Raw genomic sequence first — 115,343 nt, 5'->3', positions numbered from 1 at the left:
TTTTGATTTAAGTTTGCTTACATCCAGCTTCATCACATTCTGAACGTAGCGATTTTTTGCCAGCTGGTTGGCAAAGGTATTAATACTTATTTGAAAGGTCTCGTCTTGTACCAAAAGGAAATAATCCATGGATTTCAATTCTGGAATCAAATACGAGACTTGATTTGTTGAATTTAAGGCCTTATTTCTTAAAAGTTGAACAAATCCGTGAGGTAAAGAAAGGAAATATTGTGCGATTTTTAGGCTTGGAAGGGTCATAAATTCCAGCAAAAGATCATCAGATTTGACTAGGTTCAGCTCTAGGTCTCGGTTGATAAGCCAAGCCATTTTATAGTCCTTAACGGGCGATACAAGCCCCAAAAGCTCGAAATCATAGGTATGTTCAATTAGTAGTTTGGCCTTCTTCATGCAGTCAAAAAATGAATCAAAACAAAGTTAGAAAATATAATCCAACTTCAACGAACAGATATTTGTATTAAAATTTACTTGGTTCATTTCTTTGTCAATTAGGCATTAAATATATTTCTTTGCGAAGTGTTATTAACTAAACTGATTACAAAATGTCAAATATTGCAGAAAAAGTAACAGCCATCATTGTTGACAAACTTGGCGTAGAAGAGTCTGAAGTAACTTTGGAGGCGAGCTTCACCAATGATCTTGGTGCTGATTCTCTTGATACGGTGGAATTGATTATGGAATTCGAAAAGGAATTCAACATCTCTATTCCTGATGATCAGGCTGAACAAATCGGAACTGTTGGTCAAGCAGTTACCTACTTGGAAGCTAACGTAAAATAATAATTCCTAAATTCATTCTATGAATTTAAAAAGAGTTGTTGTAACAGGTATTGGTGCCCTCACACCAATAGGCAATACCGCAGAAGAATTCTGGAACGGTCTGTCTAATGGTGTGAGCGGTGCTGCGCCGATCACCAAATTCGATGCTTCCCTTTTCAAAACTCAATTTGCTTGCGAGGTCAAAAACCTGGACGTAGAGCAGTACATTGATAGAAAAGAAGCTCGAAAAATGGATCCTTTCACTCAGTATGCCATGATTTCTGTAGAGGAAGCCATGACAGATTCTGGGCTGGATCTTGAAAAAATCGATAAATCACGAGCTGGAGTAATCTGGGGATCGGGAATTGGGGGTTTGAAAACCTTCCAAGATGAAGTGACTGCTTTCTCTTCTGGAGATGGTACGCCACGATTCAATCCTTTCTTTATCCCTAAGATGATCGCTGATATCAGCGCCGGCTTTCTATCTATTAAATATGGTTTTCGCGGTCCAAACTTTGTAACAGTTTCTGCCTGCGCCTCAGGCACCAACGCCCTTATTGATGCATTTACGTACATCAGAATGGGCAAAGCTGATATTTTTATCAGTGGTGGTTCTGAAGCGGCGGTTACCGAAGCGGGTGTTGGTGGATTCAATGCCATGAAAGCTCTTTCTCAACGAAACGAATCTCCTGAAACTGCCTCTCGTCCTTTTGACAAGGATCGTGATGGCTTTGTATTGGGAGAAGGCGCTGGAGCTTTAATCCTAGAAGAGTACGAGCACGCAAAAGCACGAGGCGCCAAAATCTATGCAGAATTAGTAGGTGGTGGAATGACTGCTGATGCACATCATATCACAGCTCCTCATCCGGAAGGTTTGGGGGCTAGCAGTGTGATGAAAATTGCATTGGAAGACGCGAATCTTAAGCCAGAAGACATTGATTATATCAACGTCCACGGCACATCTACGCCACTCGGTGATGTAGGTGAGACCAAAGCAATTCAACAAGTCTTTGGAGAGCATGCATACAAGCTTAACATTAGTAGTACTAAGTCTATGACTGGGCACTTACTAGGGGCAGCTGGGGCTATTGAAGCCATTGCCTGTATCTTTGCCATGAACAAAGGCATCGTGCCTCCTACGATCAATCACTTCACAGATGATGAGGTATTTGATCCAAGACTAAATTTAACTTTCAACAAAGCGCAGAAGAGAGAAATAAATTATGCGTTGAGTAATACGTTTGGATTTGGTGGACACAATTGTTCAGTAATTTTCAAAAAACATAATTAATCTGAATTTTGAAATTGATTCAAAGGCTCGGATTTAACAATCTCTTCTTTAGTGAAAAAGACAAAAGGCTTGCTGCCTCCATCAAATTGATGACGGGGAGCAGGCCTTTTAATTTATCACTCTACAAACTCGCACTCACTCCTTCCAGCCTTGGAGAAGAAACTTCCCAAGGCTTTCGTCTTTCAAACGAACGACTGGAATTCCTTGGAGATGCAATTTTAGGAGCTGTCATTGCTGAATTCCTGTTCCAAAAATATCCTTTCCGTGACGAAGGTTTTCTCACTGAAACTAGATCTAAACTGGTAAACCGAGAAACCCTCAACGATACTGGTATTAAGATCGGACTGCGAAAAGCTTTAGAAATGGAGATCGGAGAGCGTAGTTTCACAGGAAATAAGTCTCTCTATGGAGATATGCTGGAAGCTTTTCTTGGTGCTGTTTACCTTGACAAAGGCTACCATTACACCAAGAAATTTATTACCCAGCGCATCCTACTACATTTCGACGTAGAGAACATGATCGCCACCACGACCAATTACAAAAGTAAAATCATCGAGTGGTCTCAAAAGGAAAATAAACAAGTCGAATACATCGTCCTAAGCGTAAGCGGAAATCAAAGATTCAAGGAATTCAAGGTCGCTTTGCAAGTAGAAGGAGATGAAGTAGCGCAGGGAAAAGGGAGTACCAAAAAGAAAGCTGAGCAAGAAGCTTCCAAAAATGCTTGCGAAACACTACAAATTGCCACTTAGCTGAGTAATTTTAGGATCAATCTTATCCATCCATGTCTTCAATCAAAATCGCGGGAGCAACCGTCAATCAAACACCGCTAGACTGGTCAGGCAATCTGAACAGAATCATTCTGGCTATTGAAGAAGCAAAAAGACAAGAGGTAGAAATACTCTGCCTTCCAGAATTGGCGATCACTGGATACGGTTCAGAAGATCTATTTTTAAGCTATTGGTATCCCAAGAAAGCCCTTGCCCAACTAGAGCTACTCCTACCCCATTGCCATGAAATCACAGTGGCAGTTGGCTTACCTATCCGAATTCAAGACAAAGTTTACAATTGTGTCGCTGTCATTGAAAACAGCGAAGTCACAGGATTTGTAGCTAAACAATTTATGGCTATAGATGGAGTTCATTATGAATTCCGCTGGTTTACGCCTTGGATTGCTAATGAAATCGTTGATATAGAATTTCAGGGAAAGCAAGTGCCTCTTGGCGACTTAACTTTTCAGCATAAAGAAATTCATTTCGGATTTGAGATCTGTGAAGATGCCTGGAGAGGCAAACTCAGACCTGGATACAGATTATGTGATCGTCAGGTTGATTTGATTTTCAACCCTAGCGCTAGTCACTTTGCAATGGGCAAGACAGCCCTTCGTAAAGAATTGGTGAAGGAAAGTTCAGCCAGCTTTGACTGCTTTTACTGTTATGCCAATTTGCTAGGAAACGAAACAGGTAGAATGATTTTCGATGGGGAAATCTTATTAGCGAAATCAGGACAATTGCTTTCTAGAAACAGGCTGCTTTCCTATGAAGACTTCCAGGTAAAGAGTTTTTACTTAGAACCTAAAACTCAAGATATCGCCCCAATCAACTCAAAAAATGAGGAATTCGTCCAAGCATCAGCCTTGGCACTTTTCGATTACATGAGAAAAAGTCGAAGCACAGGTTTTGTGCTTTCACTTTCCGGTGGGGCCGATTCATCTTCGATAGCAATCTTGGTAGCGGAGATGGTGAAGCGGGGAATTAGTGAATTAGGTTTAGATGGATTCTGCAAAAAAACTGGGATCAAAACCATTCCTACTTCTGAAAATCCAGAACAGGAACTGATGAAGCAAATCCTGACTACTGCTTATCAAGGAACCAAAAACTCTTCTGAAGACACCTTTGCCTCTGCCGAATCTCTAGCTAATAGTATTGGCGCTACATTTTATCACTGGGAAATCGATGAGGAAGTAAAGTCTTACACTACCAAGATAGAAAAAGCAATCGGTAGGAAATTAACTTGGGAGCAAGACGATATCACCTTGCAAAATATCCAAGCCCGAAGCCGCTCGCCTATCATCTGGATGCTGGCAAATATCAACAATGCTTTGCTCCTTTCTACTTCCAATCGAAGTGAAGGAGATGTCGGCTATGCTACTATGGATGGAGACACATCGGGCAGTATTTCACCGATAGCCGCGGTAGACAAATTCTTTATCCTGAATTGGCTTAGGTGGGCGGAGAAAAACCTAGATCGTCCTGGTCTCGCAAAGGTAAACTCGCTGCAGCCTACTGCCGAACTTCGGCCTCTGGAAAGAACCCAGACCGACGAAAAAGATTTGATGCCTTACGCGATAATTGTAGAAATAGAAAAACTTGCTATTCGTGACCGTCGTTCACCTATGGATATTTATCTTCTACTTTCTGAAGAAATCGATTTGAACTCGACTGTTTTAAAAGGCTATATCAAAAAATTCTTCCAACTTTGGTCCCGCAATCAATGGAAAAGAGAACGACTTGCTCCTTCTTTTCACTTGGATGAATTCAATGTGGACCCGAAAACTTGGTACAGATTCCCGATTCTTTCAGGTGGTTATGCCGAAGAACTCGCACAATTAGATCAACTATAATATTGAAACTATGCTTGAATTAATAATGAACTATATCGTTTGGGATCCAAACCCCTCTGTAATTCACGGTTGGGAAAGACCACCTTGGTATAGCATTCTTTTTGCAGCTGGTTTCGTGATTTCTCAGCAATTCATGGTTCACTTCTTCAAGAAGGAAGGTCAAAACCCCGAATTGGTTGACAAGCTTACCATCTATATGGTCGTTGCGACGATCGTAGGCGCAAGACTTGGTCATGTGCTTTTCTATGAGCCCGCCAAATACCTAAGCAATCCAATTGAGATCTTGAAAGTATGGGAAGGTGGATTGGCTAGTCACGGAGCTGCTATCGCGATTTTATTTGCCCTATGGCTTTATGCTAAAAGGACTCGAGGACAGAGTTACCTCTGGGTAGTAGATCGTATCGTGATCGTAACGGCTTTGACTGGTGCGCTGATCCGTTTTGGAAATCTAATGAACTCAGAAATAGGAGGAAAAGACACTGGTTCTGACTATGGAATAGTGTACGCTTGGGACAGTGAGAAATTGCTTTCTACACTCAATGTGCCCATAGAATCCATTGATCCATATAAGCCTGATGATCGCCAAAGTGAATTAGTTGGAAATGGTATTGTTCCGGTAAATATTGACTTAGCCATCAATAAAGGCTCCTATTCTCTGGATGATTTGGAAAATACACTCAGACGAGATATCAAGTATGCCTTGACTCAGTTCAGTTCTAGTCAAGATTACTTGGCCGAACCCGTAGAAAGTCCTCTGGATATGCAAATAACTGACAAAGGAGATCATTACTTAGTAACCGTAAAGACCTTTGGCAGAACTAAGCACCCAACTCAGATTTATGAGTCAATCTCCTATTTTGTGATTTTCTTAATTCTTTTCACCTTGTGGAATAAATACAAAGAAAGATTACCGGAGGGCATTCTCCTTGGAATATTCCTAATTTCAGTGTTTGGAATGCGCTTCGTTTGGGAGTTCTTCAAAGAAAGCCAGGTTGACTTCGAAGATGGAATGGCCTTCAATATGGGGCAATTACTCAGTGTCCCGCTGGTAATCGCTGGAGTTGTATTAGTAATTCGTGCTTTGAAAAATGGCGTGAAGCCAATTAAAAATTAAGGAACTGGATCATGCCCACTGCCTCCCCAAGGGTGGCATTGGGCAATTCGTTTAAGCCCCATCCATCCCCCTTTGAAAATCCCGTGTTTCAAGATAGCCTCTTTCATATACTGACTACAGGTCGGTGTGAACCTACAGCTTGATGGAAACAAGGGAGAAATAGTATACTGATATACCAAGACTGGAAATATAGCTATCTTTCGAAGTATGGATTTTACCATGATTAGTCCTAAAATTGTGGTGACTCCGTAAGTAACCAATAATAAACTTTCAGAATTCCCTCTTGCTGATCAAGAAACCAAATATTCTTTATTTCTCTCTATTATTCTTTGCTCTTTATCTAGAGTCGGGAAATTCTATTTCCTATGCCCAAAATGATAATTCTTTAGCACCAGCTATCAGCAATGCCCCTGATAGTGTGGTAATCAACAACATTTTTATTGTTGGAAATGTGAAGACTAAAAAGAGCGTAATATTAAGAGAGCTGGATTTCATCACTAACTACAATTACGATTGGAACACATTTTTAGAGATACTTATCGCAGATCAAAAAAAGATCTATAACCTAAGGCTATTCACTTCTGTAGAAATCACTCCGCTGATCACTGGCGATAATGAAGCGGAAATACTCATCACGGTAAAAGAACGCTGGTATATTGTGCCGCAGATTATTTTTCAGCTAGCAGATAGAAATTTCGCAGAGTGGTGGACAAATCAAAATCGTGATTTTTCAAGAGTAAATTATGGTTTGCGATTGAGTCATAGCAATGTGGGGGGACGTAATGAAAAAATGAAATTTGCTGGACAGTTGGGTTTTACAAAGGCATTAGATCTGCAGTATAGTAAACCTTACATTGACAAAAACCAGAAACACGGATTAGCGGCACAGATTACCTATAAGGAAAACAAGACAATCCCAATAAAATCTGAGTACAACAAGCAGGTCTTCTACACAAATGAATATGAAGAGATCATTAAAAAAAGTTTCAGCGCTGCTCTTAAATACACTTTCAGAAGAAGTTATTACAATTATCACTTCCTCACGGTAGGGTACAGTGGCACTTGGGTCAGTGATGATGTATTAATCGAAAACCCAGATTATTTGGAGACTGACAGCAACAAACTGAGGTACCTCTATACTACGTACACCTTTAGACATGATCGCCGAGACAATGTATCCTATCCGACTGGCGGAGAATTACTTCAGGTGTCCATTACGAAATATGGGATCGTTTATACCAAGGATCTTAATGAAGTTGAAGTAAACCTTACAGCAAATAAATATTTCCATATCTCCGATAAATTCCACTTCAATACTGGCCTCACGGCTAATTGGTTTTTAAGTACCAATCAACCTTACACCTTAGTAAGAGGCATCGGATATAGTCCAAATTTTGTTCGAGGGTATGAGTTGTATGTAGTGGAAGGTCAACAGCTGTATGTGCATAAAAATAGCTTTAGGTGGAAATTCGTCGATTGGAAAATAGATATTTCTAATCTGATCAAACTGGAGCAATTCAATACCGTACCAATCCGACTTTATTTGAGTGCTAACTTCGATCATGGCTACGTCAAGGATAGAAACAACATTCCTGAAAATGCCCGCTTGAGCAATAAATACCTTATGGGTTATGGTTTGGGTGTAGATCTGGTTGGCTTTTATGATTCTGTATTTCGTTTCGAGTATTCGTTGAATAATAGCAGTGAAGGCAAGTTTTTCTTCAACTTTTCGGCACCTTTCTAAAGTCGCCATTTAGAATTATCATTAGTTTATTGGGCTGATTATCAAGTTTTAATTAAATTAGTTAAGACTTTTTATCAATCCATCATGAAGCAATTGACTTTTTTGTGCTTCGTGCTTTGCTTGTATTTTTCTGCCAAAGCACAAACAGACCCACTCACTCAAGTGCATGGTGCTAGGAGTCAGGGAATGGGAAATCTGCGAGTGCATGGCATGGATACCTGGAGCTATTTCAATAATCCAGGTGGGCTCGCAAAGCTAGAATCTTCAGCCATTTCCGTAGGATACGACTCTCGCTTTGGTCTAAAGGATCTAAGTACATTAGATTTAGCAGGAGCATGGAAACTGAAAGCCGGAACCCTGGGATTTGGGGTTTCACGCTATGGAGGTAAATTATTTAATCAACAATCGCTCGGAGTAGCCTTTGCAAACCAGCTAGGGATAGTCAGTATCGGAGGAAAACTGGAATGGTTTCAAACTCAGATTGAAGGCTTCGGAACCGGAAACAGCATAATTTTTAGTCTGGGCGGCATAGCCGAACTCAGTCCTCAATTCTCTATCGGAGCGAGTATATCCAATCTCAATCGTGCCAAAATATCCATGGATTCAGAAACCAGACTCCCCACTGGAGTAAGTCTCGGAATCTTCTATATGCCTATTTCTCAACTTCAATTTCATGTAGAAGTAGAAAAAGATATTCAGATCAAGCCTATAGTGAAAGCGGGTCTTGAATATGGAATCAAAGACTGGGTGTTCCTTCGTGCTGGAATCAACAGCAATCCGAGTAGGTTGTTTTTTGGGATAGGCATAAAATCAGGCCGATTTAGCCTGGATTACGCTTATGGACAAAATCAAGCTATAGGAAGTACAAATCATGTGAGTTTAGGCTTTTCATTCTTGGACTAATGAAGTTTCTGATCCTCATATCGTTGATTTTACTTTATCTGAATAGTTACGTCCAGGCACAACAAGCACCTCAGAAAGAAATAGATTTAGAGGCATTTATGGAGCGGCTTTTCCCAGTTCAGGATGAAGATTTGGATTACGAATCTATCTACGAAGTTCTGCTTCAGCTCTATCTGAACCCTATGGATGTCAACAAGGCTAATGCCGAAATACTTGCAGCGAGCTATCTACTCGATCCAAGTCAAATTAGCAGTTTGATTGCGTATAGAAATAAGTTTGGTCCCTTGATTTCACTCTATGAATTACAAGCTGTACCCGAGTTTGATCTGAAAACTATCGAGCAAATCCTTCCCTTTCTAACCTTAGGATCAGGTTCTGCAAAACAAACCCAATCCTTTTGGAAACGAGTAGTGGCTGAAGAGCAAGCCTATTTTTTGCTTAGACATCGTCGCACATGGGAAACACGAAAAGGGTTTACACCAGCAGACACCAGTTCAACCGGAAAGATTTCAAGTAGATATTTAGGAGACCCGAATGAATTTTACCTCAGATTTAGGATTCAGCATGCTCGGGATTTTAGTCTGGGATTTACGCTAGACAAAGATCCTGGTGAGCAATTCACTTGGGATGGAAAAACGGCCAGGTATGGGTTCAACTTTTTCTCTTTTCACTTCACCAAATATTATGTTGGAAAATGGAAAACCATTGCTTTGGGAGATTTTCAGGCTCAATTTGGACAGGGTTTGGTTTTCGGTGCGGGTTATTCATTGGGCAAAGGAGCTGAAACAGTGCCAACGGTTCGTAGATCTAGTGTGGGAATCCTGCCCTATACGGCTGCTTTAGAATTTGGCTTTTTCCGGGGAGCTGGCCTTTCCTATCAGAGCGGAAACTGGCAAAGTAGCCTGATCGCATCTTATGCCCCGAGAGATGGTCGAGCTTCTATCAGTTTAGACACGCTGAGCACAGAGGACTTAACGATCAACTCATTCAATCAAAGTGGGCTTCATCGTACCGAAAGTGAACTCAGTACCAAAAATCAATTTCGAGAATTAAGCCTCGGTGGCAATCTTCAATTTTCTTCAGCTTCTGGCAAACTTCAGGCTGGCACTAACTATTTGTTCACCAGATTTAACCATCCTTGGATCAAACAAGCAACTCTTTACAATCAATTTGATTTCACAGGAAAGAGCAATGCTGTAGGTAGCATCTATATGAGTTACAATTGGAAAAACTTCTTTCTTTTTGGAGAGTCTGCTATTTCACAATCAGGAGGAAAAGGTAATATTCTGGGTTTTGTATCGAGTCTAAGCAAACAGGTAGATTTCTCAGTTTTATGGAGAAAATACGATGTCAATTTCCACAGCTTCTATGCAAATGCCTTCTCAGAAAGTACTAAGCCTGCAAATGAACAGGGCATTTACCTTGGCATTCAAATCAAGCCTATTCCCAAATGGAAAATCAATGCATATTATGATTTCTTCAAATTCCCTTGGTTCCGCTACAGGGTTTATGCTCCGTCCAAAGGCTATGAATGGCTAACAAGAATCAGCTTTCAGCCCAATCGAAACCTTACGGCATTCTTTCAAATCAGAGAAGAACAAAAAGACCGAAACCTATCCGACTCTGGCCAACCTGCTCTACCCTATCAAATCAAACCCTTGAATAAAGTAAATGGACTGCTCAGTCTAGAGTATCAGGTTAACAAGGATTTTTTCTTTCGATCTCGAATTCTGTTTAGCAGAGTCAACTACAATGATCAGAAATCATCAGGATTTATGATTCTGCAGGATGTTAGATATAGTTTCAACGAGTTCAGGTTAACTGGTAGAATTGCGCTTTTTGATACAGACGACTACGACACGCGTATCTATGCTTTCGAAAACAATGTACTCTGGACCTTCTCAATCCCAGCTTTTTCTGGACAAGGCATGCGCTACTACCTCCTCGCTCAATACCAAATCAACTCTCAAATCACATGCTATTTTCGGCTTTCTAGAACATCATATACCGATCGAGAAAGCATCAGTTCTGGTTTACAGGAGATTGATGGTGCTAGACAAACCGAAACAACCTTGTTACTTCGATACATGCTCCATCGTTAAATTTCCATCAATGGTATAAGCCAGAGCCTGTTTTTTTGATAATTTGTACTCAAACCACAAAACCTTATGAAAAGAACACTACAATTAACTATTTTCTTTCTGCTTTCTCTAAATCTCGGCTTTGCTCAAAACCTAGATTTGAGTAAAATGACTAAGCAAGAAGGATTTGTTCCTTTTTATCTCGATGAGGAAAAAGGCAAAATATACCTCGAAGTAGATAAGCTGGAATGGGAATTCCTCTATGTCAGCTCCCTTACTGCTGGGATTGGTTCCAATGACATTGGCTTGGATCGAGGCCAATTGGGTGGCACGAGAATAGTAGAATTCAGAAAATCAGGAAACAAGCTTTTCTTGGTACAGAAAAACTATGATTTCAGAGCCTATTCAGATAATCCTGCTGAAGTGCAATCTATCAAGGATGCCTTTGCGGAATCAATACTGTGGGGATTTGAAATCGCTCAAAAAGACGGAAATAAACTAGTCGTCGATGCTACCAATTTCTATCTTCAGGATGTTCATGGAGTAGCACAGACATTGACCAGGAGCCGTCAAGGGACTTTCCGTACAGACGCCAGCCGGTCTGGACTCTATTATCCTATGACTAAGAATTTCCCGCAAAACACCGAAGTGGAAGCCACGATCACTTTAACAGGTCAGGCGACAGGCGGAAATTTGCGCTCTGTCACTCCTAGCTCTGAGGCAGTGACTGTACGTCAGCGACACTCGTTTATTGAGCTTCCAGACGATAAGTATGAACCACGTGAATTTGATCCTAGAGCAGGTTTTGGAAGTATTTCTTATATGGACTTCACCACTCCAATCTCCGAACCTATCCTAAAAAGATTCATAGCTCGTCACCGATTGGTCAAGAAAGATCCAAGTGCGGCAATGTCAGAAGCAGTGGAGCCTATCGTATACTACCTTGATCGTGGTACGCCAGAACCTGTAGCTTCAGCTTTGATCGAAGGGGGGAATTGGTGGAATCAAGCTTTCGAAGCAGCAGGATTTATTGATGCTTTCCGAGTAGAACTCGCTCCAGAAGGCATGGACTTGATGGATGTGCGTTACAATGTGATCCAATGGGTGCACCGATCTACGCGAGGCTGGTCTTATGGGGCTAGTGTACGGGATCCACGAACTGGCGAGATTTTGAAAGGTCATGTGTCTTTAGGTTCATTACGAGTGAGACAAGATTATTTGATTGCGCAAGGTCTATTGCAGCCATTCGAAGAGGGGGCTCCAGCCAATCCAAAAATGCTAGAAATGGCTGTGGCGAGACTCAAGCAACTTTCTGCCCATGAGATCGGACATACCATTGGGCTAGCACATAGCTATGCTACTTCCGCAAACAATCGCTCATCTGTGATGGATTATCCATATCCGCTAATTACAGAGACTTCAAGTGGAGAGCTTGACCTTAGTAATGCCTATGATGACAAAATTGGAGATTGGGACAAGTGGGCTATCAAATACGGCTACGCTGTCACGCCAAAAGGAGAAAGTGAAGCAGCTTTTCTTGAAAAGACCTTAGAGGAAACCTTTGAGGCTGGACATGAATTTATTACTGATTCTGATTCAAGAAGTCCAAGTGGCGCTCATCCTAGAGCTCACCTTTGGGACAATGGTGCTTCATCCTCTGCGGAACTGATGAGAATGCTTGAGCTTAGAGGGAATCGTATGAAAACTTTTGGATTAAATGCTATTCCTACTGGACAGCCGGAAGCTTTATTGGAAGAAGTATTTGTACCGCTTTACTTGATGCATAGATATCAAATAGAAGCAACTACAAAGGTTTTGGGAGGTTTAGATTATAATTACAAAATCAAAGGTGACAACCAGCCAAATCACAAGTGGGTAAGTGCAAAGGATCAGAACGATGCCTTGAATTCTTTGCTTTATGCTATTTCACCGGAACAACTAGCAGTACCTAGCCATATACTAAGCTTGATTCCTCCACGCCCTTTTGGTTATGGCAAAAACAGAGAGACATTCGTATCGCGTACAGGACTGATGTTTGACCCTTTTGCTCCAGCAGAAAGTATTGTGGATCTAACATTTAATTTCATTTTCAATGAAGATCGTGCAGATCGAATTTACATTCAAAACTTACAGGACAATTCATTACCAAGCCTAGACGCTATGCTAACTACGATCGAAAAGCAGGTCTTTTCTTCCAATGTCCCTGATGGATTAAATTCAGAAATCAAATTGATGACTGAAGCCAAAATGGTCGATCATATGATAGCCTTGGCCAAAAGTACTGGAACATCTAACTCAGTAAGAGCGATAGTGCGGGGTCATTTGGATGGCTTGAAAAGTTCAGGCCTAAGTAACAGAAGTTCAAAAGCTGAGGTGAAAATGCATTCGAAATACTTATCAGACAAAATCGAAGCATTCTTAGACTTGCCAGTAGAATTAACAGTTCAAGAAGAGATCAAATCGCCAGATGGTTCGCCAATAGGAATGTCTGAAATGAGTTGCGATTTCGATTTCTAAGAAAAACTTAAATTCCTTAATTGCACTTCAGGCTCGGAGCTTGAAGTGCATTTTTTTTTGTAAAAAATATCCATTTAGATCCGGTAATTTCAGAGATGATAATGATCTCCTTCAGCCTAAATAAAGATAATCATTATCCAAGCGGCTAAGCATTCCAAAGCAAATAGGTAAATTAGCAACTGGAAAGAAGGAAGCCTTTCTTTTGATGAAACCTTCCTTAAATCCCCAGTTTAATTAGCCAAAAGATTTTAGATTTATGAATAACCCATTATTGGCAGATTTCGCCACTCCTTTTGAAACAGCCCCTTTTGATCAAATCTCCCCAAGCCACTATCTCCCAGCTATAACAACGGCCATTACCGAAGCCAAAGCCGATATTGAAGCGATAAAAGCCGAAGCGCTACCTACTTTTGAGAATACGATTGAAGCGCTGGATGGAGCCGGTAAGAGATTAGGAATTATAGCTGGGATATTTTTCAATCTAAATTCCGCAGAAACAAACGAAGAAATCCAATCTCTGGCTAGAGAGATCTCTCCTCTTCTCACTGAACATGGCAACGATATACTTCTTGACCAAGCCCTATTCCAAAGAGTATCTCAGGTTTTTGATCAAAAAGACCAGTTAGACTTGTCTCCCGAGCAAACAACTTTGCTCGAGAAAACTTACAAATCATTCGTAAGAAACGGAGCAAAACTCGAAGGCGAAAAAGCAGATCAGCTCAGAAAAATTGATCAGGAACTAGCGCAAGTCTCCTTGAAATTTGGTGAGAACGTACTGGCCGAGACCAATAAATTTGTGCATTTCGTAGAGCAGGAATCTGATCTGGAAGGTCTTCCTGAAGGAATCAAAGAAGCTGCTGCACAGATCGCTGAAGAAAAAGGCGAGACTGGGAAATGGGCTTTCACCCTAGATTACCCTAGTTATATTCCCGCGATGACTTATGCCAAAAACAGAGCATTGCGCGAGACACTCTTCATGGCTAGCGGCACCAAATGTGCAAAGGGCGATGAGCTCGACAATCAGGATATCATCAAAGAAATCTTGCGATTGCGTCATGATCGTGCCGTCCTGCTTGGCTACAAGAGTCACGCAGATTTTGTACTCGAAGAGCGTATGGCCAAAAGCCCGGCACAGGTTATGTCCTTTTTGGATACTTTGCTCGAAAAAGCAAAGCCTAAAGGAGTGGCTGAGATAAAAGAATTAGAGGGATTTGCCAAGCAAGTCGATGGCCTTGAAAGTTTGAAAAAATGGGATTTTGCCTATTATTCTGAACTTCTGAAAAAGGAAAAATATGCGCTTGACGATGAATTGTTAAGACCTTATTTCCAGTTGGAAAAAGTAATTGATGGCGTATTCCAAACTGCACAAAAGCTTTTTGGAATCACATTTTCGCCTAGGACAGACATCCCAGTTTATCATAAGGATGTAACTGCCTACGAAGTCAAAGACAAGAACGGAAAGTACCTCTCTGTATTCTATGCCGACTTTTTCCCACGTCCTGGCAAAAGAAACGGTGCATGGATGACAAGCTATAAAGGTCAAAGCCTTAAAAATGGTAAGGATATCCGACCTCATGTTTCCATAGTCTGCAACTTCACCAAACCGACCAAGTCCAAACCAAGTTTGTTGACCTTCAATGAGGTCACGACACTTTTCCATGAATTCGGACATGCATTGCATGGGTTGATGGCCCAAGGAACCTATGAGTCACTTTCTGGCACGAGTGTATTTTGGGATTTTGTAGAACTACCTTCTCAGATTTTTGAGAACTGGTGCTACGAAAAAGAATGCCTGGATCTCTTTGCGAAGCATTATGAAACAGGGGAGAAAATTCCTGAAGAGCTAATTGAGAAAATCAAAAAGGCTTCAAATTTCCAGCAGGGTTATCAGACGGTGAGACAAATCAGCTTTGGCCTCTTGGACATGGCCTATCATAGCAAAGACCCATCAGAGATTTCAAATATTTTCGATTTTGAGGAAGCGGTAATGAAGCCTACTGATCTACTCCCTAAAGTTCCTGGAACCTTGATGAGCACGTCATTTTCGCACATTTTCCAAGGAGGTTATTCTTCCGGGTATTACAGTTACAAGTGGGCAGAAGTGCTGGATGCAGATGCCTTCGAATTATTCCAAGAAAAAGGGGTATTCGATAAAGCTACTGCCGATTCTTTTGTCAAAAACATACTATCAGCTGGTGGAACTGAACATCCTGAAATTCTATACAAGCGATTCCGAGGAAGAGATCCTAAACAAGATGCATTATTAAAGCGAGCTGGATTGATTTCAGAATAATTTGCTTTCTTTACTCAATTGTATCTTGTAAACACCCCTATAAATCAAGACCTAAAGTCAAATGGAAACTAAAACTTTTAACCTTCCTTCTTACTTACGAGCTCTATCGGTAATGATATTCATTATTGTACTCGTGTTTTTTCTGATTGTAGGGAAAAGCTTACTAGTCCCCTTATTTATGGGTGGTTTCTTTGCGATTTTATTTACGCCACTTTCCCTCTGGTTGGAGTCAAAAAAAGTACCTAGAATACTTTCCTGTATCATTTCTTTGCTTGCGATGACATCGTTAGTAGGAGGTCTTTTGACTTTTATCATTGGCAATGTGGCGAATTTCACAAAAGATTTCGATGACATTTCTGGCAAGATCACAGATTATGCTGAGCAGGTAGATCATTGGACAGTAGAGACCTTTTCTTATGATGCGGCATTGAGTGATAAAACAAATACTGATTACTTAAAAAATATGCTGAATGAAAATAGCTCAAGCATAGGTGATTTCGCCATGAGAACTGTTGGTTCTTTGACTGGTTTAATTCTTATTCCAGTCTTTATGTTTTTCTTTCTTTTGTATAGAAATCACCTCACTAATGTGATTATCCATATTTATAAAGACAAGGATCCCGAACTGGTAAAAATGCGTATCGTTAGTCTCCGCAAGGTAATTCTAAGTTACATAGTAGGGGTTGTGAAAGTGATGGGTATCCTAGCAATCTTGAATATTACTGCATTTTCTTTACTAGGGATTAAGCACGCAGTCTTCTTCGGTACACTTGGAGCGATTCTGAATATCATCCCTTACGTAGGTCCCTTTTTCGGTGCTATGCTTCCGATGATCTATTCCTTCCTAACCAAAGACAGTTTGTTTTATCCTGCAGGTGTCCTCGTGAGTTATCAAGTTATTCAAATGATTGAAGGAAATTTTCTTACTCCAAAAATTGTGGGTGGAAACGTCAATCTCAATGCATTCATTACATTTTTAGGCTTAATAGTCGGTGGTACTATTTGGGGAGTAGCCGGGATGATATTAATCATTCCAGCAATGGCAATTCTCAGGGAAATATTTGATCTAAGTGATGCCACTCAGCCATTTGCACTTTTGATGGGTGAGGAAAAAGAACCAGTTAAAGAAACAGAAACGACAGAAGTAGCCGAAGAGGTAAACGATGAAAAGTAGGATTAAAACACTGATAGCAGTACTTATCGTAGGAGCATCATTTTCATGCGATTCTGATGAAAGTAAGAAGGGACGATTCCTACTCAAAGGGAATGAAAAAATGGAGGAGAATGACCCCAAAAGTGCAATGGCATTCTACGGAGAAGCCATCGAATTGGATTCTACCTACGCGGATGCTTATTACAATAAAGCACTCGCCCATCTACAGCTAAACCAACTCACCGAAAGTATCCAAGATCTTAGCCTAGCGATCAAATACAATCCGGGCTATTACGATGCTACTTTCCAGAGAGGCTTAAATTACCTCGACAATGGGGAATTTTACAATGCCCGCTCAGATGCTGAAAAGTTGGTACAACTCGATGATCAGAACTGGAAAAGCTACTTTCTTTCGGGATTAGTAGAGGAAAAATTAAAAAATTTCCCCGAAGCAATTGCTGCATTCAAAAAAGCCTCAGAACTCAATCCTGAGAATTCAGATCTATTGGTGAACCAAGCTACCATTCTCTTTTATCAGAAAGATTATGAGGCTGCTAAGAATATTTTAACCGAGGCGATGCGCGTCAATCCTTTGGAGCCACATCTTCATAACCTCCGCTCCATGATATACTTTGATGAGCAGAATTATGAGGAAGCATTAAATTCAGTTGAAAAAGCAATTTCCTTAAATAAGAGTCAGGCTTACTTTTACAATAATAAAGGTCTATATCTACTGTTTTTAGACCAAAAGGAAGAAGGTCTTGAGTTGATCAATCAAAGTATCAAAATGGATGCAAACAATCCTTTTACACTTCGAAACAAGGGCATTTACTATGTGATGCAAGGGGATAAGGTTTCAGCTCTACAGTATTTAGTGGAACTCGATCAGAACCATCCTGACATGGATTTGGTGAAAGAGTACTTGGCCAAGGCTCAGGCTCTCTGATAACTTTTCGCAATCAGATCTAAAAAAAATCTTGGATATAAAAAAAGCCGTAACATTTAACGTTACGGCTTTCATTTGAAATAGTACTTTTTTATGCTTTCGCCTTGATCAAGTTCAATGCTGATCCAGCTTTGAACCATTCGATCTGACCTTCATTGTAAGTATGGTTCACTTGAATAGTATCTGAAGTACCATCTGCGTGATTCAATACCACTTGCAATTGCTTGCCTGGTGCGAATGTAGTCAAGCCAACGATATCAATTGAATCGTCTTCCTGAACCAAATCGTAATCAGTTGGATTGGCAAAGGTCAGACCTAGCATCCCTTGCTTCTTCAAGTTTGTTTCGTGGATTCTAGCGAAAGACTTCACTAAAATAGCACGAACACCTAAGAAGCGAGGCTCCATAGCAGCATGCTCTCTAGAAGATCCTTCTCCGTAGTTCTCATCACCAACAACGATAGAACCAATTCCATTGGCTTTATAATCTCGCTGTGTAGCTGGAACTTCACCGTAGGTACCTGTCAGTTGATTCCTCACAGAGTTGGTTGCATCTGTGTAAGCATTGACAGCACCAATAAGCATGTTGTTTGAGATATTATCCAAATGTCCTCTGAATCTCAACCATGGACCAGCCATAGAGATATGATCTGTAGTACACTTTCCTTTTGCTTTGATCAAAAGCTTAAGACCTTTGAGGTCTGTTCCTTCCCAAGGCTTAAATGAATCCAATAATTGAAGACGATCAGATGTAGGGCTTACCGCAATAGTAACTCCAGATCCATCTTCCGCTGGTTGCTGATATCCAGCATCCTCTACTGCAAATCCTTTAGAAGGAAGCTCAAGTCCATTCGGCTCATCCAATTTCACAGACACACCATCTTCGTTGATTAGGCTATCCGTCATTGGATTGAATGTCAAATCACCTGCAATTGCCAAGGCAGTTACGATTTCTGGTGAAGCTACGAAAGAGTGCGTGTTTGGATTACCATCGGCACGCTTCGCAAAGTTTCTGTTGAAAGAAGTGATGATTGAGTTTTTCTCTTGCTTTTCAGCTCCATGACGAGCCCACTGACCGATACAAGGTCCGCAAGCATTTGCAAGAACTACACCGCCCATTTGACCGAAGGTATCCAAGAAACCGTCTCTATCGACAGTAAATCTCACCTGCTCCGATCCTGGAGTGATCGTATATTCAGATTTTGCAACCAGTTTTTTATCAACTGCCTGCTGAGCTAGTGAAGCAGCTCTAGAGATATCTTCGTATGAAGAGTTAGTACAAGATCCGATCAAACCAACTTCCAATTTTGCTGGCCAGCCGTTTTCTTTCACAGCAGCAGCAAACTTAGAGATAGGCCAAGCCAAATCCGGAGTGAATGGTCCATTTACATGAGGTTCCAATTCAGAAAGGTTGATCTCGATTACCTCATCGAAGTAAGTAGCAGGATTAGCATAAACCTCATCATCACCAGTAAGGTGCTCAGCGATTCCGTTTGCCAACTCAGCCACATCAGCTCTTTCAGTTGAGGCTAGGTAAGCTGCAGATTTCTGATCATAACCGAAGATCGAAGTAGTAGCTCCGATTTCAGCTCCCATGTTACAAATAGTACCTTTTCCTGTAGCAGATAGTGATCTCGCTCCTTCGCCGAAATACTCAACAATAGCACCTGTTCCACCTTTTACAGTAAGAATACCAGCTACTTTCAGGATTACATCTTTGGCAGAAGTCCAGCCAGAAAGTTTTCCAGTTAGTTTGATACCAATCAGTTTAGGAAATTTCAATTCCCATGGAAGGCCAGCCATTACATCGCAGGCATCAGCTCCACCTACACCGATCGCTACCATTCCTAGTCCACCGGCATTTGGTGTATGAGAATCAGTACCGATCATCATTCCGCCAGGGAAAGCATAGTTTTCCAATACTACCTGGTGAATGATACCAGCTCCTGGTTTCCAGAAACCAAGACCATATTTATTAGAAACAGAAGCTAAGAAATCATAAACTTCTTTGTTTTTATCTTTTGCTTTTATCAAATCCTTATCCGCTCCTACTTCAGCTTGGATCAAGTGATCACAGTGTACAGTAGAAGGTACCGCCACCTGATTCTTGCCTGCTTGCATAAACTGAAGCAGAGCCATTTGAGCTGTTGCATCTTGCATCGCAACCCGATCTGGTTGAAAATCAACGTAAGAAACACCTCGGCTATATGCCTGTGATGCAGCGCCTTCGCTCAAGTGTGCGTAAAGAATCTTTTCAGTCAAAGTAAGTGGACGTCCCACAGCCTTGCGAGCTGCTTCGATACGCTCAGGGTATCTGGCATACACTTTCTTGATCATTTCAATATCAAAAGCCATTGTATTGGGATTTTTGTGTGGTAAAAGTTTCGATTTTTATGGACTGCAAATATAGGAAGTTAGCTCAATAATAAGTAACCATTCATCTAGTGTAAAGCAGGCTTTTCCTTATTTAAAACCATTTTAGCTTCATTTGCTGAGTTGGCTCCTGAAATACGGGATTGCAGACAGTAATCGACCAAAAAATCAATCTGTATACATTGGATAAAATCCTGAGGGCCATTTTTGAAAAGGATGGAGCTATAGACTAAAAAAATAACCCAAATACATTGAAATTGATGTGACTTCAAATCACATACTATCCCTCATCAAAATACCAGTAGCTGCAAGGCCAAGCTATTCTTAAGATAGCTCTAATAGAAAAGTCATCGTGTCCAGACCATCAGCATATTCCCATGGTTCAGGGTTTTGAGCCGTACCGAAAGGAACCCTTCCTGGTGCATTTCCTACTACACATTGGATCTTGGGCTCTAGCTCCTCTAGCTTTTCATTCAATTGCTCCTCATTTTCATATACTTCATAGAAAAGTACAGAAATCGGAGAGACTAAATCCTCGCTTTCTTTCAAAAGTAAAAAGCCATTATCCAAATGCTCCTCCAAGTTTACCAGATAGATAGACTTGTTGTAGTCGTAGTTATTATGGTATTTGTGATGCGATGCAATGTTTGAATAGACTTCTAGGGCGCCGAGCAAATCTTGCAATTGAGCCTTCGATTTCACATAAATTTTAGACACATTTCTACATCCTAACCCATAATACTGGAAGATATCTTTTCCCAAATTGACATAGTCCTCAGTAGATTCATCTCCAGTCAATACTGCCACAGAAGTCCTATTCTGACGAATGACATGTGGGTATTTGCCAAAATAGTAATTGAAATAGCGAGATGAATTATCGCTGCCGGTGGCTATGTAGGCGTCCATGCCTTTCAGCATTTCTTCTACACGAATCTGAGATGCTATTCGCGGATCTATTTCAATAAGCATTTTGATGATCCATTTCATCAAAACCTCATCGGAAGAACTCAACTTGATCACCGCCTGATGACCAGATATAAGGACACACATCAGATCATGAAATCCGACCATAGGAATATTCCCTGCCAGCATCAGACCAATTGACTTGGGATTGGAAACTTCTTGCAGCTCATAAATAGCTAGCCATGCATCCATTCTCTCTTCAGTGAGCATAAATGCAATTCCTTCCAGAGCAGACTCGATGGATGATTGGGTAAACCAATTATTATTGTTCTCGGCTCTCCACAACAATTCATCTTTATCGTCTGGATTTAGATTTTGGATAGCTTTTCCTAGCTTGACAAATGCGGAGATACGTTCTGCTGGCTTCATGGTATAGAATTAATGAGGCAAATTTAGCTTTTTTGAAAAGAAGCATCCTTAGAATCGAATTAAATTAGTTAGTATGACAACTTTTTTATTGCCTTACAGTTTTATGGTTGTTACTTTTGATCTATAAATAATTGAAGTTATGGCTATAATGATTACTGACGAATGCATCAACTGTGGTGCATGCGAACCAGAATGCCCAAACACCGCCATCTATGAAGGTGGAGTAGAGTGGACTTGGGGTGGCGGTACTAGTTTGAAGGAAGTTACGTTAGCAGACGGTACTGTGGTGGACGGAAATGAAAAGCAAGATCCTGTATCGGATGAATTCTACTATATCGTGACAGATAAGTGTACAGAATGCAATGGTTTCCATGAGGAGCCTCAGTGCGCGGCTGTTTGTCCTGTAGATTGCTGTGTGGACGATCCTGATCACCGCGAAACAGAGGAAGCGCTATTGGCTAAGAAAGCCATGATGCACGGAGAATAAGCTTTTCTGACCAGATAGCAGCTTGATTTTCACAGCTACTTTCTATTTTACGGTTATAATTATGACGAAAGTCTTTAAATAATTAGCGATTGGATTTGAATTCTAGGAGCGAATTGTTTTATCTTGGGTCGTATTTTAACCAACCTTATACTCATAACATTTAGAATTGTGGACGATCAAAGAGGCTATGACAGAGAGGAGATTTTCTCTAAAAAAGTAAAAGCAGGAAAGAGAACGTATTTTTTCGATGTGAAATCAACTCGTTCTAATGATTACTACCTGACGATAACTGAAAGTAAGAGAAAAATAAACGGAGACAACTTCACTTACGAAAAGCACAAAATCTTCCTTTACAAAGAAGATTTCTTCAAATTTGTGGAAGCACTTAATGAATCGGTTGATCATGTGAAAAATGAATTGCTGCCGGATGTTGATTTTGAGCAATACGAAAATGAAGAATCCGATAACGAATTGAAGTGGGAATAATAAACTTAGATATATCAAAATTCTAGTTTCAACATAGAGAAACAGTATATTAGAGGAGACAGTGATGTCTCCTTTTGTTATTTCAGAATATGCAGCGTTTTTTCATTTACCTCTTTCTATCCATCACAATTTTCCTGCTGTTCGGCTGGTATTTTTCCAATATCACTCTTTACCTAATTATTTCTTTAATTCTAGCGGCTGTTTTACGGCCACTGACCAACCATCTAAATGACTTCCATTTACTGGGTCATCATATCCCAAGATGGTCAGCCATACTCCTATCCTACTCAGCAATTATCCTATTATTGGTATTGCTTAGCTTTTTATTTTTTCCGCTGATCAACAATCAAATCATTATCCTAAGTGAATTGGATCTTAATGGTATTTATGAACAGATCCAAATTCCAGTAAATAGAGTTGAGGGCTTTCTATTCCGCCATGAGTTATTAGAAACCCAACCAGGGTATTTATTTGGCAGCTTGAAATCCAGTATGATCGAAACGATCAAAGAATTTGATTTCACTTCCTTTATAGGAGGAGTAATTAATACCACGAGTAGCCTTTTTATAGGATTAATTGCTATTGCCTTTATTAGCTTTTTCCTGCTGTTGGAAAATGGCCTCTTGCGTAGAAACCTGCTTAATCTGATCCCAAACCCATATTTTGAGCTTTCGGTAGCTACTTTCACCAAAGTAGAAAAGCTATTATCAAATTACCTTTCGGGACTTTTGCTACAGATGCTGGCGATCTTCTCTTTGGCTAGCTTTGGACTCACCGTTTTAGGGGTCGATTATGCGTTAACTATTGCATTGTTTGCTGCGGTAGCAAATTTAATCCCTTATGCAGGTCCACTTCTCGGTGCAACTTTCGGAATCATTGTTGGCGTTTCATCAGGAACTTTTGAAACAAATACTGAATTGAATTACCTTATTATTAAAATCCTTTCAGTCTTTGGTCTGGTTCAGATTACAGATAATATATTTCTACAGCCTATGATTTTTTCTAAATCTGTGAAAGCGCATCCCCTTGAAATATTTGTTGTTATCTTTGCCGGGGCAAAAATCGCTGGCGTAGTCGGGATGATATTTGCCATACCGGTTTATACCATCTTTAGAGTTTTCATTTTGGAGTTCTACAAGGGGTATAAATCTTACAGAATATTTAAAATAATAAAATAACGAATTAATGGCATTACAATGTGGCATTGTAGGACTTCCAAACGTAGGGAAATCCACTCTGTTTAACGCCCTATCTAGTGCGAAAGCAGAAGCAGCTAACTTCCCCTTTTGCACCATTGAGCCTAATGTGGGTGTAGTTACCGTTCCAGACAAACGTCTTCAGATTCTTGAAAATCTTGTCAATCCGCATCGAGTTCTTCCAACAGTGATTGAATTCGTAGATATTGCCGGACTTGTCAAAGGTGCTAGTAAAGGTGAAGGACTTGGAAATAAATTTCTCGCCAATATCCGTGAAGTGGATGCTGTGATCCATGTGATCAGATGCTTTGACGATGAAAACATCGTACACGTAGCTGGAGGTGTAGATCCAATTTTCGACAAGGAAGTCATCGATACCGAACTCCAATTGAAAGATTTGGACTCGGTAGAGAAAAAAATCCAGAAGTCGGAGAAGATTGCTAAATCTGGAGATGCCAAGGCAAGAAAAGAACTGGAAGTACTTTTGCAATTCAGAGACGCTTTGAAAGCAGGGAGAAATGCTCGATCTGTGGAAGTGGACAAGGAGGAACTGGAAGCTGTACGCGACCTGCATCTATTGACCATCAAGCCTGTCATATATGTAGCCAATGTGGATGAAAGCAGTCTACAAGCTGGTAATCAATACGTAGATAAGCTAAAAGAAGAAGTCAAAGATGAGAATGCTGAGGTAATCATCCTTTGTGCAGCGATAGAAGAGCAAATCGCAGAATTCGAAGATCCAGAAGAGAAGGAAATGTTTCTTGGAGAATACGGTCTCGAAGAAAGTGGCTTGAACAAATTAATCAGTGGTGCGTATTCATTATTAGACTTGATTACCTATTTCACCGCTGGTGTTCAGGAAGTAAGAGCTTGGACTATCAAAAAAGGATGGAAGGCACCTGCAGCAGCTGGAGTGATTCACACAGATTTTGAAAGAGGATTTATCAAAGCTGAAGTAATAAAACTAGCTGAATATCAGAAATTCAAAACTGAAGCAGCGTGTCGAGAAAATGGAAAAATTGCCATTGAAGGAAAAGAATATATCGTTCAAGATGGTGACATTATGCATTTTAGGTTTAATGTGTAACAATTTCTCAAAAAAAATGATAATTTTGTAATTGATTATTCACCCTAAACGTTACAATTTTATCTTATTTATTGTCTCATTTTATTTTTAATTTACCGTGAGAGTTAGACTAATATTTTCCCTTAAAAACAAGGGCTCCTATTTACCTTTCCACCATCAGTATATACTGGCGCAATTCCTGAAAGGGTTAATTGTCAAAGGTGGCAGAGAAGAGTTTTACAACTATAACTATTTCAACTTTTCTGGCCTCAAAGGTCAGACAAAGGTGAGTAGAAGTGGATTGCATTACTATTCTAGTTTGGTTACCCTAGTGTTATCTTCCCAAAGCGAAGACTTCATGGACTATCTGCTAGAGCAGGTTTTTGCCACCCCAAAAATCGAGCTAGGCAACCTAATCATGGTTCCTGAATACACTGAAATCGAAGTAGAACCTGTTTTGGAAACTTCAAACAAATTCGTTTGTATTTCCCCATTGGTATTGATCACTCCTGCATTCAATGAAGAAGCGGGCAAGAGATTCATTAGCCCGGATAGCGATGAGTTTTCCGATTTGCTTTATGAATCTACGCTCACTCGAATGGAACGCTCAGGCTGGTACACACCAGAGCAAATGGAGACATTCTACAAGTTCCAGGTAGTTCCAGACATGGTTTATGTCAATAAACTTAAGGAAGCTCAGAAGAAATTTGCTAGAATCTATGCCGTGTATGACATGGATGTGAAATACGAAGTGAGAGGCTATACACTTCCAATCACCTTGTATGCTGCTCCTGAAGTTCAGGACTTCGTATTCAAATGTGGTTTGGGTGCATTTACTCACAAGGGTTTTGGCATGCTAGATTTGGCTAATCACCCAACTGGGCCAAGAACGACAACTTACAAATTCAAAAGAGAAGGTTTTGTTCCTTATAAGCCAAGTGAGCGTATTCGAGAGAATGTAGCTCCACCGGCAACTGAGGAGAAAAAAGAAGACTCAGACTCTTCCCCTTCTACCGAAGAATCATAAAAAAATCCCTTCCGTTATTCGGAAGGGATTTTTGCTTTTTAGCCCCAAGCCTTTCAGTAACTTGACCACTTTTTACTTTTCATCTTTAGAACTCAATCAACAACCATCTTCCTCTACATTCTCCGGCGATTTGGCTGTAAGTATATATATCCCACTAGCTGATCATAACGCGAGCCTAGATTCCTGAAATAAACCAGGACCTGATATTCATTCTCAGTTTCAAAATAACTTCCTTCAAAATACTGAGGTTCGAATACACCATTTTCGGAAAATGCAAATTGGTAATCATACCAGCCTTGTTTCAACAAAAGTGAGGTGGTGTAAACACCCATCTTGGGATCCCACTCCATCTTTGTCTCAGGTGCTTTACCCCAATTTGTCAATGAACCAAGCAAGTAGATAGGATCTGAGGTTTGTTCCACCGCTAATCTAAAAGTCATCAGCATATATTCGCTTTCTATCTCTGGATCTCCTCCTGGTCGATCTTTGGTTTCTATCAAATATTGTCCATTCAGATCTAAATACTGCGAATACGCTGTCTCTGGCCTAGGTTCGTTTATTTTTCCATCTGCAAATATCACATCTGGCTCCACACGCATATCCGCTACATTTATTCCATTTGCGCGCATAAACCTCAGGTCAACAAATCGAAATTCGTTCCCTGCATCGAAGGCATTACTGCCATCAAAAGACTCATATCGAAGGATCTTCGAACTCTCGTTCATAAAGGTTGGCTTAGCCAAAAACTTCGCATTGTCCCAACGTTGGTTTTGACGGATAAGCACTTTGATCTGCCCGTCGGGATTGGTCACCTCTCCTGCAGAATAATTCACCACCACATTTATTTGCTGAGACTGCTTCCTATTTGCTGTTTGAGTCGGAGGCACCACTGCAGCTCCTACCTTAAATGTCTCCTCATACACCATAAATCGCTTGGTCAAAATCACGTCAGACTCATCCCTCTGACTATATACTTTTAATATATAATTGCCTGATTTGGTGACTGATGGGACTTCAAATTTATAATGAATATAAGGAATTCGAGTATTGACAGAATACTCGTAATCCTGTATATTAAACTCATTGAAAGTGGGGAGAAAATCATTATTCTTCAGCTGTGACTGTTGCCAATCTGCATCACAATGAATCAATTTGGCGGTGTATAATTGGGGGTCAAAAGCCAAATCATCGAAGATAAGTAGCAACTTTTTACTAGATAAAAGTGGAACTACTGGGGCATCCAGCGAGGCGTCAAAAGTCACTCCCACTGGAAATAAACGCACAGATTGGATGTGATCTTTATATACTCTATCCTCCAGTTGCTGCGCAAAAAGAGAAAAAACAGCTGAGCTAGTCAGCAAAAAACTTAAAAAAAGGAATTTGGTCTTCATTCTGAAAAATAGGCAAAATGAAGACCAAATCTATTAAATACTAAGAAAGGACTTCCTGTAAACTGGAAATTTTATCCACCAAAGCCTCCCATTGCTCATTGGATCTCGCAAGCTTAGCCTGAAGACCTTGATAGTTTTCTTGAATTTCCTGAGCTTCTTCCTCGCGAGAATACAATTCTGGATCAGCCATTTTTCGCTCCAAACCCAACTTCTTCTCTTCAAGTTTTTCCACTTCCTTCTCCACTCTTTCCAATTCCTCCTCAAGTTTACGAAGATCTCTCTTGGCTTGCTGTGCCTCTGGATTATTCACAGGAGCCTTAGCTTTAGGCTGCTCCTTTTTCACGGCCTTTTGAGTCGTTTGCACTGGAGCTACTTCCACTTGCCTTTCTCTCCAAGCCTCATACTCTGCATAAGTACCCAAGTACTCTTTGATCTCATGATTCTCTATGTACCAGATCTTATTTGCCACACCTCTGATGAAGTGCCTATCGTGAGATACTGTCACAAATGTCCCTTCATATTGCTGAAGCGCTTGAATCAAAATATTGACTGACTGAAAGTCCAAGTGGTTGGTAGGCTCATCGAGTAGCAAAAAGTTGGATTCAGAGATCAGAGTTTTTGCTAGTGCAACTCTGGATTTTTCACCTCCAGAAAGCACCTTGATCTTTTTGAAAACTTCTTCATTGGTAAACAGAAAGCATCCTAATACACCTCGAAGCTCCATTTCAGATTTGGCACTGCCAGCCTGAGCCATTTCTTGAAGGATCTCATTATCTAGCGTCAGTGCTTCCAACTGATGTTGGGCAAAGAAAGATTTTACAACATTATAGCCTTCAGTTCTTCCTTTTATATCCTTTTCAGAGCCATCGATGATTCTGAGTAGTGTTGATTTACCTTTTCCATTTGCTCCGATCAAGGCAATTTTATCACCTCGCTCAATACGGGCAGTGGTGTTTTTCAGAATCACATTATCCCCGTAAGCCTTCGAAATATTGTCAAGCGTGATCACATCACGGCCTGATTGCTTGGAGAATTTGAATTTGAAATTGACCGAAACCTCGTCACTCACTACCTCATGTACACGATCCAATCTATCCAAGGCTTTGATTCTTGACTGAACCTGATTGGACTTGGTTGCCTTAGCACGGAAACGCTCGATGAATTTCTCCGTTTGCTTGATCATCTGCTGCTGATTCTCATAGGCATTTTGCTGGATTTCCATCCGCTCTACCTTCTCTTCCTTATAAAAAGAGTAATTTCCAGCATATAGGGTCAGAGAATTACTCGCGACCTCTACTGTGCTGCTGATACAATTATCCAAAAATGTCTGATCGTGGGAAACTACGATAACTGCACCCTCATAGTTCTTCATATAATTCTCCACCCATTCGATGGAAGGAAGATCCAAGTGGTTGGTAGGCTCATCGAGCATCAGCAGGGATGGCTTTTCGAGCAAAAGCTTGGCTAGCATCACACGCATTCTCCATCCACCGGAAAAAGTCCGAAGTGGCTTATCCAAATCTGCAGATTTGAAACCTATACCTTCTAATACTTCTGCCGCCTTTGCTTTGATTGTATAGCCCTCATTAGCTTCAAATCTCTCTTGAAGAAACGCAAGTCTATTAATAATCTCATCAGAGTAATCAGTTTCCATCTTTTTCAAGATTTCATCTATCTCATCTTGAAGCTCTAAAGTCTCTTTGAAAGCCGCCAAAGCCACATTCAAAATACTATCGTCAGACTGAAAAGAAAGCAAATCCTGATTCAAAAATCCAATGGTACAATCCTTCGCCTTTTGGACTTCTCCAGAACTAGGCTGAAAATCTCCATTGATAATTTTCAATAAGGTGGACTTACCCGTACCGTTTTGACCTACAAGGCCAATCTTGTCTTTAGGCTTGATATGTAAATTGGCATTTTCGTAGAGTGGACGCCCTCCGATGAAGTAAGAAAGGTTGGAAATCGATAACATGGCGCAAAATTAATCATTAACCCGCTCATAACCTTTTCAATCCCAAACATTCTGAATGTTTCTTATCTTTCTATAGTAAAGAACCTACTACTTATGAAAAATCTATCCAAAATTTCAGTCGTACTCGGAATAGGAATCTGCCTTTTCGCTTTCGGTTGTGAACAAAATCAAAAAGCTGAGGCTCAAAATCTTAAAACTCCAAACTCTGCAAATAAGCGGAATATCAGCACTGCAAAAGCGGATGTGAAATTGGACAAAATCAAACTACCTGCTAATTTCAAAATAGACGTATGGGCAGCGGATATTCCGAATGCCCGTGAGATGACAGTCTCCGAAGATGGAATTGTTTTCGTAGGAAGCAGACAGAAAGGTGATGTCTACGCAGTCATTGATGAAGATGGTGATGGTAAGGCTGACACGAAATTCACTTTGGCCGAGGATCTGCAAATGCCCAATGGAGTTGCTTACAAAGATGGTGATCTCTATGTCGCCGAGGTAAGTAGAATCATTCGATTCAAAGACATCAAGAACAACCTGAATAATCCAAGCTATGAAGTCCTGTACGACGGCTATCCTACAGAAACTCATCATGGATGGAAATTCATTGCTTTTGGCCCAGATGGAAAATTGTATGTGCCAGTTGGCGCTCCTTGTAATATTTGTGAATCTGAGGATGAAATATTCGCATCCATCACCCGATTGGATGTGAGTTCTCCAAATCCAACACCAGAAATCGTAGCACATGGCGTGAGAAACTCAGTGGGTTTCGACTGGGATCCAAAAACCGGAGACATGTGGTTTACTGACAATGGTCGTGATATGATGGGAGATGACATTCCAAATTGTGAGTTGAACCATATCTCTGAAGCTGGGCAGCATTTCGGTTATCCTTACTGGCACGAGGGAACCGTGAAAGACCCTGAGTTTGGCGACAAAGGCGGACCAGCGAGTGACTATGTAGCTCCAGCAGCAAAAATGGGCGCTCACGTAGCTCCTTTAGGAATGAGGTTCTATGAAGGCGACATGTTCCCTACGGAATATAAAAGTAAAATAATTATCGCCAAACACGGCTCATGGAATAGAAGTAAGAAATCTGGCTATGTTTTGACTTCAATCAATGTGGATGGCTCAACTGCATCTGGTGAAGAAGATTTCGCAACTGGATGGCTGGATGAGGAAGCTCAGGAGGCCTGGGGTCGCCCGGTGGATGTTCAGGAACTGAAAGACGGTAGCTTATTGATCTCAGATGATATGGCTGGAGTGATCTATCGGGTCACTTACTCAGGAAAGTAAATCAATAAAAAAGGGAAGCGTTTTGCTTCCCTTTTTTGCTTTAATCTAGCAGTAATGCTACTGGAATATGATAAGCTTGATTCAGCTTTTTGATTTGCTTTAGACTTAGTCTCCTTTTTCGATTCATTATTTCAGAAACTCTGCTTGCTGGCCCTAATACAGGTACAAGGTCCTTTTGCTGCATACCATTTTCTGAAAGGTAATAGCTTAAAACTTCAATAGAATCAGCAGTGGAGTTATCTACTTTATATCCTTTTTCCTCTTCATATTTCTCTATTAATATGGAAAGAACTTCCAGATAATTCTCCTCATCTGAGTTTGCCTCCACTCCACTATTTATTAAACCTTTTATCAATTCAAGAGAAGTTTGGTACTCCAAATCATTCTCAATGACTTTTAGTAAAGGTTTTTCAATCGTTTCCATAATAGTTAAATTTTATTTGCATCAATTTTATCATAGGCAGAATGAGTACCTATCCAAATCGTGTAAACAATATCTTGCTTACCTTGGCTGGCAACATGAATGCCTGTAATTAACCGAAATTTATTTCCTCCAATATTGAAAATCACTCTATTGCTAGCGAGCACATCTGCAGAACCGAAGAATAATTTAATTTCGTTAAGATTATTCAACTTCAATGATTTGACAATTTTCACCCAACGCTGAAGCGGAGCTTTGGCATCTGGGTGCTTAGAAATAAATTCTACTAATGTTCTCTCAGATATGATTCTCAATTTGAAACAGAAATAACAATACAAAAGTTACACTTTTTGGAAACTGGAACAAAATATATTGAAATTATTCCAACCAATCCGGCTTAGTCGTCACCACCTCAGCCTGAAGCTGATTCAGTAGATTATACAATCCAAAATAGGTTCTGTTTACATACAAACCATGTCTGGAACCACGAGCCTGATTAGATTTCTTGAATAGCTTATCATTGGAAACTCGATCTCCTAATTCAAAGATTTTTTCAAAGAAGCTATCATCCGAAAAGTCGAACTTCTCTACATGAAAAGGCTTACCTAGCAGAGAGATCATCTCTTTAAAGACGGATTTGAAGTACTCCTGCTCGTCTGGTGAATCTTTGTCTGAGATAAATTCCAGATCAAAAAACACCTGATCCAGTTCATTGCTATTGATCAACAAGTCTTTTTTAATCAGCGCAAAATAACCCTGATAGAAGTCCTCAGGAATTATTTTCACACAGCCGAAATCAATGATTCCCAGTTGGTCATTGTCCTGAATAATGAAATTACCGGGGTGTGGATCAGCATGAACCTGCTTGAGATTATGAACCTGATGATGGTAAAAATCCCAAAGTGCCTGCCCAATCTGATTTCTTGATTTCTGACTCGGATTGGTTTCCAGCCATTCCTTCATGTGAGCTCCTTCTATCCAATCCATCGTAATGATCCGCTCAGCACTGAGTTCATCGTAATAAGTCGGGAATTTCAAATTTGGAATATGACTACATTCACCAGATATCTCCCTTGATCGCTTCACCTCAAGGACATAATCGGTTTCCTCCAAGAGCTTCTCCTCCACTTCCTCCATGTAATGATCCAACTCTTTCTCATTCATATTCAAAATCCGTAAAGCAAAAGGTCTTACTAATTTCAAATCTGAGCTCACAGAATCAGCAATTCCAGGATATTGGATTTTCACCGCTAAAGTCTTTTCACCCAAAGTAGCTTGGTGAACTTGACCAATAGAAGCGGCATTCACCGCTGATCTAGTGAATGTATCGAAAACCTGATCTGGTGTTTTGCCAAAATATTTTTGGAAAGTCTTTACCACCAAAGGATAGGATAATGGCGGCGCAGAGTATTGCGCCATGGTGAATTTATCCTGATAAGCTCTTGGCAAGAGATTTTTGTCCATCGACATCATCTGAGCCACTTTTAGGGCAGAACCTTTCAGCTGGCTCAGGGAAGAGTAGATATCCGTAGCATTATTCTGGTGGAGCTCCTCCCTATCCATGCCCGGATTCACCATTTTTTTGGCGTAATGCTTCACATAATTACCTCCTACTTTTGCTCCTGTAGATATGAATTTGGCAGCTCGCTGCACTTTTGAGACAGGGATCGCCTGTTGCTCATCTAAGTTGTCTGTCATTGTTTATTTAGACTGATACATGAATTTGGCGAAGTCAAGAAATGAGTCAAGTGCACTTTTTCCCATCAGGTCAAATCCCAGATTCACTGACTTCTCTATAGCCGCATCTGTTTTTTCAAATCTAGGTGATCTATCATCTAGCCAATACCTAAATACAAATCCGACTTGTATCCAAAGCGCCTCATCGTACCGATCTGAAATCACCGGACGCGTTGCGATTTCTTCTGTCTCTTTCCCTTCCAAAATTATCTCGTTGGCAAAGGCTTTAAACTTCTCCTTGAATTCCGCAGATTCCTTTGGTAGCGTAACAATAGATTTTGCTTTGCTTTCGTATAAACTCAGTAGATAGGATCTATTCTTTTTCAATACTTCTATCCAGGTGAACAAAAAGCTAAGGAATTTTTCTCTAGCTGAATATTCCTCAAATACCCCCTGCTTACCAATATCAGCAAGAGTCTCATCAAAAATATCTACTAATATGGTGGACTTGATCGCTTCGAAAGAGCTGAAGTAGGTATAAAACTCCTCCTCTTTCATTTTCAAATCCTTGGCAAACTTGAATACCGACTTTGGCAATTCTCCATGCTCAAGCACATGATTTTTGAAGCCTTCCAAAATCAGCTTTCTGTAATCCTTCTTGGTAGTTTTCTTAGCTCTGGTAGTTTCCATAGTATCTCTTTTATACAATTGCTTAACAGTCAAGTGGCACAACAGGTTTAGAAAAAGATGAAAAACATTTGTGAGGGCACCACCTATATGGTGGTCTGTGCGACACATACTAGGGTAAAAAACTTAATAGCTATTCCGCTCTTTCAGAGCTCAATCACTCATAACAATTTCATTGACCCCAGCCCTACAGGCTGGGCTATTGTATATAGGGCATTCAGCCCAGTCTAAAATTAAATAATACTAAAAGCTGTGCCCTTTTGTGTAGTCCTCCGTGCACTCTGTGGCTAAAAAAATAAAATAAAACCGAAGTGATTAGCCTCGGTTTGATATTCAACTTTTTTAATGTCTTTAGCCAGACACCTTTTCAATCACCAAATTGTGGTTGGTATAGATACAGATATCAGCTGCTATATTCAGGCTTTCTCTTACCATTTCTTCTGCGGTCATGTGCGGAGCAAATTGCTTCATCGCACGTGCTGCAGATTGAGCATACATACTTCCCGAACCAATAGATGCAATATGTAAATCTGGTTCGATCACATCGCCATTGCCAGAGATAATCAAAATATCATCCATATCAGCTACGATCATCATCGCTTCCAACTTAGAAAGCATACGATCCGTTCTCCATTCTTTAGCCAACTCCACAGCAGAACGTTTCATATTATTGCCAAAAGCTCCAAGCTTCTCTTCGAATTTCTCCAAAAGTGTAAAAGCATCTGCGGTAGAGCCTGCAAAACCAGTAACGATCTTACCGCCTTGCAAAACTCTCAATTTCTTTACGCTACTTTTTGCTACTGTATTTCCTAAAGTTGCCTGACCATCTGCTCCTATTACTACTTCTCCATTATGTCTGATCGCAACTACGGTTGTTGATTTTATCTTAGTCATGTGCTTGGTTATTGTGTGTTGGATACTTACCAATAAACGTACAAAAAGCAAAAAGTCCTGAAATCAGGACTTTTTGGCAGTTAATTATATTCTTAAACCAGTATTCTGACTGGATCTTCGAGTAAGCTTTTCAAGGTAATCAAGAAGGCCGCTCCAATAGAACCGTCTACCACTCTGTGATCACAAGACAAAGTCACCTTCATCAGATTGCCGATTTTCATCTGGCCATCTTTTACGACTACAGTTTCCTTGATACCGCCTACTGCTAGGATACAGGCATCAGGTGGATTGATGATCGCAGTGAATTCATCTACTCCGAACATTCCCAAATTGGAGATCGTGAAGGTATTTCCTTCCCAATCCTTTGGCTGAAGTTCTTTATTTTTAGCTCTTCCACCTAAGCTTTTGGCCTGAGTAGAAATTTGAGAAAGTGACAAGCTATCAGCGAATCTAATCACTGGAACCAAAAGCCCCTCATCCACTGCTACTGCCATTCCAATATGGATATGGTCGTTGTATCTAATCTTGTCGCCTAACCAGCTAGAGTTCACTTTAGGATGCTGACGCAAAGCAGCTGCTGTAGCTTTGATCACCATATCGTTAAAGGAAATCTTTACCGGAGCGATTTCATTCATGCTTTTTCTAGCTTCGATCGCTTTATCCATGTTGATTTCCATGGTCACGTAGAAGTGCGGTGCACCAAACTTGCTTTCTGCAAGTCTCTTAGCAATCACTTTTCTCATCTGAGAAACCTTCTCTTCTTTGAAGCTTTCCACTCCAAGACCTGGAGCAGCAGTACCTACAGCTTCGCCTCCTTGTGGAGCAGCAGCAGGAACAAAGTTTTCTACGTCTCTTTTCACGACTCTTCCGCCTTCTCCAGAACCGCTTACGGTACGGATATCTATCCCCTTATCTTCAGCCATTTTCTTAGCCAAAGGAGATGCTTTCAATCTATCGCCATCAGCTGTAGTCGCAGGAGCGCTACTTGCAGCTGGAGTAGAGGAAGCTTTAGGAGCCTCTTCTTTTTTAGCTTCAGCAGCTGGTTCGGCTTTAGCCTCAGCAGGTGCTTCAGAAGATTCTGATTTTTGAGCTTTCAAAAGTGTCTCGAAATCAGCTCCTTTTTCACCGATAACAGCGATCACACCGTCTACTGGCACAGAATCTCCAGCTTCCACTCCTATATATAGCAAGGTCCCATCGTCATAAGACTCCAGTTCCATGGTTGCTTTGTCAGTTTCTACCTCAGCGATGATTTCACCGGATTTCACATCATCACCTACTTTCTTCAACCAAGATGCAATCGTTCCCTCTTGCATAGTATCAGACATCTTAGGCATCGTGATTACTGTGGCATTGATGTTTGACACATCAATTTTCTCAGCTGGAGCTTCGGATTTGGCAGGTTCATCCTTTTTCTCTTCGGCTTTTGGAGCTTCTTCTTTCTTTGCTGCTGAAGAATCGCTGCCATCAAGTAGGTGCTGGTACTCCTCACCTTTCTCTCCGATCACCGCTATCACACCATTTACTGGCACAGCATCTTTTTCTTTCACTCCAATATATAACAGCACACCCTCATCGTAGGATTCAAGCTCCATCGTTGCTTTGTCAGTTTCTACTTCCGCCAGGATATCACCTGGTTTTACAGAGTCTCCAACTTTTTTCAACCATGCAGCAATCACACCTTCTTCCATGGTGTCGCTCATTTTAGGCATTCTTATTATTTCGGCCATAGGTTATTCCGCGCTAATTCGTTTTTAAAGTGTCCAAAAATAGTTTTTATAATGGCTTTATTCAAATTTAAAACTAGTAATTTCCCCAAGCATTTCAGCCTTCAAACCATATCTCCCTGATATGCCTTTATTAGACAACAGTAACTACGCTAGACCCAAGTGGTTGTTTAGCGGACATTTAGAAACAATTTATCCCTCACTTTTTAGAAAAGTTGTTGCTCCTATTCCCGTTAAAGAGAGAATTTCTACAACAGACGGAGATTTTCTTGATCTGGATTGGTATCATCAAGGCAAGTCCAAATTGGTCATAATCAGTCATGGCTTAGAAGGTAATAGTACTCGCGCTTATATGCTGGGCATGGTAAATTCTTTTCTGAAAAAAGGTTACGATGTCCTCACCTGGAACTTTCGCAGTTGTAGTAATGAGATGAACAAGCAGGTTATTTTCTATCATTCTGGCGCTACATACGACTTAGATCTGGTGGTGAAGCATTCCTATGATGCTTATGAAGAAATAAATCTGGTTGGCTTTAGCTTAGGAGGAAATCTGACTTTAAAGTATTTGGGAGAAAAAGGAAATACACTTTCAAAAATTCATCGAGGAATCGGCATTTCAGTCCCATTACACTTGGGAAGTTCCTCCAAAAAAATATCTGAAACTGAAAACACCTTGTATTCCAAACGCTTTTTGCGAAGCCTAAAAAAGAAAGTAATAGAGAAATCCGAAGCACATCCGGGACAAATTCCAGTAGATATGCTAAGAAACATTAAAACTTTGGCTGATTTCGATGATTTTTTCACGGGACCTCTTCATGGCTTTGCAGATGCTGAAGAATACTACGAAGTCAATTCTTCCTTGTACTTTCTGGATCAGATAAAAGCACCTACACTGGTCTTAAATGCAGAGAATGACCCGTTTTTAAGTGAAAAATGCTTCCCAAAGACCCTTGCAAAATCCTTGGATCAGGTCTATTTCGAATTCCCAAAACATGGAGGTCATGTAGGGTTCAGCCCTACAAATTCCGAAAAACCCTATTATTCGGAGCAAAGAGCAGTTGAATTTATAAGCGCTGTTATCTAACTTCCTGCCAATTACAGCGATATAAAATTATGTGTGGACGATATTCCTTAAGTAAAAGTAAAGAAGAACTCGAAGAGAGGTTTCAGGCAGAAATGCTAACTGATTTGAAGCCACGATACAATATTGCTCCTACACAGCTGGTTCCTGTGATTACTTCTCAAAGTCCTAAGGGATTTTCTTACTTCTACTGGGGGATTACACCAGAATTTGGCAAAAACAGACCTGTTGCTCAAAAACTCATCAATGCGAAAGCAGAGACTGTTCATGAGAAAATATCGTTCAAAACTGCCTTTAGACAAAGGAGATGCATCATTCCTGCCGATGGTTTTTATGAATGGAAACGACTAGGCAAAAAGACCTCCGTTCCCTACAGGTTTACTTTAAGAGAAGACGAGCTATTCTCCATCGCTGGAATTTGGGAAGAATATGAAGCTGCCAATGGAGAAACTCAACACACTTTTTTGATACTTACCACCACGCCCAACTCAGTGGTTTCTGCTATTCATGACAGAATGCCGGTAATTCTAGATCGCAATGCAGAAAAAAAATGGCTGGATACCTACACTGAAGAAGAAGACCTTTTGGCCTTGCTGAAGCCTTGTGCTGCAGATTCAATGTTGGGCTATACCGTCTCACCTCTAGTGAATTCCGTACAAAATGACAGTCCTGCGATTATCCGCAAAACCTCTCCCATGGATCAGCATGGAAACTACACCCTCTTCGGATAAATTCACCGCTATTCACGCTCTCTTTTGCTAGAGTAAATTGATCTAGCGATATTGAGAATCAATTATAAGACAACCCAAATTGACATGAAGAAATCTAGGATTCTAGGCGTTGGTCACTATGTGCCCGTTCGAACTGTGACTAACCATGAGCTTTCTGAAATGATGAACACCAATAATGAGTGGATCGTCGAAAGAACTGGAATAGAGTCAAGACACTGGTTTACTCCAGGAGTTGATACGGTGACAAGTATGTCCAAAGGTGCCTCTGAAATGGCAATGGACAGAGCTGGCGTGAAGGCCTCCGAAATAGATTTTATCGTGTTTGCGACCATCACTCCTGATTATTTTATTCCAGGAAATGGCGTTTTACTTCAGCGCGAACTAGGTATGGGAACCATAGGTGCCCTTGACATTCGAAATGCCTGTTCAGGATTTATCTATGCACTTTCTATTGCTGATCAGTTTATCAAAACTGGTATGTACAAAAAAATACTCGTGGTCGGAGCTGAGATTCAATCCTCTGCTTTGGACAAAAGTGACGAAGGACGCTCTAGTTCTGTGATTTTTGCAGATGGTGCTGGAGCTGCGGTTCTTGGAGCAGTAGAATCCGATCAACCAGGCATTCTTTCTACCCATCTTCATTCTCAAGGCGAGCATGCAGAAGAATTGTATTGTAAAGACCCGGGTAGTAGCCGAGAAGTACGGATTTCTCCAGAACTTATTGAGTCTGGAAACTTCTTTTTGAAAATGAATGGAAATGCTGTCTTCAAGCATGCGGTTGTGAGATTTATGGAAGTAATCAAGGAAGCACTTGACGCTAATCAACTCGATCAATCTGCCATAGATTTGCTTGTTCCGCATCAAGCCAACCTGCGTATCAGCCAATATATTCAGAAGCAACTCGGGCTTCCGGATGAAAAAGTATTCAACAATATCATGGACAAAGGAAATACTACTGCTGCTACGATTCCAATTGCCCTTAGTGAAGCTTGGGAGCAAGGACTAATAGAGGAAGGTGATTTGATTTGCCTTGCTGCATTTGGCTCTGGTTTCACATGGGCTTCCGCTTTACTTCAGTGGTAAATGGCTGAAGAACCCAATTATTTGGATCTCGAACTTTGGCTTGACCAGCAGATCATTCCACGGCAAAATAGACTTAAAGCTAAATTCTGGGAAATACTGAATGAAGTAGCGAATTCAATCGATTCTACGTCATTATTAAAAGTACACCCTGAAAGTCGAGGAGTAAAACTTACGAAAGGGAATGACCTATTAGGATACCCCTACCAAGTATTGGATATCATCAGGGATTTTGATTTCAATAATGGCCTGAACATTCGTTTATTAAATTGGTTTGGTCATGGACTATTCCTATTTGTCCAACTTGGAACAAGTCATCCAAAAGCACCTTTGGCCCCGTTACTTGATGACAATTGGTTGTATGACACATCATCGAGCCCTTGGGATTATCCAGAAATACTTCTAAACGGTTCGTGCAGCAGTTCTCCAACAGCGAGTGATTATGAACATTCCAACTTCCATCAGTGGCATAAATCCATCCAGGTTTCTGGAGATAAGCTAAGTATTGAAGACAAGATTTCAGATGAACTAAAAAAACTAATACACTTACTTTCTTAAAAAAATGGGATAAAGCTGGATTTACCTTATTTTTAAACAGGAATCACATTCATTCGTACACTATTCAGATCATCCTTTTGAAAGATTCAGAAAAACCCTCTGAATCAGGTCAAAATTAAAGTTATATGAAATCAAGCATGACTTATACATCTAAAACCAAGATGCTAGTCAGTTATGATTGATTTTTCTAAATCCCGATAGCTATAGGGATTGCCGCCAAGAAATAATTATCATATGAAATACATCCTTATTGCCTTAATTCTTTTTAGCACCCCTCTGTTTGCACAAGAAAGCACTATGGTTAGCCAATTCAATTCAGATTCAACACTGATGGCTACCGGAATCCTTACAAACGCAGTAAGAGAAGGGTTATGGAAATATTACAACCCTAAAACAAATACACTCCTGACAGAAGGGTCATTTAAAAACGGACTTAGAGATGGTGAATGGAGCAGTTTCTATCAAGATGGTAGGAGAAAAGCTGTAGCAACATATAGAGACGGGATACTTTTTGGCCCTTTTAAACTCTATGATGCAGATGGTGCATTGAAAAAAGAAATGGTTTTTAAGGATTCAGTTCTTGTAGGGAAGTACATAGAATATTTTGGAAGGACAGGTGTGCCAGAATACATTGATGCTACTCAGATTTCCGTTGAGGGTCAGTATTTTAATGGCAAAAAGACCGATCAATGGGTTCAATACTATGACTTTGGAGAACCAGCGATAAGAGAGTATTATACCAATGGTCGAAGGGAAGGTCCATTTTTTGAATACGATCAAGATGGTTCACAAATCACAGAAGGGCAATACAAAAATGGAGAACTGGATGGACCCTTTGTAAGAACAGCTTATCCAAATCAGCTGGTGGAAACAGGAAATTATAAAGCAGGTAAAAAAATAGGTGAATGGATACGGTATTTCCCAGGCACCAAAGTAAAAGAATCAGAAGAGTATTTCGATGAAAATGGTAAACGAATCGGCAAATGGAGGTATTACTACGAAAATCAGAGACTTGCGAGAATAGAAAACTATGAGAATGGAATCGCAGTAGGGACCTGGGAGGAGTACTATCCCAACAAGTCTGTAGCCAAGCGAAAAACGTACGAGCTAGGAGTTCCTGAAGGAGACTATGTAGAATATCACAGTACAGGGGAAATCTCTGTATCAGGGAAATACCAAACTGGAATGAAAACAGGGATTTGGAAAAGTTTTTTCCCTGATGGAGAAATCTACTCAGTCGGAGAATATAGAAATGATCTGAAAACCGGTCTTTGGAAGTATTTCAACAAAATCGGGATTCTTGTTGCAGAAGGGGAATACTCTCTGGGACTTGAAAATGGCCAATGGGTTTACTATTATGATGGAGGCCAATTGAAATCAGTCGGCGCCTATAATCTCGGCTTTGAGAATGGAATATGGGGGCTTTTCTATGACAACAAACAGCTGACCCAAGAAGAGTTTTGGGACAATGGACGTCTAATGAACCTAAGTGAATACAAAACCTACGACGGAACCAAAACCCTTGATAAAGGCACCTTGAAAGATGGTGATGGAACTAGAATCACTTACTATGTAGATGGAAAGAAAGAATCCGAGGGAAATTATGTTTCAGGCAAAGCCGATGGCACCTGGATTTTTTATCATGAAAATGGCAGAAAAGCCTCTGAAGGTCAAATGAAAGATGGTAGAAAAGAAGGCCCTTGGAGATACTATAATCCTGCTGGACGCTTGGAAGATTTGATCAATTATAAAAACGATGAGATTCAGGAAGAATCACTTAACAACTTGCTCAATTTCAATTAATCGGAAACAATACTTCAAGTTCACAGTTTGATTAGTAAAACCTGATATGTTCGGATTATTCAGTAAAAAATCAGAGAAGCAAAAGTTACAGGAAGCCTATTCAAAGAAACTGGCTGAAGTTCATAAAGCATCTCAAGTAAACAGAAAAGAAGCAGATCGATTAGCTGCGGAGGCAGAGGAGATAGCTAAAGAGATTGAAAAACTTTGATTTTTGTTTCACACTACGTAAAACACTTTTCAAACGCATTATTTTGAATTTCAAATAATTACATCTATATTTAATCACTCTTTCAGCTAGTCCTGTAGGATTTTTTTAACTAAATAGTTTATTAAGGGTGATTGAGCTACGGACGACAAATTTTAATCTTTTTAGCTCGGGAGTCAAATCCCGAGCTTTTTTTCATTTCCTAGCATAATCGTCTTCCACTCTTACAATGTCTTCTTCATTGGAAGGGTTGTCAGGGTCTACATGCATCCATATTTCCGCTACAATACCCCAAGTATCTAAGCCGACCAATCTGTGCCTTTCACCTTGCTTCAAGGATATCGTTTCATTAAGAATCATTTCCTCCAATGTCCTAAGTTGATCTGTTTCGCTGCGAACAATTCCAGATTCTCCGTTGATAAGCTTCCAAAGCTCAGCTCTGCGGAAATGATATTGCCAAGACAGTCGAGCGCCAGGTGCAACCAATAAAAACTTAGGACTTAATTTTTGCTCCAATTGCTCTTCAGAAAGGTCGACATCTTCGAAAAACATTGCTCTGAATTCACGGATCTGACTTTCATCCAACACAAAAAAACCACCCCATGGCCTCGTCCGATCCACTTTCGAGATTCTAAATCCTTTTTCAGTCAAAAAGTCTTCAACTTTCTGAAACACTTCTTCCTTGCTATGACTAGCTGTAATGTCTATCAAATTCATGCTAAGTAGTTAAAAATTAATTACTCAAAAATAGGTAATTCATTCGAAAAATGAATTTTACTATGGTATTCTCACATTTAGAATCTTTTATGAAAAATCATCCCCCTCTGTTTAAGAATTCTGAGTTAAGCCAATAAATAAACTCATGTTACCTTATTTTTTTAATGAAGTACTTTTATCAAAGTTATTTTTTGCCGTTATTCAAGCATAACTTTGACCTATGAACCTAATAAACCCTCAGGAGTTAATCGACAAAATGGATGGAGTGGTAGAAATCAAAAGCTACCTCAACAAAATTAAGATTATAAAGAACTTATATACAAAGGGAGCAAACACAGCAAGTGAAATTTGTGCTGAAGTTGGCATCTCCTTACCCACAGTCAACTCACTACTTGGCGACTTGATTACAAGCGGAGAAGTGATCAAACAAGGGCGTGCGGAGTCTCAAGGCGGAAGAAAGCCTGACTTGTACAGATTGGCACCGGATGCCTTCTATGTGCTGTCTGTAGATCTCTCCAAGTTCAATATGAACCTTGCTCTCTATTCATGTGATCATACCGTGGTCACAGAAAAGGAAACTCATAAAATCAGCTTAGACAACGAAAAAGAAACATTTGACCATATCTGTCAACTGATAGAGTCATACTTAGTTAAAACTGGAATACCTGCCTATAAAGTAATCGCGATAGGATTTTCTATGCCCGGCTTGACAGATTCTATCGGCGGCGTGAATTACACCTATCTGAGGTTTGGATCAAATACACTGCTGGAAAATTTAGAGTCTAGATTTTCTAAAAAAATATTCCTCGAAAATGATGCGCGAGCAATGACTCTAGCCGAATTCAAATTCGCTACTGATCATACAAATAAGAATGTTCTTGGCCTTTTTATAGGCTGGGGAATTGGTTTAGGGATCATCATTGACGGCAAATTATACCAAGGAGCATCCGGATTTGCTGGCGAATTTAGCCACTCTCCGATTTTCGAATCTAGAGACGTTACCTGTATTTGTGGCAAAAAAGGCTGTTTGGAAGCTGTAGCATCTGGAACAGCTATCGTCAAAATGGCAGAAGAAGCAATCAAGCTTGATAAGGATAGCATATTAGCACGAATGGCACGAAATCAGGAAGGCAGTATAGAACCTAGCCTTGTGGTAGAAGCGGCCTTGTCTGGTGACCAAAGAGCAATTACCATTCTTTCTGAAGCTGGTCTAGACCTAGGACGTGGAATCTCTATGCTGATCCAAGTATTAAATCCAGAGTTGATTATCATCGGTGGATCGGTAGCTGAGGCAAATCAATACTTAATCACCCCAATTCAACAAGCCTTGAATATTTACAGCATGGCAAAATCACGGGAAAAATCCCAGCTTGCCCTATACCAACTTGGTGAGGATGTTGGGCTATTAGGCGGAGTCGCGGTTGTGAATGAAAAACTCTTTGAAGAGTTAATTAATCGACTGGGATAAACCTCAGTATAATATAATCCCATGTGTTTCCATATTAAATCCAAAACAGTTTTATTATTAACTATTGGGTCTCTCCTATTTCTTCAGCAAAACAATAGTCTTCAAGCTCAATCTTCTTCAGGGAATTTTGAGAAAATCTCAAATAGAAAATCCGGAATTACTTTCAAAAATCAATTAAAAGAAGACGAGAAAAACAACATCTTACGTTACGAGTACTTCTATAATGGTGGCGGTGTAGCCGTTGGTGACTTGGATAATGATGGTTTGGAGGATTTGTTTTTCACCGGAAACATGAGCTCCAATAAAGTTTACAGGAATGAGGGAAACTGGAAGTTTGAGGATAAAACAAAATCGGCTGGAGTTGGAGGAAAAGATGCCTGGACCACAGGCGTTAGCATGGCAGATATTAATGGTGATGGCTTTTTAGATATATATGTTTGCTATTCTGGCAAGGGCAAGCCAGAATCCAGAGTCAATGAACTTTGGATCAATCAGGGAAATTTCACCTTTAAGGATGAAGCAAAAGAGTATGGTTTAGCCGATCCTTCCAATAGTACTCAAGGCTTATTTTTTGATTTTGATAAGGATGGAGACCTGGACATGTACTTGCTTAATCATCACATTCAAGCCATTAATGAGTTTGAATTTGATGAAATAAAAAAAATCAGGAACCCCTATGCTGGTGATAAACTTTTCAGAAATGATAATGGAAAATTCACCGATATCAGCGAGCAAGCAGGTATAAAAGGCTCAGCTTTAGGTTTTGGTTTAGGCGTAGTTTCTTCAGATGTCAATCAGGATGGATGGCCAGACATTTTGATAACCAATGATTACATCGAGCCAGATTACCTATATATCAATAATGGCGATGGCACATTTACTGATCGCCTGACAGAGTATTTTCAGCACATTTCCCATTTTTCTATGGGAGCTGATATTTCAGATGTAAATAATGACGGCAAGCCAGATATATATACCTTGGATATGCTTCCAGAGGACAATGAGCGTCAGAAGCTGCTCTATGGACCAGAGAATTACGAGCAATACGCCTTGATGATAAAGGAGGGTTTTCATCATCAAAGTATGAGAAACATGCTCCAAATAAATCAAGGCGATGGACTATTCTCAGAAATAGGCCAACTCGCAAATATTTCAACCAGTGACTGGAGCTGGTCTGCGCTATTTTTTGACGCAACGAATAATGGTAAAAAGGATCTGTTTATTACAAACGGATACTATCGCGACTATACCAACCGGGATTTTTTGAAGTATAAGGGGGATTATTATTTCAAGCAGGCGATCGCCAATGAAAAAGCGGACACCCTTCATCTGGTGACGACAATGACCTCTACCCCTATTCATAATTATATTTTTGAAAACACAGGAAACCTAGATTTCACAGATAGGTCAAATGATTGGGGATTTAATGAAAAGGGATTTTCTAGTGGTGCCGCCTATGCGGATTTGGATAATGATGGAGATCTAGATTTGATAATAAACAACCTAAATGAACAGGCTTCAATCTATGAGAACCTAAGCCCAAAAAAGAATTGGTTACAAATTTCCCTTCGTGAAAACTCTAAAAACCCCTTCGCCATAGGAGCAAAAGTGGAAGTGTTTACAGGCCAGGAAAATCAAACCTTAGAAGCCCAGCCTGTCAGAGGTTTTCAATCCTCGGTAAGCCCTAGACTTCAATTTGGGCTTGACGATACAGCGACAGTCCCTTCAATTCAAGTTATCTGGCCAGACGGCTCAATGCAGATCCTCGAAAACATTCCTGCAAATCAGCACATCACGATTCAAAAAGAAAGTACCACTGCACCTTTTGCTACTTCAAAACCGAACCCTATACTTAACGAAAGCAATTTCGCTCCTGACTATTCTCCTGCAGCAAATCAATTTAATGATTTCAAGCGTCAACCACTGATGCTTACGATGCCTAGCTACATTAGTCCCATATTAGCACAAGGAGACATCAATGGTGATGGAAAACCTGAAGTATTTATTGGCAGTTCCAAGGGAAAAGCAGGGAGAGTAATGTCCTGGGACAATGAAGGATGGAAGGACTATTCAGGCTTTAGATCCACAACTGAATTTACTGATGCAGTCGCTATATTTGAGGACTTCAATGGGGACGGAAAGCAAGATTTATTTATTGGAAGCGGTGGATACCACGATTATCTAGGTTCTGATGAAGCACTACAGGATAGGCTTTATTTGAATGATGGCACAGGTAAACTGACGCGACAAACTACTTTTCCTGATTATAAATTCAGCACTGGAACTGCCGAAGCTTTTGATGTTAATGGAGACGGATATCTAGATTTGTTTGTTGGAGCTAGGTTGATACCTGGTCGATATCCAATAATCCCCGAAAGCAAAGTATTGATTAATGATAGCAAGGGGAATTTCAGCGATCAAAGCAGAAAATATTTACCAAATGATGGAAAATTAGGTTTAATCACTTCCTCCGAATTGATTGATTTGAATTCAGACGGAAAGTTGGACTTAATTCTAGCAGGTGAGTACATGCCGATTACTGCATTGATTAACACTGGCTCAGCCTTAGAGAACAAAACTTCAGAATATTTTACTTCAGTCCTTTCAGGCTGGTGGAACACACTTGAAAAAGTTGACATAGATGGCGATGGTGACTTAGACCTGATCGCCGGAAACTTTGGCCTCAACTCACAATTTGAAGCCGATGAGAATAAAAAACTCCGTCTTTATGCGGCAGATTTTGACCAAAATGGATCAATTGACCCAATTCTGGAATGCTTCATCGGAGACGATAAGTATCCCTATCCAAGTCGCGACGAACTACTTGATCAGATGGCAAGTATGAGAAGTCGATTCACAGATTATGCTTCCTATTCGAAAGCAACCATGAGCGACCTTTTCACTGCCGCTGAGTTGGAAAAAGCACAGGTTTTAGAAGCGAATACTTTGGAATCAATAGTGCTGGAAAACACTGAAAATGGCTTTACAGCGAAATCTCTCCCAAGGTTAGCCCAGTCCTTCCCGATATTTAGTATTTTACCTATCGATCTCAATAAGGATGGAAATATGGATTTGATTCTGGGTGGTAATCAAACGAATACCCGAATACGAATAGGAATAATGAATGCAGGGCTAGGTATAGTGCTACTCGGAGATGGAAAGGGAGATTTCAGACCTCTCAGTCCTTCTGAATCAGGCTTGGCAATTAAAGGAGATATCAAATCGATTTTACCTATCCACACAAAATCAGGTATCCAACTACTTTTTGGGATCAATCAGCAACCTCTGAAAAGTTATACTATCAGATGAGTCTATCTTTAAAATCATCCTTTGCATTACTGCTTATCATATTCTTAGTAATGCAAGGTTCTGTGGCAAAGCCAAAGACTGCCAACTGGCCCAAACTCTACTCAGAGCAGCTTTTCTATATCACTGAAGTAATGCTCACGGATGTGGCCAGTCCACCTGTGGCTGCGAGAATTTATGCATATTCAAATCTTGCCGCCTATTTGATTGCAAAAGAATCTGGGAATGGCTTTGAAAACAAAGATATTTTAGAGCATAGTTATTTGGCAGAACAAAATTGGAACATCTCTGATTCAGGGATTAGCTCTCCGGAATTTGCAGGAATTTATGCCATGCTGAAAGTTGGTGAATCTATCATGCCATCAGGCTACCTTTTGAAGGAAAAGCAGCAGAACTGGGCCAAGACCGCAATCAAAGCAAAAATCATTAGCAAAAAAGAACTTCAAGCACATATAGCATATGCTGAGACCATTGCCTCGAAAGTAATGGATGTGGCGAATAAAGATGGATACTTGCAACTCTCCACACTTACTCGCTATTCCCCTCAAGAAGGTGAAGGCTTTTGGTACCCTACTCCGCCAGCATACATTGCCGCAGTGGAACCTGAATGGAAGACCATACAACCATTTTTCATCAACGAACTTGCTAACTACGCACCAGCCCCAATGGCTCCCTTTGATATGACAGAGGGAAGCTCTTTTCATAATCAAGTGATGGAGGTGTATAATATGACCATTGAATTGAACGACGAGCGTAAGTTGATTGCCAACTTCTGGGACTGCAATCCATTTAAAGTGGAATTCACAGGTCATATGGCGATTGGAATTAAGAAAATATCTCCTGGCGGACACTGGATAGGCATAACAGGAATAGCTGCACAAAAAGCAAAACTTTCTTTTTCGGAAACTGCCTTTATTAATGCATTAGTGGGAATGACACTTCATGATGCATTCATTTCTTGCTGGAAAGCAAAATATGACACCGACAGGATCCGCCCTGAGACTGTAATCAACCAGAAAATAGATCAGCGCTGGAAACCTTTACTACAGACTCCTCCATTTCCTGAATACACTTCTGGGCATTCGGTCATCAGCCGTGCTTCTGCTGAAATACTGACTGGATATTTTGGAGACAATTTCGAGTTTATCGACAGCTCCGAGACTTATTTTGGATTGCCAGAAAGACCATTCCCATCATTTCTCAACGCCTCTGAAGAAGCTGCTATCTCCAGACTTTATGGAGGAATTCACTTTCGGGATGCCATAGAAGAAGGTGTGAAACAAGGAGAAAAGATCGGGAATATGATCTGGGAAAAAGTAAAGAAATAACTTCTTATCCCTCGATAACAAACCCAAACGAAAGAAATGAAAACTTCTCAAAGCAGCATTAACCTTTATAGCATACTTGTTCTGCTGTATTTTTTATCCTCTTGCCAAACTGCTGTAGAAGTTGAAAAGCCCAGCAAACCCAATGTAGTCATCATTTTTGCAGATGATATGGGCTATGGGGATTTGGGAGTATATGGCGCTACGGACTGGAAAACCCCTAACCTCGATCAATTAGCTGCAGATGGCGTTCGTTTTACGCAGTTTTATGTTCCTCATGCAGTTTGTTCAGCTTCAAGAGCAGCCTTACTCACTGGCACCTATGCTAATAGATTAGAGATATTCGGAGCCTTGGATCATACCGCCAAACATGGGCTGAATCCAAAAGAAACAACGATTGCAGAGATGCTGAAATCTGATGGCTATGCTACCGGAATGGTTGGGAAATGGCACCTGGGACATTTACCTGAGTTTTTGCCTACGAAGCAGGGCTTTGATCAATATTACGGTTTGCCTTATTCCAATGATATGTGGCCTCATCATCCCCAGTCAAAAGACTATTACCCTCCACTTCCCCTTTACCAAAATGAGACTGTAATCGATACGCTTGAGGAGCAAAGTCAGTTGACGACAAATTACACTGAGGAAGCCTTGAAATTCATAGAAAAAAGCAAGGACAAGCCTTTCTTCCTTTACTTCGCGCATAGCATGCCCCATGTGCCGCTATTTGTATCTGACAAGTTCAAGGGGAAATCAGAGCAAGGCTTATATGGAGATGTAATGATGGAAATAGATTGGTCAGTAGGGGAAGTGAGGAAGAAATTGGTGGAATTGGGTTTGGCTGAGAACACTATCATTATTTTCACTTCAGACAACGGCCCATGGCTTTCCTATGGAGGACATGCTGGATTGACCGCAGGATTGAGAGAGGGAAAGGGAACCTCATGGGATGGAGGAATTCGAGAGCCGGGAATATTTGTATGGCCTGATCATTTCCCTGCCGGAAAGGTAATAGACCAAACAGCCATGACTATTGACATCTTGCCTACATTGGCTGAAATCACAGGCGCTGATTTGCCTGCATTAAAAATTGATGGGAGAAGTATTTTACCTATGCTGGAAGGCAAGGAGATGGAGTCAACACCTTATTACGCTTACTACAACAAAAATGAGCTTCAGGCAGTGATTTATGGGCATTGGAAACTCGTATTTCCACATTCTTATAGAAGTATCCCTGAGGGGACAATTATGAGAAATGACGGTATTCCTGTCAAGTATCAAATGCTGGATCTTGAATCAGCACAGTTATTTGATCTCTCTGTAGATCCAAATGAAACTACTGACCTATCCAACAGTAATCCTGAGATGCTAGAAACTCTGAGTCAATTCGCAGCTGATGCTAGAGCTGACTTAGGTGATGCACTGACCAAATCAGAAGGTCCAGGATTGAGAAAGCACGGAAAGGTAGCAGAAACCAACTAAGCCAAAAACACACCAATGCAAACTCCTTTTAAGATTTCATTTACGGTATGGAGTATTATGATTTTTGCAGTGATGGCTACTTCTTGTCAGTCAAATTCTGAAAAGGAAGCTCAAGAATTAGTTACTAATAAATCCATTGCTTCTGAAGAAGAAGCTATCAAAGCCGCACTAATAGATATGTGGGATGCTGTTGAGAAAGCTGATGTGGATCGGTATGCATCCCATATACATCCTGATTTTACGCAGTTTGGAGAGTATGATCCAGTTTTGCGAGAGGGAAAAGAAGCTGAGGTAGAAGCAAATGCTGCCTGGGTGGCCGACTCAAAGGATATACATACAGAAATGCTTGATCCAAAAATTACGATCAAAGGAGATGTGGCTTGGATAACTTACTACTGGAAAGATCATGGAGAGACTGCTGGGAAAGCTTTTGCGTCTACTGGAAAATCAACCAGGATATTCGTAAAAGAAAATGACCGCTGGCTTTGTATCCATGGCCATTATACACTTTTGACTGCTGAATAGTCTCCTCTTTAAACTGCTTTTAAAAAAGGCAAGCAAGCACCGATTAATGCGGACTCCTCACCTAGCTCAGAGACCTTGATCGAAACTGGGTAGCCCATCATCTCCAAATAGGCGATAGTAGTAGGCAAATAATGATCTCCTGCCAAACTTATCTTTCCACCCAATACGACACCTTCAGACTTCAATCGTATTAAATAAGGGAATAAAAATTCACCAAATGATCTGCCAAAAGCCTCAAAAATCTTTCGGGAAATAGCAGAGTCGAAATCCTCACTTAGGAGATCCTTTACTCCTGAGATTTCACATCCGAATTGCTCTAAGGCGTGCCTCCTAAACCAGCCTGTCCCAATATAATCCTCAGCAATTCCATCCCGAAAAGGAGCTGTCCAGAGCTTTGCATCCTTCACGACATCATGCACTTTGATGGCAGAACCAAGGCCAGTACCCAGTGTAATCCCTATGGAGTTTTGAAATTCTTTACCAGCTCCAGCATAACTTTCTCCAGAGAGAAATGCCTCCGCATCGTTTGTGAAGGCTATTTGAGTTGGAGGTATCTCCAGACTTTCAGCCAGTAGGTTTTTGACTGAAAGCTGATAAAGCGCAGCCATTTTTCCTTGATCTTTGATCAGAGAGATCCCTTTTTCGTAATCGTAAGGCCCTGGCATAGCTATGCCAACATGGACATTTCCCATATCTCCTGTGGCCCTTTTAATGACTGCTGACCAAGATGAAATAATATCGGCTACACCTCCATAGGTGTCCACATCTGCTTCATGGAAATTGCTGATGCTCGCCTTACGGTTCTCCAAAAGCACCTGTGCTGCAGAGATGTGCGAACCTCCGATATCTACCCCGATCAGTTTCATAGATTAATTGTCTCTGCTAAGTGAAAAAGGCTTGGCTGTGTCCAATATGCCTCGATTCGTATTAGGATTTGCCGTCATTTCAAAGTTCAACTTAGCTCCCTTCATCAGATCTTCATAGACTAAGAAATTCTTGTCATAGCTTGTGCCATTCCAAGTCATATGCTGGATATAGCGGTTTTGATCCGAATTTGCAGGAGCAGAGATTTCTACCGTTTTACCATTTGAAAGATGAATCTTGGCTTCCTTAAACAGAGGTGCACCAAGCACATATTCATTTGCGCCAGGCGTCACAGGATAAAATCCTAAGGCAGAAAATACATACCAAGCAGAGGTCTGTCCGTTATCCTCATCTCCACAGTAGCCATCAGGCGTAGGTTGATACATTCTATTCATTGTCTCACGAACCCAATATTGCGCCTTCCAGGGTTGTTGAGCATAATTATACAAATAGATCATATGCTGAATCGGCTGATTGCCATGTGCATATTGGCCCATCTGAGCTACTTGCATCTCACGGATTTCATGGATAACAAAGCCATAATAGCTTTCTTCGAATATGGGCGCGCTGGTAAAAACCTCGTCCAATTTAGCTGCAAACGCCTTTTCTCCCCCCATCAAGTCTGCCAATCCTTGTACGTCCTGAAATACTGACCAGGTATAGTGGATACTATTTCCTTCGGTAAATGCACCTCCCCACTTATAAGGGTTAAATGGAGACTGGAAAGTACCATCTTCATTTTTACCTCGCATCCATCCAGATTCTTTGTCATACAACTTCTTATAATTCATTGCTCTCGACTTATACAGTTCAATGTCTGCCTGAGGCTTATTTAGCTTCTTAGCCAACTGATAAATGGTGAAGTCATCGTAAGAGTACTCGAGGGTCCTTGCTGCATTTTCATTGATTTTTACATCAAAAGGAACATAGCCCAATTCATTGTAATACTTCGCCCCCGCCCTTCCTACGGCGGTCAGTGGCCCGGCATTGTTAGCTCCATGGATTAATGCCTCATACAGCGTCTCAATATCATAATCGTAATCAGCACCTATTTTCAGATAGGCATCAGCTACTACGGAAGCAGAGTTATTTCCAACCATGACATTTCTAAGCCCAGGGCTCCCCCACTCTGGTAGCCAGCCACCTTCTTGGTAAGCATTAGCCAAACCAGCTTGAATTTCTGCATTGACCTCAGGATAGACCAAATTCAACAAGGGGAATAAAGCTCGAAACGTATCCCAAAATCCAGTATCGGTGTACATATACCCGGTTTCAACTTTCCCATTGTATGGGCTATAGTGAACCGTCTCGCCAGCAGCATTGATCTCATAAAATTTCCTTGGAAAAAGAAGGGATCTATATAAGCTGGTGTAAAACATTTCCAATTGAGCGACGGAACCTCCACCTACTTCAATTTTACCCAATTGCTCATTCCAAGCTTCTCTTCCTTTACTTCTTAACCCCTCAAAATCAGCACTCCCTAATTCTTTCAAATTAAGCAGCGCTTGCTCAGGGCTAATAAATGAAGAGGCTACTTTCACCTTTAGCTGGAAAGAATTCTCTTTTCTCCCAAAACCTAGTAAAGCACCTACATGATTGGCATTGACGCTTAGCGTTTCACTTACATTAGAGTCTGCGATAGTTTGCGCAAGAGTGAATTCCTGATCAAACTCCAAAACAAAATAGTTTTTGAAATTGTCTGGCACTCCGCCAGAATTCTTGGTTGAATATCCTGAAACCCGCTTGTTTGCTGGATCAATTGTCACTTCAGACCCATTATCAAAAGCATCCAAAATAAAAGATGCATCCTGCCCAGCAGGATAAGTGATTCGAAAAAGTGCTGCTCGCTCTGTAGGGGTCAATTCTACATTGATATTATGATCTGCAAGATAGACCTGATAGTAATTAGGCTCCACCGTTTCAGCCTTGTGAGAAAACCAGGAAGCTCTTTGGTCTTGATCAAAAACAGGTTCGCCAGACATCGGCATGATGGAAAACTGCCCATAATCATTCATCCAAGGTGAAGGCTGATGAGTTTGTTTGAAACCACGGATCTTCTCAGCTCCATACTTGTACATCCAGCCATCGCCCATCTTGCCTGTTTGGGGAGACCAGAAATTCATACCCCAAGGCAAGGCAATCGCAGGATAGGTATTCCCATTAGAAAACTCAGGTCTAGAATCTGTCCCCACTAGAGGTAAGGCATAGTCCACCAATTCACGGGATTCTGTAGCGCTGATCTTTTGGGCAAAAAGCCCCCATTGAATGCACAATAAAAGTGCAACAGTAGAAATAATAGGTTTCATAAAAATGGTGATTTATCGAAGACCAAACTTACAAATCAATTCTCAGAGTCTGAAGTAGAATTTGGCTCTACAGTGTATTCAATAATGATTGACTAGAATTCCCGGAGCGACACGAAATACAACTTGTCTAGATAATATCAAGTTCCGGATAGAAAGGAGAAGCAAATTTTGCTGCTATTCGAATTAGAACAAAAAAATAGAGGCTTTGAATTTAATCAAAACCTCTATTCCTAATCGTATAATTTAAATCTTCTGGAAGGGATTTAATTACTTATCCCACCAAACAGTATTTATCCAAGTGTCACCACCCATGTTAGAAATAGCATTAGACAAACCGTCTGGGTTTGTAGTGCTTTCAGATGCTGGGTAAAGTTGTCTTCTTGGAATTTGACCTGAAGAGAAATTACCAGTGTAATTCACAGGTGTCAACTCAGGATAACCTGAACGCTTCCAGTTATTCCATGATTCCACGAAATTTGCGAAAATACCTGTAGTCGCCCAGATTTGCTCATTGATCATTGACAAGGAAGCTTCAGAGCTACTTGTATCTAGTGGATTTGCAGATGCAAAAGCAGATGCTACAGAAGAGGAAATAGTCGCACCACCGAATTTACCTATAGATTCTAGCGCTCCTTCTAAGCCAGCTGCATAGTAAAAAGAGGCAGTTCCAGGGACAGAATAACCTCTGGCAGCAGCATCAGCTAGCAAAAACTGAATCTCAGCATAGGTTAAGATAAAAACAGGTGCATCTCTGTCTCTGTAAATAGCAGTAGGTCGAGAATATTTTCCTATTGGGGAGATATCATCACCCGAACCAGTAGAACCAGGATAATTAGGAGCATTCGTAATATCTGTTGCTCCACCCTTAAGATCAAAACCATTTGGCATGCCTATTTGCAGAGCGGGATCATTATCACCTACAGCAGTACCTTTATTTGCAGCTAAGCCAGCTACAGGAATCTCAGAGATAACTGAAAGACGAGGATCATTGTTTGCTTTAAGGAAATTAATCAGATTATCTGACCAACGTACTTCATAAATATCATCCGTTACATTGAGAGCATTTGCGCTAGAGTTAGCATAACCGTTGCCTTGATCAGAAACCAATACAGCTTCATCATCAGCAGAAGAGAATACTCCTCCTGAAATTGCCTTTTGCACATAAGACTGAGCCGTAGAAGGATCCACATCTACCAATCTCATAGCTATCCGCAACATGATCGAATAGCCTAGTTTTTTCCACTTTACCAGATCACCGCCATACATTACATCGTTCTTGATCTCATCACCTGAGTCGCTGATTGATGAAAGAGCCGTCTCTAGCTCAGAAAGCATTGTCATGTATACCTCAGATTGAGGATCATATTTAGGCTGCGTGATACCTGTCTCCGCCTGTAACGCTTCAGAATAAGGGATATCCCCATAGATATCCGTCACAAAAGACAGTGTAAGTACTTTCCAAATAGTACCTACGGCCACTAAGTTGGAAAAGCCTTTTTCCTCGGCTAGAGACTGCATCTGATAAACTCTCGAAGCAGCTGCATATCCATCATTCCATACACTTTGTATATAACTATTTGTACTTCCTGATGCTACATACTTATCAGCATTCGAATAGTAGTTTGCCCCACCTGTAGAAGTAGAAGCCATCACCTGAACCCACATACTTTGAAAAAGTATGGCTCCAGTGTAACCTGTCATCATGTTACTGTAATTGCTTTGAACCGTAGGAAGAATCAAATTAGGGTCGAATACATTTCCATCTGCTCGATTGGGATCAGTATTGATTTCTGCAAAATCACCGTCACAGCTCGATACTGCTAACAAAATCCCGGTTAGAAATATGCTTATATATTTTTTCATATTAATTCAATTTGAAATTAAGGTTAAACCCAAAAGATCTAGTGCTAGGAAGGTTGCCACCTTCAATACCTGTGTAGCTGATGTTAGAACCAAAACTAGCTTCAGGATCGATGTTTTTAGCTTTACGCATCAAAAACCCTAGGTTTCTACCTACTAGTGATGCACTTAATCCTCTCAAGACTGGAACATTCCCAAACCATTTATCAGGAAAAGTATAACCTAAGGTCAACTGTCTAAGCTTAATAAAATCACCGTCAACCACACTTGTGCTCGTTATATTTTGAGCTAGCGCTTTATAATACTCTTCAGCTGGTGCAGTCACGCCTCCGTTGGTAATGCCACTTTCTCTACCTTCAAGAGTTACCTGGTTTAGACCTCTGAAGGTAGAGTAGAACTCAGTTGCAGAAAGCACCTTGTTACCATAGTTGTAATCTATCAAGAATGAGAAAGAAATCCCTTTATAATTGAATTCGTTATTCCATCCACCATAAAGTGTCGGTAGCACAGTACCCATATTGATCAATTCTCCTCTTACAGGCAAACCTGCAGCATCTACTTCGATAGAACCATCTTCATTGTATGAATAGTCATAAGCTCTGATCTGAGGTCCTGCTTCTCCTACCACATAGGCAGTCACGGCATTTCCTAGCGTAGCTCTGTTCTGTCCGAGGTTGACAGGATTATTATTGTTGTCTGTGCTAAGAACCTGATTTTTTACTTTTGACAGGTTGAATGAAGTATTCCAGGTGAAGTTTGCTGTCTGTACAGGAGTACCAGTCACCAATACTTCCAATCCCTTGTTACTAGTAGAACCTGTTGCAACAACAGCACTATTGAATCCTGAAGTGATGCTATAATTAGCATTCATGATTTCATTGTGTGTTTCTTTTTGATAATAAGCAATATCAAAACCTAATCGGTTGTTGAAGAAACTAAGATCCAATCCAAACTCCACTTCACTTGTGGTGAATGGCTTAAGATTCAAATTCGGCAATGAAGTAGGGGAAGATCCAGCTGGCACCCCATTGTAGGAATTTGCTGAAGTATAGTAGAATGTAGTTTGATATGCATCAAAAGGCTCTCCACTAGTCACGGCATAAGATGCTCTCAATTTACCAAAATCAAGTGCAGGCACATCGATCAACTGATCAAATACAAACGCGGCAGCAACAGATGGTGAGAAAATGCTATTGTTGTCCGTAGGCAAAGTACTGTACACATCGTATCTACCAGTAGTCGTCAAGGTCAAAATATTATTATACCCTAAGCCAACAGAATAGTATGCAGACTGAACTTCACGCTCATTATAGCTATATGATCTAGAAAAGGTCTCAACGTTGAATGGTGAATACAAGTAAGGAAGTACAAAACGGCTTCCGCCTACTCCTACAGATTCATACTTGTTATTTCTCATGTTTGCCCCTGCGATGACATCAAGGTTGAGCTTCTCTGTTAGATCAAAATTACCTCCTAAAATGCCATCAATGTTGAATTCTGATCTTTGTGATTGACCACGACCATTTAGATTTCCTTGTAGATCAGCAGAATAAGCCAATCCTGTTGGATCCACACTAAAGAAGTCATCATTAGATGCATCATTACCTAATCTAGCCAATGCATAAATATTCTTTGTGAAGTTATATTTTGTTGAAATAGCTGTAATAGTACGTTTTCTTCCCAAATCATTAATCCCTTGATTCACGATAAAATAAGGATTAGTTACGTAGATATCATCACTAAAAACAGTCTCAGCACCCGTCGCCTCATTATATCCAGGAGCAAAAATGCTTTGGCTAATATTCGGAGCTAATAACAAGAAATTATTAGGGTTCTTAGGGCCATCACTTAGGTTTGGAATGTTAGTTGATTTCTGATCAATGTAATTGACCATCGCAGTTACCGTAAACTTATCGGTGATATTCTGCTCTACATTTAAGTTAAGAGTCAAACGATCTACACTACTATTTGGAACGATAGACTTTGAATCCAAATTGGAAACTGACATTCTGAAAGACCCATCAGCTCCCAATCCTTTGGAAATAGAAACCGTATTAGTAAAGTTTGATCCAGTTCTATAGAAATCAATGTAACGATCATTAGTAGGTGAATACGCATATTGATTACCATCATAACCAATAACCTGACTACCGTCCATTTTAGACCCCCAAGCTAATCTACCTGTTGATTGTGCATCTGCGGCTGTCGTTGGTTTCATTCCTCCAGTACCTTGGCCATATTCATCTTGGAAATCCGTGAAATCCATAGCATTGTCTGCCATATAGTTCATGGTGTAATTCAAAGACCAATCACCGCCCTTAGCTCCTTTTTTGGTAGTGATCAAAATCACACCATTCGAAGCTCTAGAACCATAAAGTGCTGATGCCGCCTGACCTTTCAATACGGTCATGGATTCAATATCATCTGGACTTAGGTTACCGATACCGTCTCCGCTATCTGCACCACCCCATTGACCTGCAGATCCTCTTTGGGTATTATCCATAGGAATACCATTGATCACATATAAAGGAGAACCAGTACCACTGATACTTGGCAGACCTCTTAGTGTAATTTTGGAAGTACCTCCTGGACCACTATTCGTCCCTTTTACTACCAAACCGGCAACTCTACCAGCTAAAGAATTAGCAACGTTAGTTTCTCGAGCAGCAGTTAATGCTTCACCACCCACCTGAGTCACAGAGTACCCCAGGGTCTCTTTTTCTTTACTAATCCCCAGTGCAGTCACGACAACTTCACTAAGTTCACTTGCGTCTTCTACTAAAGAGACATTTAATTCACTCTGATTCCCTACAGCAATCTCTTGGGAAGCATAGCCAATAAATGAAAACACCAAAACTGAATTTGGACTTACTGAAAGCGAATACTCTCCATCTACATTGGTGGTAGTTCCCGCTTTTGTGCTCTTGTCAAGGATAGTGACGCCAGGCATAGGTAAACCATCTGCCTTCACTACTCCAGTCAAGACTCTACTCTGACCTTGTGCTAATTGCACTGCGCATAGCATAAATCCCAGAGCAAAAGCAATTGATAAAATTTTTCTCATAGCTGGTAATTTATAGTGTGAAATAATTAATAGTAAAATCCCATTTGGCCTATTTGCTATATTTCTTGGATAACGAATAAACCGAAAGCATGCTCATCACATGATCCAGTTTTATCAATTGTCCTCAGGAATATAAAACACTGCAAATTACACCATAACAAAATTCACCCGAGTAAAGCTAGAAAATTCAATATCCATTCAAAACAATTCAGAGATATTTTCACGCAAAGCCTATATAATTAAGCTATTTTTTTAAAAAAGACCATACGAATAACCGATTCTTTTAATAAAAAAAGACTATTCATAAACATTAAATTAGGCTCTACGCCCTATTAAAAATAAAGTCCTGAGAACTAAGGAAAACTACAAAAAAGATCAATTGAGTAGGAAGATAGGGATTAGTTCCCTATCTGTCCTCTCACACCACCGTACGTACCGTTCGGTATACGGCGATTCCTTAAGTTTTGAGCCTGACCTTTTGGTAGTAGTTCCCAAAGAATACATACCCTGCCCTTCGTAGGTTTTCGTTAGTGATCGTGGTTTGAAGGATAGCACTTTTAGCGATATGCCAATAGCCTTTCCTTGTATTGGCCCACTCCCAAGCCTTGGATTTTGATATCCCAAGCCTGGTTAAATTGCGGAGTTTGGTTTTCGTTCGTTTCCATTGTTTCCAGATCACCATTCTGATCCTCCGCCTGTACCACTTGTCAATCTCCCTTAGCAGGTTCTGCATGTCTGCCAGCCTGAAGTAATTCACCCAGCCAGTAATGTACTGTCTCATGCTCTCCTTTCTGCGTTCATTGCTCCATCCGTTGCTTCGGGATGTCAGCTCTTTGATCTTGGCTTTCATCTTCGACGCACTTTTCGGATGTACACGCAGGCGACCTTCTCCTTTTACTTTATAAAACGAGTAGCCTAGGAATTTTACTTGGCGGATCGGCACTACCTGACTTTTGTCCCTGTTCACTCTCAGGAACAGTTTATCCTCTATAAAGCGGATAATTGATCTCATCACCCGAGCTGAACCCCGTTTGCTCTTGCAAAAGATGACTAGGTCATCTGCATACCGCACAAACTTGTGTCCCCGACCCTCCAGTTCCTTGTCCAATTCATCGAGCAGGATATTGCTCAATAGCGGACTCAGAGGACCTCCTTGAGGAACTCCCCGCTCGCTGGATTCAACAATCCCTCCAACCTGCACCCCAGCATTCAGATACTTGTGGATCAGCGATACCACTCGACCGTCTTTGATGGTGTGGAAGATTACTTCTATCAGCTTGCTATGGTTTACTTTGTCGAAAAACTTTTCCAAGTCCAGATCAACTGCGTAACTATAACCCCCTGTGATGTAGTCTTTGCATTTCTGCAATGCTTGGTGGGCATTCCGTCTAGGTCTGAACCCATAGCTGTGCTCGCTAAATTGGGGCTCATAGATCGGTGTGAGTACTTGGGATATCGCTTGCTGGATCACCCTATCCACTACCGTGGGGATCCCCAGCTGCCGTTTTTGCCCATTGTCCTTGGGTATTTCTACCCGACGAACGGGGTTGGGGCGATACTTCCCCGCCAATATCGACGCTGTCAGTTCATCCTTGTGGACGACAAGGTAATCCTTCAGGGATTCGACTTCCATCTTGTCAACACCTCCAGCCCCCTTGTTCCGCTTAACCTGTAGAAAAGCTGCATTCAGGTTCGCAGGTGATAGGATAAATTCCAACAGTCCATATCCTACTTGGTCATTCTCCGTGAGGTTATTTTCAGTTATCCTCATGAACGTCTGCCCTCCCACATAGCCTTCGGATTCCGTCCTATTCTTCTGCGGCCAGGTCTTTTCTTCAAAGATTTTCTGCAGGTTCCTTTTCACTCGGTAACATTCATTTACTTCTCACTCCTTAAAGTTCAACCCTTCCCCAATCGAGTCGTCACTGGGTACTATGGTATCGGCTGACTCCTCATAGTTAGCTTTACTCCGTGTATCATACTCCGTTTCAACACGTCCATGAGGCCTCCCGCGGTAAGACAACTCACTTTCACTCCATGTCCCCGCCTCATTTACATCCCGATGTCCGTGTAATCTTTGGACTTTGACTTGTTTGGCAGTCTCATCCCATCGGTTATGCCTGATAAGGTTCGTGTTCCTCGGGGCAGAGTTTTGCCGCCGGCTTCCTTCAGATTCCACCTCACGGTGGACACCCTTGCCTTTAGCTAGTGGTTGGCGATTACAAACCCCCACAGTGGACTTTCACCACCTAGTAAGTTGCCATGCACGGCACAATCGGGTAGGAGAAACGGGATTAGTTCCCGTTTCGACCTCCCACACCACCGTACGTACCGTTCGGTATACGGCGGTTCCTTGCTTTTGCACCTTGAAAGGCGTGTTTGGCGTTGTTTTCAGTTATCCTCCTATGGAATCACTCTTATCTATCCTTCGGATTCCGTCCTATTCTTTTGATAAGGAGCCTCGTTGCCGAGCATCTGATCCTCTTCTTTCGGTAACATACATTTACTGCCTAGCTGCAAGGTTCGAGCCTTCCCAAACCAACCCGTGATCCGGTACTTTGCCCTCTGCTGACTTCTCATGGCTAGCTTTACACCGTATGCCAGATAAGAAATCCGACACACGTCCATGAGACCTCCCCAGGTAAGAACAATAACTTTCTTCTCGTATACCCGCTACATCTACCATGTTGTCTCCGAGCAGTATAGGACTTTGGTTTGTTGGGCAACCTCATCCAGACAACTTTGGCCTTATATGTAGTTTCTGTTCGTCAGGCCGAGAATTTGCCGCTGGCTTCCTTCAGATTCCACCTCACGATGGACACCCTTGCCTTAAGCTAACACTTCCAACTGCCAAGGCGTGTTCGGGACTTACACCCTATAGCTATTGCCCATGCTGGGCGCACCCAAAAAAAGCCTCTCGAAAAAATCGAGAGGCTTTTATCAATTATTGAAACCCATACTATTCCTAATTCACATCCCAAAATATTTTGTTAGTCAAATTATCTTCCGGCTGAACTACTGAGTAATTCTCCATATTATAAGACTGCTCTGATCCTGGATACATCCAACGTGAAGGAGGAAGACTTTGCTGGTTTGAGTTATCAACCCAGAATTCAAAGTCTATTTTATCCAACCTTCTGATTTCATTCCAGCTTTCGTTCGACTGAACAACGTTGAAGTGTAACCACTTTTGCTCAGCTATCAAGGTCAGTTTCTCATCCATTCCAGAAGCGGCATCCCAAGAGATTGCATCCATCCCCAAGTATTCAGAGATAGACCCATCGGTAGGATCCAATGGAGTTGGAGATTCAGCATTATTTGAGATACTTCTCAAATACTGATAGTAACCTATAGATTGCTTGATAGACTCCTCATAATGCGATTTTGCCATAGCATCTTGTCCTTCTCTCAAGTAATATTCAGCAGCATACAAATGAACCTCAGTTGCTGTCATAAGTACACCAGGGAAGTACTGGTTTCTACTCAAAGTAGAGCGATTGTAAATACTCAAAGTCTGAGTTAACAATAATTCAGTCTGATCCGATGGATTCATCAAAGGATCCAAGCCCAAATATTCTTCAACTACCTCTTCTGGATTTGGATTTTTCTCAAAGACAAAAGTCAATCGTGGATCCTTGTTATCTACCATGTGATCCAAAATTTTCTTACCTGCAATGTTTCCATCCCAATCTTCCAAACCAGATTGAAAACCTGTAGCTGACATCAAAGTACCCAAGGAGTAAATCTGAAAGAGGATATTACGATCATTGGTATCTACTACTGGGTAACTTCCAGAGTTAGACAGAATAGAACCAATCTCCGTTTTTGCTCTAGCACTGAATTCACTAGTACCTGCTACTCGGGTAAGCATTCTCAACCTTAAGGAATTAATATATCTTAACCAAAGGTCAATATCCCCGCGGTTAACTAGGTCTTGAGTCTTGAATTCTACCTCAGTCGCAGGATTAATTGCTATCTGCCCCATTTCATCTGCGAAACCAGCCAATTCATCCAGCATAGTCGTGTAGATATCTTCCGCTTTATCATATGCAGGATAAGAATTCTGGTAGTCACCACCATTAATACTTAGCATTCCTGCTTGACTCCATGGAATATCGCCATAGAAATCTACAATTTGCTGGGTCTGGTCATAGAAATAGGTAGCCGCTGCGATCATAAACACACGGTTATCAAGCTTCTTTTCTTCTGATAGCCCATCATGAACCTTTTGGATTTCACGATACTGCGCCAAAAAGTTGTAATATGTATTCCATTTAGCCCCTACAGCTGCCGATCCTGGCACATATTGGTTCTCAACATTTACCCAACCCGTCGCCTGAGTATACGGATTAGAGGTAATTCTTCTAACCACAAAATAGTTTGTGTAATCAGGAAGTACAAATCCCCGGTTTGCCATCATCATCCCCGTAAACTGCTTTCCAACTGTAGTCTCAGCGAGCTTGGAAGGATCAGTATAATTTTCTTCAAAGTCTGACGTGGTACAGCTCATTGAGAAGCCTGTCAGCACTGTATATATAATTAGTCTTTTAATATTCATGTCAATTGTATTTTAGTAATAAACCAACTATTAGAATCTAGCACTTAACTTCACACCCCATGTTCTAGTAGCCGGGTTAGTACCCGCACTAGTCAAGGTTTGCTCCCATCTAGATCCTCCAGTTAATACTTCAGGATCAAGATCCTTAATATTTCTATAGAGGAAAAACAAGTTTCTACCATATACAGAAAGATTCACATTAGAAGCTCCAATTTTGGAAGTGATATGATTCGGGATATTGTAAGCCAAAGACAACTCTCTCAATTTGACGTAATCGTTATCCTGGATAAACAATTCGTATCTAGACTGGCTGTACTGAGGTCCACCCCAGTTATAGGTATTCCAATAATAATACGACTGAGAAATCACGTTGGTATTAGTAGAACCATCAGCTACTACGCCATCCATTACCATTCCATCATGATAAACTGTTTCACCATTTGGTCCTTGAGCAGTTGTATGATCCACCTGTATACCCTGACCATCAGCATTTTGGTAATAAGCCAAACCTCCGCTAGCCTCATCCATATAATTCAAACTGGCCTCAGTCAGACCACGGCTAATCATCCAGTTGATACCAGTAGGCATTACAGAACCACCGATCTGGAAATCCAATACCGCTTCTAAAGAGAAATTCTTATAGTATAACTGATTAATAATACCACCTACTGCATCTGGCATTGCATTTCCTACCTGAACCCAGTTGTTCGGATCAATCTTGTAAAGACCATTTTCCTGTACAATTTGATTTCCATTAGCATCAGTCTCAACTGGGTGAGCATAGAAATCCCCCATTGGTCTACCTACAACAGACCTAAGTTGAGCTGCATTGCCATCGTAGTCTGCATGAAGTAACTCAGTAGCATTGTTAGCCAATTTCTCAACTTTGTTAACATTCTTCGCATAATTGACAATAACATTCCATCCGAAATTAGGAGTAGCTATGATATCACCAGTCAACTGAACTTCGACACCTGTATTTCTAAGTGTACCGATGTTTGTAAGAACTGACGAAGCACCAGCAGAATTAGGTAGCGTAAGTGGAAGAATCTGCTCTCTAATCTGCGCATTGTAATAAGAGATATCTATACCAAATCTATTATTGAAGAACCTAGTATCCAATCCAAATTCAAATTCATGCTTTTGCTCCGGCTTTATACCATCATTACCAAATGCTGAAGGCAAAGTGGTATAAAGCACATTATTACCACCTGGTTGCTGAACACCTAGAGAATTTTGGCTATAAGCAATATTTGCAGCGTAAATATCTGGGTAGTTACCTACTATACCCCAAGAACCTCTCAACTTAGAGAATGTGATAAACTCAGGCAATTGGAATGCCTCTGAAAGTGCAAAGGCTGTATTAACAGAAGGATATACAAATGCATTATTATCAGGATTCATGGTAGAGATTCTATCTCTACGAATGGTTCCTTCTACAAACCAAATCCCTTTGTAATCAAAATTTGCTGTTCCGATTAAAGCATCAATTGTTCTAAATTCACGACTCGAGTTGTTGCTTGGAATATTTGCGGAAGCAACTACATCAAATAAATTCTCAGTACTTAAACCTCCATTGGTGCCTCTGCTTATACTGGTGATGCTTTCCTGTCTAGCTGTATATCCTGCCATTAAGCCAAAAGAAATTTCGTCAGTAATTGCTTTGTTGTAATTAAGCATCACATCACCGTAGAGTATATTAAATGTCTCGGATTGCATTCCAAATGAACCAGAAGGGCCAAATGCCAATGGTCTTTCAGTTGAATTTTTATTTTCAGAATATCTATCTGTAAAATCAGTAGAGACACGAGCTCTAATATTAAGATCTTGGGTAATCATAAACGTGTTAGTCAAACTACCGATTACACGATTACTTTTTTCAGATGCTTGATTCTCATTTACTCTCCAAGCATAATCAGCTATAGCAGACAAAAAGCCACTACCTGTAATGTTCTCATCTGGAGTCAAACTCTGACCTGTACCAGTTACAAAGCGATAACCTCTACTCGTCTTATAATTATCAAGATACCACTCACCGTTATCAAAACGAGTCATCATACCACCAAAGTTATTGATCATTCGATCAATAGAGTAAGGGCGATTTGCAGTATTCTGATTGATAAAATTAATCATCAAATCAGTTTTCAGTCTTTTACTTACCTGATAGCTTGTATTTAGATTTACAATATTCTTAGAGTTCTTGGAATTCAAACTCAAAGCCTCATTGTCCTGACGTGTCAGGGAAAGTCGGAAGTTAGATTTCTCTGTAGCGTTAGAGATAGATACGTTTACCTGAGAACTGATAGGTTTGTTAAAAAGCGCGGCGTAGTTGTCTTCCTGCGCAACATAAGGTCTAGTAACCCCGTCCCAAGCTAACATAGGCTGACCATCAAAGGCAGGGCCAAAGTTTGTAGTGGTATTTGGAACAATTCTCTCTCCTGCATCATTATATAAAAATCCGTCCGCAGATTGCTTCAAATCCTGAACATGCGAAGGCATTCCTGGACCTCTTACATTTTGATATCTTGGAAGGTATGCGATCTCATCAATAGAGACATTCGTATTGAAATCTACTTGCATGCCGTCTTTGCCAGCAGTACCTTTTTTAGTAGTGATCAACACTACACCATTTACAGCTTCTGAACCATAAAGTGCTGCCGCAGACGCTCCTTTCAAGATAGAGAGACTTTCAACATCTGCAGGGTTGATATCTAATAGTCCATTACCTCTCAAACGCTGATCTCCCCAATAGTTATTATTGGTTACTTCTTCATTTCGGATGGGCACACCATCCAATACAATTAGTGGCTGACTTTTACCTTTAATAGAGTTAATACCACGAATCTGGATATTAACAGGCGAAGTAGCTCCACCAGCACCTGATGATATTCTCACACCAGCTGCCTTACCATATAATGCAGAACCTAGGTTAGGTGTAGCAGTCTTTACCAGTTCATCGGCCTTAATAGTACTTGTAGCATAACCCAAAGCCTTTTCAGATTTTTCCATACCAAATGCTGTTACAACAAATTCAGATAGTTCACTGGCATCCTGCCTTAGGACAATATTAACTTCCGTTTGGTTTCCTACAGTTATTTCCTGAGTTGCAAACCCAATAAAAGAGAAAATCACTATTGAACTTGATCCTACAGAAATAGAATACTCACCATCTACATTAGTAGTGGTACCGGTTTGGTTTGTCTTATCTAAGACCGTGACCCCAGGCATAGGGAGACCGTCCTCTGAAGACGTTACTACCCCTTTCAATATTCGCTGCTGTGCTTGTGCTGAGACCGAAAGGCCCAACATCATAACCAGGGCGAAAGCAATTGATAAAATTTTTTTCATAGCTGGTAATTTGAGTTTAACAATAATAAAATCTTAATGCCCTGCACCATCCTTCGATTTTCGAGATGAATTGCTGGTAGAGTTTGTTCCATGTTAGTTTGATTTGGGGTTTCTTGTAAAATTTTAATCAAAACAGTTAAGCCATTTTCGCAAATGTCAATGCCCAATATGTTAAGATGTCATAAATCTATAAAAAACAAGTTTCTATCAAAACATATAAATGTATTTTTTTTACAAAACAGAAGATATTAATGTATTTTTTTCGATAAGTAAAAGATTCTATAGCTCATTTTTACCAATTGATCCCATTTGCTCAATAGATTTTGAATATGTATCCATTTGCCACGAGAAATTTACCAGAACCTCAGGTCCAAGTTTAGATTTTTAGCTACTAATTTAGTTGATACCCTGTGACAACTAAGCACTTCCCATATACCTAAGATATACGCTTAGACAACTCTATTATATATATCCGATTTTCGAGTACCTAAGAATTAAACTAAAAGGATAACATACGGACTCTTGTATAAGTCTGCTTCGATAAGAAAAAGCCAGGGGATGACAGGCACTCACATCATAGGGCAAGTACAGAATACCTATAGTCAATCAATGTAAAGGACAAAAGCTATCATTAATTGTCAAAAAATCCTCTCCCACCCGAATGGCATTGAGTATTTGACTAAACCAGTATCACCTTCCAGTTCTAGAATCAGTTCAGCCAAAATAGTTACTAATGCAAAAAGGTCGCTCACTTTACGTGAACGACCTTTATTATGATCTGTACTTTTAGTACTTATTTGCTAGCAATGAAGCTTACCAAGTCGATTACCTTATTAGAGTAGCCCCACTCGTTGTCATACCAAGAAACTACTTTCAAGAATTTGTCAGAAAGCTGAATACCTGCACCAGCATCGAAGATAGAAGTTCTAGGATCTCCAACGAAATCATTAGAAACAACTTGATCTTCAGTATAACCAAGAACACCTTTCATAGTAGTCTCAGAAACTTCTTTCATTTTAGCACAAACCTCAGCGTAAGTAGCAGGGTTTTTCAATCTAACTGTCAAATCGACAACAGATACATCAGGAGTAGGAACTCTAAATGCCATACCAGTCAATTTACCGTTAAGCTCAGGAATTACTTTACCTACCGCTTTAGCAGCACCCGTAGAAGAAGGGATGATGTTTTGACCTGCGCCACGTCCACCTCTCCAGTCCTTCGCAGAAGGTCCGTCAACAGTTTTTTGAGTTGCAGTAGTCGCATGCACTGTAGTCATCAAGCCTTCCTCGATTCCCCAGTTGTCATTCAATACTTTGGCGATTGGAGCCAAACAGTTTGTAGTACAAGAAGCGTTTGATACGAATACCATGTCAGAAGTATAAGAATCTTCGTTCACGCCCATTACGAACATCGGCGTATCATCTTTAGATGGCGCAGACATTACTACTTTCTTAGCACCTGCATCGATATGACCTTGTGCAGTTTCTTTAGTCAAGAAAATACCAGTTGATTCGATTACATAATCAGCTCCTACTTCACCCCACTTAAGGTTAGCTGGGCTTTTCTCAGCAGTAACACGAATGCTGTTTCCATTGACTACCAAATGGCCGTCTTTCACCTCTACAGTTCCTTTGAAGTTACCGTGAGTAGAGTCATACTTAAGCATATATGCCATGTAGTCCACGTCGATCAAATCATTGATCGCTACTACTTGGATATCTTCTCTTTCTTGTGCAACTCTGAACGCCAAGCGTCCGATTCTTCCGAATCCGTTTATTCCAACTTTAATCTTGCTCATATTTATTTTGATTTGAGTATAGGTTTGATTCCTAAATTCCCCTTGGAGGGTATGCCCTTTTGGCGAAAAATCCCTGAGGGATGGCTAAGTTATTACATTTATTTGGCTAGCCAAAACTATCCTATGCGCCACATTAATTCTTCCTTCATACAATCGATTCCGAGGAAAAATAGTTTCTTAAATATTTTGAAAAAATTCATTTCACAATGCTTTTGCCTATTTTGAGACCTCATCTAAGCAATTTTTAATGTTTGAAAAAGCAATCCTCGAAACCGCCGGCTACACCCGAGCCATTCATTCTATCTCCAGAAACTTTGGAAGTACCCAAATCCAAAAAGGCTCTGCTACGTTGTTTTTTGTCAATCAAGAAGGCTATGCACTGACTTGCAAGCATGTGGCGCAATGGCTATCACAAGCAGATCAAATCAATCAAAAATACCAGACGTTTTTGCAGCAAGGCAAAGACCTAAGTGGCGGGCAGCGCTCAGCATTAGCCAAAAAATTAGGATTGAAAGCAGATGTCACTTCTGAGATGCGCGTCACTTTTGTAGATTGCGTGGATCAGATCAAGAACATGAAATTTTTCATCCACCCTGAATATGACTTGGCGTTGATCAAGTTCGAAGGCTTTGAGAAAACATTATTTACTAACATCCCCAAATTCAAGAAGGACCATGCTGCTATTAATCCTGGCGCGATGCTTTGTCGATTAGGCTTTCCTTTTCCTGAGTTTTCAAATTTTCAGCTAAATAGCCAAAAGCAATCCTTAGAATGGACCAGTACTGGGGCTATGCGCTCACCGCGATTTCCTATAGAAGGAATGCTCACTCGCTTTTTGGGTGACAAAAAAGGAAAGGTCTATGGAATGGAATTGAGTACGCCAGGATTGCGAGGACAAAGTGGCGGGCCGCTATTTGATTCTACCGGGAAAGTCTGCGGAATGCAAAGCCGGACGAAGCATTTACACTTGGGCTTTGATATAGAAGACAAAGCCATCATAGCCCATGGCAAAGCAAAGAAAATAAATGACTACGCCTTTATCCATTTGGGCGAATGCATTCACGTTTCAGTAATCAAGGAATTTATGCGGGCAAATAAGGTGAATTTTGAGGAAGAATGATTCAATGGAAAGAAGAATAGATTGATCCCTGTAGTATCATCCCTTAAACTAGCTAAACATAAAAAAGTCAGGCTCTCGCTTGACTTTTTTTTAAAAGAAACATTAGTCAAATGCAAAACGCATTTGCTTAAGCTAATTATTTAGCTGTTACCTCTTCTCTTGGCTCTACAAAACAAAGATTGTCTCCATCTTGGATAACTACAGTCGCCTTCACAGTATAATTACCTGCATCAGCATAGGTATGCTCGGCAGTTAATCCACTAAATGCTTCTACAGGTGTTCCATCACCAAAATCCCAGCTTATCTCATCCAAGACTGTTTGGCTTCCTTTATATTCTACACTGAATGTAACTTTCTTAGTATCGGTTGCATCCACCTGATGATGAATATCTACTTTAGCCGCTTCAATAGTACAATCAATTGCATCTTTATCATCGTCACTACAAGAAGTATTAGCGCCGAGTACAATTGCGGCAATCGCGAAGGTCAATAAGAATTTTTTCATGATTTGAATTTTAAGTTGGTTGTTTTTTAATAGCAAACAAGTTAATTAATCATCCATCATAAAACCTATAATAACATTGAATAAAATCAAACAACAAGAGCATTTTTTATCATAAAGCCTATTTTTTCATAGAAAAGTAATAAACTCTACAACATTTCGTTTGGCATTTTATAGAAATTAGCAGTAATTATATTAATCAACTATAAATTTTCTCTTCTTAGCATTTAACAGCTCGACTTTACCTTTGGTAGAACTTTCACAACTAAAAGTAAATCAGCCATAAAGCCAAAAAGCCATCCCGATTGCTCAGGATGGCTTATATAGTTATGAAATAAGTTGATTATACTAATTGTGTCAGCACTTCATTCAAGGTAGCGCTTGGTCTCATTGCCTGAGAAGCCAATATTGCATCTGGTCTGAAATACCCCCCTATATTCATTGAAGCACCTTGTGAACCATTCAGTTCATCTACTATTGTAGCTTCTTGCGCTTCCAATGCTTTAGCTAGTGGCGTAAACTTAGCCTTCAGCTCAGCATCCTTATTTTGTGCTGCAAGTGCTTCTGCCCAATATAGTGCTAGGTAGAAATGGCTACCTCTGTTATCTAATTTACCTACAACTCTCGCTGGAGACTTATCATTTTCCAACCATTTGCCTGTAGCCTGATCAAGTGTCTCAGCCAGTAGCAAAGCTTTATCGTTATGGAATGTTTGCCCTAAATGCTCCAAGGAAACTGCCAATGCAAGGAATTCACCCAAGGAATCCCAACGCAGGTGACCTTCCGTAACAAACTGCTCCACATGCTTAGGTGCAGACCCACCAGCACCCGTTTCAAACAGACCGCCACCATTCATCAATGGAACGATAGAAAGCATTTTGGCAGAAGTTCCCAATTCTAAAATAGGAAACAAGTCAGTCAAGTAATCTCTCAACACGTTGCCCGTGACAGAGATCGTATCCATTCCTTCTTTGATTCTAGCCAAAGAAAGGTTTGTAGCCTCCACTGGTGAAAGGATAGAAATCTCCAATCCAGTCTGATCATGATCTAACAAGTATTTATTTACTTTTTTGATCAGTTCTGCATCATGAGCTCTATGTGGGTCTAGCCAGAAAATCGCTGGGGTATCCGAAAGTCTCGCTCTAGTCACAGCCAGTTTGACCCAGTCTTGAATCGGAGCGTCCTTAGTCTGGCACATTCTCCAGATATCTCCAGCTTCCACGGGATGCGAGAAGATTTCAACCCCATTTTGATCCAGAACCTTGACCGTTCCAGCATAAGGAATTTCAAAGGTTTTATCGTGCGAACCATATTCTTCAGCTTTTTGAGCCATCAATCCTACATTTGGTACAGAACCCATCGTCGATGGATCAAATGCACCATGAGTTCTACAGAACTCAATAGTAGCTTGATATACTCCAGCATAAGATCTGTCTGGAATAATCGCTTTGGTATCTTGAAGTTTGCCAGCCTTATTCCACATCTGACCAGAAGTTCTGATCATCGCAGGCATAGAAGCATCGATAATCACATCACTTGGCACATGTAGGTTGGTGATTCCCTTATCCGAATTCACCATAGCCAAGTCTGGACTATCTGCTAGACAAGCCGCAATGTCAGCTTCAACTTCAGTTCTTTTTGGAATAGAAAGCTTATCAAGGTTGGAAATCAAATCCCCAAAACCATTATTTACATCTATTCCTATTTCATTAAATGTAGCTGCATGCTTCGCAAACACTGGCTCAAAAAACACTTTCACCGCATGCCCAAAGATGATAGGATCTGACACCTTCATCATGGTTGCTTTCATGTGAATTGAGAAAAGAACACCTTGCTGCTTTGCCTCTGCTTTTGCTTTTCTTAGAAATGCTGTCAAAGCAGCGATACTCATGGTAGAAGCATCGATCACTTCACCAGCCAGAATATTCAAACCAGACTTAAGTATCTCTTTTCGGCCATCCGCGCCATGTAATTCTATAGAAATAACAGCCGCATCTACCATGGTATGGGATTTCTCACTTCCGTAAAAATCTCCTTCAGACATACTATCTACATGTGTATTAGAATCAGCAGACCACTTACCCATGGAATGTGGATGCTTTCTCGCGTAGGCTTTCACTGCCTGTGGAGCTCTACGATCCGAATTTCCTTCACGAAGAACTGGGTTCACAGCAGAGCCTTTGATTTTGTCGTATTTGCTTTTAATACTCTTCTCTTCCTCAGTTTTTGGCTCTTCTGGATATTCTGGAACCGCATAGCCCTGAGACTGAAGTTCCTTGATCGCAGCCTTCAGCTGTGGAACAGAAGCAGAAATATTTGGAAGCTTTACGATATTGGCTTCAGGAGTTTTAGCAATATTTCCTAACTCAGCCAAGGTGTCTGGCAGCTGCTGCTCTGGAGTCAACGACTCAGAGAAATTAGCGATGATTCTGGCAGAAAGAGAAATATCACGGGTTTCTACCGATACACCGGCAGATTTAGTGAATGCCTCTACTATTGGCAATAGGGAATACGTAGCCAAAGCCGGAGCTTCATCGGTCAGCGTATAGAGGATTTTTGGAGTTTGGTTACTCATGGTTTTAATAATTCAAAAAGACATGTGATACCCTGCCACATCAATTGACCTACATGAGGTCATCTCCATGTCAAACTATTCTATTTGGACTGGAAAAAGAGGCAACAGAGTCTTAAAATATTGGGGCTAAAATACGGAAAATATCCTTGTTTCAAATTCCGCTCGCGTAAAGTACTGAGAGTCTGAAAAAAGGATTATTGGATCAAAAAATTATCCGAATCCATCCAAGCCGGAAATTTCTCTCGATAGGAATCAAGTGCCTTTGCATCTAAGGTCAAAACAGTAATTTTCTCCCCTTCACCCAAAAACTCTAGCTGATTCCCTTTGAAGTCATAGCCTGCAGAGTGTCCATTGTACTTTATTCCATTTCCATCGGCTTCTACCCGATTTACTCCTATACTATAGGAGAGATTTTCTATAGCCCTAGCTGGCAAAAGTGCATCCCAAGCAGAAACTCGGGCTGCGGGCCAAGAGGCTACATAAAAAATCAGATCATAAGCCAAGCTCCTATCGATCATTCTATTTCTAGACCAGATGGGAAATCGCAGATCATAACAAATTTGTGGACAGATTTTCCAGCCATGCAATTCGAAAATCGGTAAGCTTTCTCCTGCGGAAAATGTGCGATCCTCGTCGGCCATTCGAAAAAGATGCCGTTTGTCATAATGTTGAATCATTCCATCTGGACTCACCCACAGCAAGCGATTGTGATAACTTCCATCAACCTTGATAATCGCACTACCAGCAATAGTGGTATTCTTTTGCGCAGCCATCTGCTTCATCCACTTGCAGACATTGAGATTCATAGGCTCAGCCAATTCTGCTGCATCCATACTAAATCCCGTCGGGAACATTTCTGGCAGAATGATCAGATCCACCTTATTGTCTATCTCCCACATTTTCTCTTCCAGCATCGCCAGATTCGCCACTTTATCTTTCCAATAAAGATTGGTTTGTACAAGTGCTATAGAAAGTTGTGGGGATTTGATCATTTCAGGGGATAGATCATTCGGTAATCCGTAGAAATTTTACCCTTACTGACATCGACTAGCTTGGACTTTACAAGTCGCTTTTTGAGACCTTTCAAATAGTCTACAAATAAAATCCCTTCCAAGTGATCATACTCATGCTGAATCACACGAGCGGTCATTCCAGAGAATTCCTCCTCCTTCAGGTTCCAGTTCTCATCGTAATACTCTATCGTCAAAGTGTCAGGACGGGTGATCTCTGCACGGATTTCAGGAATACTCAAGCAACCTTCTTCAAAGCTGTAATCATCACCATATTCATCCAAAATAATAGGATTGATAAATACACGTCGAATACCAACTTCTTCATCTTCCTCATCTAGCATTAGGTTGCTATCAATGACAAAAAGGCTAAGTCCTTGGTTGATTTGTGGAGCTGCTAGGCCTACGCCATTGGCATTGTCCATGGTATCAAACATATTCTTGATCAGCTCATCGAGTGCTGTGCCTTCGGTAATCTCCTCGGCTTCTCTCTTCAAAATCGGGCTACCGTAGGCCACTATAGGGTAAATCATTGTCTCTCTAAATACGATTGTAGAATAATTGCCGCACTCACCTTATCTAGGTTTCCAGCTTTTTCTTTTCTGTCTTTCTTTTTACTTCCCATGGAAATCATGCTTTGCATGGCCATCTTAGAAGTGAACCGCTCATCGACGAGTTCTATTTTTTTATCAGGAAAAGCTTTCGAAAGCCTGTCCTTCATAGTAATTACTTTTGGCGTCATCTCATTATCCTGACCATTCAATCGAGTCGGATAACCTAGAACAAGTGTATCCACTTCTTCTTTTTCACAGTAGCTTTTCAGATAATCAAGCACTGTGCTGGTCTCGACGGTTTCCAATGGATTGGCCAACATTTTCAATGGATCGGTAACAGCTAGGCCGGTTCTTTTGGTTCCCAGGTCAATCGCGAGAATTCTGGGCATCAGTTTTTTCTGGTTTTTTTCTTGAACAGACGCAAAGCCTCTCTTTCCAGCTCAACAGCCTTGGGAAAAAGAAGTTCATCTTCGATTTTTGCATGAATTCTAAGTTCCTGCTCGAAGTTCTGCAATTCGTGATATAATACTTTCATCGTCAGCGGAGCATCCTCATCCAAGGAATAATCTGACGTCAACTTTCTGATTCCCTCCATTTCATCATCATGAATCTCGTGCTGATCTGCGAGCAGGTGTATGGGATCTCTTTGTAAAATTGTAATGGCATCTACCAAAGAAAATCTATTTTCCTCAATATCCTGAAGCAATTCAATTCTCTTGAAGAGCCTACTTTCCTCTTCATGAATATGATGGATAAAATCCTCCACAAAGAGCGGAAACATAATCCGGAGATCTGCCATCAAAGATGCAAATTTAGGCTCTGGATCTATCCCTGAGATGATATTGGATAGAAATGGCAACTCCTGTCGTACAAAATAGTAGTGCTTCTTTTTTAAATAAGCCACTAAAACTTCAATCGGATTGAGGTACAATTCTTCCGTGGAAGGATCCTTCCGTTCTGCCCATGATTCCAGTTCTGTAATCAACTGACTTGCGTGTACTTTATGCTTTTTACACACCGTTTCCAGCGATTCCGTAGGGTATTGATAAAAGCTGATTCCAAAATAATGCAACACAGAAGCAAAGACATAGTTTTCAGAAACTAAATCTCCCAGCATTGCCTTTTCAAAATCATCAACGGATCGCATCTTGCAAAAATAATTTTTTTTAAGAGAAAAAAGGGGAATAAATTGAGCCATTATACACAGCCCTCGTATAAACATTTGTTAGCTTTATCAAATGTGTACCCAAAAAGAGGGTGAAATTGGGTAATTTACAGTAACAATAAAGACAATAACCAACTGAAAGAGAAAGTCGTGAGCGAGACAAAAAACACCAAATCCCATATCAGACTACCTATCATATTGGCCTTAGCCATATCTGCAGGTATCTGGATAGGAGCAACTTTTGCTGAGCCAAAAGGAAGTCAAAATGACCTTAGAGCAGCACTTTACAAGCTGCAGGAGATAATGACCTATGTCAATCGAGACTATGTCGACAGTGTCAACACCAACGAACTGGTGGAATATGGCATCACAAAAATGCTTGAGCACCTAGACCCCCACTCTAGCTATATCCCAGCAAAGGATGCATCAATTGTGCAATCCCAGCTTGACGGAGAATTTGACGGCATCGGAGTGGAATTCGGAATCATCCGGGATACAATCTATGTAGTAGCACCTTTGACAGGTGGACCTTCAGAAGCACTTGGAATCCAATCAGGAGATCAAATCATCCGAGTAGATGGAGAAACTATGGCAGGTGTAGGAGTCACGAATAGAGATGTTTTCGAAAAACTACGTGGCCCAAAAGGCTCCGTTGTAGTTGTGGACATGAAGCGTAAAAACGAGAAAGAGCTTATCGAATACAAGATAACTCGTGATAAGATCCCTCAATACAGCATCATCGCTTCCTATATGGTCAACAATGAAATCGGATATATCAAAGTGACCCGATTTGCAGCGACCACTTACGACGAGTTCAAAGAATCGATCGCAGATCTGCAGAGTAAGGGAATGAAAAAATTGGTTATTGACCTTCAAGGTAATCCTGGCGGATACATGGGAGCGGCTATCAATATGGCCGATGAGCTTCTTGGAAACAAAGCATTGATTGTATCCCAAGAAGGAAAAGTAGAGCAATACAACCAGAAAGCATACGCTTTCAAACCAGGGATGTTTGAACAAGGTCCGGTAATCGTGTTGGTCAATGAAGGTTCAGCTTCGGCTTCTGAGATTCTCGCTGGTGCAGTTCAAGATAACGATAGAGGTTTGATCGTAGGAAGAAGATCCTTTGGAAAAGGTTTAGTACAAATGCCAATTGATCTAACCGATGGAGCAGAGTTGAGATTGACGATAGCGAGGTATTACACCCCATCTGGTAGATCTATTCAAAAACCTTATGGTGCTAATTATGAAGATTATGTACAAGACTACATGAATCGCTATAAGCATGGTGAGTTTTTCTCTGCAGACAGTATCACCTTCAATGACAGCTTGAAGTATGAAACTGTGAAGGGCCGAACTGTTTACGGTGGTGGTGGTATCATGCCAGATTACTTCGTTCCATTGGATACAGCAATGGCTTCCGCTTATGTGAGTAAGTTATTCAACTCTGATTCGGCAAGAGAATTTGTCCTTGATTATTATAATGAACATAAGTCCGAATTTGAGAAAATGAGTGAGGAGAAATACTACACAGACTATGCTGTGAGTGACGCTATGTTGAGTGAATTGATAGAATACGGCAAGAAAAACAAGGTCGAGTTTGACGCTGCTGATTTCAATAAATCTAAGGATTACCTCAAAATCTTAGTAAAAGCACACATGGGAAGGCAGATCTATGATGACAGCACCTTCTACAAAGTGGTCAATGACATCAATGAGATATATCTACAAGCCATCAAATTATTTGATGAAGCTGAGAAATTAGCTGTAGCTACTGATCTTCATAATGATGGCGTAGAGGAGGAAGAATAAGCACATTTCCTTAAGGCATAAACAAGAAAGCACTCGCCTAGGCGGGTGCTTTCTTGTTTATTATCAAAATTTATTTTCAATCCATTACCAAATACGCTAACATTAGGCAGTCTAAATAATTTAACCGACCCCAAAAGCCTATGAAAGCCTTATTCACCTTCTTATTGTTAGGAATCACTATGAGTTCTTATGCCCAAATCAAAGTTAACCACATCGCTGTCCATGTAAGCTCCCTAGAGCCTAGCAAGGAATTTTATCAGAAAATAGTAGGCTTAGAAGAAATCGAAGAGCCATTCAAAGACGGTTTACACGCTTGGTATGACATCGGAGGTGGAGCTGCACTTCATATCATCGAGGCTGCAAATGTCCCTACACAGATCTCAAAAGTGAATCACCTTTGCTTTAGCATGAAGGACATGGATGCTTTCATCAAAACATTGGAAAACACAGATTATCCCTTCGAAAGCTGGCTTGGAGAAAAAGGCAAAGTAACCGTCAGAGTAGATGGTATTCGTCAAATCTACATTCAGGATCCTGACGGAATGTGGCTGGAGATCAATGATGATTATTGATTCTCCTATTTTATAAAACAGAAAAAGCTCAGTTTCAGAACTGAGCTTTTTCTGTTTAACTGCATTAATATTTAGTAATCAATAACCAGCGAGATAGAATAGAGCACTCAAAGCTCACGATAATTCCCGCCCTATTTTAAGAACTTGTTAAGAACCATCAATTGCATCAGTTGAACCATGTAGTAAAACATCACATGCTTTTCTGAAAATTCATACTTTTTAAAGTAAAAAACATCGCAATTACTTAATAGACCCTGATTTCAGCTCACTACAACAACCTAAAATATAATATTAGGCTAGGTCTCAATATTATCTCTTTTTTATTATTCGGGTTTTTAATATAACAAATTGAAAACCTCATTTTTCATCCTCCATTTCCCTACTTGGATACTTTTGTGTCTTGATGTCGACGACGAGCAAATAGATTCTCTATAGACTGACAATCAAACAATTATAATCATTATCAAAATTACAAAACTAGAAAATGAAGAAGACTTTTACAGGTATTACTTTGTTGATGATGCTCCTACCAACAGTTTTGTTGGCGCAAGTTCAGATCAAAGGAAAAGTATCAGACAACACCGGAGAAGGACTCCCAGGCGTCACAGTATTGGTGAAAGGTACCAATAAAGGCACCGTTGCCGATTTTGAAGGCAACTACAATATTATGGCAGATGAAAGCGCCATTTTGGTCTATAGTTTTATAGGATTTGAATCTCAAGAAGAAGCTATCAACGGACGAAGTATCATCAATATCACACTGGCCGAAGACAGTAAGGCCCTGGATGAGGTAGTCGTAACAGCGATAGGTATCAAGCAACAAAAGAAGAAATTGGGATATGCTACCCAAGAAGTACCAATGGATGTTCTGGCAGAAGCCTCCACCTTGAATCTGGGGAATGCGCTTTCTGGTCAGATAGCAGGACTGACAGTTACCAATCCGACGGGAATGTTCCAGTCTCCTTCATTTGTTTTGAGAGGCAAAACACCTCTAATTGTACTGGATGGTGTCCCTGTAGAAACTGATTTTTTTGACATTTCTCCAGAAAACATAGAAAGTATCAACGTCCTTAAGGGCGGTTCAGCATCGGCACTTTATGGAGCTAGAGGAAAAAATGGCGCAATCTTAATCACGAGAAAGAATGCCAAAAAGGATGGGCTAACTGTCACTGCCACCACCAATAATATGGTGACCGCAGGATTTACTGTCTTTCCAGAAACGCAGACAAGCTATGGTAATGGCTCGAATGGGAAATATGAATTCTGGGATGGTGCAGATGGTGGTATCTCGGATGGAGACATGATCTGGGGGCCAAAATTTGAACCAGGGGTTCTTGTCCCACAATGGAATAGCCCAATCAGAAATAAAAATACCGGTGAGCTTGTAGAATGGTACGGAAGTGTCACAGGAACAGTCTATGACGACAAATCCACCTATGAACGCGTACCTACCGAATGGAAACGCCATGATAACCTGAATGATTTCCTAAGGACAGGAGTAGTCACAAAAAATGATGTTTCTATTGCATATCAAGGCGAAAAAGCTCAGCTGATGTTCTCTGCTAACTATGCCTACCAGCAAGGCCAAGTACCTAACACCTCTGTAAATACTGGAGGATTCAATTTCAACTCATCATTCAAACTGAGCGAAAAACTACAGTTGGATGCAACTATGAGTTATAATAAAGTGTATTCACCAAACTACCCTCGCTATGGTTACGGCCCAAAAAACCATATGTACACCATTCTAGTTTGGATGGGTGATGATGTGAATGGGGCTGACCTTAGAGACCACATGTACGTACCTGGATTGGAAGGCTATAGACAAGCGAACTTTAACTATGCCTGGTACAACAATGTCTATTTCGCAGCAAATGAACTTAACCAAGTTCACAACCGCAATGTCATGGATGGCAAGCTGAAGCTGAAATATCAAATCACGCCTGACTTGTACGTCCAAGGCAGAATTTCTGCTAGACAGAAAACACTTTTTGAGGATATGCAAAGTCCAAAGTCATACATGAATTATGGTGACTCAAGAAATGGTGACTACAAATTATGGAATGACGATCAGTTAAATTTAGACACTGACTTCTTGGCGGCTTACAACAAGGATTTCAATGAAAAAATTGGTCTAACTGTCAATGCAGGCGCATCGAGTTTTTACAGAAACTACAAGCAGGCCTATTCCTCCTCTGATGGATTGATCGTTCCTTATGTATATAGCTTAAACAATACGCAAGGCCCAGTACAAGCTTCCAATTATTTGGAAGAGAAAGAAATCCGATCTGTCTATGGTTCTGTGGGAGTAGATCTTTGGCAATCAATCTTCCTAAATGTAACAGCTAGAAATGACTGGTCCTCGACCTTACCAAAAATCAATAATTCTTATTTCTACCCATCAGCATCGGTCAGCGCGATTATTTCAGAGTTTATCAACTTGCCAAAAGCGATTGATTTCATTAAAGTCTACGGCTCATGGTCGGAAGTTTCTAGTGATTTAAGTCCCTACAGTATCTACTCAACCTACAATAAGGGAGTGACCTATGGATCAATTCCATCAGTGACTTACTCTTCAAGTTTGGTCAATCCTGAAATCATGCCTCAAAAGTCAAGCACTTTCGAAGCTGGTCTATCTACCTCCTTTGCTAAGAAAAGATTAACCTTAGAGGGTACATATTATAGAATTCTGGATGAAAATCAGATTATCGATCTGAGCATCTCCGAAGCCTCTGGCTATACTTCCAGAAAAGTGAATGGTAACGAATACACTACCAATGGCTTTGAGTTAATGTTGAATTATGCTGCGATTCAAAAAGAGAATTTCTCTTGGAATATCGGAGCTAACTGGACAAAGTTTGAGCGAAAAATCACTGGGATTTATAGTGATGATGACAATTTCGGAAACTTAAAAATAGGTGACAGAGCTGATAGCTACTATGCAACCGTTTGGCAAAAAAGTGCTGATGGACAAGTCATCCTGGATGCTAATACAGGACTTCCTACTCGAGATCCATTCCCTACTAAAATCGGTCACCTAGATCCTTCTTGGAGATTTGGTATTCAAAACCAATTCAACATCCACAAATTCAGGATAGCAATGGATGTAGATGGCGCTTGGGGCGGATTGATCAGATCATTGACCATAGAGAAAATGTGGTGGGGCGGCAAACACCCCAACTCTACACAATACAGAGATGAGGAATATGCCGCTGGACAACCAGTATATGTGCCAGAAGGTGTCGTGATCACTGGAGGTGAGCTAGTCAGAGATGTAGATGGGAACGTACTTTCAGATAGTAGAGAATATGCACCAAATACTACAGCAGTAAGCTGGCAGACCTGGTCCCAGACCTACCCATATAGAGCTCAGGTGACTGAAGATGAAAGCGAGACTTTTGCGAACGTGTTTGACGGCTCTTATCTGAAACTAAGGAGACTATCAGTGACTTATGACTTGATGAACATCATGAAGTCCAAAAAGATCAAAAATCTTGATTTGTCCCTATATGGCTACAATCTATTTGTACTAAAGAAACTGCCTTACCTAGATCCTGACTTTGGCAATGACAACAATCTTCAGGATCCATCCTCACGCTACCTGGGCATGACTTTGAAAGCCGTATTTTAATTGATTTACAGTCAGACAAACATTGAATAAAATGAAAAATATATTAACAATCCTGTTTCTTTCTTTGGTGTTTACTTCCTGCGCGGACCTGGAGGAAATGAACATCAATCCAAACCTTCCGACTGAAACTCACCCTCAACTTCTACTGACCAATGTGGAATGGTCAGTCTTCAGAGCCAATGGGGGCACTTCTCCACTCTATGCACAAAAGATGCTCGTACAAACTGATGGGGAAAACACTAATCAGTACTACAAATGGGATAGAGGAAGTTTTGGTCCTTATTCTGTTTTAAGAAATGTGACCAAAATGATCCAAGAAGCTGAGCGTATAGAAGACCCTGCTTACATAGCTTTGGGCAAATTCTTCAGAAGTTACTATTTCTTCAACTTGACCCTAAACTTCGGAGATGTCCCATACACAGCAGCGCTAAAGGGTGAGATAGAAGAAGAGTATGCACCTGTATACGATGACCAAGAAGTCGTTTTCAAAGGCATATTGCTAGAATTGGAAGAGGCAGACAAGATTCTTTCTGAGCAGAACACCATCATAGCCGGAGATATCATCTATGCTGGCAATGTGCTCTCGTGGAGAAAATTGATCAACGCATTCCGCTTGAAGGTTCTTATGACACTTTCTCCAAAATCGGCATCTGGAGAAATAGACTTCAGCGAATTCAATACTATTTTCACCAATAGTCCCTTGATGGAAAGTGAAGAAGAAAGCGGTCAATTGGTATTCTTAGATCAGCAAAACAATCGATACCCAGATTTCAACAGTAGTGGATTCAGCTCTGGAATGTATATCGATTCCACCTTTATACAGAGACTTCAAGTAAGAAAAGACCCAAGACTCTTCATTTACTGTACTCAGACCAAATCTGCCAAAGAAGCAGGCAAAGCAATCGACGATTTCTCGGCATATGAAGGCGGTGATCCTGCAGCACCATATGCTGAGGTCAATGAAAAAGCTACCCTAGGCAAGGTGTCAAAAGTGAACGACCGGTACCATAGAGATCCGATAAATGAACCATATAAGCTCTTAGGCTATTCCGAGCAACAATTAATATTAGCAGAGGCTGCGGTACGAGGCTGGATCAATGCAGATGCTGAAATGCTTTATGAGGAAGGTGTAAAGGCCTCTTTCAAGTTTTACGAAATGTATTCTGAAGAATATAGCAGCTACGTAGATTCTGAAGCGGCAATAATGTACCTCAATGAGCCAATGAATGACTTTTCAAAAGTCACGAGCGACACCGATAAAATTGAGCTGATCATCATGCAAAAATATCTGCAGTCCTTCTTTCAACTACAATGGACATCCTTCTATGATCATCACCGTACTGGATTTCCATCTTTCAGAAGACCTGAGGGTGTCGAGATTCCTTACAGATGGATTTATCCTCAGTCTGAATATAATTACAATGCAGAAAACGTAACCTCTGCCATTACCAAGCAATTCGGCGCCGGCAATGATAACATTCATGAAATGACCTGGTGGATTAAATAATCAAATCTAATTTTCAATTCAATGGGCTTTCATCTACACAGATGGGAGCCCATTTTTTATTATGAATAGGTGATTTTCACTCACTTAAATATTAAAGCATTACAGGGCTTGATAAACCCAAACTTTGGGTCCAAGATCTTGTCTAGTAGATCTCTACTAGTGATGGCAAGAGAGCCAAAAAATATCCTTTCTTAAAAACATTTAGCCTTTTTCCTCGATAGAAAAATCGTACACAGTGTCATCTTCATCTAGATGCCTAGACTTTGTACTCTATTAAAAATGTAAAAGCCCGGACCTTAGATCCGGGCTCTTGCCATTTCTTATTATTCGTAAACGTTCTGTGGCCAGCTATCATTTCCAAGATTCACATCTGGAATAAGCTTATCAGGATCGACTACTACTCCTTTCACTTTTTTGTCAGTTTTCAGCAGGTAATTCCAAGTGTCACCTCGTTGCCAGATTTCAACCGGAAGCATTTTTCTCTCAGTTGAGCCATCTTCAAAAGTGATTTCCATCAATACTGGCATTGGCATGTCTCCTTTATTTTCTAAAACAAAGACATAGTTGCCTGCATAAGGGATCACAGCACTTATACCTAAATCAATATTGCCAGTTCCATAGAACCATCCTTGCCAGAACCAAGAAAGGTTCTCACCAGCTACATTCTCCATATGATTGAAGAAATCAGTTGGTTGTGGATGCTTGTATGCCCAAGTCTTGATATAGGACTTGAAAGCATTGTCAAAGCGCTCGTGACCGAGGATGTACTCTCTCAACATCAAAAGACCCATAGCAGGTTTGTTGTAAGCAAGCATGCCCAGATTGCTTACATTTACTACATCTGGATAAGTATCGATTCCTTCTCTAGTCTCGCTAGTGAAGAAATTAATAGATCTACGAGTTTGATTCAAATTTGAAGGATACTCCCCATCATTGAATGCTAGGGTGCTGTAATGGTTGATAAAAGTATTAAATCCTTCATCCATCCAAGGGTAGCGACGCTCATTTGAACCTACAATCATTGGGAACCAGTTGTGACCAAACTCATGATCAGTTACTCCCCAAAGTCCACGTCCTTTTGAATTGTAGCTACAGAAATTTAATCCTGGATACTCCATCCCTCCTATGTCTGCTGCCACATTGGTAGCTGTCGCATAAGGGAATTCAAACCATCTGTCAGAATAATGCTCGATAGATGCTTTGCTATATTCCGTGGATCTAGACCAAGCCTCTTGTCCATCGGATTCTTTTGGATATGCAGACTGAGCCAATATTTTCTTTCCGCTAGGCAAGTTGATTTTGGCAGCATCCCAGATAAATGCCTTAGAAGTAGCAAAAGCTACATCACGGCTATTTTCAATAGCAAAATGCCAAGTGACAGTTCCGTCTTGCTTAGGTCTTGTCAATTCAGTGTTTCCAATCTCATCAGCAGTGATCAACATTACTGTAGTATCACTGTCTTTTGCTTTAGCGTAACGATTCTGAAGTTCTTTACTCAATACCTCTTTAGGATTCAACAACTCACCAGAACCTACTACGATGTGGTCATAAGGCACGGTAACTTTGTAATCGAAATCACCATACTCTAGGTAAAACTCTCCAGCTCCCAAGTAAGGCTCCACATTCCAACCTTCTACGTCATCAAATACGGCTACTTTAGGATACCACTGAGCAAAAGCATAAATCCAACCATCTTCTACTTCAAGTCTTCCCATTCGGTCCATTCCTTCTACCGGAACTTTGAAAGAGAAATCCATAGAAACGGTTGCTGTTCCACCTTTCGCCGGGATAGGTTCATTGAACCACACTTGCATTCTAGTATCAGAATCGATGTGCTTCGTAGAGACGGATCCCTTAGAACCAACTTTGGCCTGAAGGTTAGTCACATCAAATCCACCGTCGGTATCACCGTTGTATCGGTTCCCTTGAATTGGAGTAGTCAAGGTACCGCGAGAATCTTCCGTAAATCTGTTTTGCTCCATCTGCATCCAGATGAAATCAAGATTCTCAGGGCTATTATTGGTGTAAGTAAGTGTAATATTACCAGTAAGCGTGTGTGCCTGATCATCCAAGGTCACTGCGATTTGGTAATCAGCCTTGTTCTGCCAGTAACCTACATTAGGCTTGCCAGAAGCAGATCGAGTGTATGTCCCCTTTCGGTTGATAAATTCACCAAATTGTTCTTGATTATTCTCCTTTACTTCTTGAGCAAAAGAATTGCTGATTCCTGCGAGCATCGCTCCTGCAAAAAGCAGCTTAACTATAATTTTCCTGCGCATACTATTTATTGATTTAGCCGCAAAAGTAAGAATTGAAATTTTAAACAGCTGTGATATTTACACGAGAGTCATTCCTTTAACGAATTTTTAGAAATATCTCATTATTGGAAAAAGGATATTTTCCTTTCACTTTTGGGATACTATTCACGATCAACCCATGCAAAAACTAGTACTACTGCTGTCTTCTTTGGCATTTTCTACAGGTCTATATGCCCAATCTGACACGACTACCCAGGACTTAGGTGAAGTTTTGATTCATGAAAACAGAATCCAGCTCCCCTTTTCTAAGCAAAGCAGAAACATCTCTCTGGTAAGTAAACTTCAAATAGAGACATCCCCAGCCAGAAGCCTCCCAGAAGTGCTATCATTCGTACCTGGTTTAGATATTCGCCAAAGAGGAGTGACTGGTGTCCAAGCCGATGTGAGTATTCGTGGAGGATCCTTTGAGCAGACACTAATGCTTCTGAATGGCATCAAGCTCAGCGATCCTCAGACAGGACATCATATGATGAATATCCCAGTACCACTAGTCAATATAGATCGAATCGAAGTCCTTAAGGGCCCTGCATCAAGAGTTTTTGGGCAGAATGCTTATGCAGGTGCAATCAATGTGATTACCGAACTGAGCGATAAAAGATACGCCAGACTGCAGGGCTATGCAGGAGACTTCGGGATGAAAGGGATAAATTTTGCAGGTTCGCTTCCTCTAGGGAATTACAAGCAAAACTTGGCTATCTCATACGATGATTCAGATGGGCACTGGTACAATTCTGATTACCAAGTCAGTAATATCTTTTATGAAGGAGGCATTGATCTCAATGAACAAAATGAGTTGAAAGGCATGATAGCCTATACTGATCGTGATTTTGGTGCCAATGGTTTTTACTCCAGCTCCTTTCCAGATCAATGGGAAAGCGTTCAGACTACTCTTGCCTCTATAAGCCATACATTGACGCTAGAAAAGTTTTACCTAAACACCAGAGGCTATTTCCGTAGAAATGCTGATGAATATGTACTCAAGAGAAATGAACCGTCCTTCTACCAAAACTTTCACACGACAGATGTTTACGCCATTGAAGCAAACGGGAATTTTGAGACTAAACTTGGCACAACCGGTTTTGGTGTTGAGACAAGAAAAGAATCCATCGAAAGCACAAATCTTGGCGACAGAGAACGCACCATCGCTGGCGTATTTTTGGAACAGATGGTTAATTTTGGAACAAAAGTAGATTTACGCGCAGGGTTGTATTCTAATTATTACACAGGATATGGCTGGAAGCATTTCCCTGGAGCTGAACTAGGGTTCCAAGCCACGAAAGAACTACGATTTTACTCTGGCTACGGCGTAAGTTTTAGAATCCCAACTTATAACGACCTTTACTATCAAGGCCCAACAAATATCGGCAATGATCAACTAGAGCCAGAACAAGCGCAAAATTTCGAAATAGGAGCTAAATGGTCGAAATCTGGCTTTTTCGCTGAATTGGTTTATTTCAACAGAAACACAGATAATTTAATCGAATGGACTAGACCTGACGCAGACACGCCTTGGCAGCCCCAGAATTTCAGTGAAGTGAAATTTAACGGAATTGAAGCTTCATTAAATTACCGAGTAAGTCCCAATGGCAAAACAGTCCAGATTAAGGAGTTTATGCTTTCCTATAATTACCTCAATGCCGATTTGATTGACCAGCCAGGAATTGAAACTCGCTATGCTCTGACAGCTTTAAAAAATCAAGTCATTGGAGGATTTCTTTTGGGACTTGGTCAAAAATTCGAATGGAACACGAAAATGAGATACTTGGAGAGAATGAGCCAAGACCCCTACTTCCTACTTGATATGCGAGTGGACTTCAATCGTACTGGAAAACTGGGATTCTTTGCTGAAGCATCTAATATTACAAACACCGACTACATGGAAGCAGGTACAGTACAGATGCCAGGTCGCTGGTTTCGTGCTGGATTTATGTTGAATTTGGAGTAAAGGCTAAATAAATAATAATTTACCTCCTCATTATCAAACGATTATTTTTTATTATCAAAAAAAAGCAATCCAAGATTTGCCACAAATGAATCTCTAATTACCTTTGCATTCCCTTTCGAACGGAAAGGAATACAAAGATGGGAGTTTAGCTCATCCCGATAGCTATCGGGAGGTTCAGAGTTTCAAAATAAAATTTATTGGGAGTTTAGCTCAGTTGGTTCAGAGCATCTGCCTTACAAGCAGAGGGTCGGGGGTTCGAATCCCTCAACTCCCACATCTTAAAGTTTAGCTCTGTTGGTTCAGAGCATTCCGATGTAATCGGAAGAATCGGGGTTCTCCCGAAAGCTTTCGGGACTCAAATCCCACATCTTACTATGTATGCTCAAAAGTGGGCACTATTCTATTCTTGGGAGTTTTGCTCATCCCGATAGTTATCGGGAGGTTCAGAGTTTCAGAAGAAGATTTATTGGGAGTTTAGCTCAGTTGGTTCAGAGCATCTGCCTTACAAGCAGAGGGTCGGGGGTTCGAATCCCTCAACTCCCACATTTTAAAATTTAGCTCTATTGGTTCAGAGCATTCCGATGTAATCGGAAGGATCGGGGTTCTCCCGAAAGCTTTTGAGACTCAAATCCCATATTCAATCCCGACATCCTCGGGATTTTTTTTGTGTTATGGCCTGCTATTTCTACATTTTGCATGCTTCCATACTCGACAAGTCATACCTTGGTCATACCTACCAAAACGTGAAGAAGGTCTAAGAAAATAATTATCCAAAAAAGGTCGATTTCCGCCAAATCTGATGAGTAACAACTCTGATTCCCTAATCAGAATTATAGAATATGATTTAACTAACCATTACAGTCAATAATCACTTCAAATATATTTTTAATCCTTTTATATTGTATAAAAAGCTTTTCACATCAACATCTCTTGTTTATTACTTATACATTTAATTATATTTGACGATCTAAATTATTAGATCCTCATGGAAAGTCGTACACCAAGCTCACCCCCTTTAATTCATTCGATTAAGGACCAGAAGAGACCAATTTGGTCAGTGATGATCCCTGTATACAACTCCATTGCATATCTAAGAGAAACCATTGAAAGCGTACTTTCTCAAGATTTAGGCGAAAGCCTTATGGAAATCGAAGTGGTAGATGACAATAGTACTGATGGAAATGTCAGAGAATTAGTATATCAAGTAAGTAAGGGTAGAGTAAAATACTACAAGCAACATGAAAATGTTGGGAGTTTACGAAACTTTGAAACCTGTATCAATCGCTCTTCTGGCCATTATATCCATTTACTACACGCGGATGACCGCGTAGAAAATGGATTCTATAAGGAAATCGATGAACTCTTCAACTTATACCCTCAAGTAGGCGCAGCCTTTACTAATTTCCTCTACATTGATCACCAGAGCAAAGATTTGACTATTTCAGCCCCTAATCTATTTAATGAATCAGGAGTCTTGCCCGATTTTTTAAGAATAATAGCAAAACATCAGCTTATCCAACCGCCTGCCATGGTTGTAAAAAGATCGACCTACGAAAGGCTAGGTGGTTTCTATGGAGTCCATTATGGTGAAGATTGGGAAATGTGGACAAGAATTGCTGCTAATTTTCCCATTGCATATTCTCCAAAAACCCTAGCAAAATATCGTGTGGGGCACGGGCAAGGGATAAGTCATCACAGCTTTTTAGAAGGAAGAAACGTCAGTGACATCATGAAGGTAATTGACAATATTCAAATTCATTTACCCAATGAACTCAAAGCTCAAACCAAGAGACAATCTTTAGCCTACCATGCCAAATTTAACATAAAGCTAGCAGGCAGTTTCTTGTCAAATAACAAAGCCGCTGCTTTTAGGCAAATTAAGGGAGCTTGGCAGATGGATAAGAGCATAAATACCATAGCATGGATAATACGCTTCTATTTAATGTACCTTTTAAGGTATAAGTCTATTCACAAGAGAATCTATCAGGTCAAATCAACTATTTCGCTGAAAACGTAAAACCAATTCCAAACTATGAAAGGACATGCATCCAAGGAACTTTGGGATTGGGAAATAAGGCCAGAAACACCTTGGTTTAGTACTAGTCTCAAGGAGCTATTTCAATATAAAGATTTAATAATACAATTAGTCCGTAAAGATTTTCTTGGTTCTTACCAGCAAACCTTGTTAGGACCATTTTGGGTTCTGCTCCAGCCTCTATTGACTGTACTCATTTATGTTTTGGTATTCAATAAATTTATTGGAATTTCTACGGGCTCCACACCCCCGTTTTTATTCAATTTGATTGGAATCACCTTGTGGGGATTATTTTCTGAAACCTTTCTCCAGCTGTCAAAAACCTTTTCGCAGAATATAGAAATATTCAGTAAAGTATATTTTCCAAGAGTAATAGTAGCGATATCCTCATTAAGCCTTCAAATCATTCTTTTCGGAATTCAATTATTATTGCTTTGTTGTGCCTACTCCTATTTTGCAGCAACAGGAATCGTTGACTTCAATTTTGCTCGTATTTTTCTGATTTTTCCAGCAATAGTCGTTACGGCAGGAATTGCCTTTGGCGGTGGACTTATTTTCTCTGTATTAACCGCTAAATACCGCGATCTCTTACCATTATTACATATGCTTATCAGGCTACTAATGTTTGTTTGCCCAATTTTTTACTCTGTAGCTATGGTACCCGAAAACATTCAATGGGTAGTAAAAATTAACCCCCTATCTTCTCAATTTGAACTCTTTAGATATTCATTTCTCGGATCTGGTACAGTGGAGGTTCCTGAACTCCTGTATAGTGGAGGATTCATGATAATCATTGTTCTTCTTGGAACACTTTTGTTCAATAAGATGAGTGACCGCCTAATGGACGTATTATAAGCTATCATGTCAAAACTAGTCATCAAAGCAGATAACATCTCAAAGCGCTACATGCTAGGAACCATAGGTTCCGGATCGCTCCGTCGCGATATGCAGAATTGGTGGTCGTCTAGTTTTCTAAATAATGACAAAACCGACATCGACAATCCCCTCGGTAAAACTGACAGTAAAGACCAAATATGGGCATTAAAAGATATTAATTTAGAAATTAAAGAAGGAGAAACTTGGGGCATAGTTGGCTCAAATGGAGCTGGCAAATCTACATTCCTGAAAATTCTATCTCGAATAATTAAGCCAACCTCTGGCAGTATTAAAGGCAGAGGACGAATCAGCAGCTTGCTCGAAGTGGGTACAGGATTTCATTCCGAGCTTACTGGCCGCGAAAACATTTTCATCAGTGGACACATTTTGGGGATGAAAAAGGCCGAAATCCAACAAAAATTTGATGAAATTGTTGAATTCTCAGGAGTTGAAAACTTTCTTGACACTCCTGTCAAACGCTACTCATCTGGAATGTATGTCCGGCTGGCATTTGCGGTAGCGGCACATTTGGAACCAGACATCCTAATAATCGACGAGGTACTTGCTGTGGGCGATGCGGAATTTCAAAAAAAATGTCTTGGTAAAATGAATGATGCATCTACTCAAAAAGGCAGGACAATCATTTTTGTAAGTCATAATCTTCAAGCAGTAAGCAATTTGTGCAGCAATGCAATCTGGCTAGACAAGGGAAGCATGCGGGAAAGTGGTCCATCAAAAACAGTCATAAATAGTTATTTAAATGCAACTTTTTCTAAAAAATGGAAGCATGAAGTAACAGATATTAAGTTAGCCCCAGGAAATGAAAACATCCGTGTCACCTACATCGAACTGATCCCACATTTAGCCAATCCTTATGATGTTATTGACATTCGCACACCACTCACGATCAAATTTCGATTTTATAACGCTAATGACAATATCTGCCTCTCCACCGATCTTTTACTATTTACAAGTATGGGAGATTGCATTTTTGACGTACCTTCCAAACCAACCATTTACAATAGAGGGTTTGTCGAAGGTGAATGCACCATCCCTGGAAATTTCCTAAATGATGGCTCCTTCTATTTTACGCTTCATTTTTCAAAAGACACTTCCATAGAGCTTTTTTCATTTGACAATTGTCTTATGTTCGATATCGCAGACTATCGGGAAAACTCAAACTGGTATGACAAATGGTGGGGATATGTGAGGCCGAATTTCCCCTTACTTTTAAATCCGGTTGGTGAAAACAATCTATTGAAATAGCTATGTCTCAGGCAAATTCAAAGACAAGAATCCCCCTCCATCCTCCAAAAATCCCAGCGATCCCCCAGGATGTATCACGCCCACTATGGTCTGTCATGATTCCTGCATACAATTGCTCCAACTACCTAATTGAAACAATCAAAAGTGTACTCCAACAGGACATGGGTGAAGAGCTAATGCAGATTGAAGTAGTTGATGACTGCAGTACTGATGCAGATATCGCGGCATTAGTGTTAGAGTTAGGCAAAGGCCGAGTAAAATATTATCGCCAACAAGCAAACGTCGGTAGCCTTAGAAATTTTGAAACTTGCATCAATAGAGCACTCGGTCAATACATTCATCTATTACATGGAGATGACAGAGTGAAAAACGGCTACTACTCAAGTATCACCAAAGCCTTTAAAGACTTTCCCGAGGTTGGCGCAGCTTTTAGTCCATGGGATCATATCAAGGCTACAGGAGAACTTTCTCACAAATCAAGGTTAGAATCTGAGGTTAGTTGCGTTTTAGATAATTGGTTGGAGAAATTAGCTGAATACCCTCGACTACAATACGTCGCAATTTCTGTAAAGCGAGAAGTTTATGAAAAGCTTGGGTCTTTTTGTCTGGTAACCTATGGCGAGGACTGGGAAATGTGGGCGAGAATAGCTAAAGAATATTCCTTCGCATACGTTCCAGAATATTTAGCAGAGTATAGAGAACATACAAATTCAATTACCTGGCAAAGCTATCAAACCGGACAAAATGTAAAAGATATTGTAAGAGTAATCGATAAAATAAACACCTATCTTCCGAAGGAGAAACAGCGAAGAATGTCACGGATAGCCAAACGTAATTACTCTTATTGGGTACTTAATGAAACTTTCACGAACTGGTTTACTAATAAAAATAACACCATTGCCTATAGCCAGATTAAAACTGTCCTAAGTATTCATATTGACCGATACGTAACCTTGAGAACCTCTCAACTACTTTTCTATATCTGGTCAGAACCTTATCGCAAACTAGTTAGATCCTACTTTCCTAAATCCCATTAATGGCTATTTTTTCACCATATCGAATAAAACACATTCTTTTAGATAGTCGGGAAGAATTCTTAAAAGAGGCTCCAAATGAAGGAGAGAACTTCTATTATGTATTCTGGTGGAAAAAAATTCCTCTTGGACACCTTTACTGGGATGAACACCAAAAACCAGAACAATTAGGCGAAAAAATCCTTGAAGCCATCCTACCTTCTTTAACCTACTATATCCCAAATCAAGAGCATATTTATAGATTAAAACCTATCATTGAAGGCAAAGATTTCCTAGAGCTTTCATCCATTTTGGATCCATTTTTCGATAAATACCAAGCTACTAAATCGCCCCTGTTCTTAGATCTCTCCGTGGTGATCTGTACTCGTAACCGTAGCGAGAATTTGAAAACTTGCCTAAAAAGCATCTCTAGTCTACAATACCCGCCCAATGAAATAATAGTAATTGATAATGCCCCTGAAGACAGCAGCACCCAAGAAGTAACTAATCTATTCCCTCATGTCACCTACTACAAGGAAGAAAGACCTGGATTAGATATAGCCCGAAATACAGGAGCTAAACTGGCACATTCAAATTTAATCGCCTACACAGATGATGATGTGAGTGTAGATCCTTTATGGTCTTATCGGGTATGGGAGACATTTTCAAATCCCGAAATTGATGCCATGACTGGCCTAGTACTGGCCTCTCAAATTGAGACAGAAAGCCAGTTTATTTTTGAAAAATTCTGGGGATTTAACAGAGGCTATCAAGACGTTTGCTATAACTCAGATTTTATTTATAAATCTGATTCTATACCAAGGGTGTGGGAAATTGGAGCCGGCGCAAATATGGCATTTAGAAAGTCTGCGATTGAAAGTGTAAATTACTTTGACGACAGACTAGATGTTGGAGCTGCTGGATGCAGTGGTGATTCGGAAATATGGTTTAGAATACTCGCCAAGGGAATGAAAATGCAATACAATCCTCGCGCGATAGTCTTTCATGAACATCGACAAGAGATAAACCAATTGCAAAAACAACTCTACAACTATATGCGCGGTCATGCTGCCTCAGTTTTGATCCAACATAATCAACTGCCAAAAATAGGTTATGACAACTATCTCTACTTTGAAATGTCGAAATACTACCTCTTCTTGATAAGAATGGGCTTTCCACATTATAACTTGAGGTACCGTACTGTATGGAGTGAAATAAAGGGATTATTATCTGGAATTCGGTTTTTCCAAAAGCATAAAAACAAGTCAACGCTATCATCCCAATCTAATGGCTAAATCAGAAGCTGAACCAATAGCATTAATTTCGGTAATAATCACTTGCTACAACCATGGGAAGTTTCTAGCGAAAGCCATTGAAAGTGTGCTATCGCAAAGCTATGCACATCATGAAATAATAGTTGTTGACGATGGTTCTACAGATGATACCAAATTAGTTTGCCAGAGATATAAAAACACACGCTATGTCTTCCAGGAAAACGCAGGACTATCCTCTGCTAGGAATACTGGTATCAAGAATTCTAATGGATCCCTACTTGTCTTTTTGGATGCAGATGATTGGTTGCTCCAGGATGCACTTCAAATCAATTACAATTATTTAAAGTTAAATACAGGTGCTGCTTTTTCTTCAGGTGGGCATGAACTTTATTACGAACCAGATGATAAATCCTGGCCTATGCAGGAAGTCGTGAAGAATCAGCACTACATCAAACTTCTAGAAAAAAACTACATAGGAATGCATGCAACAGTAATGTACAGAAGATGGGTTTTCGACACATTCAACTTCAACACTTCTTTGACCCTTTGTGAGGATTATGAGCTCTATTTACGAATAGCAAGGCAATATCCTGTTCATCACCACACTAATCTTCTAGCTGTATATAGACTCCACCAAAGCAATGCCTCAGCCGAATACGGAAAAATGCTGAGTTCGGTATTAGGAGTATTAACTTCTCAAAAAAAGAATTTAGCCAGTCTTGAGGAAAAAGATTCCTTTCAAAAAGGAATGGAAAATTGGCAAAACTTCTATTCCCAGAAAATCTACGATAGTCTTATAGAAAAACTTTATCAAGGAAATGACTCACTACCAAAGGAGGATTTAAGACTTTTGAAGAAACACAATCGATCCTTGTTCGATAAGTTAACCATTCAACCACTTTACATCGCTAAAAACGGAAGCAGCCTAAATTACAAATTGAAGAGGCTTAACCAGAAATTGCATACTCTAATTTCCATGAAAACTCCTTTCAGTTTCAATAGGACACCTAATTCTAGTATTCTTGGGCAAACAGAACCAATAAGTAAACAATTCGGATATGATCGTGGCGGGCCAATAGACAGATATTACATAGAAAATTTCCTTGAAAAACACGCTTCCAAAATAAGGGGCCATGTACTGGAAATAGGAGACAATGATTACACGATTCGTTTTGGAGGAGAAAATGTATCCAAGAGCGATGTACTTCATATCGAAGAGGGAAATGAAAAAGCAACCATAGTTGGTGATTTAACCCATGCACCACAGCTAACCGACGCATCTTTCGATTGCATTATCTTGACACAGACACTACAGTATATTTATGACTGTGATTCGGCCATTAAAACTTGCCACCGTATTTTAAAAAAAGGAGGATTCTTACTGATTACAGTTCCTGGCATCTCTCAAATCTCACATGATCAATGGGGGGATAACTGGCTTTGGTCCTTCACGCAAGCTTCCATTAAGAAAATGACAGGTGATCTCTTCACCACAGATAGCCTAGAAGTGAATAGCCATGGCAACGTACTCCTAGCCTCTTCTTTTTTGTACGGCTTAGGACTACCTGAGGTAAAACAAGAAACGCTAGACATTAACGATGAACACTACCAATTAATCATCACGGCCTGCGCCCAGAAGTGACACAAAGTATCCCTAAAAACAAATGCTCAAGAGCAGACTAAAATCCTTTCTAATCAAAAACCCAAAAAGTGTAGTGCTGATGTACCACCGGATTGCTGAATTGAGAGCGGATCCATGGGAATTAACAGTGAGTCTTGAAAATTTTGAATCTCAGATAAAAGCTCTCAAAAACAACTTCTCCGTGCTACCTATTAGCAGTCTATTAGCGCAGGTAGCTTCAAAAAAAATAAATAAAAACAGTGTTTATATCACTTTTGACGATGGCTATGCAGACAATTACGAGTTGGCCAAGCCTATCTTGGAGAAATATGCTTGCCCTGCCACATTCTTCATCCCCACACACTTCATCTCAAAGCAACAATCTTTTTGGTGGGATGAATTAGAAAATCTCACTTTACACGCCCCATTTTTACCTAGTAAATTAAGTATTGATTTTGGGGATAGCTCTGGGAGCTTTGATGTCTCTGGAGATGAAGTACTTACTTATGAGATGCAGCAAGCACATAGGAATTGGAAATGGAATCAAGTCCCTCCCAATAAACGCTGTATGTTGTATTTAACATTGAGCGAAAAACTTAAATCATTATCCTATAATGAAGCCTGCCAATACCTTGAGGAGATAAAAAAATGGGCAAATAATCCTTATTTCCCAACGCATGAAAATACGTTAATGAGCAAAGTACAGCTCAAAGCTCTTTCTGAGCATCCACTTTTTTCACTCGGACTCCACACACATACTCATCCTGCATTAGTAGGACTCAGCAAAGAAGATCAATTTAATGAAGTTGTTGCCAATCAGCAGTACTTTGAGCAAAACAAGCTTCAAACAATCAATGCTATTGCTTATCCTCATGGAAGTTGCAATGAAGAGACGATTGAAGTTATGCAGGAACATCAATTATCAGCTGGCTTTACCACCCAAGAAGAGCCAGTTTCCAGAGATTCCTCACCATATCACTTAGGACGATACCAAGTAAAAAACATATCAGGGAAAGAGCTAAATGCTAAGCTCAATAACTGGCTGAGCACTTAGCTCAAAATAGGATTCTAAATATCAAATTTAATCCCCTGCGCCAGCGGCAAAGTAGAGGAGTAATTGATTGTATTTGTCTGACGACGCATATAAGCTTTCCATGCGTCAGATCCGGACTCTCGGCCTCCACCAGTTTCTTTTTCACCACCGAAAGCTCCTCCGATTTCAGCTCCTGAAGTCCCGATATTCACATTGGCTATTCCACAATCGGATCCAGCTACCGAAAGAAAAGCTTCGGCTTCTCTCATATTTGTAGTCATAATCGCAGACGATAAGCCCTGCGGAACACCATTCTGTAGCTCTACAGCTTCTTCCAAGGTTTTGTATTTAATCAAATATAGAATTGGCGCGAAGGTCTCATGCTGCACAATCTCAAAGTGATTCTCAGCTTCATAGATCGCTGGCTTCACGTAGCATCCAGATTCATATCCTTCACCATTCAATACACCGCCCTCTACCACTACCTTCCCTCCTTCGGCCTGCACCTTTTCTATTGCTGCTAGATACATCGCCACGGAGTTTTGGTCAATAACCGGCCCTACATGATTTTTTTCATCCAATGGATTCCCAATTACTAGCTTGGAATAAGCAGAGGCCAATCTTGACTTCACCTCTTCATATACGCTTTCATGAATAATCAATCTACGGGTACTCGTGCATCGCTGTCCTGCCGTCCCTACTGCTCCAAAGAGTGCTCCTCTGATTGCCATGTCCATGTCTGCATTTTCGGTGATGATGATGGCATTGTTACCACCCAATTCCAACAAGGAACGACCTAATCTTCGACCAACTGCCTCACTTACTAGTTTGCCCATACGGGTAGAACCAGTAGCAGATACCAATGGGATTCTAGCATCATTTGACATCAGTTCTCCTATTTTATAATCTCCAATCACCAAGGATGAAATCCCTTCTGGAAAGCCATGTTTTTCAAAAACTTTAGCGGCTATAACTTGACAGGCAATGCCAGAAAGTGGCGCCTTTTCACTTGGCTTCCACACACAAACATCACCACAAACCCAAGCGAGTGCAGCATTCCATGACCATACGGCAACTGGAAAATTGAAAGCAGAAATAATCCCCACGATCCCAATAGCATGCCACTGCTCATACATCCTATGGCCAGGACGCTCAGAATGCATGGTCAGTCCATATAGCTGTCGTGAAAGGCCTACGGCAAAGTCACAGATATCGATCATCTCCTGCACCTCTCCTAGACCTTCCTGATAAGATTTGCCCATTTCGAAAGAAACTAGCTTTCCCAGATCCTCTTTAGCATCACGAAGCGCATTTCCAATTTCCCTTACTACTTCTCCCCGCTGCGGAGCAGGAACTTTACGCCACTCTAAAAACGCTTTTTGAGCCTGCACCATCACCTGCTCAAAGGACTCTATGTTGGCCAACTGAACCTTTGCTATTTCTTTGCCATCTACTGGAGAGAAGGAAGCAATCAGGGACTCTTCAGATTTAATCCACTTCGATCCAGTCGAGACACCTAAATTCTCAGAGGTAATACCGAGTCTCTTTAATGATTCTTGAATTCCGAATTGATCTGCCATAGTTTTTGGGTTTTTATACTTCTTAATCAAAATCTTATATATACCGAGTCAACACTGCCTCGATTAATCCTTTATGGCAATCCTTATTGGATTTACCTTATTAAAGCCATTTTTAAATTTTTTCCCGGGGAAAATTTTATACACTAAATTAATCCTGTAATTCCCAGTATTAACTGCCTGGTCATAAGGCCCGCCTTTTATCAAATTGAGATTTTTGTAAACATAGCTGGTATTGATGGAAAATCTGGCTCCATTATAACCTAGAAAACCTCTTAAATAGTAGGTTGGGGATACTCCCCACTTCTTAAATTCTTCTACATTTCGCCATTTAGTATAGCCTCCACTCAAATTAACAGAAGCCGCCCCAGTTACAAAGAAACCTTTCCAAAAAACCAAGGTGCCTGCCATACCTGCATTAGGTCCTACCATAAAATAACTTGCCTTATCAAAATTGATAGCATCAGTTATAGGGTTTGAAGGCAATAAGAGTGAATCACCTCGCATATTTCCTCCATAGGCTTCAAAACCGATGAAAGGCGAATAGGCTGATTTCTTTTGGATGGATGATTGATTGTGCGCAGCGGCCATAGAAAGCTTATCTCCGAAAAATAGGTAATTGAAATTCAGTCCCAAAGAAATTTGGCGCACATCTTTTCGGAGATAATCTTCATCCGAATACTTTCGATCCTCTGCCATAATTTTGTAGCCGTTGTAAAATTGTCCGAAAAAATCTATAGTAACTTTCGGTGCATAGATATGTGACTGCAAATCCAAATTGCCTGGCCAATCATCCTCTTTATCCGGATAAAGAAATCTAACTGGAAATGACACATTCACGGTTAATCGCTGATAATTAAACCCCAACCCCATTTTCAACCCTGTATTTGGAACTAAGGTGTATTTCTCCCTTCCACCCAATGATTTCGAGGTTATCTGAGTGTATTTCTTAGAAAAAAAAAGTCGGGATACGAACAGCTCATGAGTAGTCTCTACATAACTGGAATCGTATTGAAAATTTGGATTTTGCCCAAATGCATATTGAGTGAAAAACAGAGTGAAAAAGACAAGGCAAACCTTTGTTCGGGTCATTGGATGGTTAATGATTCTTAGACCGAAAGTTCACTAAAAAATTCTCAAAAAAAAACCTGAATCGAAATCCAGGTTTTTTGAAAACAGCTTGAGTTAGAAAAATAGTTTTTTTTCAAAACCATGTCTATAAAAATCAAATATCTATGAAAAGTTGTTTAATCACCATCATAAAGATATACAATTCAATGGATTAGACAAATTTTCGTTGGTAATATTAAAGACACCCCAAAATTCAAATTGGAATCAATCGAGAAAACGCTCTTATTCTTCCAAATTTATTCATACATTTTTAATGACTAGATAAATTTATTTATACCTGCAAAATAGTGGACAGTCATTTTAAAAAATCGATTTGATGCAAATAGTCCTAGAGGGGTTTGATTAAGAAGTATTCCGTATTTCGACTCTACTAAACATTAACCTAAAGGCATCGTATTCGAAAATGCAGGTCTGTCTAGCAAGGACAATCAAATGCCTTTGAAAATCCTGAATGATACTAGCAGGATAATTAAACGATTTGGGGTTAAAACAACCAATGCATGAATTTACAAAATTCTTAAAACAATGTCTGAATCTCTAATCACACTCGTAATCCCCGTATATAACGGTGAGAAATATTTGGAAGAAACACTTCTTTCTGCACTAAACTCCAAACACAAACAGCTCGAAATAATTGTAGTAAATGATGGCTCCACTGATAATTCTTTGGCCATCGCCTCCAAGCTTGCTGAAAAACATAGTGCCATAAATATAATCAGTCAAGCTAATGCTGGGATATCCTCAGCTTTAAATACTGGATGCAAGGCAGCAACTGGAGCCTATTTATTTCCACTCGGTGCAGATGATTTAATTTCAGATAATTACTTATCTGAAGCTGCAAAAATTTTGGATCAACAGGTTTCTGTAAAAGTAGTCTATTGCGAGGCAGAGAAATTCGGGGAATTTGGAAGAAAACATTGGGCACTCAAACCATTTAGCAGAAATTTGTTGGCGAGAGATAATATGATTTTTGCATGCGCTCTATTTCGTAAGTCAGATTGGGAAGCCGTGGATGGTTTCTCTGAAGACATGACTATGGGGAGAGAAGATTGGGAGTTTTGGATCAAAATGCTAAAAAATGATGGGGAGGTTGTGAAATTACCTTTCACTGGATTTTTTTATAGGATTCATGCCGGTAGTAAAAGAAAGAAAACTGGAACCAATCAAAAGAAGAGAGAGCGGATTGCCTACCTAAATGCTAAACACATGGATTTTTTCGAAAGAGAACTCAATGGCCCACTTCGATTTCAACGCACTTGGTCAAGACCTTACAACAACCTGATGAAAATGCTGGGAAAACTCTAATCAAATCTTATCCATTCCCTTCCAAAACTTCAGGAAATAGTATTTCAGAGGATTACTGTATTTCAATTGTTTCCAAGGTCTGCTCGCATGCGGCCTGTGCCAGACTGGAGCATTCATCAGTACATGATTTTTAAATCCCAGTTCGATAGACTTCTTCGATATAAAAGTATCGTACCAATCTTTGGCTTCATCCAATCCCAAGAAATCATATGCTTTCAGAAAGTCCGTAGAGAACAGTGTACAGCAAAAACTCAGACTTCTGGCAGTATCTATTACTGGTTCTTTCACTCCTTTGAATTTCAAATACGGGAAATTCACTATCCCTTTTTCATCTACTGTCACGGATCCTACCAAACCTGATTTCCCATTTCCTTTCTGAAAATTCAATAAATCTGCAATCGTCTCCGACTTCACTACCACATCAGATTCTATCACTAATAAAGGCAACTTGGCCTCATTGGCCATCTTCTGTGCCATCTGAAGCACCAATTTATAATTAGGCGAAGGATGATCTGTATGATCCTCCAAATGAACAAGCTCATAACCAATCACCGACTTATTTTGCTCTAAACCCGCCTTAGTCTCTTCTGTACTGAAGTCGTTAAAAATAATATGCCTTATCCCTACAGTGGAGCCAGCAATAGCTCTAGCAGTATCTAAGGTCGTTCCTAGAGAATTTTTGACGGGGGTGATTACGATTACTTCGTCCATAGGGTAATTTTTCTCAAAAATAAGCCTTTCTACTTAGGCAAAAAATAACCCCGACGTTTGCCGGGGTTAAGAGTTGATTTATTAAGCTAAGTCACCGAGTGCTTTTTTCATTCTGCTAAGTGCATCTACCAATTCCTCATCTGAGGCAGCATATGAAAGTCTAATACAATCTGGAGCTCCGAAAGCAGCACCTGTCACCAAGGATACATGAGCTTCAGCCAATAGATATAGACAAAGGTCATCTGCATTTTTCACCTCATGGCCTTTGGCAGATCTGCCAAAGAAAGCAGTCACATCTGGGAAGAAATAGAATGCTCCTTCAGGTACGTGAGTTTTGATACCTGGGATGTCACGAAGTAAATCAAGTACCAAACCTCTTCTTCTTAGGTAAGCATTAGCCATCTCTGTAGTAGGAGTCTGGTCTCCAATGATACCAGCCAGCGCAGCTCTTTGCGCGATACCTGTTCCTCCAGAAGTAAACTGCCCTTGGATTTTCTCTACAGCTTTTGCCATCCATACAGGAGCACAGATGTATCCTACTCTCCAGCCTGTCATGGCATATCCCTTAGAGAAACCATTTACAGTTACTGTTTTTTCGAACATACCTGGAAAAGAGCCAATGCTATAATTTCTTCCTGCGAAGTTGATCTTCTCGTAGATCTCATCCGCAATTACCATGACATTCTCATGCTTTTTCACTACCTCAGCGATCGCCTCTAACTCTTCTTTGCTAAATACTGATCCAGTAGGATTACAAGGAGATGAGAAGATTACACCTTTTGTCTTAGCTGTGATAGCAGCCTCCAATTGAGCGGCAGTAGCTTTGAAGTTATTCTCCAAAGTACCTTGGATCAGAATTGGAACACCACCCGCCAATTTGATGATTTCGGCATAACTCACCCAGTATGGAGAGAAGATCACCACCTCATCGCCTTCATTGATCATGCACATAAATACATTGGCAATGGAATGCTTGGCTCCGGTAGATACTACGATGTTTTCAGCTTTTGCTTCAGCGATTTCATTCTCTTCACGAAGCTTCTTTGCGATAGCTTCTCTCAGATCCTGATAACCCGCTACAGGAGGATATGAAAAGTACTTTCCTTCGTCGATTGCATCTTTTGCAGCCTCTTGAATATGCTTTGGAGTCTTGAAGTCTGGCTCACCTAAACTAAGGCTGATGATGTCAACTCCTTGTGATTTCAGCTCTCTTGCTTTTTTTGCCATGGCAAGAGTGGCTGATTCCTCCATATTGATTATCCGGTCTGATAAAATAGAATTCATTGTTTGAGAGATTTTTTTACAAATTCCACAAAAATAGAGAGAAGATTATAAAATCTAAACAATCGGTGGCTTTTGATCTCGAAATGTTATTTTTGGATAAAATACACAGAAGTAAATTGCGTTTTTCTTATAGATGAGTAGATTTTATATCAGTTTTATTTTCCTCCTACTTTTGAGCAAGGTTTCTCTTGCCCAAGATGAAGAGACAAAACCCAAATCAGATCCTGATTCTAGTGGTGTGGTAAATCGACTTCTTCCCACCACTATGCCTTTGCTACTTTTCGATGACTCCAAGGAAAAGGAAGAAAAAAAGGAGAAAAAGAAGAAAGCTCGTAAGAATGAATGGTTCGGGATAAAAACCAAAAAAGGGTATACCCGTCAAGAAATTCGAGGACAACAGTTTTTTGAGCACTTCAATTACACCGACGCAAATCGTCAACCAGACCCTTATATTCGTGATGTTTATTGGTTTGACCCCCAAGAAAAAAGCATCAAAACCAAGGATTATGAAACAGGCAAGGGCTACTTACTTCATGGCCCCTATGAGCGTTTAGTCAATGAAGAAGTGGTGGAAAGTGGTATGTTCTACTACGGCACCAAGCATAAAACCTGGATGCTCTATGATGCAAACAATGTGCTTCAGGACAAGAACCACTTCAATGAAGGTTGGCCTCGGGAATCAAGAACTCGCTATTTCGATCAAACCACCAAGTCTATTCAGGAGATCATCCCTGTGCAATACGGATTAGAAGAGGGAAATTACTTCTACTTCTATGAAGATAAGCAGGTCGCCGTAACTGGAGAATACCAATTTGGCGAAAAAGTCGGGCTATGGACACAATATTGGGACACCAACAATTCCAAAACCATCCGAAAGCGTGAGATTCAATATCAGGAAACAGCTTACACCAAAAATTTCCGCCCCTATATCCGTGCTGAATGGGATAAGGACGGAAACCTGGTCTATCGAAAAGACAATTAATTCTTAATTTTCTCTGAATTTGAATTGCTGACCACCTACAGAGGCCTCATACATCAAGCCGCCTTTTGCAAGCGTAAACACAGCTACACCCTCGACATATTTAGCATTTAACGAAGCCCCTTCCGCTGCGGCAACTGCTGATACCTGAGCCGACATTTCTACTTTACTGTTTTTGAATCGCTCAAATGCCTCCTCATCTTCAAAGAACACGACCTCTGAATAGGCCTGTCCTCCAGCTTGGAAACCAATAGTAACCTGAGTCATTTTGGCATAACCTACCTTGCTTCCGCCTTGATATGCAACTCCATTTCCAGCAGCTCCACCGATTCCAAATCCTCCCTTACCTACATTAGGCAAAATAATATAACCATATGAGCTACTAAAAAATTTAGACATATCTGGATCATCCTTTAGAAAAGCAGCTTTGGCATCAGTTGCGTCTTCCTCTATCCTTTGGTCTTTCTTAGCATCTTGTGCGATTACTACGATTGCCATCAAGGCAAAGAATACGGTTAATGAAAGTTTTTTCATGTTTGGGTAAAATTAAAATGGTAGTGATTATTTAGTAGAAAGCATCTTCAAAATGCCTGAAATTAACATTTCCTGTCCGGTCCTTGTAAACACCAATAATATCAAAGCGGATATCCTTATGCCAATCATTTTCATAAATGAAATGATCAGCTGCCTTAATAATCAGTTTACGTTTAGTCGAATCCACAAATTCTTCTGCAAATCCGAAGCCAGTTCCAGATCTGAATTTAACTTCAACAAAAATTAACAATCCCCGATGCTTCATGATCAAATCTATCTCGGCATGTGAGTGTCTGTAATTCTTTTCTACAAATTCGTATCCCTTAGCCACTAGCCAATCAGCAGCTAATTGCTCTGCAAGTTTTCCGGAATCGTTGTGCTCAGCCATCTTGGATATTTGTTTAATTTTGAAAAATCAAGGAACGAACCCTAGTGAGGTTCAGTTGAAAAGTAAATCCCTCGGGACTATCCGATGAATGAAATTATTAATAAAAAAGTAGAATTCCGAGATCTTGGACAGCTAGATTATCAGCAAGCTTGGGACTATCAAGAGCAGATATTTGCAGAAACGGTGGCTTTGAAAATCCGTAATCGTCCTTTGGCAGCAGCAGATCAATCTCCCAGCAGCAACTACATGCTATTTGTGGAGCATCCACACGTCTATACACTCGGGAAAAGTGGTAAAGAAGAAAATCTACTTTTGGATGATATTGGCCTTAGGGATCATCAGGCAAAGTTTTACAAGATCAACCGTGGAGGAGACATCACATACCACGGACCTGGTCAACTAGTAGGATATCCGATTTTGGACTTGGACAATTTCTTCACTGACATTCACAAATACCTGAGACTTCTAGAGGAAGCTATCATTTTGACTTTGGCGGATTATGGAGTTGAAGCCGGAAGAATAGACGGATTAACTGGTGTTTGGATTGATCATATTGAGCAAAAAAACCCTAGAAAAATATGTGCTTTGGGTGTGAAATCCAGTCGATGGGTGACTATGCACGGTTTTGCTTTCAATGTCAATGCAGACATCAGCTATTTTGGACACATCATCCCCTGCGGAATCGATGACAAAGCAGTGACCTCACTTCATCTAGAGCTAGGCCGAGCAGTGGATATGCTGGAGGTCAAAGCACGAGTAAAAGAGCATTTGATAGATTTATTTGAAATGGAGAGCATAGAAGTATTATGAAGAAAGACATTGATTTTCAGCCAGCCACAGGAGTAAAACTCGCTATCGCAAAAGAGGAAACTGCTACTGGTACAGTCTGGTCTGTATATATTATTAATTTGAATTTGATTGAGCTGAAGAATGTCATGATCACTTCCAGGGGCTATGGAGAGATAAATGGCGAAGTAAAGAAAACATCTACCCTCCGACATATGTTAGAAGAGCTGGCGGAGCAGGCAGTAGCCAAAGTCGAGCCGATTGACCCTGCAGTTTTTGTATTAACCAATGAGTTTTGGGTGAGTTATTATATTATGGATCAGATTTTTGATAAAAAGTTTATCTTTACTCCAGGCAGTTTGGATGCGGGATCTATACAGATGATCCCAGAAATTGGCCTAGAAGGAGTTCTCCACTCATAATCTACGCTTATGGCAGATTTTTTTGATCAATTAAACGACATCCTGTTTCTAGATATTGAGACAGCCTCAGTTACTGAAAAATTCGAAGAACTGCCAGAGCGGATTCAGGAAGAATGGCTTAGAAAAGAACGTCTGATCCAAAGCGAAGAAGTCATTCATGATCCAGGAGCTTTATACTTTGATAGAGCTGGAATTCATGCCGAATTTGGGCAGGTAGTCTGTGTCGGCGTGGGATATTTTCAATGGAAAAAGAAAGATAAAAAACTGGATTTCAGGTCAAAATGTTTTGCAAATGAGGACGAACGGGAACTTCTTTTGGAATTCAAGGCTTTGTTAGAAAAGAAAAAATGGATTCTTTGCGCTCACAACGGCAAGGAATTTGATTTTCCATACCTCTGTCGAAGAATGCTCATCCAAGGAGTAGCTTTGCCAGAGCCTTTACAGATCGCAGGGAAAAAGCCCTGGGAGGTTCGCCATCTCGACACGATGGAGCTTTGGAAGTTTGGAGACTATAAACATTACACCCGCTTGGAGCTTTTAGCTTCAGTTTTTGGAATTCCATCTTCAAAAGATGATCTTGACGGAAGTCAGGTCAACACTACTTTTCATCTGGAAAAAGACGTAGAAAAAATCAAAAAATATTGCCTGAGAGATGTGGAGGTCACAGCTCGAGTATATATGGCTATGCATCCACAGTCGGATGACATTGTAATAGAAATCATCCATTTAGACGATTCACAAAAAGATCACAAAGATTAATGGGCGCAGGGACATAAATCTTTTTACCTTAACCCTTATCAACAACCCAAATCATGGGAAGAAAAACAGACAGAAAAAAAACACATAAAAATAAAGGAGAAAAACACACGGACGCAGCCAGCTTGGCTCGTCGTATCCTTCAATTTTTAGACGCAAACTTCGGAGAAGAATTCAACTCCAAGCAAATCATTAAGAAACTGGAAATCCGTGACGCCCTTACCAAAGGAGGTGTGGAACCAGTACTAAGCAAACTAGTAGAAGCTGGGTCAGTTTCTCGAAATCCTAGAAATTATTACTCGTCCACACAAGATCCTGAGTTCATCGAAGGTATTGTGGACTTTGTAAATCCACGCTTTGCATTTATAGTCCCACTTGATCCTGAAAAGGTCGAGGGAGATATATTGGTCAAAGAAGCAGACCTCAAGCAAGCACTTGATGGGGACAAGGTTCGCGTGATGATCTACCCACTCAAAGGCAAAACTGGCCGGGTAGAAGGCAAAGTGCTCGAGGTAGTAGAAAGAAGCAGAGATGAATTCGTAGGAAGAGTGGAAATATCACCTCGCTTTGCATTCATCGTTCCAGATTTCAAGAAAATGCACAAGGATATCTTCGTTCATCGAGGAGATCTGAAAGGTGCTGAACACGGCGAAAAAGTTGTTGTCAAACTCACCGAATGGAGAGATGGAGACAAAAATCCTACTGGAGAAGTAATCCGTGTCCTTGGAAAAGCTGGAGAACATGAAGTGGAGATTCACTCCATCATGGCAGAATTCGGCTTACCATTCGAGTATCCTGAGGAACCTGAAAAAGAAGCTGAAGCTATTTCTGAAAAGATCACTGCCAAAGAAATCAAAAAAAGAAAGGATTTCAGAGACATCCTGACCTTCACGATTGATCCGGCAGACGCAAAGGACTTCGATGATGCTATTTCCTATAGAAAACTGGAAAATGGCAATCATGAGATCGGTGTACACATTGCTGATGTGACGCACTACGTGCAGCCCAAAACCGCCTTGGAAAAAGAGGCTTACAATAGAGCTACCTCTGTCTACCTCGTGGACAGAACAATCCCTATGCTTCCCGAACGATTGAGTAATGGACTTTGCTCTCTTCGCCCAAATGAAGACAAGCTGACTTTTGCCTGCGTATTCGAAGTGGATGACGAGGCCAACGTGAAGAAACATTGGATTGGCAGAACTGTCATCCACTCTGATCGAAGATATGCTTACGAAGATGCTCAGGAAAATATAGACAATCAATCAGGTGACTACTTTGAAGAACTGACCTTGCTCAATGTAATGGCAAAGAAAGTCCGCCAACGTAGATTCAAACATGGTGCAGTCAACTTTGAAACCGTAGAAGTAAAATTCAAACTGGACGAAAAGGGCACTCCTCTAGGCTTGATGATCAAAGAGCGAAAAGATATTCATAAGCTCATCGAAGAGTTTATGCTTTTGGCTAACAAATATGTCGCTGAGTTTATTTTCAATATGAATAAAGGGAAAGACACCTTTATTTATCGAACACACGATTCTCCGGACATGGAGCGATTGGACACTTTCTCAGGCTTCGCACGGCGATTTGGTCATGCATTTGACATAGAAAATGAGAACACCATTTCCACAGCGCTGAATAAGCTAATGGAAGATATACAAGGAAAGCCTGAGCAAAATGTGCTCGAGCAGCTGGCGATACGAAGTATGGCCAAAGCCAAGTACACAACCGAACCCAAAGGACACTTTGGACTTGCCTTTGCGCACTATTCTCACTTCACCTCTCCTATCCGTCGATATCCAGATATGATGGTACACAGGCTACTTGAGCATTATATTGAAGGAGGCAAATCTCCTGACGCAGAAGCATGGGAGCAAAAATGCGTACACTCTTCAGAGCGTGAAAAACGTGCTGCTGATGCAGAAAGAGCTTCTATTAAGTTTAAGCAAGTGGAGTTTATGTCACTAGCAGAAGACAAAGATTACGAGGGAATTGTAGCTGGTGTGACTGAATGGGGAGTTTTTGTAGAGATCACAGAAACAAAGTGCGAAGGCATGATACGTGTTCAGGACATGGATGACGATTACTATGATTTCGACCAGAAAAACATGCGTTTAGTTGGCTCGAAGACGAAAAAAATGATCACTTTGGGCGACAAAGTAAAGGTCAGGGTAGTTAATACCGATATTGACCGTAGAACAATTGATTTGGAATTTGCAGATAATGACAGAAAAAAGCCACGCGCACGCCCTGTTAGGTAAGCTGGAGAACTATATCCAGCATGAATTCCCCATAGATGCGGGAATAGGAAAGTCACCACGAGAACTTTACGAACCCATTACCTATATTCTAAGCCTGGACGGAAAAAGAATCCGTCCTCTGCTTAGTTTATTAGCCTATGGGATCTATAAAACTGATCCAGAAACAATCCTGAGTCAAGCAGCTGCAGTAGAAGTTTTTCACAACTTCACACTGATGCACGACGACATTATGGACGATGCGCCTCTAAGACGAGGGAAGGAAGCAGTCCATGTAAAATGGAATAATAATGTAGCCATACTTTCTGGCGACGTAATGTTAGTCAAAGCCTATGATCTACTCCTAGCAACTGAAACCAATAAACTTGGAGAAGTCATTCGCTTGTTCAATAAGACCGCTTCTGAGGTTTGTGAAGGACAGCAGTTCGATATGAATTTCGAGACCTTGAAGGCTGTACATGAAGAGGAATATCTTACCATGATTCGCTTGAAAACTGCGGTACTACTAGGATTCGCATTAAAACTTGGTGCTTTACTAGCCGGAGCAGAGCAAGGTGACGCACAGAAACTATATGATTTCGGAGTGAATGTCGGAGTTGGCTTTCAACTGAAAGACGATTTATTAGACGTTTTCGCAGATCAGGCTAAATTCGGGAAACAGGTTGGAGGAGATATCATTTCCAATAAGAAGACCTTCCTCTTGATAAAAGCACTTGAACTAGCTGAAGGTGAAGATGCAGAAGCGCTAAACTATTGGCTCGCTAAAACTGACTTCGACAAGGACGAAAAAGTGAAAGCCGTACGGGGAATTTATGAGAAGCTAGGTATCAAAACGATCACTGAAACTAAGATGAATTCCTATTTCGAAGCTGGATTTGCACAATACGATGCAATCCATTTCAAAAACGAAGACTATTTCCTCGAACTTAAGAAAATTACACAGGACCTAATTCACAGAGAAAAATAAATGACATTATCTATTACAATTGTCCTGATTATTATCACTGGGATTAGCAGTTATTATGGAATAAATAATGCGGCCTATATGGAACGCTGCATGTTTACTCCCTATAAAATCAAGCGAAATGGCCAGTGGGATCGATTCATTACCTCCGGGTTTATCCACAAAGACTATATCCATCTTTTCTTCAACATGTTCACTTTCTACTTCTTTGGAGGAGTAGTTGAGCAAATACTTGCTTATAAGTTTGGCGTAGTGATCGGTGGTGTAGTCTATGTACTATTTTATCTGTTGGGAATTATCATCTCAGACATCCCTACCTATCTAAAAAACCAAGACAACAGCTACTATAGAGCATTGGGAGCTTCCGGTGGAACTGCAGCGACTGTCTTCGCCAGTATCATTATTCTCCCACTATCAGATATTTGTTTATTTGGGATACTGTGCTTACCTGGATTTATTTTGGGAGTACTATTTCTTCTCTATTCCTATTTTAAAGGAAAAAATCAAGACGATGCAATCAATCATGATGCTCACTTATATGGAGCCATTTTCGGTATCGCATTTATTTTGATTATTTCACCAGAAAGCGCGACTACCTTTATAGACCAAGTGCTGAGCTATAAACCGTTTTAAAATCTAATAAGCAGACCCACTACGAAGCCTTTAACCTCAGTGCCATTGTTTGGGAAGCTGGAAGATCTAAGCAGCATCAATTCTCACGTTTACTGTTAATCATATAGATATGAGTTTCCTGGCAGGCAGAAAATAGTATTTATATAAAATCTATCTACCAAGACGATAAGCCCAACTGATAAAATCGGTTGGGCTTTATTGCGAAAACAATTTGATCAAGCAACTATCCAATCGGAAGTATATAGTCTAAAAAAGTCAAGTGAATACCTAGCCTTGATTAGCCTAAAAAAATTAGCAAAAAAAAATAGCTCCTTCAAATGAAGGAGCTATCAAAATTGATTGCTTAAAATTAAGCTTCAGCAGGCAATACGCTTACGTATGATCTGCCATCATATTTCTTTCTGAAGGTTACCACTCCGTTAGCTGTAGCGAACAAGGTATGATCTTTACCAAGTCCTACATTCTCACCTGGGTGATGTAAGGTTCCTCTTTGTCTTACGATAATATTTCCAGCGATTACTACTTCGCCACCAAATTTCTTCACACCTAATCTCTTAGATTCTGATTCTCTACCGTTTCTGGAACTACCGACGCCTTTCTTATGTGCCATGGTTTTATTCTTTTATAGTTTTCGGAAAGGAAAACTTAGAGTGAAATTGTTTCTATCAATACTTTAGTGAAGTCTTGTCTATGACCGTTCTTCTTCTTGTAGCCCTTACGGCGCTTCTTTTTGAAGACGATGACTTTATCACCTTTTACATGATCTAGGACTTTCCCAGTTACCAATGCTCCTTTAAGTAGGGGAGCTCCTACGGACACAGATCCATCAGCCTCAGCTAATAGTACCTGGTCGAATTCGATGGAAGCGCCAGTTTCTAAGTCTAGCTTTGGAGCATAGACGAACTGATCTTGCGTTACTTTGAACTGCTTTCCTGCGATGTTTACAATTGCGTACATAGTTCTTGATTCTTTTGAAATCGGAGTGCAAATATAGACAAGTTATACAAAACAAAAAAACAGCGCTCTAAAATATTATTTCGGATTTATTCGGAAACTTTTCCACCCTTACCATTTTGGGGCAAATCACCTTACATAATTCCCAAATAAAAGCCAATTATAATCGAAAATCATTTGTGAAGCAATTAACTTTTTTATCTCAACAGCTTGATGATCAAAATATTGAGCAGCCTAGTTATTAATGAAAAACACTTGACTTAAGGTCAACAAAGTTCTTGAATTTTGGTTGAAAATCTTTTTCTGAATTATTTCAAATTATTTCTAACCTCCAATAATAGCCTATTAAATTAATCTAAAGCTATATTAGACTGAGTGTAATCATTTGATTTATTGATTTATATAGACTTATTGAACCTCGTTCAGAAACTCTATTAAACTGGAACTTCACAGGTTTTATTTCCCGATTTTGATTCACATATTTGCTCAAAGGCTGTTCTGTAAAGACAGCTTTTCCTATCCTCAAGCGAACGGAAATATTTATAAGAGCAAATTTATTACGCTTAAAAAATCAATTAGCATGCAGTACGAACCAATATTAGAAGAGAATAAAAATCGCTTTGTTCTATTCCCAATCCAACACAATGACATTTGGCAGTATTATAAGAAGGCCGAGGCTAGCTTCTGGACAGCCGAAGAGATAGACTTAGGTCAGGATATGGTGGACTGGAAAGCTTTAAATGATGGCGAGCGTCACTTTATATCTCACGTACTTGCTTTTTTTGCTGCCAGCGATGGGATAGTAAACGAGAATTTGGCCGAACACTTTGTTTCTGAAGTACAATATACAGAAGCAAAATTTTTCTACGGTTTCCAGATCGCAATGGAAAACATTCATTCTGAGACTTATAGCTTATTAATAGATACCTATATCAAGGACGCGGGAGAGCGTGACAAATTGCTTAACGCAATGGAGCACATCGACTGTGTGAAGAAAAAAGCCGATTGGGCTTTGAGATGGATTGACAACGGAAACTTCCAAGAGCGCTTGATCGCTTTTGCAGCAGTTGAAGGAATCTTTTTCTCTGGTTCATTTTGCTCCATTTTCTGGCTTAAGAAAAGAGGCTTGATGCCAGGTCTTACCTTCTCCAATGAGCTAATCTCTCGTGACGAAGGATTGCACTGCGACTTTGCTTGTCACCTTTATACGCAGCACCTCAACAATCAACTACCAAAAGAAACGGTAAGACAGATCATTAAAGATGCTGTAGAAATAGAAAAGGAATTCGTCACAGACGCACTTCCAGTACGACTCATCGGTATGAATTCTGATTTGATGTGCCAATATATTGAGTTTGTAGCTGATCGCCTTTTAGGTGAACTAGAATGCGACAAAATATGGAACAGCACCAATCCATTTGATTTCATGGATATGATTTCGCTTCAAGGGAAGACCAATTTCTTTGAGAAAAGAGTAGGTGATTACCAAAAAGCAGGAGTCATGAAATCAAACGAAGGCACAGATGATTCACCAAGATTCTCCATTGGCGAAGACTTCTAACTAATCCATTTATCCATCAACAAAAAATCCCAAAGAAATGCTAGTATTAAAAAGAGACGGAAGGCGAGAATCAGTTCGATTCGACAAAATCACAACTAGAATTGAAAACCTATGCTATGAATTGGATCCTAGATTTATCCAACCCATCGATGTTGCCAAGAAGGTCATCGACGGTTTGTATGATGGAGTATCCACTACTGAGCTGGACAACCTAGCTGCGGAAGTTTGTGCTTCCCTCACAGTGAAGCATCCAGACTATGCAATCTTGGCTGCAAGAATTGCTATTTCTAACCTTCACAAAACTACTAGCCAGTCATTTTCAAATACGATGAAAAGGCTCTATACTCATGTGAATCCAATAACCAATGAAAATGCAGCATTGTTGGATCCAGAAGTATATGGCATCATCAAAAATCACGCAGCAAAACTAGATGCAGCGATTGATTACAAAAGGGATTTTGGGTATGATTATTTTGGATTCAAGACTTTGGAGAGAAGTTACTTGATCCGTCTGAATGGAAAAGTAGTAGAACGTCCTCAGCATATGTTGATGAGAGTGGCTGTTGGGATACACAAAGAGGACATGGACTCTGTCATCGAAACCTACAACCTTCTTTCAGAGAAGTGGTTTACACACGCTACTCCTACCCTTTTCAACGCTGGCACACCTAAGCCTCAGCTTTCCTCATGCTTCTTGCTAACGATGAAGGATGATAGCATTGACGGAATCTACGATACGCTGAAGCAATGTGCTAAGATCTCCCAATCTGCTGGAGGTATTGGCCTTTCTATTCACCACGTAAGAGCCAAGGGTTCCTATATCAAAGGGACAAATGGCGTTTCCAATGGTATTGTGCCAATGCTTAGAAACTTCGATATGACTGCTCGCTATGTGGATCAGGGCGGTGGAAAAAGAAAAGGAAGCTTTGCTATCTACTTAGAGCCTTGGCATGCGGACATCAAAGATTTCTTGGAGCTGAAGAGAAATCATGGTAAGGAAGAAATGAGAGCTAGAGATTTATTCTACGCACTTTGGATTCCAGATCTATTTATGAAGCGTGTTGAGCAAAATTTAGATTGGTCACTATTTTGTCCACATGAAGCTCCAGGACTTTCTGACTGTCACGGAGAGGAGTTCGAAAGACTTTATGAAAAATATGAGAGAGAAGGTAAAGCACGTGAGACGATCAAAGCCCAAGAACTTTGGTTTGAAGTATTAGAATCTCAAATCGAGACAGGTACTCCTTACATGCTTTATAAAGATGCTGCAAATGGCAAGTCCAACCAGAAGAACCTAGGTACGATCAAGTCATCTAACCTATGTACAGAGATCATTGAGTACACAGCTCCAGATGAGGTAGCTGTATGTAACCTGGCTTCCATTGCACTTCCAAAATTTGTAAGACAAGGCCCTGATGGAAAATTATTCTTTGACCATCAGAAATTATATGAAATCACAAAAGTAGCAACCAAGAACCTGAACAAGGTGATTGATGTAAACTACTACCCAGTAGAAGAAGCGAAAAGATCAAACTTCCGTCACCGTCCTATCGGTCTAGGAATCCAAGGACTTGCAGATGCATTTATTATGCTTCGCATGCCTTTTGATTCTCCTGAAGCGAAAGGATTGAATGAAGATATTTTCGAAACCATGTATTTTGCTGCTGTGGAGACTTCCATGGAACTAGCCAAAGTGCAAGGTACTTATGAGACGTACGAAGGTTCTCCGGCTTCAAAAGGTGAATTGCAGTTTGACCTCTGGGGAGTTACTCCAAGATCAGGAAGATGGAATTGGACTGAAGTGAAAGAGAAAGTGAAGAAGTATGGAATGAGAAACTCACTCTTGATGGCTCCTATGCCTACTGCTTCTACTTCTCAAATCTTGGGCAACAATGAGTGCTTTGAGCCTTACACTTCTAATATCTACACGAGAAGAACCCTATCAGGCGAGTTCATTATTGTGAATAAGCATTTGATGAAGGACTTGATTGCATTGGGTCTTTGGGATGATACCATGAGAAATAGGTTGATTTCTACCAACGGTTCCGTGCAAGATGTACCGGGTATCCCTCAGCACATCAAAGATATTTACAAGACTGTTTGGGAGATTTCTCAAAAAATCATCATCGACATGTCTGCCGATCGTGGAGCATACATATGCCAGTCTCAAAGTATGAACGTTTTCATGCAGGATCCGAACTTCGGTAAGTTGACCTCTATGCACTTCTATGCTTGGAAGAAAGGATTGAAAACAGGTATGTACTACTTGAGATCTCAAGCGGCTGTAGGGGCTATCAAATTCACCTTAGACAAGACTGGATTTGAGCCGAAGGTAGAAAAAGGCCAACAAGAAATAGTGGAAGTAAAATCACAGAAACAAGATGCTATCGCATGTTCTCTAGATGATCCAGATAATTGCGAAATGTGCGGAAGCTAAGATTTAAAGTTTCCTAATCACCAAAAAGCGTTTGAGAGATCAAGCGCTTTTTTTGTACCTTAAAATTTAAAGAGACCAAAAATGGACAGTAAACTGATTGAGAAAAAGCTAAAGAACTTAAAAGCTGATACTCCAGCACAATTCGGAATAATGACGCCACAGCATATGGTAGAACATTTGACTATCACTGTGAAAATATCATACAATAGAATTAAGATTCCAGAATTTGAATTGAGCGAAAAGCAAAAATTTCAAAAAAGAGCATTGCTGGAAACTAGTATGGAATTCCCTCGCGGAGTACTTGCCCCTGGAGTAAAAGCAGGAGACTTGCATCCTTTGAGAAGTGTAGATTTAGATGAAGCCAAACAGCAATTGGTAGACAGCATAGTTGCCTATAATGAATTCTTCGCTTATGAACCAAATATCGATACAATACATCCCCGCTTTAGTAGGCTAAATCATGAAGAATGGGAGAAGTTTCATACCAAGCACTTTATGCATCATTTCAAGCAATTCGGAATCTGGTAAAAACTTCCTTAGCCTGAGCTGCTGAGTGAATGAGAAAGGCCTGAACGCAAAAAAGCCAGCTATAAAGATGGCCATTGAATAAACAAAAAGGCTCCCGATCGCTATTGTGGAGCGTGTAATGAGCAAACAAACTGTCTAAAACCAAAAAGCACTTTGGAATGAATCAACCGGCTTTGAATAAATGAAGTGGCCCCCGATTCCTATCGTGGGCTGCGCTCCCGGCTGAGATGCTGAGAGAATAAGTAAGGCTTGAACGCAAAAAAAGCCAGCTATAAAGATGGCCTTTGAATAAACAAAAAGGCTCCCGATCGCTATCGTGGAGCGTGTAATGAGCAAACAAAATGTCTTAAACCAAAAAGCCCTTTGGAATGAACCAAAGGGCTTTTGAATAAATGAGGCGGCTCCCGATTCCTATCGTGGGCTGCTCTCCCGGGTGGTGGGTAGAATTCCAAAAAGTTTATAAAACCAAAAAGCCCTTTGGAATTAACCAAAAGGCTTTGAATAAATGAGGCTGCTCCCGATTCCTATCGGTGGCTGCTCTCCCGGCTGTCGTGCTGAGTGAATAAGAAAGGCTTGAACGCAAAAAAGCCAGCTGTTAAAGCTGGCTTTTGAATAAATGAGGCGGCGACCTACTCTCCCGGGTGTAACCCCAGTACCATCGGCGCTGCAGGGCTTAACTTCTCTGTTCGGGATGGGAAGAGGTGGGACCCCTGCGCTAGGCCGCCTAAATCTTGATGTCCGATGACCGGTGTCCGTTGCCGGATG

89 protein-coding genes, 2 tRNA genes and 1 rRNA gene (1 of these 92 running past the window's edge) are annotated in these 115,343 nt (G+C 40.5%); 55 read left to right on the top strand and 37 right to left on the bottom strand.

The genetic code is table 11. The features are described 5' to 3' along the window. On the bottom strand, positions 1 to 408 hold the 5' portion of the coding sequence (locus LV85_RS13310; protein ID WP_111320216.1) for an IPExxxVDY family protein. It extends 21 nt beyond the left edge of the window; the window shows 408 of its 429 coding nt (coding positions 1–408); its start codon is at positions 406 to 408; the stop codon falls past the left edge of the window. A gap of 152 nt (positions 409 to 560) precedes the next feature. Here LV85_RS13310 and LV85_RS13305 point away from each other — a divergent pair, with 152 nt between their 5' ends. The 5 genes from LV85_RS13305 to LV85_RS13285 are packed head-to-tail and all read left to right on the top strand — an operon-like array spanning position 561 to position 5,801. Further along, positions 561 to 797: an acyl carrier protein gene (locus LV85_RS13305; RefSeq protein WP_111320214.1), complete on the top strand. Its 237-nt coding sequence runs from the start codon at positions 561 to 563 to the stop codon at positions 795 to 797. Between the two features lie 19 nt (positions 798 to 816). Further along, the gene (gene fabF, locus LV85_RS13300; RefSeq protein WP_111320212.1) at positions 817 to 2,067 is read left to right on the top strand and encodes a beta-ketoacyl-ACP synthase II; all 1,251 of its coding nucleotides are present in this window, start codon (positions 817 to 819) and stop codon (positions 2,065 to 2,067) included. Between the two features lie 8 nt (positions 2,068 to 2,075). Next, on the top strand, positions 2,076 to 2,816 hold the full coding sequence (gene rnc / locus LV85_RS13295) for a ribonuclease III (RefSeq protein ID WP_111320210.1): 741 nt from the start codon (positions 2,076 to 2,078) through the stop codon (positions 2,814 to 2,816). 32 nt (positions 2,817 to 2,848) lie between these two features. Further along, entirely contained in the window at positions 2,849 to 4,687 is a 1,839-nt protein-coding gene (gene nadE / locus LV85_RS13290) for an NAD(+) synthase (RefSeq protein WP_111320208.1), read from the top strand. Positions 4,688 to 4,697: 10 nt separating this feature from the next. Next, positions 4,698 to 5,801 (top strand): prolipoprotein diacylglyceryl transferase, encoded by a 1,104-nt coding sequence (locus LV85_RS13285; protein ID WP_111320206.1) that lies wholly within the window; start codon positions 4,698 to 4,700, stop codon positions 5,799 to 5,801. Here the strand turns inward: LV85_RS13285 and yidD are convergent. Beyond that, positions 5,798 to 6,022, bottom strand: a complete 225-nt coding sequence (gene yidD / locus LV85_RS13280) for a membrane protein insertion efficiency factor YidD (protein ID WP_111320204.1) — start codon at positions 6,020 to 6,022, stop codon at positions 5,798 to 5,800. The two genes, LV85_RS13285 and yidD, sit on opposite strands and share 4 nt — an antisense overlap. A gap of 62 nt (positions 6,023 to 6,084) precedes the next feature. Here yidD and LV85_RS13275 point away from each other — a divergent pair, with 62 nt between their 5' ends. The 7 genes from LV85_RS13275 (at position 6,085) to LV85_RS13245 (ending at position 17,438) form a co-directional block, all read left to right on the top strand. Further along, positions 6,085 to 7,545 (top strand): BamA/TamA family outer membrane protein, encoded by a 1,461-nt coding sequence (locus tag LV85_RS13275; protein WP_245942305.1) that lies wholly within the window; start codon positions 6,085 to 6,087, stop codon positions 7,543 to 7,545. 84 nt (positions 7,546 to 7,629) lie between these two features. Beyond that, complete coding sequence (locus LV85_RS13270) at positions 7,630 to 8,448, top strand: PorV/PorQ family protein (RefSeq protein ID WP_111320202.1); 819 nt, start codon at positions 7,630 to 7,632, stop codon at positions 8,446 to 8,448. Then, positions 8,448 to 10,550 (top strand): helix-hairpin-helix domain-containing protein, encoded by a 2,103-nt coding sequence (locus LV85_RS13265; RefSeq protein ID WP_111320200.1) that lies wholly within the window; start codon positions 8,448 to 8,450, stop codon positions 10,548 to 10,550. Before LV85_RS13270 ends, LV85_RS13265 begins: the two co-directional genes overlap by 1 nt. Before the next feature lie 66 nt (positions 10,551 to 10,616). Then, positions 10,617 to 13,046 carry a zinc-dependent metalloprotease gene (locus LV85_RS13260; protein ID WP_111320198.1) on the top strand — a complete coding sequence of 810 codons (2,430 nt, stop codon included), beginning with the start codon at positions 10,617 to 10,619 and terminating at the stop codon, positions 13,044 to 13,046. 256 nt (positions 13,047 to 13,302) lie between these two features. Continuing rightward, entirely contained in the window at positions 13,303 to 15,339 is a 2,037-nt protein-coding gene (locus LV85_RS13255) for a M3 family metallopeptidase (protein WP_111320196.1), read from the top strand. A gap of 61 nt (positions 15,340 to 15,400) precedes the next feature. Then, positions 15,401 to 16,513 carry an AI-2E family transporter gene (locus LV85_RS13250; protein WP_111320194.1) on the top strand — a complete coding sequence of 371 codons (1,113 nt, stop codon included), beginning with the start codon at positions 15,401 to 15,403 and terminating at the stop codon, positions 16,511 to 16,513. Then, positions 16,503 to 17,438 carry a tetratricopeptide repeat protein gene (locus tag LV85_RS13245; RefSeq protein WP_111320192.1) on the top strand — a complete coding sequence of 312 codons (936 nt, stop codon included), beginning with the start codon at positions 16,503 to 16,505 and terminating at the stop codon, positions 17,436 to 17,438. The genes LV85_RS13250 and LV85_RS13245 overlap by 11 nt, the downstream gene beginning before the upstream one ends. Before the next feature lie 91 nt (positions 17,439 to 17,529). Here the strand turns inward: LV85_RS13245 and LV85_RS13240 are convergent, their stop codons facing one another. Beyond that, positions 17,530 to 19,791: an aconitate hydratase gene (locus tag LV85_RS13240; RefSeq protein ID WP_111320190.1), complete on the bottom strand. Its 2,262-nt coding sequence runs from the start codon at positions 19,789 to 19,791 to the stop codon at positions 17,530 to 17,532. Positions 19,792 to 20,133: 342 nt separating this feature from the next. Next, positions 20,134 to 21,141: an acyl-CoA reductase gene (locus LV85_RS13230; RefSeq protein WP_111320186.1), complete on the bottom strand. Its 1,008-nt coding sequence runs from the start codon at positions 21,139 to 21,141 to the stop codon at positions 20,134 to 20,136. Positions 21,142 to 21,280: 139 nt separating this feature from the next. On the opposite strand from LV85_RS13230, the gene LV85_RS13225 reads away from it, so the two are divergent. The 5 genes from LV85_RS13225 (at position 21,281) to cas6 (ending at position 25,403) form a co-directional block, all read left to right on the top strand. Beyond that, positions 21,281 to 21,628 (top strand): 4Fe-4S dicluster domain-containing protein, encoded by a 348-nt coding sequence (locus LV85_RS13225; RefSeq protein ID WP_111320184.1) that lies wholly within the window; start codon positions 21,281 to 21,283, stop codon positions 21,626 to 21,628. Positions 21,629 to 21,796: 168 nt separating this feature from the next. Further along, the gene (locus LV85_RS13220) at positions 21,797 to 22,114 is read left to right on the top strand and encodes a DUF3276 family protein (RefSeq protein WP_111320182.1); all 318 of its coding nucleotides are present in this window, start codon (positions 21,797 to 21,799) and stop codon (positions 22,112 to 22,114) included. An 89-nt stretch (positions 22,115 to 22,203) separates the two neighbouring features. Beyond that, complete coding sequence (locus LV85_RS13215; protein ID WP_111320180.1) at positions 22,204 to 23,292, top strand: AI-2E family transporter; 1,089 nt, start codon at positions 22,204 to 22,206, stop codon at positions 23,290 to 23,292. Positions 23,293 to 23,299: 7 nt separating this feature from the next. Continuing rightward, positions 23,300 to 24,397, top strand: a complete 1,098-nt coding sequence (gene ychF, locus LV85_RS13210) for a redox-regulated ATPase YchF (RefSeq protein ID WP_111320178.1) — start codon at positions 23,300 to 23,302, stop codon at positions 24,395 to 24,397. Positions 24,398 to 24,494: 97 nt separating this feature from the next. After that, on the top strand, positions 24,495 to 25,403 hold the full coding sequence (cas6, locus tag LV85_RS13205) for a CRISPR-associated endoribonuclease Cas6 (RefSeq protein WP_111320176.1): 909 nt from the start codon (positions 24,495 to 24,497) through the stop codon (positions 25,401 to 25,403). Between the two features lie 113 nt (positions 25,404 to 25,516). Here the strand turns inward: cas6 and LV85_RS13200 are convergent, their stop codons facing one another. Together LV85_RS13200 and LV85_RS13195 are read right to left on the bottom strand one after the other, a co-directional pair. Then, positions 25,517 to 26,794: a type IX secretion system plug protein gene (locus LV85_RS13200; RefSeq protein WP_111320174.1), complete on the bottom strand. Its 1,278-nt coding sequence runs from the start codon at positions 26,792 to 26,794 to the stop codon at positions 25,517 to 25,519. 40 nt (positions 26,795 to 26,834) lie between these two features. After that, entirely contained in the window at positions 26,835 to 28,766 is a 1,932-nt protein-coding gene (locus LV85_RS13195; protein WP_111320172.1) for an ABC-F family ATP-binding cassette domain-containing protein, read from the bottom strand. 93 nt (positions 28,767 to 28,859) lie between these two features. Here LV85_RS13195 and LV85_RS13190 point away from each other — a divergent pair, with 93 nt between their 5' ends. After that, a complete protein-coding gene (locus LV85_RS13190) occupies positions 28,860 to 30,059 on the top strand; it encodes a PQQ-dependent sugar dehydrogenase (protein ID WP_111320170.1) in 1,200 nt (399 codons plus the stop codon). Positions 30,060 to 30,099: 40 nt separating this feature from the next. On the opposite strand, the gene LV85_RS13185 is transcribed toward LV85_RS13190, so the two are convergent. The 6 genes from LV85_RS13185 to LV85_RS13160 form a co-directional block, all read right to left on the bottom strand. Beyond that, positions 30,100 to 30,483 carry a helix-turn-helix domain-containing protein gene (locus LV85_RS13185; protein WP_111320168.1) on the bottom strand — a complete coding sequence of 128 codons (384 nt, stop codon included), beginning with the start codon at positions 30,481 to 30,483 and terminating at the stop codon, positions 30,100 to 30,102. Positions 30,484 to 30,488: 5 nt separating this feature from the next. Beyond that, positions 30,489 to 30,794, bottom strand: coding sequence for a type II toxin-antitoxin system HigB family toxin (locus LV85_RS13180; RefSeq protein ID WP_111320166.1), 306 nt, complete (start codon positions 30,792 to 30,794; stop codon positions 30,489 to 30,491). Positions 30,795 to 30,858: 64 nt separating this feature from the next. Next, positions 30,859 to 32,178: an ABC1 kinase family protein gene (locus LV85_RS13175; protein WP_111320164.1), complete on the bottom strand. Its 1,320-nt coding sequence runs from the start codon at positions 32,176 to 32,178 to the stop codon at positions 30,859 to 30,861. 3 nt (positions 32,179 to 32,181) lie between these two features. Further along, on the bottom strand, positions 32,182 to 32,847 hold the full coding sequence (locus LV85_RS13170) for a TetR family transcriptional regulator C-terminal domain-containing protein (RefSeq protein WP_111320162.1): 666 nt from the start codon (positions 32,845 to 32,847) through the stop codon (positions 32,182 to 32,184). A 348-nt stretch (positions 32,848 to 33,195) separates the two neighbouring features. Beyond that, positions 33,196 to 33,738: an ATP-dependent protease subunit HslV gene (gene hslV / locus LV85_RS13165; RefSeq protein WP_111320160.1), complete on the bottom strand. Its 543-nt coding sequence runs from the start codon at positions 33,736 to 33,738 to the stop codon at positions 33,196 to 33,198. A gap of 92 nt (positions 33,739 to 33,830) precedes the next feature. Beyond that, positions 33,831 to 35,468, bottom strand: a complete 1,638-nt coding sequence (locus LV85_RS13160; protein WP_111320158.1) for a pyruvate dehydrogenase complex dihydrolipoamide acetyltransferase — start codon at positions 35,466 to 35,468, stop codon at positions 33,831 to 33,833. Positions 35,469 to 35,589: 121 nt separating this feature from the next. Here LV85_RS13160 and LV85_RS13155 point away from each other — a divergent pair, with 121 nt between their 5' ends. The 6 genes from LV85_RS13155 (at position 35,590) to LV85_RS13130 (ending at position 40,926) form a co-directional block, all read left to right on the top strand. Beyond that, a complete protein-coding gene (locus tag LV85_RS13155; protein ID WP_111320157.1) occupies positions 35,590 to 36,549 on the top strand; it encodes a YheT family hydrolase in 960 nt (319 codons plus the stop codon). Positions 36,550 to 36,578: 29 nt separating this feature from the next. Then, positions 36,579 to 37,277, top strand: a complete 699-nt coding sequence (locus LV85_RS13150) for an SOS response-associated peptidase (RefSeq protein WP_111320155.1) — start codon at positions 36,579 to 36,581, stop codon at positions 37,275 to 37,277. A gap of 84 nt (positions 37,278 to 37,361) precedes the next feature. Next, positions 37,362 to 38,360: a 3-oxoacyl-ACP synthase III family protein gene (locus tag LV85_RS13145; RefSeq protein ID WP_111320302.1), complete on the top strand. Its 999-nt coding sequence runs from the start codon at positions 37,362 to 37,364 to the stop codon at positions 38,358 to 38,360. Then, positions 38,361 to 38,915, top strand: a complete 555-nt coding sequence (locus LV85_RS13140) for a hypothetical protein (protein WP_111320153.1) — start codon at positions 38,361 to 38,363, stop codon at positions 38,913 to 38,915. 234 nt (positions 38,916 to 39,149) lie between these two features. Continuing rightward, positions 39,150 to 40,718, top strand: a complete 1,569-nt coding sequence (locus tag LV85_RS13135; protein WP_111320151.1) for a toxin-antitoxin system YwqK family antitoxin — start codon at positions 39,150 to 39,152, stop codon at positions 40,716 to 40,718. Between the two features lie 46 nt (positions 40,719 to 40,764). After that, entirely contained in the window at positions 40,765 to 40,926 is a 162-nt protein-coding gene (locus LV85_RS13130; RefSeq protein WP_111320149.1) for a Lacal_2735 family protein, read from the top strand. A 192-nt stretch (positions 40,927 to 41,118) separates the two neighbouring features. Here the strand turns inward: LV85_RS13130 and LV85_RS13125 are convergent, their stop codons facing one another. Further along, complete coding sequence (locus LV85_RS13125; RefSeq protein ID WP_111320147.1) at positions 41,119 to 41,640, bottom strand: cupin domain-containing protein; 522 nt, start codon at positions 41,638 to 41,640, stop codon at positions 41,119 to 41,121. Between the two features lie 220 nt (positions 41,641 to 41,860). On the opposite strand from LV85_RS13125, the gene LV85_RS13120 reads away from it, so the two are divergent. From LV85_RS13120 to LV85_RS13100, 5 genes are read left to right on the top strand one after another with little or no spacing between them, the layout of a single operon-like run. Then, positions 41,861 to 43,108 (top strand): ROK family transcriptional regulator, encoded by a 1,248-nt coding sequence (locus LV85_RS13120; RefSeq protein WP_111320145.1) that lies wholly within the window; start codon positions 41,861 to 41,863, stop codon positions 43,106 to 43,108. A gap of 21 nt (positions 43,109 to 43,129) precedes the next feature. Further along, positions 43,130 to 46,417, top strand: coding sequence for a VCBS repeat-containing protein (locus LV85_RS13115; RefSeq protein ID WP_111320143.1), 3,288 nt, complete (start codon positions 43,130 to 43,132; stop codon positions 46,415 to 46,417). Beyond that, on the top strand, positions 46,414 to 47,742 hold the full coding sequence (locus LV85_RS13110; protein ID WP_111320141.1) for a vanadium-dependent haloperoxidase: 1,329 nt from the start codon (positions 46,414 to 46,416) through the stop codon (positions 47,740 to 47,742). The genes LV85_RS13115 and LV85_RS13110 overlap by 4 nt, the downstream gene beginning before the upstream one ends. Before the next feature lie 36 nt (positions 47,743 to 47,778). Continuing rightward, the gene (locus tag LV85_RS13105; protein ID WP_111320139.1) at positions 47,779 to 49,221 is read left to right on the top strand and encodes a sulfatase family protein; all 1,443 of its coding nucleotides are present in this window, start codon (positions 47,779 to 47,781) and stop codon (positions 49,219 to 49,221) included. 15 nt (positions 49,222 to 49,236) lie between these two features. After that, positions 49,237 to 49,746: a YybH family protein gene (locus LV85_RS13100; protein ID WP_111320137.1), complete on the top strand. Its 510-nt coding sequence runs from the start codon at positions 49,237 to 49,239 to the stop codon at positions 49,744 to 49,746. A gap of 8 nt (positions 49,747 to 49,754) precedes the next feature. Here LV85_RS13100 and LV85_RS13095 read toward each other — a convergent pair whose 3' ends face one another. The 8 genes from LV85_RS13095 to gap all read right to left on the bottom strand — a co-directional run bounded on the left by LV85_RS13095 (position 49,755) and on the right by gap (position 67,544). After that, entirely contained in the window at positions 49,755 to 50,612 is an 858-nt protein-coding gene (locus tag LV85_RS13095; RefSeq protein WP_111320135.1) for an ROK family protein, read from the bottom strand. Between the two features lie 3 nt (positions 50,613 to 50,615). Continuing rightward, positions 50,616 to 52,916, bottom strand: coding sequence for a GH92 family glycosyl hydrolase (locus LV85_RS13090; protein WP_111320133.1), 2,301 nt, complete (start codon positions 52,914 to 52,916; stop codon positions 50,616 to 50,618). A gap of 267 nt (positions 52,917 to 53,183) precedes the next feature. Then, entirely contained in the window at positions 53,184 to 54,779 is a 1,596-nt protein-coding gene (locus LV85_RS13085) for a SusD/RagB family nutrient-binding outer membrane lipoprotein (RefSeq protein WP_111320131.1), read from the bottom strand. Position 54,780: 1 nt separating this feature from the next. Beyond that, positions 54,781 to 57,840, bottom strand: coding sequence for a SusC/RagA family TonB-linked outer membrane protein (locus tag LV85_RS13080; RefSeq protein WP_111320129.1), 3,060 nt, complete (start codon positions 57,838 to 57,840; stop codon positions 54,781 to 54,783). A gap of 457 nt (positions 57,841 to 58,297) precedes the next feature. Continuing rightward, positions 58,298 to 59,704 carry a group II intron reverse transcriptase/maturase gene (ltrA, locus tag LV85_RS13075; protein WP_211318413.1) on the bottom strand — a complete coding sequence of 469 codons (1,407 nt, stop codon included), beginning with the start codon at positions 59,702 to 59,704 and terminating at the stop codon, positions 58,298 to 58,300. A 1,101-nt stretch (positions 59,705 to 60,805) separates the two neighbouring features. Beyond that, positions 60,806 to 62,398: a SusD/RagB family nutrient-binding outer membrane lipoprotein gene (locus LV85_RS13060; RefSeq protein ID WP_170125620.1), complete on the bottom strand. Its 1,593-nt coding sequence runs from the start codon at positions 62,396 to 62,398 to the stop codon at positions 60,806 to 60,808. A gap of 30 nt (positions 62,399 to 62,428) precedes the next feature. Beyond that, positions 62,429 to 65,746 carry a SusC/RagA family TonB-linked outer membrane protein gene (locus LV85_RS13055; RefSeq protein ID WP_111320123.1) on the bottom strand — a complete coding sequence of 1,106 codons (3,318 nt, stop codon included), beginning with the start codon at positions 65,744 to 65,746 and terminating at the stop codon, positions 62,429 to 62,431. 793 nt (positions 65,747 to 66,539) lie between these two features. Beyond that, positions 66,540 to 67,544, bottom strand: coding sequence for a type I glyceraldehyde-3-phosphate dehydrogenase (gene gap, locus LV85_RS13050; RefSeq protein WP_111320121.1), 1,005 nt, complete (start codon positions 67,542 to 67,544; stop codon positions 66,540 to 66,542). A 247-nt stretch (positions 67,545 to 67,791) separates the two neighbouring features. Between gap and LV85_RS13045 the strand changes: the two genes are divergently transcribed. Next, positions 67,792 to 68,664 carry a S1 family peptidase gene (locus LV85_RS13045; RefSeq protein ID WP_111320119.1) on the top strand — a complete coding sequence of 291 codons (873 nt, stop codon included), beginning with the start codon at positions 67,792 to 67,794 and terminating at the stop codon, positions 68,662 to 68,664. Positions 68,665 to 68,800: 136 nt separating this feature from the next. Here LV85_RS13045 and LV85_RS13040 read toward each other — a convergent pair whose 3' ends face one another. The 6 genes from LV85_RS13040 to LV85_RS13015 all read right to left on the bottom strand — a co-directional run bounded on the left by LV85_RS13040 (position 68,801) and on the right by LV85_RS13015 (position 74,452). Then, complete coding sequence (locus tag LV85_RS13040; RefSeq protein ID WP_111320117.1) at positions 68,801 to 69,169, bottom strand: PKD domain-containing protein; 369 nt, start codon at positions 69,167 to 69,169, stop codon at positions 68,801 to 68,803. A gap of 340 nt (positions 69,170 to 69,509) precedes the next feature. Next, positions 69,510 to 71,741 carry an NADP-dependent isocitrate dehydrogenase gene (locus tag LV85_RS13035; protein WP_111320115.1) on the bottom strand — a complete coding sequence of 744 codons (2,232 nt, stop codon included), beginning with the start codon at positions 71,739 to 71,741 and terminating at the stop codon, positions 69,510 to 69,512. Between the two features lie 194 nt (positions 71,742 to 71,935). Beyond that, positions 71,936 to 72,733 (bottom strand): amidohydrolase, encoded by a 798-nt coding sequence (locus tag LV85_RS13030; RefSeq protein WP_111320113.1) that lies wholly within the window; start codon positions 72,731 to 72,733, stop codon positions 71,936 to 71,938. After that, positions 72,730 to 73,284, bottom strand: coding sequence for a peptide deformylase (gene def, locus LV85_RS13025; RefSeq protein WP_111320111.1), 555 nt, complete (start codon positions 73,282 to 73,284; stop codon positions 72,730 to 72,732). The genes LV85_RS13030 and def overlap by 4 nt, the downstream gene beginning before the upstream one ends. Next, the gene (ruvX, locus tag LV85_RS13020) at positions 73,281 to 73,694 is read right to left on the bottom strand and encodes a Holliday junction resolvase RuvX (protein ID WP_111320109.1); all 414 of its coding nucleotides are present in this window, start codon (positions 73,692 to 73,694) and stop codon (positions 73,281 to 73,283) included. Before ruvX ends, def begins: the two co-directional genes overlap by 4 nt. Continuing rightward, on the bottom strand, positions 73,694 to 74,452 hold the full coding sequence (locus LV85_RS13015; protein ID WP_111320107.1) for a hemerythrin domain-containing protein: 759 nt from the start codon (positions 74,450 to 74,452) through the stop codon (positions 73,694 to 73,696). Before LV85_RS13015 ends, ruvX begins: the two co-directional genes overlap by 1 nt. Before the next feature lie 168 nt (positions 74,453 to 74,620). Here LV85_RS13015 and LV85_RS13010 point away from each other — a divergent pair, with 168 nt between their 5' ends. The 4 genes from LV85_RS13010 (at position 74,621) to LV85_RS12995 (ending at position 81,992) form a co-directional block, all read left to right on the top strand. After that, entirely contained in the window at positions 74,621 to 76,282 is a 1,662-nt protein-coding gene (locus LV85_RS13010) for a S41 family peptidase (RefSeq protein ID WP_111320105.1), read from the top strand. A 140-nt stretch (positions 76,283 to 76,422) separates the two neighbouring features. Beyond that, positions 76,423 to 76,854, top strand: coding sequence for a VOC family protein (locus LV85_RS13005; RefSeq protein WP_245942299.1), 432 nt, complete (start codon positions 76,423 to 76,425; stop codon positions 76,852 to 76,854). Positions 76,855 to 77,338: 484 nt separating this feature from the next. Then, positions 77,339 to 80,485, top strand: coding sequence for a SusC/RagA family TonB-linked outer membrane protein (locus tag LV85_RS13000; RefSeq protein WP_111320103.1), 3,147 nt, complete (start codon positions 77,339 to 77,341; stop codon positions 80,483 to 80,485). 31 nt (positions 80,486 to 80,516) lie between these two features. Continuing rightward, a complete protein-coding gene (locus LV85_RS12995) occupies positions 80,517 to 81,992 on the top strand; it encodes a SusD/RagB family nutrient-binding outer membrane lipoprotein (protein WP_111320101.1) in 1,476 nt (491 codons plus the stop codon). A gap of 323 nt (positions 81,993 to 82,315) precedes the next feature. Here the strand turns inward: LV85_RS12995 and LV85_RS12990 are convergent, their stop codons facing one another. Beyond that, on the bottom strand, positions 82,316 to 84,271 hold the full coding sequence (locus LV85_RS12990) for a M1 family metallopeptidase (protein ID WP_111320099.1): 1,956 nt from the start codon (positions 84,269 to 84,271) through the stop codon (positions 82,316 to 82,318). Positions 84,272 to 84,428: 157 nt separating this feature from the next. Here LV85_RS12990 and LV85_RS12985 point away from each other — a divergent pair, with 157 nt between their 5' ends. The 10 genes from LV85_RS12985 (at position 84,429) to LV85_RS12940 (ending at position 95,394) form a co-directional block, all read left to right on the top strand. Beyond that, positions 84,429 to 86,255 (top strand): TonB-dependent receptor plug domain-containing protein, encoded by a 1,827-nt coding sequence (locus tag LV85_RS12985; protein WP_111320097.1) that lies wholly within the window; start codon positions 84,429 to 84,431, stop codon positions 86,253 to 86,255. A 199-nt stretch (positions 86,256 to 86,454) separates the two neighbouring features. Continuing rightward, positions 86,455 to 86,529 (top strand) — tRNA-Val (locus LV85_RS12980). A gap of 194 nt (positions 86,530 to 86,723) precedes the next feature. Next, positions 86,724 to 86,798: transfer RNA gene (locus tag LV85_RS12975), tRNA-Val, on the top strand. A gap of 517 nt (positions 86,799 to 87,315) precedes the next feature. Continuing rightward, on the top strand, positions 87,316 to 88,272 hold the full coding sequence (locus tag LV85_RS12970) for a glycosyltransferase (RefSeq protein ID WP_211318412.1): 957 nt from the start codon (positions 87,316 to 87,318) through the stop codon (positions 88,270 to 88,272). Positions 88,273 to 88,287: 15 nt separating this feature from the next. Further along, on the top strand, positions 88,288 to 89,145 hold the full coding sequence (locus LV85_RS12965) for an ABC transporter permease (RefSeq protein WP_111320093.1): 858 nt from the start codon (positions 88,288 to 88,290) through the stop codon (positions 89,143 to 89,145). Positions 89,146 to 89,151: 6 nt separating this feature from the next. After that, a complete protein-coding gene (locus tag LV85_RS12960; protein WP_111320091.1) occupies positions 89,152 to 90,432 on the top strand; it encodes an ABC transporter ATP-binding protein in 1,281 nt (426 codons plus the stop codon). A gap of 95 nt (positions 90,433 to 90,527) precedes the next feature. Next, a complete protein-coding gene (locus tag LV85_RS12955; protein WP_158531183.1) occupies positions 90,528 to 91,469 on the top strand; it encodes a glycosyltransferase family 2 protein in 942 nt (313 codons plus the stop codon). After that, positions 91,469 to 92,740 carry a glycosyltransferase gene (locus LV85_RS12950; RefSeq protein ID WP_111320087.1) on the top strand — a complete coding sequence of 424 codons (1,272 nt, stop codon included), beginning with the start codon at positions 91,469 to 91,471 and terminating at the stop codon, positions 92,738 to 92,740. Before LV85_RS12955 ends, LV85_RS12950 begins: the two co-directional genes overlap by 1 nt. Beyond that, positions 92,733 to 94,361, top strand: coding sequence for a glycosyltransferase (locus LV85_RS12945; RefSeq protein ID WP_111320085.1), 1,629 nt, complete (start codon positions 92,733 to 92,735; stop codon positions 94,359 to 94,361). Before LV85_RS12950 ends, LV85_RS12945 begins: the two co-directional genes overlap by 8 nt. A gap of 22 nt (positions 94,362 to 94,383) precedes the next feature. Then, the gene (locus LV85_RS12940) at positions 94,384 to 95,394 is read left to right on the top strand and encodes a polysaccharide deacetylase family protein (RefSeq protein ID WP_111320083.1); all 1,011 of its coding nucleotides are present in this window, start codon (positions 94,384 to 94,386) and stop codon (positions 95,392 to 95,394) included. 14 nt (positions 95,395 to 95,408) lie between these two features. Here the strand turns inward: LV85_RS12940 and amaB are convergent, their stop codons facing one another. After that, a complete protein-coding gene (gene amaB, locus LV85_RS12935) occupies positions 95,409 to 96,953 on the bottom strand; it encodes an L-piperidine-6-carboxylate dehydrogenase (protein ID WP_111320081.1) in 1,545 nt (514 codons plus the stop codon). Positions 96,954 to 97,016: 63 nt separating this feature from the next. Next, a complete protein-coding gene (locus LV85_RS12930; protein WP_111320079.1) occupies positions 97,017 to 98,042 on the bottom strand; it encodes a DUF4421 domain-containing protein in 1,026 nt (341 codons plus the stop codon). A gap of 564 nt (positions 98,043 to 98,606) precedes the next feature. On the opposite strand from LV85_RS12930, the gene LV85_RS12925 reads away from it, so the two are divergent. Continuing rightward, a complete protein-coding gene (locus LV85_RS12925; RefSeq protein WP_111320077.1) occupies positions 98,607 to 99,386 on the top strand; it encodes a glycosyltransferase family 2 protein in 780 nt (259 codons plus the stop codon). On the opposite strand, the gene LV85_RS12920 is transcribed toward LV85_RS12925, so the two are convergent. Both LV85_RS12920 and LV85_RS12915 read right to left on the bottom strand, forming a co-directional pair. Continuing rightward, complete coding sequence (locus tag LV85_RS12920; RefSeq protein ID WP_111320075.1) at positions 99,387 to 100,097, bottom strand: glycosyltransferase family 2 protein; 711 nt, start codon at positions 100,095 to 100,097, stop codon at positions 99,387 to 99,389. It lies immediately after the preceding gene. Between the two features lie 81 nt (positions 100,098 to 100,178). Beyond that, a complete protein-coding gene (locus LV85_RS12915; RefSeq protein ID WP_111320073.1) occupies positions 100,179 to 101,381 on the bottom strand; it encodes a pyridoxal phosphate-dependent aminotransferase in 1,203 nt (400 codons plus the stop codon). Positions 101,382 to 101,514: 133 nt separating this feature from the next. On the opposite strand from LV85_RS12915, the gene LV85_RS12910 reads away from it, so the two are divergent. Further along, positions 101,515 to 102,363, top strand: a complete 849-nt coding sequence (locus tag LV85_RS12910) for a toxin-antitoxin system YwqK family antitoxin (RefSeq protein ID WP_111320071.1) — start codon at positions 101,515 to 101,517, stop codon at positions 102,361 to 102,363. Between the two features lie 3 nt (positions 102,364 to 102,366). Here LV85_RS12910 and LV85_RS12905 read toward each other — a convergent pair whose 3' ends face one another. Together LV85_RS12905 and LV85_RS12900 are read right to left on the bottom strand one after the other, a co-directional pair. Then, positions 102,367 to 102,894, bottom strand: a complete 528-nt coding sequence (locus LV85_RS12905; protein ID WP_111320069.1) for a YSC84-related protein — start codon at positions 102,892 to 102,894, stop codon at positions 102,367 to 102,369. Positions 102,895 to 102,925: 31 nt separating this feature from the next. Then, positions 102,926 to 103,282 carry a YraN family protein gene (locus LV85_RS12900; protein WP_111320067.1) on the bottom strand — a complete coding sequence of 119 codons (357 nt, stop codon included), beginning with the start codon at positions 103,280 to 103,282 and terminating at the stop codon, positions 102,926 to 102,928. A gap of 84 nt (positions 103,283 to 103,366) precedes the next feature. Between LV85_RS12900 and lipB the strand changes: the two genes are divergently transcribed. Genes lipB through LV85_RS12870 form a run of 6 tightly spaced genes read left to right on the top strand, consistent with a single transcriptional unit; the run spans position 103,367 to position 109,098 of the window. After that, positions 103,367 to 104,092, top strand: a complete 726-nt coding sequence (gene lipB / locus LV85_RS12895; protein WP_111320065.1) for a lipoyl(octanoyl) transferase LipB — start codon at positions 103,367 to 103,369, stop codon at positions 104,090 to 104,092. Beyond that, positions 104,089 to 104,490 carry a hypothetical protein gene (locus tag LV85_RS12890; RefSeq protein WP_111320063.1) on the top strand — a complete coding sequence of 134 codons (402 nt, stop codon included), beginning with the start codon at positions 104,089 to 104,091 and terminating at the stop codon, positions 104,488 to 104,490. Before lipB ends, LV85_RS12890 begins: the two co-directional genes overlap by 4 nt. A gap of 9 nt (positions 104,491 to 104,499) precedes the next feature. Beyond that, entirely contained in the window at positions 104,500 to 105,249 is a 750-nt protein-coding gene (locus LV85_RS12885; protein WP_111320061.1) for a 3'-5' exonuclease, read from the top strand. A gap of 53 nt (positions 105,250 to 105,302) precedes the next feature. Then, complete coding sequence (rnr, locus tag LV85_RS12880; RefSeq protein ID WP_111320059.1) at positions 105,303 to 107,504, top strand: ribonuclease R; 2,202 nt, start codon at positions 105,303 to 105,305, stop codon at positions 107,502 to 107,504. After that, positions 107,467 to 108,468, top strand: a complete 1,002-nt coding sequence (locus LV85_RS12875) for a polyprenyl synthetase family protein (RefSeq protein ID WP_111320057.1) — start codon at positions 107,467 to 107,469, stop codon at positions 108,466 to 108,468. The genes rnr and LV85_RS12875 overlap by 38 nt, the downstream gene beginning before the upstream one ends. After that, entirely contained in the window at positions 108,469 to 109,098 is a 630-nt protein-coding gene (locus tag LV85_RS12870; protein WP_111320055.1) for a rhomboid family intramembrane serine protease, read from the top strand. It abuts the gene before it with no gap. Positions 109,099 to 109,447: 349 nt separating this feature from the next. On the opposite strand, the gene rpmA is transcribed toward LV85_RS12870, so the two are convergent. Then, positions 109,448 to 109,708 carry a 50S ribosomal protein L27 gene (gene rpmA, locus LV85_RS12865; RefSeq protein ID WP_111320053.1) on the bottom strand — a complete coding sequence of 87 codons (261 nt, stop codon included), beginning with the start codon at positions 109,706 to 109,708 and terminating at the stop codon, positions 109,448 to 109,450. 35 nt (positions 109,709 to 109,743) lie between these two features. Then, complete coding sequence (gene rplU, locus LV85_RS12860; RefSeq protein ID WP_111320051.1) at positions 109,744 to 110,055, bottom strand: 50S ribosomal protein L21; 312 nt, start codon at positions 110,053 to 110,055, stop codon at positions 109,744 to 109,746. A 577-nt stretch (positions 110,056 to 110,632) separates the two neighbouring features. Here rplU and LV85_RS12855 point away from each other — a divergent pair. The 3 genes from LV85_RS12855 to LV85_RS12845 all read left to right on the top strand — a co-directional run bounded on the left by LV85_RS12855 (position 110,633) and on the right by LV85_RS12845 (position 114,578). Beyond that, complete coding sequence (locus LV85_RS12855; protein ID WP_111320049.1) at positions 110,633 to 111,613, top strand: ribonucleoside-diphosphate reductase small subunit; 981 nt, start codon at positions 110,633 to 110,635, stop codon at positions 111,611 to 111,613. 37 nt (positions 111,614 to 111,650) lie between these two features. Further along, positions 111,651 to 114,050, top strand: coding sequence for a ribonucleoside-diphosphate reductase subunit alpha (locus LV85_RS12850; RefSeq protein WP_111320047.1), 2,400 nt, complete (start codon positions 111,651 to 111,653; stop codon positions 114,048 to 114,050). Positions 114,051 to 114,131: 81 nt separating this feature from the next. Beyond that, a complete protein-coding gene (locus tag LV85_RS12845) occupies positions 114,132 to 114,578 on the top strand; it encodes a DUF1569 domain-containing protein (protein WP_111320045.1) in 447 nt (148 codons plus the stop codon). A gap of 616 nt (positions 114,579 to 115,194) precedes the next feature. Here LV85_RS12845 and rrf read toward each other — a convergent pair. Beyond that, a 5S ribosomal RNA gene (gene rrf / locus LV85_RS12840) occupies positions 115,195 to 115,306 on the bottom strand. Between the last annotated feature and the right edge of the window lie 37 nt (positions 115,307 to 115,343).

Source organism: Algoriphagus chordae (genome assembly GCF_003254055.1).
GTDB lineage: Bacteria > Bacteroidota > Bacteroidia > Cytophagales > Cyclobacteriaceae > Algoriphagus > Algoriphagus chordae.
Note: the sequence above shows the minus strand (reverse complement) of the source record. Positions and strands in the feature narration are given on the sequence as shown.

Bases quoted from the DNA above. Each gene is read 5' to 3' on its own strand.
- LV85_RS12885 (WP_111320061.1), top strand. From the start codon at position 104,500: ATGGCAGATTTTTTTGATCAATTAAACGACATCCTGTTTCTAGATATT.
- LV85_RS13000 (WP_111320103.1), top strand. From the start codon at position 77,339: ATGAAGAAGACTTTTACAGGTATTACTTTGTTGATGATGCTCCTACCA.
- LV85_RS12965 (WP_111320093.1), top strand. From the start codon at position 88,288: ATGAAAGGACATGCATCCAAGGAACTTTGGGATTGGGAAATAAGGCCA.
- LV85_RS13040 (WP_111320117.1), bottom strand. From the start codon at position 69,169: ATGAAAAAATTCTTATTGACCTTCGCGATTGCCGCAATTGTACTCGGC.
- LV85_RS12945 (WP_111320085.1), top strand. From the start codon at position 92,733: ATGGCTAAATCAGAAGCTGAACCAATAGCATTAATTTCGGTAATAATC.
- LV85_RS12855 (WP_111320049.1), top strand. From the start codon at position 110,633: ATGCAGTACGAACCAATATTAGAAGAGAATAAAAATCGCTTTGTTCTA.
- LV85_RS13185 (WP_111320168.1), bottom strand. From the start codon at position 30,483: ATGGAAACGATTGAAAAACCTTTACTAAAAGTCATTGAGAATGATTTG.
- LV85_RS13245 (WP_111320192.1), top strand. From the start codon at position 16,503: ATGAAAAGTAGGATTAAAACACTGATAGCAGTACTTATCGTAGGAGCA.
- LV85_RS13105 (WP_111320139.1), top strand. From the start codon at position 47,779: ATGAAAACTTCTCAAAGCAGCATTAACCTTTATAGCATACTTGTTCTG.
- LV85_RS12845 (WP_111320045.1), top strand. From the start codon at position 114,132: ATGGACAGTAAACTGATTGAGAAAAAGCTAAAGAACTTAAAAGCTGAT.
- LV85_RS12905 (WP_111320069.1), bottom strand. From the start codon at position 102,894: ATGAAAAAACTTTCATTAACCGTATTCTTTGCCTTGATGGCAATCGTA.
- LV85_RS13085 (WP_111320131.1), bottom strand. From the start codon at position 54,779: ATGAAAAAATATATAAGCATATTTCTAACCGGGATTTTGTTAGCAGTA.
- LV85_RS13160 (WP_111320158.1), bottom strand. From the start codon at position 35,468: ATGGCCGAAATAATAAGAATGCCTAAAATGAGCGACACCATGGAAGAA.
- ychF (WP_111320178.1), top strand. From the start codon at position 23,300: ATGGCATTACAATGTGGCATTGTAGGACTTCCAAACGTAGGGAAATCC.
- LV85_RS13215 (WP_111320180.1), top strand. From the start codon at position 22,204: ATGCAGCGTTTTTTCATTTACCTCTTTCTATCCATCACAATTTTCCTG.
- LV85_RS12950 (WP_111320087.1), top strand. From the start codon at position 91,469: ATGGCTATTTTTTCACCATATCGAATAAAACACATTCTTTTAGATAGT.
- LV85_RS12960 (WP_111320091.1), top strand. From the start codon at position 89,152: ATGTCAAAACTAGTCATCAAAGCAGATAACATCTCAAAGCGCTACATG.
- LV85_RS12930 (WP_111320079.1), bottom strand. From the start codon at position 98,042: ATGACCCGAACAAAGGTTTGCCTTGTCTTTTTCACTCTGTTTTTCACT.
- LV85_RS13200 (WP_111320174.1), bottom strand. From the start codon at position 26,794: ATGAAGACCAAATTCCTTTTTTTAAGTTTTTTGCTGACTAGCTCAGCT.
- LV85_RS13240 (WP_111320190.1), bottom strand. From the start codon at position 19,791: ATGGCTTTTGATATTGAAATGATCAAGAAAGTGTATGCCAGATACCCT.
- gap (WP_111320121.1), bottom strand. From the start codon at position 67,544: ATGAGCAAGATTAAAGTTGGAATAAACGGATTCGGAAGAATCGGACGC.
- LV85_RS13250 (WP_111320194.1), top strand. From the start codon at position 15,401: ATGGAAACTAAAACTTTTAACCTTCCTTCTTACTTACGAGCTCTATCG.
- ruvX (WP_111320109.1), bottom strand. From the start codon at position 73,694: ATGCCCAGAATTCTCGCGATTGACCTGGGAACCAAAAGAACCGGCCTA.
- LV85_RS13150 (WP_111320155.1), top strand. From the start codon at position 36,579: ATGTGTGGACGATATTCCTTAAGTAAAAGTAAAGAAGAACTCGAAGAG.
- LV85_RS13140 (WP_111320153.1), top strand. From the start codon at position 38,361: ATGGCTGAAGAACCCAATTATTTGGATCTCGAACTTTGGCTTGACCAG.
- LV85_RS13270 (WP_111320202.1), top strand. From the start codon at position 7,630: ATGAAGCAATTGACTTTTTTGTGCTTCGTGCTTTGCTTGTATTTTTCT.
- LV85_RS13170 (WP_111320162.1), bottom strand. From the start codon at position 32,847: ATGGAAACTACCAGAGCTAAGAAAACTACCAAGAAGGATTACAGAAAG.
- fabF (WP_111320212.1), top strand. From the start codon at position 817: ATGAATTTAAAAAGAGTTGTTGTAACAGGTATTGGTGCCCTCACACCA.
- LV85_RS13060 (WP_170125620.1), bottom strand. From the start codon at position 62,398: ATGAATATTAAAAGACTAATTATATATACAGTGCTGACAGGCTTCTCA.
- hslV (WP_111320160.1), bottom strand. From the start codon at position 33,738: ATGACTAAGATAAAATCAACAACCGTAGTTGCGATCAGACATAATGGA.
- LV85_RS13130 (WP_111320149.1), top strand. From the start codon at position 40,765: ATGTTCGGATTATTCAGTAAAAAATCAGAGAAGCAAAAGTTACAGGAA.
- LV85_RS13100 (WP_111320137.1), top strand. From the start codon at position 49,237: ATGCAAACTCCTTTTAAGATTTCATTTACGGTATGGAGTATTATGATT.
- LV85_RS13135 (WP_111320151.1), top strand. From the start codon at position 39,150: ATGAAATACATCCTTATTGCCTTAATTCTTTTTAGCACCCCTCTGTTT.
- LV85_RS13110 (WP_111320141.1), top strand. From the start codon at position 46,414: ATGAGTCTATCTTTAAAATCATCCTTTGCATTACTGCTTATCATATTC.
- LV85_RS12970 (WP_211318412.1), top strand. From the start codon at position 87,316: ATGATCCCTGTATACAACTCCATTGCATATCTAAGAGAAACCATTGAA.
- LV85_RS12910 (WP_111320071.1), top strand. From the start codon at position 101,515: ATGAGTAGATTTTATATCAGTTTTATTTTCCTCCTACTTTTGAGCAAG.
- LV85_RS12990 (WP_111320099.1), bottom strand. From the start codon at position 84,271: ATGCGCAGGAAAATTATAGTTAAGCTGCTTTTTGCAGGAGCGATGCTC.
- LV85_RS13225 (WP_111320184.1), top strand. From the start codon at position 21,281: ATGGCTATAATGATTACTGACGAATGCATCAACTGTGGTGCATGCGAA.
- LV85_RS13080 (WP_111320129.1), bottom strand. From the start codon at position 57,840: ATGAGAAAAATTTTATCAATTGCTTTTGCTCTGGGATTTATGCTATGC.
- LV85_RS13115 (WP_111320143.1), top strand. From the start codon at position 43,130: ATGTGTTTCCATATTAAATCCAAAACAGTTTTATTATTAACTATTGGG.
- LV85_RS12875 (WP_111320057.1), top strand. From the start codon at position 107,467: ATGACAGAAAAAAGCCACGCGCACGCCCTGTTAGGTAAGCTGGAGAAC.
- LV85_RS12925 (WP_111320077.1), top strand. From the start codon at position 98,607: ATGTCTGAATCTCTAATCACACTCGTAATCCCCGTATATAACGGTGAG.
- LV85_RS13260 (WP_111320198.1), top strand. From the start codon at position 10,617: ATGAAAAGAACACTACAATTAACTATTTTCTTTCTGCTTTCTCTAAAT.
- LV85_RS12900 (WP_111320067.1), bottom strand. From the start codon at position 103,282: ATGGCTGAGCACAACGATTCCGGAAAACTTGCAGAGCAATTAGCTGCT.
- LV85_RS13175 (WP_111320164.1), bottom strand. From the start codon at position 32,178: ATGACAGACAACTTAGATGAGCAACAGGCGATCCCTGTCTCAAAAGTG.
- LV85_RS13230 (WP_111320186.1), bottom strand. From the start codon at position 21,141: ATGAAGCCAGCAGAACGTATCTCCGCATTTGTCAAGCTAGGAAAAGCT.
- LV85_RS13055 (WP_111320123.1), bottom strand. From the start codon at position 65,746: ATGAAAAAAATTTTATCAATTGCTTTCGCCCTGGTTATGATGTTGGGC.
- LV85_RS13005 (WP_245942299.1), top strand. From the start codon at position 76,423: ATGAAAGCCTTATTCACCTTCTTATTGTTAGGAATCACTATGAGTTCT.
- LV85_RS13190 (WP_111320170.1), top strand. From the start codon at position 28,860: ATGAAAAATCTATCCAAAATTTCAGTCGTACTCGGAATAGGAATCTGC.
- LV85_RS12920 (WP_111320075.1), bottom strand. From the start codon at position 100,097: ATGGACGAAGTAATCGTAATCACCCCCGTCAAAAATTCTCTAGGAACG.
- LV85_RS13045 (WP_111320119.1), top strand. From the start codon at position 67,792: ATGTTTGAAAAAGCAATCCTCGAAACCGCCGGCTACACCCGAGCCATT.
- nadE (WP_111320208.1), top strand. From the start codon at position 2,849: ATGTCTTCAATCAAAATCGCGGGAGCAACCGTCAATCAAACACCGCTA.
- LV85_RS13120 (WP_111320145.1), top strand. From the start codon at position 41,861: ATGAACCTAATAAACCCTCAGGAGTTAATCGACAAAATGGATGGAGTG.
- LV85_RS13265 (WP_111320200.1), top strand. From the start codon at position 8,448: ATGAAGTTTCTGATCCTCATATCGTTGATTTTACTTTATCTGAATAGT.
- LV85_RS12915 (WP_111320073.1), bottom strand. From the start codon at position 101,381: ATGAATTCTATTTTATCAGACCGGATAATCAATATGGAGGAATCAGCC.
- LV85_RS12995 (WP_111320101.1), top strand. From the start codon at position 80,517: ATGAAAAATATATTAACAATCCTGTTTCTTTCTTTGGTGTTTACTTCC.
- LV85_RS12955 (WP_158531183.1), top strand. From the start codon at position 90,528: ATGATTCCTGCATACAATTGCTCCAACTACCTAATTGAAACAATCAAA.
- rplU (WP_111320051.1), bottom strand. From the start codon at position 110,055: ATGTACGCAATTGTAAACATCGCAGGAAAGCAGTTCAAAGTAACGCAA.
- LV85_RS13030 (WP_111320113.1), bottom strand. From the start codon at position 72,733: ATGATCAAATCCCCACAACTTTCTATAGCACTTGTACAAACCAATCTT.
- LV85_RS13305 (WP_111320214.1), top strand. From the start codon at position 561: ATGTCAAATATTGCAGAAAAAGTAACAGCCATCATTGTTGACAAACTT.
- LV85_RS13195 (WP_111320172.1), bottom strand. From the start codon at position 28,766: ATGTTATCGATTTCCAACCTTTCTTACTTCATCGGAGGGCGTCCACTC.
- LV85_RS13285 (WP_111320206.1), top strand. From the start codon at position 4,698: ATGCTTGAATTAATAATGAACTATATCGTTTGGGATCCAAACCCCTCT.
- LV85_RS12890 (WP_111320063.1), top strand. From the start codon at position 104,089: ATGAAGAAAGACATTGATTTTCAGCCAGCCACAGGAGTAAAACTCGCT.
- LV85_RS13155 (WP_111320157.1), top strand. From the start codon at position 35,590: ATGCCTTTATTAGACAACAGTAACTACGCTAGACCCAAGTGGTTGTTT.
- LV85_RS12870 (WP_111320055.1), top strand. From the start codon at position 108,469: ATGACATTATCTATTACAATTGTCCTGATTATTATCACTGGGATTAGC.
- yidD (WP_111320204.1), bottom strand. From the start codon at position 6,022: ATGGTAAAATCCATACTTCGAAAGATAGCTATATTTCCAGTCTTGGTA.
- LV85_RS13035 (WP_111320115.1), bottom strand. From the start codon at position 71,741: ATGAGTAACCAAACTCCAAAAATCCTCTATACGCTGACCGATGAAGCT.
- lipB (WP_111320065.1), top strand. From the start codon at position 103,367: ATGAATGAAATTATTAATAAAAAAGTAGAATTCCGAGATCTTGGACAG.
- LV85_RS12940 (WP_111320083.1), top strand. From the start codon at position 94,384: ATGCTCAAGAGCAGACTAAAATCCTTTCTAATCAAAAACCCAAAAAGT.
- def (WP_111320111.1), bottom strand. From the start codon at position 73,284: ATGATTTACCCTATAGTGGCCTACGGTAGCCCGATTTTGAAGAGAGAA.
- rpmA (WP_111320053.1), bottom strand. From the start codon at position 109,708: ATGGCACATAAGAAAGGCGTCGGTAGTTCCAGAAACGGTAGAGAATCA.
- LV85_RS13015 (WP_111320107.1), bottom strand. From the start codon at position 74,452: ATGCGATCCGTTGATGATTTTGAAAAGGCAATGCTGGGAGATTTAGTT.
- LV85_RS12985 (WP_111320097.1), top strand. From the start codon at position 84,429: ATGCAAAAACTAGTACTACTGCTGTCTTCTTTGGCATTTTCTACAGGT.
- LV85_RS12850 (WP_111320047.1), top strand. From the start codon at position 111,651: ATGCTAGTATTAAAAAGAGACGGAAGGCGAGAATCAGTTCGATTCGAC.
- LV85_RS13255 (WP_111320196.1), top strand. From the start codon at position 13,303: ATGAATAACCCATTATTGGCAGATTTCGCCACTCCTTTTGAAACAGCC.
- LV85_RS13095 (WP_111320135.1), bottom strand. From the start codon at position 50,612: ATGAAACTGATCGGGGTAGATATCGGAGGTTCGCACATCTCTGCAGCA.
- amaB (WP_111320081.1), bottom strand. From the start codon at position 96,953: ATGGCAGATCAATTCGGAATTCAAGAATCATTAAAGAGACTCGGTATT.
- LV85_RS13125 (WP_111320147.1), bottom strand. From the start codon at position 41,640: ATGAATTTGATAGACATTACAGCTAGTCATAGCAAGGAAGAAGTGTTT.
- LV85_RS13090 (WP_111320133.1), bottom strand. From the start codon at position 52,916: ATGAAACCTATTATTTCTACTGTTGCACTTTTATTGTGCATTCAATGG.
- LV85_RS13145 (WP_111320302.1), top strand. From the start codon at position 37,362: ATGAAGAAATCTAGGATTCTAGGCGTTGGTCACTATGTGCCCGTTCGA.
- rnr (WP_111320059.1), top strand. From the start codon at position 105,303: ATGGGAAGAAAAACAGACAGAAAAAAAACACATAAAAATAAAGGAGAA.